Origin of the sequence: Mycobacterium sp. 852002-51971_SCH5477799-a (genome assembly GCF_001667145.1) — a bacterium.
Taxonomy (GTDB): Bacteria; Actinomycetota; Actinomycetes; order Mycobacteriales; family Mycobacteriaceae; genus Mycobacterium.
This window is the reverse complement of sequence record NZ_LZIF01000063.1, coordinates 1-115,343: the sequence shown is the minus strand read 5'-3', so window position 1 is coordinate 115,343 and position 115,343 is coordinate 1. Positions and strand designations below refer to the sequence as shown.

Here is a 115,343-nt window from a genome sequence, read left to right as displayed (position 1 = left end):
GCGGCGTGGCCCGCCGGGGCCTGCCGTTGATCACCGATTCCTTCCAATACCCGATCGAGGGCTTCACCGATGTCGGTGAACGTTCCGCGATCGTCATGCCGCTGATTGCGGATGACGCGGTGCTTGGGGTCATCGCCGTGGCCCGCGACCCGCACCAGCCGGTGTTCGGCAACGATTACCTCGACCTGGTCAGTGACTTCGCCCGGCACGCGGCGATAGCCTTGGCGCTGGCGGCCGGCCGCGAACACGCGCTCAACCAGGAACTGGCCGAAGCCGACACCGTCGATCACGCGGTGGAAGCCGCCGCCGAGGAACTGCGCCGGCTATGGCGGGCGCGCCGGGTTCTGGCTGTCACCTTCCCCACGCAGAGTCCCTCGACCGAATCCGCCTTCGGCGCACCGCGGGTGGTGTCGGTGGGCGAGCCCGCGCAGTGGGACGATCTGCCGCCGCACATCCAAAAGGCGCTCAGCGCTTTGCGCGACGGCGACCTACTCACCCCAAGTGCGGCGCAGCCCGGAACGGCGGGCATTGCGCTGCAGCACCCCGAAGGCGTGCTCGTCGTCTGGATGGACTTGACCGCGCAGCGTCCGTTCACCCTTGAGGACCAAACCTTGCTCACCGTGCTGGCCGGGCGCCTCGGCCAGGGTTTGCAGCGGGTGCACCAGGTCGATCAGCAGCGCGAGACCGCGCTGGCGCTGCAGCACGCGATCCTGGGTCCCGCCGATCTGCCGAAGGGTTTCGCGGTGCGCTATCAGGCCGCGACGCGGCCCCTCCAGGTGGGCGGTGACTGGTACGACATCGTCGATCTGGACGACGGACGCATCGCATTGATCGTCGGCGACTGCGTCGGCCATGGCCTCGCCGCAGCTACTGTAATGGGCCAGGTGCGCAGTGCCTGCCGCGCGTTGCTGTTCGAAAACTTAAGTCCTGCTGCAGCTCTCGCGGGAATGGACCGGTTTGCCGCGCGGCTCCCCGGCGCCCAATGCACCACCGCGGTCTGCGCGGTGCTTACCCCCGAGACCGGTGAGCTGGTGTACTCGAGTGCCGGTCATCCGCCGCCCATCCTGGTGCACGGAGACGGCAGCACCCAGATCCTCGACGATGGCCACACCATCGCTTTGGGGATACGAGGAGACTGGATTCGCCCCGAAGCCCGCGTGACCATCCCGGCACGTTCGACGCTGGTGCTCTACACCGACGGTCTGGTCGAACGTCGCCGCATTTCGCTCGACCATGGCATCTCCCGCGTCGCGGCCGTTGCGCAGGATTCCCGCGCATTGACCCTGGAGGACCTGGCGAACCACGTCATGTCCCGCGTCGCGCCGCTCGGCGGGTACCAGGACGACGTTGTGCTGCTGCTCTACCGCCACCCGGCCCCATTGGAGCTGAAGTTTCCCGCCGACGTCAGCCAGCTCGCGCCCACCCGTACTGCCTTACGCAACTGGCTGACCCGGGTCCGGGTAGCCCCCGATCAAGCCCTGAACGTGCTCGTCGCCGCTGGGGAAGCCGTCGCCAACGCAATCGAGCACGGTCATCGTCATAGACCGCAGGGCACGATTCGCCTGGGAGCGGTCACACTCGGCGACGAGATCCAGTTGACCATCACCGACACTGGCTCGTGGAAGGCTCCGCAACCGGCTTCGTACCCGCACCGCGGTCGGGGCATTCCCCTGATGCGAAGCCTCATGCACGACGTCGACATACGGCTCGATACCGACGGCACCACCGTCCACCTATCCACGAGGATCACCTGATGACCACCCCGCTCACGCTGGACACCGGGCGCGGCAGCGACGGGAAATACGTGCTGGTCGCCGAGGGCGAAATCGACCTGAGCAATATCGATGCGTTCAGCCGGGCCTTGACCAACGCCGCGACCGAGGCCACCGGCGGGGACGGAGCGTTGCTTGTCGACCTCAGCGCGGTTGAGTACCTCGACAGCGCGGCCATCAACGCCTTGGCCGCTCACGCCGATCGCATCGAGCTGATCGCGCACCCTATTTTGATGCCCGTCCTCAGGGTCAGCGGTCTCACCGAACTGACCACCATCGAACCCGCACCGCCCACAGCGGGGCAGTGACACAGTAAAAGCACCACGTTTGCCGCGAGATGATTTTGCTCGTAAGTTGATCGCGGCGTCAGGACGCCCCGCCAAAGCCAGCGCTGACGCGTTACGACCAGTATTTTGACCCGCCTTGAATAGTCGTTGCCTCGAACGTTGTCGGGTTCACACGGGCGACGCGGACGCGCTAGCGTTGACGCCTCCCGATGTCTTAGTTTCCAAAGACTGAATCAATATGTCCGGGATGATGACTCGGCTGACCGCGACCACGACGAGGATGCTCGTCGTGGTGGCTGGCGCGGCGCCGGGCGACGATCCGCCGAGCGGCTGGTGCGACGGGCGTCGTGCTGATGGGCCGGGTAGCGGCCCCGCCCCCGGCTGTGGTCGCTTCGCCGGGGGACGCTGGCCGCGCCCCTCGACGTCGCACCCGAAAATTCGACAAGAGCGTTTCGACCGTCATCTATGACTGCGGCAACCAGTCTCTGATCAATGTCGTGAGCATCGACTCCAATGTCACTTTGACCGGCTCGTGCGGTGAGGTGGATGTCAGCGGTTCTGCCAACACGGTGAAATTGCAGACGGTCGCCATCATCAAGACCACCGGCTCGGGCAACCACATCACCCGGCAGCAAGGGCCGGGCGGGCGGCGCCACCAACCAGCAACCCGGGCGGCAGCAATAGCATCGTCGGTCCCGCCGGCGTAGTCCGCTAGAGGTTGGTGAGGGCCGAAAATTCATGCGGCACAGTCGAAGTCCAGCGAGCCTTGGCCCACAGCCGTACCGCGTGCCACGATGGCGTAATGGCTGACGACGCGCTGAGCTCGGAACGGGAATTCAACGAGCAGAATATCGAAGAGTTTCGCCGCAATGGCGGCGAAGTGGGCGGGCAATTCGAGGGCTTCCCGCTGCTGCTGCTGACTTCGACCGGTGCGCGAAGCGGCGCACAACGGGTCAATCCGGTCGCCTACTTCGATATCGACGGCAAAATTTATGTAGTTGGCTCCGCGGCGGGCCGGGACAACCACCCTGCCTGGGTGCACAACATTCGCGCCAACCCTCGCGTGTCTGTCGAGATCGGGTCGGAGCCAGCGAAGCCCGCGACGGCACGAGAATTGCCGCGTGACGAAAGGGATTCGGTCTATCCGGTGGTGGTCGAGCGCGCCCCCGGGTTCGGGGAGTACCAGCAACGCACCGACCGGCTCATCCCGGTCTTCGAATTGGTCATCGACTGAAGACACGGGCTGTCAACGGGCTCATTGCTTCGCCATCTGGCACGTCGCTCGAGTTAATTGCCGCACCGCCCGCCTTGCTCGAAAGCCGCGGGCCGCACCAGAAAGCTCATCTAGCTGCGGCAACCTGCCGGACTAACTGAGAGGCGGACCACGGGAACTTCACGTGGCCGCCGGTCGTTATGTGGGCTAAGTAAACTGTGATTCCAAGGGGGACAACAGCCGCATGCCACGCACAGACAATGACACCTGGGATCTGGCGACCAGTGTGGGCGCGACCGCGACGATGGTCGCAGCCGCGCGAGCGATCGCGACCAACGCCGACAACCCGCTGATCGAAGACCGTTTCGCCGAGCCGCTGGTGCGTGCCGTCGGGGTGGACTTCTTCACTCGCTGGGTCTCAGGCGACCTGGTAGCCGCCGACGTCGACGACCACGATTCGGGCTGGAAGCTCGGACACATGCCCGCCGCCATGGCCGCCCGGACCCGATTCTTCGACTCGTTCTTTGACACTGCGACGCAGGCCGGTATCCGGCAGGCCGTGATTCTGGCTTCGGGTTTGGACGCGCGCGCCTACCGGTTGGCTTGGCCGGCCGATATGACCGTCTTCGAAATCGACCAGCCGCAGGTGATCGAATTCAAGGCCGCCACGCTGGCCAAGCTGGGCGCGGCCCCGCAGGCCGAGCTGCGCACGGTCCCCGTCGATCTGCGCAACGACTGGCCAAAGGCTCTGGCGGCAGCCGGTTTTGACAAGAGTCAGCCCACGGCATGGATCGCGGAGGGACTCTTCGGGTATCTGCCGCCAGAAGCGCAAGATCGTCTGCTGGACGACATCACCGCACTCAGCGCTGACGGCAGCCGGCTGGCGTGCGAAGCTATTCCGGACATGTCAGAAGTAGACACCGAGAAAGCGCACGAGATGATGAGCAGGGCCACCGCCAAATGGCGGGAGCATGGCTTCGACCTGGAATTCGGCGAGCTCGGCTACCAGGGCGAGCGCAATGACGTCGCCGTGTATCTGGACAACCTCGGGTGGCAGTCGGACGGCATTCGGATGAGTGAGCTGCTGGCCGACTCCGGTCTTGATGCGATTCCACAGACCAATGACTCGGTGTCGATGGCCGACACTAATTACTACAGCTCGGTGCTGAGCAAATGACAGCACCGCAGCGACGAGGGCTCAACGACGCCGTCACGCGGATGTGGAGTTTCCTCGCGCCGGCGTACGACCTGCCCTTCTTGCAACGGTGGGTTTATCGACCTCCGCATAACGAGGTGATAGCCCAGCTGCGCAACCACGGTGCACGCAAGATCGCTGATATAGCCTGCGGCACAGGTATTTGAGCGATCGAATTCAGCGTGAACTGCAGCCCGATGAAATCTACGGCGTCGATATGTCCGACGGCATGCTCGGCCAGGCTCGGGCAAGATCGGATCGGGTGCAGTGGATGCGCGGCCCGGCCGAGCGGCTTCCGTTTGACGACGGGGCCCTCGACGCGGTCGTTACGACCTCGGCCTTCCACTTCTTTGATCAGCCGGCCGCATTACGCGAGTTCCATCGTGTGTTGGCTCCGGGCGGCCTGGTGGCCGTTTCGGCGCTGAGCACGCGGCAGCCCCGGCTGCAGTCTTCCACGAACTCTCGGTGGAAGCCGCAGCACAACACCTCCGCGCCTGAGATGCGGACGTTGTTCGAAGATGCCGGGTTCGTCATCACGGATCAACACCGGATCCCGCGACCGGTGTGGACGGCGCTCGTGTCGGACCTGTTGACTGTCGGCACGAAAAGCTAGAGACAGCGCCGGGCGTGAAAGCCGCTCGGCGCCAGCGCATACAAGCAAGACGCCCGCTTCGCCGATTGGCGAAGCGGGTGTCTTGTCAGCTAATCGATCACAGCGGGATCCACACTCCGAAGAGCCAGAAACCCCACTGGTTGAAACCGGGATCCCAGATGGGCGTTTCCTGGTAGCCCCAGTAGTTGATCGGGCCGTAGTCCCAGCGCCCACCGGGCGGGGGGAGCGGTCGATCCCATGCCGGCCGCGGCGGGGCACCCGCCCCCCAGGGGCCAGGCCCATCGCCCCACGGTGCCCCGCGGAAGTAACCGCGCTGGGCGTCGCCGTGCCACGGGCCACCGGGGTGAGGATCCGGTCCACCGAATCCGTTGGGGCCACCGGGGTGATCACCGGGTCCGCCGGGTCCGCCCGAGCCACCTGGGTGATCGCCGGGTCCGCCGGGGCCGCCAGGGTGATCGCCGGGCCCGCCGGGGCCACCTGGGTGATCGCCGGGTCCGCCGGGGCCGCCAGGGTGATCGCCGGGTCCGCCGGGGCCGCCAGGATGATCGCCAGGTCCACCGGGACCACCCGGTCCGCCCGGACCACCCGGATCGTTAGGACCAGTGGGTGCGTGGCCGCCACCAGGCGCCGCCCCGCCGTGGTTCCCTGGAGGCTGTGGCGCTCCGGGAGCAGCGTTGGCAAATCCGGCGCTCATCCCCAGGGCTGCAGCGCTCAGCGCTCCGGCGACGGTCACCCCTCCGACAAGTTGCTTCAACTTCACAATGCTTCACCTATCCACTAGGGATTACTTGCAAGGCAGTTCCTTTGGAACACCCCCCGTTACCAATCCGACGCTAAATAGCTTTCCTATGGACCAGCTGTGACTTGGCCGTGCAGAGCTTTTGGCCGACCCTCCGCCGACGTGTTTGCCGCCACCACCCGCCCGCGCGTAGCCATGCGTCGCCGCGTCTGTCGCGCCATGTTTACCAGGCATTATCACCACAACTGACGCGGACCAAGCCGGCGTCGGCGCTGTTTGGGAAGGCTACGTTGGCTAGTCGGCAAGGGTTTCCATCTATATGGTTGCGGCCGTGTCGAGTGCGTCGCATCCGCACGAACCCCACGTCGGTTCGGTGTCGTCGAAGCTGAATTGGCTGCGCGCGGGCGTCCTGGGCGCCAATGACGGGATCGTCTCCACAGCGGGCATCGTCGTGGGGGTCGCGGCGGCTACCGCTGCACGCGCGCCGATATTGACCGCGGGCAGCGCCGGACTGGTCGCGGGCGCGGTGTCTATGGCGCTGGGCGAATACGTCTCCGTCAGCACCCAGCGCGACACGGAAAAGGCGCTGTTGAGCCAGGAGCGCCGGGAATTGCGCGACGATCCCGTCGCCGAATTGGACGAGCTCGCGACGCTGTACGAGGCGAAAGGACTCACGCCGGCGACCGCTCGCACCGTGGCCGAGGAACTCACCGACCACAATCCGCTGTTGGCCCATGCCGAGGTCGAACTGGGCATCAATCCCGAGGACCTGACGAATCCTTGGCAGGCGGCATCGTCGTCGGCGCTCTCTTTCGCGATTGGTGCCCTGTTGCCGTTGATCGCAATCCTGGTCCCGCCCGCAACGTGGCGAGTCCCCGTCACCGTCGCCGCTGTACTTATAGCGCTGGTGATTACCGGTGCGGTCTCGGCCGGGTTGGGCGGAGCGCCAACGGGCCGAGCGGTGCTTCGCAACGCCATTGGCGGCACTCTCGCGTTGGCGATCACCTACGTAATCGGTCATCTGGTGGGCGCCGCAATCAGCTGACCGCCGGGCGTGGTGGGTGGTACATCTCCGGCGACTGGAAGCGCAACTGTAACATCGACGGTTGCGGTCCTCAGCCGAGCCCGCAATCCCCTCACGCGGAGAGTCAAGCAGTGGCAGAGCCCGATATCGTGCCGGATGAAGCTCAATGGGCGGAACCGGCGCCGTACTTTGTGCGCGACGACAGTTATTATGTGCCAACCAAATTCGCGCGTGGCGGGTGGGGTCCCTCGCTCAGCGGTCACGTTGTCGGCGGACTCTTGGCGTGGGCGGTCGAGGATGCTGCTCAGGATGCGCAACTGCAGCCGGCACGGTTGACCGTGGATCTGCCCCGTCCGACGGCGTTGGAGCCGCTCGAGGTGCACACGCAGGTGCGCCAGGACCGACGCCGATTACGGCTGGTCGAAGCTGTGATCATCCAGGACGGCGCGGCGGTCGCACAGGCGAGCGCACTCTTTCTGCACCGGGGCGCGCAGCCCGACGGGCACGTCTGGTCGCCATCGGTGCAGATGCCACCGATCCCGCTGGACGAGGCTTACTCGACACTGTTCATGCGAACCTACGGCTGGGGCGCCGAGGTACAAAACCCCGATCCGGACTGGCCTCAGACGGACGGCCCGAAATACACGTGGATACACGAGACGCGCCCGTTGATCGACGACGAACCTCTCACCGCCTTCACCCGCGTGGCGATGGCCGGTGACATCACGGCTTCGATTGCCAACTGGGGTACCAACTCCCTGCAATTCATCAACGTCGACTACACGCTCACGCTCAGCCGGCTGCCCGCGGGCGACCATATCGGGTTGGCCTCGCTGACGCATCACAGTCACGACGGGGTGGCCAGCGGCTCGGCGGTCTTAGTGGACGCGAATGGGCCGATCGGTACCGGCGTGTCTGCCGCCATCGCGCACTCGGGATTTCGCCCGCCCTCCACCGATCCGTCGACCAGGTGAGTTGAAAGGGATTGGCACGGTGACGTTCTGGGCTTTGATTGCCGAGGCGGCGCGGCGCGGATCGAGCCGGCCGCTGCTCGCCGATGAATACGGGCGAAGCCTGACAGCGCGTCAACTGCACGACGCCGCGTTCGCAACCGCTGCCGCCCTGGCCGAACGAGGGGTCCGCCCGGGAACGGTCGTGTCCTGGCAGCTGCCTACCACGCTGGAAACCATGGTGGTGATGGCCGCACTCGCCCGGCTCGGCGCGGTGCAGAACCCGATCATCCCCATATTGCGGGAGAGCGAGGTTGGTTTCATCACCGACCAACTGAACACCGAATTCCTTGTGGTGCCGCAGCTTTGGCGCGGCTTCGAATACGGCGACCTGGCCCGGGCATTGGCGGCGGACAGGGGCTTCGAAGTCATCGCCCTCGACCTGGCAACACCGCCGGCCGCCGGTGAGCTGCGGCTGCCCGGCGCCGCCGTGCAGGCCCTCCCGGCGCCACCAAGTTCCGCCGATGAGGCTCGCTGGATTTACTACTCCTCGGGAACCACCGCGGCTGCCAAAGGGATCCGTCACACCGACACCTCGGTCATCGCCGGCTCGGCGGGAGTGGTGGGCATGGTGGGCGCCAACAGCAGCGACGTGGATCCGGTCGCCTTCCCGATCGCCCACATCGGTGGGGCCGCGATGCTGGCCACCGCGCTGCTGACCGGCATGCGGTTGGTCCTGTTCGAGACGTTCGACCCGGCCACCACACCGTGGGCCATCGCCGCGCACAATCCGACGTTCCTCGGTACGGCGACCCCATTCTTTGTCGCATTCCTCGAAGCTCAACGCGCTCAAGGCGATCAGCCGCTTTTTCCGTCCGTGCGGGGCTGCCTGGCCGGCGGCGCGCCCGTCACCGCCGAGCTGGGACGTCAGGTTCGCGAAACGTTTGGCCTGGCCGGCATCGCGAATGCCTGGGGGATGACGGAGTTTCCGTGCGCAACCTCGCCCTCGCTGACCGCGCCGCCCGAGGTGCTCGATCATACGGTCGGCCCGCCGGTGCGCGGGGTCGAGGTGCGAGTGGTCGACGGCCACGGTGTCGAACTGGCCGCCGGACAGGAGGGAGAGTTGCGGCTCAAAGGACCCCAGTGCTTCCTCGGCTACGCCGACCCGACGCTTGACGCTGACGCCTTCGACCGCGACGGCTGGCTGCGCACAGGCGATCTCGGCCTGATCGATGCGAGCGGCAACGTCCGCGTCACGGGCCGTACCAAGGACGCGATCATCCGCAATGCGGAGAACATCTCGGCTCAGGAAATTGAGAATGCCCTGGCCACCCATCCCGCCGTCGCCGACGTCGCCGTCATCGGCATCCCCGACATGCGCACCGGCGAACGCGTCTGCGCCGTCGTGGTTCCCGTCACCGCAGGCGAGGTGTCTTTGGAATCCCTTGTGCGACATTGCCAATTACGGGGCCTCAGCCGATACAAGCACCCCGAGCGCCTGGTCATCGTCGAAACGCTGCCGCGCAATCAATTCGGCAAGGTGATCAAGAAGGAGCTACGCGAGGCCTTTGGGTGAAACCGCGTGAGGCCGTCGGGTGTCCGCGAGGCCTGTGGGACATTCAGACCACCTGAGGGTTGATAGCGCATGCGCTAGCAAGTGTCGGAATGCGGTTATGCCTGCGGGACGGCTCGCGAGCGGCCGCCGGACACCTACAACCCCTTGGGCGCATCCCGGACGGCCTGCACCGCGGCGGCGTCGCCGTCGAATTCAACCTGGGCCTGTCGCCCCACCGAGAACAGCAGTAGCTCCTCGGGCGCCCCGGTCACCGTCACCGCCGGCCCCTGCCCAGCGGTGAGCACCGTCTTGCCCTCCGTGGTACGCAAGGCCACCCGGCCTGGCGTCCTGGCGAGTGTCAGCCGGGCCATCAACGGCAGGGTCCGGCGCAACATCTTGCACAGTGCGGGCTCCAGAGAGCGCGGCTGCCAGCCCGGCTGCGCTCGGCGCACATCCTCGTGGTGGATGAACATCTCGGCCACATTGGCCACCGGGTCGAGCAGTTTGAGCGGCGAGTAGACCGGCGGGCCGGCGGCGAGCTTGCCAATCAGCTCCTCCCACCCGTTTCGCTCGGCGACCTGGTTCTGCACCTTCTCCGTGTGGGAGGCGAAGAAGGGGATCAGGATGCCGGGCGCCGCGTCGGGCCGGTACTCACGGATCACCAGGTGGGCGGCCAAGTCCCGCGTCTTCCATCCCTCGCACAGGGTGGGCGCATCCGGCCCGACGCCGCGCATGGTTTCCACAAGGGCGGCACGTTCGCGTTGAGCAACAGACATCCGTTCAGCCTAGAGCCGGTCACCCCGGGAGAGCACGGGGTTACCGCGCACCACTCGTCGGTGGCTCGGTAAATTTGGGACGTCATGTTGTCGAAGGGAATCTCATGAGCGCGCACGTTGAGCAGTTGGAGTTTCAGGCAGAGGCTCGGCAGCTGCTGGACCTGATGGTCCACTCCGTCTACTCCAATAAGGACTCGTTCCTGCGAGAGTTGATCTCCAACGCTTCGGATGCTTTGGACAAGCTGCGGCTTGAAGCGTTCCGGAACAAGGACCTCGACGTCGACACCTCCGACCTGCACATCGAGATCGATGTCGATAAGGATGCGCGCACGCTGACCATCCGCGACAACGGCATCGGGATGACCCGCGCCGAAGTGGTCGATCTGATCGGCACACTGGCCAAGTCCGGCACCGCCGAGCTGCGCAAACAACTGCGCGAGGCCAAGAACGCCGCGGCCTCCGAGGAACTCATCGGTCAGTTCGGAATCGGTTTCTATTCGAGCTTCATGGTCGCCGACAAGGTCGAATTGCTCACCCGCAAGGCCGGCGAGAGCGACGCCACCAAATGGGAATCGAGCGGCGAGGGCACGTACACCATCGAGTCAATCGACGACGCCCCGCAGGGAACCTCGGTCACCCTGCACCTCAAGCCCGAGGACGCCGAGGACGAGCTGCACGACTACACCGCGGAGTTCAAGATCAGGAGCCTGGTCAAGAAGTACTCCGACTTCATCGCATGGCCCATCCGGATGGAGGTCGTGCGAAGCACGCCCGCTGCGGAGGAGGGCGGCGAGGAGACGGTCACGATCGAGACCGAGACCCTCAACTCGATGAAGGCCCTGTGGGCCAGGCCCAAAGAAGAGGTCTCCGAGGAGGAGTACAAGGAGTTCTACAAGCACATCGCGCACGCCTGGGACGACCCGCTCGAGGTCATCGCGATGCGGGCCGAAGGGACGTTCGAGTACCAGGCGCTGCTGTTCATCCCGTCGCACGCCCCGTTCGACCTGTTCAATCGGGACGCCCAGACGGGGATCCAGCTCTACGTCAAGCGCGTGTTCATTATGGCCGACTGCGACGAGCTCATGCCCGAATACCTGCGCTTCGTCAAGGGCGTCGTTGACGCGCAGGACATGTCGCTCAACGTGTCGCGCGAGATCCTGCAACAGGACCGGCAGATCAAGGCAATCCGGCGCCGGTTGACCAAGAAGGTTCTCTCCACGATCAAGGATCTGCAGTCCGAGCGCCCGGACGACTATCGCACCTTCTGGACCCAATTCGGCAGGGTCGTCAAGGAGGGCCTGCTGAACGACTTCGACAACCAGGAGACGCTGCTGCAGCTTTCCTCATTCGCATCGACGCACAGCGAGGAGGAACCCACCACGCTCGCCCAGTACGTGGAGCGCATGAAAGAGGGCCAGACCCAGATTTTCTACGCCACGGGCGAGTCGCGTCAGCAGATCCTGAAGTCGCCGCATCTCGAGGCGTTCAAGGCCAAGGGCTACGAGGTTCTCCTGCTCACCGACCCGGTCGACGAGGTCTGGGTCGGGACCGTGACGGAGTTCGACGGCAAACCGCTGCAGTCCATCGCCAAGGGCGAGGTGGACCTCAGCGCCGACGGCGACGAGAGCGAGGCCGAGCGCGAGGAGCAGCAGAATGAATTCGCCGACCTGCTCGACTGGCTGAAGGAGACCCTGACCGACCACGTCAAGGAAGTTCGGCTGTCCAACCGTCTGACGGACTCGCCCGCCTGCCTGATCACCGACGCCTTCGGGATCACGCCGGCGCTCGCGCGCATGTACCGCGCTTCCGGGCAGGCCGTTCCGGTGGGGAAGCGGATCCTCGAACTCAACCCCAACCACCCGCTCGTCATCGGCCTGCGTCAAGCGCACCAGGACCGCAGCGACGATCCCACGGTCGCGGAGACCGCGGAATTGCTATACGGCACAGCGCTTCTTGCCGAGGGCGGCGCGCTCGACGATCCGGCGAGGTTTGCCGAGATTCTCGCCGGCCGGCTGGCCCGCACGGTGTAACCGGGCGTTCATCGGCAAATAAGCGATTTCAGCGATTCAAGACTCGCTGGCAGGGATAATTAGATCCCATGCCTGAGTTTCGCGTTCTCGACCCACGTGGTCGGGTCGTCGCGACGAAGAATTTTGCCTATGCCGAGGCCGCGCATGCCTGGTTCGTCAACGAGGTCGGCGGCGATACCGAGCTGGGTTGGCGCATGGAGGTCAACGACGACGGGCAATGGGCATTCTTCGATGACACCGAAGGTTTCACCGCCCCGGTGAGCCGGCGGCCGACCAAACGCTGATTCGCCGCACCCGGCTGGCGACCTCGCGCCGACGCGTCCGGACTCGTTCGCGCTATCGCTCGACGTACGCTCCCACCATGCATGTCGACGCGATGACGACTCCCCAGCCGCTCGGCCAAATCGGTGACCTTGCCCGACGGACCCAATCCGCCGGATTCTCCGGTCTGTTGTTCACCGAGACCGGCCGCACCGCGTACCTGAATGCCGCCGTCGCATCGCAGGCCGCACCCGACCTGGAATTGTCGACGGGCGTCGCGGTGGCCTTTCCGCGCAGCCCTTTCGTTACCGCCGCCGCGGCGTGGGAACTGCAGGAAGCCACCAAGGGGAAGTTTCGGTTGGGCCTGGGAACGCAGGTGCGCACCCATGTGGTGCGGCGCTACGGCACGGCCTTCGAGCGGCCCGGGCCTCGGTTGCGCGACTACTTGCTCGCGGTCAAGGCGTGCTTCGCGGCGTTTCGGTCAGGGACGCTCGATCACCACGGCGACTTTTACGATCTCGACTTCATCACCCCGCAGTGGAGTCCGGGACCCATCGAGGCTCCGGACCCCAAAGTCGATATCGCGGCGGTCAATCCGTGGATGCTACGGATGGCGGGCGAAGTGGCCGACGGGCTTCACGTCCACCCGATCGGCGAACCGGGTTACCTGGCCCGGCACGTGCTGCCGACGGTCGCCGAAGGGGCGGCGAAAGCCGGCCGTACGCCGTCGGACATCGCGATCATCGTGCCCGTCATGACCGTCGTCGGCGACACCGACGAAGAGCTCGACAAGCAGCGTGAAGTCGTGCGCGCCAGCATGGCCTTCTACGGCAGCACGCCCAACTACGCATTCATCTGGGATGAGGCGGGTTTCGAGGGCACGACCGCCCGGATCCGGGAGAAGCAGAAGGCCGGCGACTTCGCCGGGATGGCCGCGCAGGTCAGCGACGATCACATCGCAGTCTTCGCGACCGAGTCGACCTGGGATGGGCTGGCCGACGCGTTGGTCGACAAATACGCCGGAACAGCAACACGATTGGTGATGTACAACGCCCTCGCCGATCTGGAGCGCTTCGAGCGGTACGGCGAGGTGGCTCGCCGGGTGCAAGCGGTCAGCGACTGAGCTGGATGGCTTTGACCACGAGTAGCAGCGCGCCGGCGACCAGATAGGTGCGCAGCGCGATCATGCCCAGACGGGTGCCGGGCGACCAGACGACCGGCTCGAGCAGCGTCAGCGGTGGCATGCGCCAGGTGCTGCGGTCGACACCCCGGGCCGGGAACTGCACAACGGGTCGCGCGGGTTGGCGGCGGCCCATCCAGCGCAGCGCGGGCGCACCCGCGACGGCGAATACGACCATGGCCATCACCAGGTAGCCGGAAACAGCGACGACATTGATCTTGGGAAACAAGGTGGTGGCCATCAAGATGCCCGACAGCAGCAGCAGCGTACCCACGATCAACCCGGCGACCCAGTTAAGCCAGGGCCGATTTACCCAAGGGCCCAACACTTCTCGATCATTGCACAGCAGCAGCAGGAACACGCTGGCGCTGGGCAGCAGCAAACCGGCGAGGGCCTGCACGGCGGTGGTGATCAGCCCGAGCGGGGCACCCGGAATCAGGACGATCGCGGCGGCCAGAACCACCATTGCGGTGTAGGACAGGTAGAACTGTTTGGCGTCGGCGAAGCCCCGGTGCAGTGAGTGCTTCAGTCCGAAGACGTCGCCGAAGGCGTAACTGGTGGCCAGGGTGACTGCGGCGGCACCGATGATTGACGCGTCTATCAGCACGATCGCGAAGATCCAGCCGAGCGTCTCGCGGTGTTGACCGAGCAGATGCGCGATGGCGCCGGCGTCGGTGAAGCCGCCCACGGTGTCGGTCGAACGGGCGGCCCAGTCACCGGTCATCACCAGCGCGGCGGCACCGACCACCACCACGAAGGCGCCCAGCACGGTGTCCGCGCGTTCGTAGGCCATGAACCGGGGGGTGATGCGCTTGTCGACGACGTTGGACTGCTGGAAAAACAGCTGCCACGGAGCGACGGTGGTCCCGACGATGGCGATGATCAGCAACACCGCATCCGAGCTGATACCGCCCGAAATACTCGGCACCACAAAGGACTTCGCCGCATGCATCCACTGAGGATGTGACATCAACAGCATCGGGATCTGCAGCAGCGTGACGGCGATGAACACGAACATGGCCCGCTCCCATCGACGAAAGCTGCCGCTGGCCATGATCGCCACCAACGCCACCGCCGAGATCGGTACCACAACGTATTTGGAGACGCCGATGTACTCGGCGGCCAGGGTGATACCGATGAACTCGGTGACGATCGTCAAGAAGTTGAGCAGGAACAGGTCGCCGACCGAAAACCAGCCCCAGCCGCGGCCGAAGCGTTCGTTGATCAGTCGGGCGTGTCCGACCCCGGTGACCGCGCCGAGCCGGACCACCATTTCCTGGTTGACGATGAGCACGGGGATCAGCAGCAGCAACACCCACAGCAGTGAGTAGCCGTAGTTCTGGCCGGCCTGGGCGTAGGTGGCCACCCCGCCCGCGTCGTTGTCGCCGACCATCACGATGATTCCGGGCCCGACGATCGCGAGCAGGGTCAGCAGCCGCGTCCGCCAGGTGCGGGCGTGCTCGGTCTCTCCGACGCTGATGCGCCCGAACGCGCCCTCGATATCACCGACATGCGCGCTGTCCAGCACGGCGGTGCGCCGCGTCTGCGCCGGCTGGGAGCCCTGAACGTCGACGCCCTGCGCATCGGCCTGGGTGGTGTTCTCGCCGCCGGAGCTCACTGCGGGCTACCGCCAGTCGGCGGTGCGCCGCGGTCGTCGTCGGCGGCGATTTCACGGATGGGGCGGGGCGCGGGCTCGCGGCGCCGCCAGTCCTCGGGAATGGTCGCCTCCAGCACGTCATCGACGGTGACCACCCCGAGGAGGCGGTCCTCCTCGTCGACCACGGGTATGGAGTAGAGGTTGAAATCGGCCATCAGTAACGCGATATCGGTCAGATCCGCGTCGGCGTTCACCCGCACCGGGTCGGAATCCATTAGTGCTCCGAGCTTTTCGGCGGGATCGACCTGCAGCAGGGTGATCACTGATACGACGCCGTCAAGACGTTTGTCCTCGTTGAGCACGTGCACCTTGATCAGCGCTTCCGGCTGGATGCTGTGCGATGCGGCGATCAACGCCAACGCCTCGCCCGCCGTGGCAGCGGGTGAACATGTCACGGAGTCGACATTCATCAACCCGCCGGCGCTCTCGGGGTTGAACCCCATCAAGGTGATGACCTTGGTGCGCTGCGGAGCGGGCATCAGCTCGAGAACGCGCCGGCGCCGGGACTGGCGCAGGTCGACGATCGCATCGGCGGCATCGTCGGCGCGCATCCGGCCAAGCAGCGCGGCGACCTCGTTGTCCGGCATGTTATCGAGCAGCCGGCTGGCCTTTTCCGGGTCGAGTTCTTCGAAAACGTCGGCTTCCAACTCCGGGTCGCTGTGCACGCGGTCGAGGATCTCGCCGCCCTCGGCCTTGTCCGCTTCCTCGAGAAGATCGGCGATCTCGGCGGCCTTGAGCTCGCCGAACCGGTCCGACAATCGTCGGACCGCGTCGGAACGGGCGTGGCCGATCAGCGGCTCGAATGCCTTCCAATCACGAGATGCATGCCCGCCCGAATGTTTGATCAGCCCGAACAATCGCGGTGGACGGCGGGTGTCCAGGCGGGTAACCATCCAGCCTTGGCCGGTTTGTTCGAGCTCGACGTCGTAGGCGCGCACCAGCTCGACGGTGGCCACGTCGATCAACCGGTGGCCCAACACGTCGGTGCGCAGCAGCACTTCACCCTCGCGGCGTTCGAACCCGCGAAGGTCAACCTTGTTCTTGGTCAACAGAACTCGGTCCACTGAGTACCCGTCAATTGTCTTGTCGCCGATGAAGACCCGGCGTCCGCCGACCCCCGCGACAATCCCGGCCACCAACGGGTATTCTTCGGTGCCGCGCAGCCGCACGATCACGTCCTCGACCCGGCCCACCGTCTCGCCGGAACGCGCCAGCACGGGCGCACGCAACAGCTGGGAGAGGTGGATTATCGGCTGCCCGGCGCGCGGCGTGGACGCCTTTTCCGATGTGCTCATGTATCCCTCCTCAAGGCGGTACGACCGAACCCGCGGACAACCTACCCCGAAACGGAGTACTGCGGCGTCATGCGGCTTGAAATCGATCGTTGGACCGTCTCGGCCGCCAGAGCCTACGCTCGTGTCGTCGCGGATGGCTACCGTCAATAGGTAAACGGCAGAAGGTTATTGGGATTTCGCGCCGTGGTTGGGTTATCTTCGCTGTGTGCCCGCGGTCGACTTCACCTCCGTATCTCCGATCGTCCCCGTTCGCGACTTGGACGTCGCACTTGGCCGGTACCATCGGCTCGGCTTCGACGTCCACGCATACGAAGGACCCGAACGGTACGGATTTGCCGAGCGCGGGTCGGTGTCGATCCACCTCACCGAATGGGCCGAGCACGACCCCTTACGCACCGCGGCCAGCGTCTACTTCTACGTCAGTGATGCCGACGCCCTTCATGCGGAGTGGGCAGCGCTGGAAAACCTCGGTGGCCGCCTGGTCGCGCCGCAGGACACGCCATACGGTTTGCGCGAATTCGCCTATGTCGATCCCGACGGCACCGCGCACCGGGTCGGCTCACGCATGATCTGAACTCAGGTGCGTTCCGTTGCGGGACCGTGATTTTCGTCAGTGGACGGGGCGTCACTGGCCTGGCTGTGGGCCAGCGCCACCGTCGCCGCCGCCATCAGGCCTACCGGCAAGCCCAAGGCCATCCAGCCTAGGTCGTTGGTGTGCAGCGTCTCTCCCAGCACGGTGACGCCCAGCATCGATCCGACGATGGGCTCGGCGACGGTGACAGCCGGCAGCGACGCGGTGAGTGACCCGGCCCGAAATGCCGACTGTTCCCAAGCGGTAGCCGCGATCGCGACTACCACCCACACGTACAACTCGGGTGCGCGCAATAAGGCTGGGATGCCGCGATCGAGTTGGTCGACCACACCTTTGGTCAACACCGAAAACAGTCCCCACAGCGAACCCGACATCAGCCCCAGCATCAATGCGCCGACCGAACCCGGGAAGATCCGCGCTCCAATCACGCACAGAATCAGCGCCGGGCCCATCACCAGCGCCACGATGGTCCATGTCTGCGACGAGCCACGCGGTGTCCCCTGCTGGGGGTCACACGGTAGGCGAGTTGTTGGGTGGCGTCCGGGGCGGCGAGCGTTCTGGTTGTCGTGGGGTCATTGTGCCAATGCAGCCGCCGATTACCCGCGGTCAGCGTCGGTATAGCGGATGATGCCGCGCACGTTGCGGCCCTCGAGCATGTCGCGATAGCCGTCGTTGATCTGTTCGAGGGTGTATTCGCGCGTGACCATGTCGTCGAGGTTGAGTTGCCCCAGCTTGTACAGCTCGAGAATCGCCGGGATATCGTGCTGGGGGTTGCCGCCGCCGAAAATGCTGCCCTGCAAGCTTTTCTGCAATAGCGACAGCCCCGCAAGGTTGAGGGTGACATCGTTGGCCATCACGCTGGCCATGCCGGTGAGGCAGCAGACACCTCCCTTGGCCGTCAGCCCCATCCACGACTCGACGTCTTTGCCCTCCACGTGCCCCACGGTCACGATTACCTTGTGGCACATCATTCCTCGCGTCGCCTCGGCGATGCTTGCCGCGGCGCCACCGACGTCCGCGAAAGCCGCTGTGGCACCGAACTTGAGTGCTTGCTCGCGCTTCCATTCGTAGGGGTCGACGGCGAATATGCGGCGGGCCCCGGCGAGGCGGGCGCCCTGCAGCGCGGCGACACCAACGCCGCCGATGCCGATGACCGCCATGTCCTCACCCGGCGAGACCGCCGCGCTGCGCACCGCCGAGCCGTAGCCGGTGGTCACCCCGCAGCCCACGAGGCAGGCCACGTCGAACGGGATCGTGGGATCAATCTTGACCACCGACGTCTGGTGCACCACGACGTAGGGCGCGAAGGTGCCCAGCAGCGACATCGGGATGACGTTGCGGCCCCGCGTGGTGACCCGAAACGATCCGTCGGAGACCGATTGACCCGACAGCAGGCCCATGCCGAGGTCGCAAAGGTTGCGCAGCCCGGTCTGGCAAGGCGTGCATTTTCCGCAGGACGGGATGAAGGACATGACGACGTGATCGCCGACGGCCAGATGCTCGACGCCCTCGCCGAGCTCGGTGATGACGCCGGCGCCCTCGTGACCCCCGAGCACCGGATAACTCGGAATGGGGAAGTCGCCCGTCATCAGATGGTGGTCGGAGTGGCACAACCCGGCGGTCTCCAGCTGAACCATCACCTCGCCGTGGCGGGGCTCGCCGATTTCGATCTCTTCGACCGACCATGGCTCGTTCAGTTCCCAGACCAGCGCACCCTTGGTCTTCAACGGATTGGCCTCCGTGTTTACCCGAACCGCTTAATTGTTAGCGCCGTCACAGGAGCCGGCCTCCTGAACTTAGACCATTACTATTGTCAATACAGTATTTGATACGATTCGCGGCGTCTGAGCGCCCACAACAACGAGGTTGAGAACATGGGAACACCCGTCATTGTCGGAGCCGTCCGGACCGCAATAGGCCGTTCGTTCAAGGGGACGCTGGTCAACACGCCGCCCGAGACCCTGATCACCGCGGTGCTTCCCGAGGTCGTCCGCAGGTCGGGCGTCGACCCCGCACACATCGACGACATCATCTTCGCCGAATCGCATTACGGTGGCGGCGATTTGGCGCGTTATGCGGCGACTGCGACGGGCCTGGAACACGTTCCCGGGCAGTCGGTCAACCGGCACTGCGCGGGTAGCCTCACGGCCATCGGCAACGCCGCGGCGCAGATCGGTTCCGGCATGGAGCGCGTCCTCATCGCGGGCGGCGTGCAGTCGCTATCGATGACGCCGCTGACCAACTGGCGGATTCCCGGCCCCGAGCTGAAGTTCGAGGAGCGCTGGATGCCGCCGACGCACGTGGAGACTCCGGATGCGCCGGCCAAGGACATGTCGATCACCGTGGGCTGGAATACCGCGCAGGCGGTCGGCATCACCCGCGAGGAGATGGACGCATGGGCGGCCCGCTCGCATCAGCGCGCCGTCGCGGCCCAAGACGCCGGCAAGTTCGCCGATGAGATCCTGCCGCTGAAGATCACCCAGTTCGATGGCTCGGTCACCGAGTTCGCCGTGGACGAGCATCCGCGTCGCGACAGCACTGTCGAGAAGCTGGCCGGCCTCAAGGTCCTGCACCCCGAGATCGAGGGCTTTTCGATTACGGCGGGCAACAGTAGCGGCACCAACGACGCCGCGGCCGCCGTCGCGCTCGTCGACAGCGACTACGCCCAGGCCGAGAAGCTCAACGTGATGGGCACGGTCAGGGCCTGGGCCGCCGCGGGCGTACCGGCCCGCGACTGCGGCCTCGGCGCCGTCAAGGTCATCGGGAAGGTGTTGCAGCGGGCCGGCCTGACGCCCGAGGACGTCGCGCTGTGGGAGATCAACGAGGCTTTCGCTTCCGTGCCCATCGCGGCGTGCCGCGAATACGGCATCGACGAGGAGAAGGTGAACTTTTCCGGTAGCGGCTGCAGCCTGGGGCACCCGATCGCGGCCTCCGGTGCGCGCATGGTGACCACGTTGGCCTACGAGCTAGCCCGGCGAGGCGGCGGCATCGGTGTCGCGGCCATGTGTGCCGGCGGCGGCCAGGGTGGCGCTGTCGTCATCGAGGTGTGAGCCACCGCAAGACAGTTCGCACCCGCTAGTTACAGAATGTGTAGCCGATGAATTGAGTGCCGCCCGTGTCGCCACTTGAGTAGTTGGCGAAATGCACGGCCGGCTTTCCGTTGTACAGGGTGTTCATTTTCTGCACGTTCGGTGGTGGAACGCCTTTGGGGAAGGCCAGGATCATGTCGGCGAAAATCTGCAAGCCGACCTGGCAGATGGCCTCGCGCCGCGGCGGCTGTGGATTCCAGGCGTGCACGATCACCGGCTCGGTCAGCTGAGATCCCGCCGCGCAATTCGGATCACAGAGCTTGAACAACGCCGTGCCGGTCCCGTCGGCGCCCTGCGGTCCCCACGAACTCCACGACATGTCCTGCAGCGCAACCGCCACACTGGCGCAGCCCAACACGTTGAGCCGCTTCGGGCGCGCGACCGGCGGAACGGACGGGTTGTAGCAGCCGGGAATGGCGAAGCTCTCCGGCGCCGCGGGCGACGGCGAAGTGCCGGGCGCCGTCGCGCCCTGCTGGCCGTGGGTCAGCTGCACGCCCACCACGATGAGGACCCCGACCAGCACCACGGCCACCACGATGGCGACCCCGATCACACGCCCCCGCGAGGTGTGCCGCAACCGCCTCATCAAGGAAACGTTGGCGTTGCCGCTCACGGTCACCAGATTACGGATGAAATTTTCCGCTGGGGTGGTGACCGCGAAACGGCAAGACAGGGTAAAGTTGGTCATCACTACCAACATTTTGAGGGTTCCCGGAGTTGCCGATGAATGACCATGATCTGGCCGCGCGGTTGGCCACCAAGGCAGGTCAGCTGCTGCTCGGGGTTCGAGAAGAATTCGCCGACGCGGCAGCCGCGCACCGAAAAGCCGCGGGAGACAAGCGATCCCACGACTTCCTCATGGAGGCCCTTGACGCAGAGCGACCCGAAGATGCGGTGCTGTCCGAAGAGGGCGCCGATGACCCGGTTCGATTGCGCTCGGACCGCGTCTGGATCGTCGATCCGCTCGATGGCACGCGGGAATTCTCCGAGCTTGGACGCGACGACTGGGCGGTGCACGTCGCACTCTGGCAGTCCGGTGAGCTGGTCGCCGGCGCAGTGGCGCTACCGGCCCAGGGCATCACACTGGGAACTCCCGACATAGATTCGCCTCCTGCCGTGCCGGGCAAGCCACGCATCGTGGTGTCGCGTACTCGTCCACCCGCAATCGCCTTGAACGTGCGGGATGCGCTGGACGGCGTTCTAGTCGAAATGGGTTCCGCCGGAGCCAAGGTCGCCTCGATCGTCCAAGGGCTGTCCGATGTGTACGTACATGCCGGCGGTCAATTCGAATGGGACTCCGCCGCGCCGGTGGCGGTGGCCCGGGCCGCGGGGTTGCACACCTCTCGCATCGACGGGTCCGCATTGGCGTACAACCAGCCCGACCCGAAGTTGCCGGACCTTGTGGTGTGCCGGACCGAACTGGCGGAAGCCGTACTCGCGGTTACCCGCTGAAGTCACCGCCCGGTCGAGCGGCGACGCATGGCCGAGCGCGTTAACCGTTCGAACTGCGTTTCTGGCAGGATATTCCGATATGTCGCGCCGGGGGTTCGTCGAGTCGGCAGCGGTCTCTCCAAGGAGCAGGCAACATTGTTGCGGATCGACACTCATCATCACGCCATCCCGTCGTTCTATCGAGACCTGCTGCGAAAAGCCAGGATTGATGAGGCCGGCGGCAGGGAGCTGCCCGCCTAGAGCCCGGAGGGTCGTTGCAGACCATGGCGGAACTGAACGTCGCCGCCGCCATACTTTCGGTGTCGACGCCGGGCGCCGCCGGCCTGGAGACCTACTCGGGCCTGCGACCGGATGCCCGCGCGGCGAACGACCGCGACGCGGCGCTCGCGTTGTTCCCGCGGCTCGGCTCCGCCTCGCCGCCCAAGCCCGGCTCGGCCCTCGATAGAGCGCGTCACACCGCCGACAGGGCGGCCATGCGCGGGTTGGTGCGGCTGGTCAACACCCGCTGACCTTCGCTCAGAGCCAGGCCTGTTGCCACGACTGGATCCGCTCGGCCAGTTCGGGGCCGCGGTCCTCTTGGATGAAGTGGCTGGCGTTGATGCGGGCGTGTGGCTGTCCCGCGGCGCCCGGAATGTGCTTGATCAGGGCCCTGTCGGCCTGTCCGAGGATGGGATCGCGGGCTCCGAAGAGGGCGAGGAACGGCTTTTCCCAGCGACCGAGGGCATCCCATGCTTTTCGGTTGGCCGGAATCGCCGGGTCCGCGGGCGAGGTGGGCACCAACTGGGGGAACGCTCGGGCCCCGGCTTGATACGTCTTGTCCGGGAAGGGCGCGTCGTAGCCGGCCCGCACTTTCGACGGCACTCGGCGAACAGTCCCGGCGCTGACGATGCGGCCCGCGGGCAGGACGGGGGAGTAGCGCGCGAAGGCACGCCAGGCGTAAAAAGCGGGCGGGGTGCGCCGTTGTGCCGTGGGCAGGAAACCATTGGCCACCACCAGTCGTCCGACCCGGTCGGACTGCTCGGCGGCGATACGCAGTCCGATCAGCGATCCCCAGTCCTGCACGAACAACGTGACGTCCCTGAGGTTGAGATGCTCGAACCACGAGACCATCCACTCCACGTGCCGCTGGTAGGTGTAATCCTCGATCCGGCTGGGCTTGTCCGAACGGCCGAAACCGATCAGATCGGGCGCGAGCACGCGGTTCCCGGCGTCGGTCAGAGGCGGGATCATCGTCCGGTAAAGGTAGCTCCACGTGGGCTCGCCGTGCAGCAGGACGATCGGTGGCCCTTCGACCGTGCCCTCGTCGAGGTAGTGCATCCGAAGCGGCCGGCTGTCGCTTGCGGTTACGTCAAGGTAGTGCCCAACGAACGGATAGTCCTCCAAGTTTTCGAATCGGGAGTCCGGGGTTCGCAGCACATGCATATCAGCTCCTCCGGTGAACCGGCACCTCTGTAAGCCTCTCGCGCCGACGCGAGTTCGTCTAGTAGCAGATTCATTGAGCCGGGCACCGTGGCCTACTAAACTCACTTATTCATGGCAATTCGGCGCGTAGTTCTGCTCATAGCCGACATCGGTGGATACACGCATTACATGCAGTGGAATCGGACGCACCTTGCCCATGCGCAGCTGACGGTTGCCGCCCTGTTGGAGGCGGTGATCAATGCCGGCAAGGGTTTGAAGCTGGCCAAACTCGAGGGTGACGCCGCCTTCTTCTGTGCGCCGGACAGTCACGCCAAAGTGGTGGTGTGCGAGCGGCTGTCACGAATGCGCGCGTCGTTCCTGGAGCGGCGCGAGCAGATGAAAAACGACATCGCCTGCGAGTGCGCGAGTTGCGAACAGTTGGACAAGTTGTCGCTCAAGTTCGTCGTGCACGTGGGAGAGGTGGCGGATCAGAAGGTGAAGCGCCATGTCGAACTTGCCGGCTTCGACGTCATTCTGGTGCACCGGATGCTGAAAAACATGGTGCCGGTTGCCGAGTACGTACTGATGACCGATCCCGTCGCGGCATGCCTCGACGAGCCGATGCGCGAACTGTGCGTGCCGCTGGTGCACGCCTTCGACGGAATCGGAGAAACGTCGACGCACTACATCGACCTTGCGGCGTTACAGGTGCCCGTCGCGCCGCCGCGGCGCAGCTTTTTGCGCCGGCTCGGCGCGACGACGAGGTTCGAGTTCGACGCCCTGCCCTTCACGCTCGGCATGAAGGAGCCCGCACAAGGGTTCCGCAACTTGGGCCGGGGCGCCGAGGAGGTCTCCGCGTAGCCGACAACCGCTGCGCCCGGCGTCGGTCCACTATTGGGCGTCGGCCAGGGCCCGGCCCATGCGCGAGACCGCCTCGGTGAGAATCGCTCGCGAGGTGGCGAAGTTCAAGCGCACATGTCCGGTTCCGCCGGTTCCGAACACATGACCGGAGCTGAGCGCCACCCGCGCGTGGTCGAGAAACCAGCGGGCCGGGCCGGATAGGTCGGCAACCACCGCAAGACCATCGGCGACTCCTTCGTCGAAACCGAGCTCCCGGCAATCGAGCCACGCCAGGTAAGTGCCTTGCGGCCATTGGTATTTCACGCCGGGAAGGTGCTCGGCGACCAGCTCGCCCAGCAGCGCCCGGTTCTCGTTCAGGCCTCGCAGGGTCGCGTCGAGCCAGTCGCTGCCGCTCCGGAACGCCTCGGCGTGGGCGATGATGCCGAGGTGGCTGGGTCCGTGACCGACCTCCTCCGGCATCCGGTTCAGGTCGGCGGCGGCCTCCGGTCCGGCGATGGCCAGCGCCGCCTTCAGGCCGGACAGATTCCAGGCCTTCGACGCCGATATCAAGGCGAAGGCGTTCTCGGCCCCCGGGACGGTGAGGAAGGGGATGAATCGCGATCCCGGCAGAATGATCGGGGCGTGAATCTCGTCGGACACCACCCGCACGCGGAACCGCCGGGCGAGCTCGGCGACCGCGCGGAGTTCATCGCTGGTGTGGACCGCTCCGGTCGGGTTGTGCGGATTGCACAACAGATAGGCGACCTTCGTGTCCTTTCCTGCTTCCGCGCGCGCCGAAACGAAGGCATTCTCCAAGGCGTTCAAGTCAATTCGCCCATCGGCCAGGGGGGCCTCGATGACGCGGCGGCCGTCGTGTGACACGAATGCGTAGAACGGCGCATAGACCGGCGGGTTGACGACGACGGCGTCACCACGATCGGTGAGCAGGCGCAGCACCTCGACCGCCCCGAGCATGACATCGGGAACCAGCGCGGTGCGGCTCACGTCGAGGTCATGCCACCGCCAATGCCGCGCCGCGAATTCGCTGACGGCTTCCGCCAGCGCGTGTCCGCAGGGATAACCGGTGTCGCCGTCGTCGATGGCTTTCCGCAGCGCTTCGGCCACTGTCGGTGCCAGGTTGACGTCCATCTCGGCGACCCACAGCGGCAGGACGTCGGCCGGGTGCGCGCCCCATTTCATGCTGGTGCGACGCCGGAGTTGCTGCAGCGTCAATTCCTCGAGCGGATTAACCGTCACGCCCGCAGAGTAACCGGCGCGGCCTACCCCCCGACAAACGCTTTTTGCGGGATCGTCAGCGGAAGATCCACCGAACTCAGCAATCCCGGCTGGGCGGCAACGACATACGGCACGGCGTTGACGACGCGCATCGCCGTGGCGACCATGGCGCCGGCCCCGGAGGTCATCCCGCCGATGCCGGCCTTGGTGGGGTCCTTCAACGTCGCCGCCAGGGTGCAGTCGATGTCCGGATCGCCGGAAATCATGACGCGGTAGGACAGATCGCCAATCCCGGTGGGCCAGTCGGGGGCGACGTCGTGCGCGAGCCGGGTGACGTGCTCGATGACGATGGCTTCCCGGCCGTCGACCACGCCGATCGCCTGCATCCGCAGCGCGCCGCAGGTTCCGGCCTCGACGGTGCCCATCGCGACCTCCAGCGTCCGGTCGGTGACGGCGCGGTCGAAACCCTCGCGGACTTCTTGGACTTCGACCCCCAACGGGTCGGCGATCAATCGGATCTGGCCTTGCCATTCGCCAGCGATGGCGCCGGGGAAGCCGATCCAGGGCTGGTAGTCGAGCGGACGGCCGAAACCCAGCGCGTCGCTCATGATGTCGGGAACCCCGTAGTCGTCGTACAGGCCGATCTCGAAGGAGTGGATCTTGTCGATCGACGACGACTGGGTGGACAGCACCAGCGGCAGATAGTCGGCGGCGAAGCCCGGTTCGATCCCCGACGCGTACAGCGACGCCTGGCCCTGCTTGGCCGCGGCGACCAGCTGGTCGCGCCACTCCGCGGGCTCGTAAGCGTGCGGGTTGACCAATCGCGTGGTGCTGGTGGTCACGACGTTGATCCCGGCTTCGAGCAGCTTGACGTAATCCGGAATGGCCAGCGCGTCGCGCTCCGGACCGCTTGCCGCATAGATGATGCAGTCGGGCCTGAGCGCGATCAGCGCGTCGGCGTCATTGGTGGCGTTCAGGCCGATCGGCTCACCGCCGGCCAGTTCGCCCGCGTCCTTGCCGACCTTGTCCTCCGAGTGCACCCACACGCCGACCAGGTCCAGATTGGGCCGCCGCGAAATAGCGCGGATGGCGATCGAGCCGATGCCACCGGTCGCCCACACCACCACGCGATGAGCCGTCATCTTGGTCCTCCTCGGTTGCGCGCGCATGACGAAAGCCGGGGCGGCCGTTGCCCTTACGTCAACGGCGTATGGCCGTTACGGCTCAACGTTCGAGTTGGAAACTACCGCCGCGAATCCGTGCGGTCAAGGATTTAAGAAAGCGGGCACTATCTTAACGAACAAATCTTAGGTTAGGGTGCAGCTGTGAGGGCCAACCAGTGTTTTGCCCGCCTTCGAGCGACAATTCGGGTCCGCGTTCGTCGCTCAGAGGCGGGCAACTCGCCCAATCGCGGCGCCCGCTGATGTTCACGCTCAGGTTCGACATGCGCGCCCCGCATTGGGGCGCGCCCGCCACCGATCTGTACGCCGCGGCCATCGACATGTGTGAGTGGGCCGAAACGCGGGGCGCCGCGCTGGCGGTGCTCTCCGAGCATCACGGTGCCGACGACGGTCACCTGCCGGTACCGCTCACCCTGGCGTCGGCGATAGCGGCCAGGACACGCACGTTGGCGATCCTGCTGGCCGCGGTGCCGCTGCCATTGTGGGATCCCGTCCGGCTCGCCGAGGAGATCAGCGTGCTGGACCTGATCAGCAAGGGACGGGTGTCCTACGCGTTCGGCGTGGGACATCGACGTGAGGAATACGAGCACTTCGGCGTCGACATGAGCACCCGCGGTCGGGTCGCAGACAAGATGCTGGACGTGCTCGGGCCGTTGGTGCGCGGTGAGCCCGTCGAATATCGCGGGCGGACGGTCCGCGTCACGCCACCGTGCGGATCGCCAAACGGGCCGATGGTGGTGATCGCCGGCGGCAGCAAAGCCGCGGCGCGGCGGGCCGGCCGCCATGGGCTGGGGTTCGTCGCCCAGACCGCCTCGCCGGGCCTGAAGGAGTACTACGAGGAGCGGTGCCGCGCGCACGGACACGAACCCGGGATGATGCAGCTTCCCCAACCGGGCTCTCCGACAGCGGTTTTCGTAGCCGACAACATCGACGAGGCGTGGGAGGAGCTCGGGCCACACCTGTTGCACGACGCGAAGACGGCGGCGTCCTACCGGCCGCACGACGATTCGGTGGCCAGCATCACCCGTGCCGAGAGCGTGGCGGAGCTTCGTGCGGACAGCGGCCCGTACCGGATCTTCACCCCCGACGAGGCGATCGCCTACGTGCGCGGTGGCCGGCTGCTGCCGTTGCACCCGCTCTGTGGCGGCGTCGCTCCGGATGTGGCATGGCCCTATCTCGAGCGTGCCGCGGCCGCCTTTGCGAAAGATCAGTGAGGAGTTGTCTATGCGTGTTGTCGTGTGGTCGACGGGGGGCGTCGGCTCGAACGCGATCGAGGCCATTCGCCGCCGACCCGACCTGAAACTTGTTGGTGTGTGGGTGTATTCAGCCGAGAAGGTCGGCAAGGACGCCGGCGAGCTGGCCGGCGGCGAGCCTATGGGCGTCGCGGCCACCAACGACGCCGACGCGCTGATCGCGCTCAAGCCCGACTGCGTGGTGTACGCCGCCAGCGGACCCGAACGCGACGGCGCGGCGGTGCCCGACTACGTGCGCCTGTTGGCGGCGGGCATCAACGTGGTGTCGACGTCGTCCACCAGTCTCGTCTACCCGCCGTCCTACTTCGCGCCGAACTGGCGCGACGAGCTGGAGGCGGCGGCCAAAGCAGGCCAGGCGTCGTTCTACGTCTCAGGCATCTTCCCCGGCTTCGCTTCCGATCAGCTCGCGCTGCTGATGACGACACAGTCCAAGAGCATCCGCCGGATCACCGCCAGCGAGGTTGCGCTCAACGATCACTATCCGGTGGCCGACGTGATGATGGACGGGATGGGCTTCGGCCGGCCGCTGGACTTCGAGCCGATGCTCAAGACGCCCGGATTCATCGAATTGGCTTGGAAGGCACCGATTCACCTCATGGCGCAAGGACTCGGTGTCGAGGTGGAGGAGATACGCGGTTCGCTCGACCGTGAGCTGGCGGACCGGGACATCGAGGTCGCCTTTGGCGCCGTCGCGGCCGGCACCTGTGGTGCCGTGCGGACCCGGGCGGCCGGCGTGGTCCATGGCCGCGAGGCCATCGTGATCGAGCACGTGATCCGCATGGCGCGCGACGTCGCACCCGATTGGCCCACTTCGGACTGTGACGCCACGTATCGGGTCGACATCGAAGGGGATCCCGACATCCACTGCGAGATGACGCTCGGCGCGGCCCAGGGTCACGCCGCCGGACATGCCGCGATGGCGTCGACGGCGATGCGCGTCGTCAATGCGATCCCGTACGTCGTCGACGCGCCCCCGGGCCTGTTGAGCTCGCTGGACCTCCCGACGACTCTGCCGCTTTACGCCTTCGACTGAACGTGTAACGTGCAGCACAAAGATTAGGCCAGCTAGGAGTCAGCCGTGTACACACTGCGTTTCGACATGCGCGATCCCGAATGGGCGGCCGGCCCAGCCGATCTGTACGCCGCGGCACCCGAAATGTCGGCGTGGGCCGAAGAACACGGCGGCCTGGCCGCCGTCCTCTGTGAACACCACGGGTCCGAGGACGGCTACCTGCCATCACCATTCCTGCTGGCCTCGGCGGTGGCAGCGCGCACGCAGCGGCTGGCGCTGAGCCTGATCCTGATCCTCCCGTTCTACGAACCTGTGCGTCTGGCCGAGGACATGGCGGTGCTCGACATCATCAGCAACGGGCGCGCCTCCTACATCCTGGCGCTGGGCTACCGGCCCGAGGAGTTCGAGCACTTCGGCGTGCCGATCAAGAAACGCGGCCGCGTCTGCGACGAGAAACTCGCGCTGCTACGGCGCCTGCTTGCCGGTGAAACCGTCGTCGACGACGGACGGCGGATCACCGTGACGCCCCGCCCGCTGACTCCCGGCGGGCCTGGACTGATGTGGGGCGGGGGAACGCTCGCTGCGGCCCGTCGGGCCGGCAGGTACGGCCTGGGCATGCTGGGAAACGCCACCGCCCCCGGAATGCAGGAGGCCTACGAAGAGGCGTGCCGCGAGCACGGCCATACGCCCGGCCCGACGATGTTCCCCGACCGCAACACCCCCTCGGTCGTTTTCGTCGCTGACGACGTCGATCAGGCGTGGAAGGAGGTCGGCGAGCACCTGCTGCACGACGTGCGCAGCTACGCGGCGTGGAACCCGGGGGACGAGACGACCGCGGGCTTCAGCCACGTGAACAGCATCGACGAGCTGCGTGAGACGGGGACGTCGCACGTGATTATCTCTGTCCCCGAGGCGATCTCGCGCGTCAAAGCCGGCCAGGTGCTCAACCTGTCGCCGCTGTGCGGCGGGTTGCCACCGGATATCGCCTGGCCCTACCTCAAGCGCGTGGGTGAAGTCGTGCTGCCCGAGGCGCTCGGCTGACCGTCACTCCTCGCCGAAGCGATCGACGAGGTGTGAGTTGACGCCGTCGGCGTCGAGTCGGCGCGCCACCAGATAACCCGCGCCCATCCACGCCCGGCGCGTCCACATGCCGAACGACACGCGGGTGCCCGGAGCCCCGGATGCGGCCGGCATCATCTTGACGCGTTCGAGCGCCTCCTTCACCCCGCGCGGGCTCAACGGGTGCGCGTCGGCGAGCGCCCGCAGCAGCGTGTGCGCGACATCCCGATTCACCACCGGCACACACCATTCCGGTCGCCGGCCGTAGGCCTCGTTGTACTCGTCCAGGAACTTCTGCCCGACCGTGTTGCCCTCGTCGTACTGGTCGACCCCGGTCCAGCCCAGGAACGCGTCCCACATGACGGGGTTGAGCCAGGCGTTCTGAAAGGCGGTACCGCAGAACCGGGGCGGATCCCAACCCAGCGCCTCGAGCGCCGGGTTGACGAACACGATCCCGAAGCCGAATCCGCAATGCACGATCGCCTGCGCTTTCGCGTCGTGCAGTGTCCGGACCGCGGCCCTCACATCTCCCGCGATCTGTGGTATCGACGCCTCGGCCACAATGCGAATACCCTTGCGTCTGCACGCATCTCGGAAGTTCTTCAGATACGCCTCGCCGACCAGGGATTGCTCGGTCAGCACACCCACCTCGGTGTGACCGCCCTTGGCCAGCAGGTCGGTCCAGAAGATCGGCTCGTCGGTGCTCTCGTAGCCCACTCGGATCTCCGTTACTTGGGTTGGTTCGGTACGCCGGGATACAGCTGTTCGGTCGGGCCCGCGGTCACATAGCCGGCCAGCTTCGTGATGAGATGGGGCGCAAAGACCGCGCCATACACCAGATGCCCGATGACGACGACGGCCACCACCGACAGCACCGCCGACTGCCCCCGGCTCTTTGACCGCTTGTCGGCCCACATGTCGATGACGTTGCGTCCTTCGGCATCGGTGCGGCCGAGTAGATAGGTGAAAAGCATCATCTGGATGCCCATGGCCAGCGAGTCGTACAGCGGGTACTGGTGTTTGGTGCCCTCGAAGATCGCGAGCCCGGGAATCACGTAGCCGTAGTAGAAGTTGCCAAGGTGCGCCCCGGTGTAGGCGTTGAAAAACAACGCCCAGCAGAAACCGACGACGAGGCCGACCACGAGTAGCGTAATCGGCCTGCGCCAGTTGAACTTTGCACTCAGCCACCGCCCGAGGGCCGCCCCGGTCACGGCGGGAATGATGAAGTAGGAGACGTAGCCGATCGGCACCGCCAACGGCAAACCGCCCCACGTCACGTTCAATGGCCACCAGGACGGCATGCGGGGCAGTCCGGGCGGAAACTGCGCGTACATCGCCCAGTCGTAGGGTGACTCGATCCAGGAGAACGAAATCGCCGAGATGCCAAGAAGCAACAGCGGGTGGATGCGGCGGCGACGGTAGCTCAGATAGACCCCGATAATCAGGAACGCGATGCTCGCGGCGTAGGAAAAATACTGAGCCCCGGCCATCACCGGCGTCATCTGGACGCTCACTGGCGGCCCTCGTCGCTCGGCGTGCGCCGCGCCTCGGGATCGAAACGCAGCACCAACCCGAATATCAAAGCGATCAGGCCGAACAGCGTGCCGAGCATGATGACAGCGCCCATGGTGTCACCCTTTCGATGATTTCGCCTTTAGGGTAGTGGATACTATTCTATGGGGATAGCGGATACTATCCCCAGGGCGGTCGACCGTTTCGAAGGAGTGGACAGAGGTGCCCCAGCGAGTAGCCAAGCAGCCGATGCCGACGACGGTGGCGCGTCGGCCTCGTGGTGAGCCGCGTAGGCTGCTGCTCGACGCCGCCCGGGCGCTGTTCGCCGGCCAGGACTATCGCAGTACCACGACGCGTGAGATCGCGCAGGCCGCCGGCGTCACCGAACACCTACTGTTTCGCAATTTCGGTTCGAAGGCGGCGCTGTTCCGCGAGGCGCTCGTCTTGCCGTTCGTCAGCTTCGTCGACGAATTCGGGGCAACCTGGCAGTCGGTAATCCCCGAGGAGACCGACGAAGAGGAGCTGACTCGGCTTTTCGTGTCGCAACTCTACGACGTGTTCGTCGAACATCAGGGTCTGCTGTTGACCTTGATGGCGGCCGAGAATCTGAGCGACGAGGAAAAGGCGGACGCCGGCATCGCCGAGATTCGCAGGGCGGTCACGGTGTTGGGCCAAATCAGCGTCGAGGGCATGCAATTGCGGGGGTTGCGTTCTGACCACCCCGACCTGCCGGCCCACTCGACGGTCTCGATGATCGCGGGTATGGCCGCGCTGCGTTCGACCTACTTCGGGAACGAACCACCGCCACGGGAGGTGATTGTTGAGGAACTCGTTCAAGCCCTCTTGCACGGCTTCTTGCACCGCAACGACTGAGTTAGGGACCCGACTATGACAAGCCCCAGTGCCGTCGAGTTGTACTACGACCCGTTCGACGTCGAGATCGACTCGGACCCTTATCCGGTGTGGAAGCGGATGCGCGAGGAAGCTCCGCTGTACTACAACGAAAAGTACAACTTCTATGCGCTGAGTCGATACGACGACGTGGTGCGCGAACTGCCGAACTGGGAGACCTACCGCTCCGGCCGGGGCACCACCGCCGACATCTTGTTCGCGAACATCGAAGTGCCGCCGGGCATTCTGCTGTTCGAGGATCCTCCGCTGCACGATCTGCACCGCAAACTGCTGTCCCGGGTCTTCACGCCCCGGCGCATGCTGGCCGTGGAGGACTTGGTGCGCGGGTTCTGTATTCGCGAGCTCGACCCGCTGGTCGGCGGGAGTGGATTCGATTTCATCGCGGATCTGGGCGCGATGATGCCGATGCGGACCATTGGATACCTCCTGGGCATTCCCGAGGCGGACCAAGAGAAGATCCGCGACCGCAGCGTCGCGAACATCGAGTTGTCCGAGGACAGCGACCCCGCCGCGGTCGACGCGAACGTTTTCGCGAATTCCATCGCCCTGTTCGCCGAGTACATCGAATGGCGGGCCAATCATCCTTCCGACGACCTCATGACCGAACTCCTGCGGGCCGAGATCGATGAGCCGGACGGCACGCGGCGACCCCTGTCGCGGACCGAGGTGCTGGCCTACACCGCGATGATCGCCGGTGCCGGCAATGAAACCACCGCTCGCCTCATCGGTTTCATGGGACAACTGCTGTCGGATCACCCGGATCAACGCCGCGAACTCGTCGCGGACCCGTCGCTGATCCCCGGCGCGATCGAGGAGACGCTGCGGTACGAGCCGCCGTCTCCGGTGCAGGCCCGCTACGTCGCGCGCGACGCCGAGCACTACGGTCGCAAGGTACCCGAGGGATCGTTCATGCTGCTGCTGAACGCCTCGGCCAACCGCGACGAATGCCACTTCCCGGACGCGGATCGCTACGACATCCACCGTCGCGGAAGCCATCTCAGCTTCGGGCAGGGCCTGCATTTCTGCCTGGGCTCGGCGCTGGCCCGGTTGGAGGCGCGGGTGGCCTTCGAAGAGGTGTTGAAGCGTTGGCCGGACTGGGAAGTCGACTACGCGAACGCCCAACGGGCGCACACCGCAAGCGTGCGTGGGTGGGCGCGGCTGCCCGTCGTCGTGGGTTAAGGGCGCCTCTTTTCGTCGAGCGTCACGCCAGCGTGGCGCTCGGCGGTGGAAGCAACGCTGGCGTGACGCTCGCGCGTGCGGCCGGCCGACGCTCGGCGCGGCTAGGTGCCGCTTTCGTCGACCAAGACCGCACCGTCGGGCTGATTTCCCAAGGTCTGCAACGGAATAGCCTCGCCCTGGGCGGTGAGGCGCACGATCTGGGCTAGTTGCTCCGGCGCGTCGCACTGCAGGTAGTGGTCGGCGCCGGGCAGCACCCAATATCGGTTGCGGCCCGGCTTGTTCTTCAGATACGTCTGCCAGACGTAGTTGGGGACTCGCAACGGTGACACGTTGTCGTGCACGCCCCACACGATCGTCGTATTGATTTCGCTGCGCGAAAGTGCTTCCAGCCAACCGGTTTCGTCGGCGGCGCGCTCGTGGAGATATTGAATGGTGTCGGGCAGCACACGGATTCCGTCGTTGTGCGCGAAGCATTTGGCCAGCGCGGCGATCTCCGGGTCTTCCAGTGTGCGTCGCGGCATGAACGTGCTCGCGCCCATGCCGGCCGCCAGCATCTCCGGCGTCGTGGCCGCCGCGGTCGCCCGTGCGGTCGCGGGGTCGAGCAGCGCGGTCTGAAAGGCGGTGAGGTTGGACAGCGGGAGGTAGATGTTGGCGTTGGTCAAGATCAAATCGACGGGCGCCGCCGGCGGATCTTGTGCGGCCAGCACGCCCGCCGCGATCATGCCGACGCTGCTGCCGCGGTCGTGGGTGAGCATCCGGTATTCGGTGAGCCCCCAGATGTGGGTGATCGCGTGGGCGAGCAGGCGCGCGTCGTCGTAGAGCGAGTACACATAGGGTTCGGGTGGTTTGTCGGAAAGTCCGTACCCGGGGAAGTCCAGCAGATAGATGTCGAAGTCGGTGCTCAGTTCATCGGCCAGCGCGAAGTAGTCGATGCTGCTGGTCGGAAAGCCGTGCACCAACACCAATGCGGGCGCACCGGCAGTGCCGCACCGGCGACTGAACACCGCGACCTCTTGGCCGTCGTTGGCGGCGGTTGTCGAGCGCCAACGAAGTTCGGTGCCGCCGTCTCGCCACTGCGCGAAGATGTCCAAGCTGTCAGCATCGCAGAGGCGACCTCGACAGACAATACGTGCCTACGGGCATGCCACATGTATTCCAAAAGTGACGTCTCGCAAGCCACTTTGGCCGGGCGTGGTCGCTTGGCCAGTCCCGGTGACGGTGTAGCCCTTGTCGACCTTGGTCGCTTGGACCTGAGTGGGTGATTTGGTTCCCTGATAGGGCAATTGGTACTGGCCGCTGTCCAGCTTGAGCGAAATGGCGAAGGCGTCGACGCTGGGTGGCTGCTCATCGGAGATGGCCAGCGAGACTGACGCGTTATCGTCGTGCACGCTGATCCGTGTGGTGAGGTCACCGGATTCCGGGGGTGACGCGCTGGGTTGCGCCGCCGATCGGCTGCAGTCCACCGCGGCGACGATCGTGTGCCTGTTTCCGTCGATCATGACGGTCGTGCTGGCCAAAGCCGGACCCGAACTCGGGGCGGCGGTCGGGTGATTCCCCTTGCTAGAGCAGGCCAGCAGGCCGGCGCCCAGCGCCACCAGGCCGAGCGCGGCCCATCGCTGGCGGCGGCGATTGCCGGGATTGGTCATGGCACTCCCTTGGAATAGGACATCACGAGGACTATAGGGCCCGTTCGTTTACCCTGCCCGACTAAACCGGAGCACCGGAAAAACCTCCACCGCTGGCGTCCTGATTCGATAAGTGCTTATATAGATCGATGTCGAATCAAAGGGGCACGGATTGTTGCCCGGCATTGGGGGCGGCCGCCTTGGCCGAGCCGCAGGCTGCGGAGCTGGCGGCGATGTTCAAAGCGCTCAGCGATCCGGTGCGGCTGCGATTGTTGAGTCTGGTCGCTAGCCACCCTGGTGGCCAGGCCTGCGTGTGCGAGATCTCCCAGACATTCGACGTCTCTCAGCCGACGATTTCCCATCACCTCAAGACGCTGCGGTCGGCGGGGCTGTTGGACTGCGAACGGCGCGGCACGTGGGTGTACTACTGGGTGGTTCCCGCTGCATTGCAACAACTTTCGTCGGTGTTGAGTGGCGACGCACGGGTGGCCGCGGAATGCGGGTCATGAGCTCGACTGCCACCGCGACGGGCGCCCGCCTGTCGACGTTGGATCGGTTCCTGCCGGCGTGGATCGGGATCGCCATGGTCACGGGGCTATTGCTCGGACGGCTGGTCCCTGGTCTGGGGCGGGCGGTGAGTGTCGTTGAGGTCGACGGCATCTCGTTGCCCATCGCGATCGGCCTGCTGGTGATGATGTACCCGGTGCTGGCCAAAGTGCGCTACGACAAGCTCGACAGCGTCGCCGGTGACCGTCGGCTCATGGTGGCCTCGGTGATGCTGAACTGGCTGATCGGGCCCGCCGTGATGTTCGCACTGGCCTGGCTGATGCTGCCGGATCTGCCGGAATACCGCACCGGGCTGATCATCGTGGGTTTGGCACGCTGCATCGCCATGGTCATCATCTGGAACGACCTCGCGTGCGGCGACCGCGAAGCCGCCGCGGTTCTGGTCGCGCTGAACTCGATCTTCCAGGTCGTGATGTTCGCCGCCCTGGGCTGGTTCTATCTGTCGGTGCTGCCGGGTTGGCTCGGGCTGAGCACGGCCGGAATCGACGTATCCGCCGGACAGATAGCGAAGTCCGTGCTCATCTTCCTAGGCATCCCGTTGGTGGCCGGCTACCTGTCACGTCGTCTCGGCGAACGCGCCAAAGGCCGCGGCTGGTATGAGAGTCGTTTTCTGCCGCGGATCGGGCCATGGGCACTGTATGGCTTGCTGTTCACTATCGTCGTCCTGTTCGCGCTGCAAGGACACCAAATCACTTCCCAGCCCACAGCTGTCGCGCGGATCGTGCTGCCGCTGCTGGCGTATTTCGCGATCATGTGGGCCGGGGGATATGGTCTGGGAGTCCTGTTGCGATTGGGATACGCCCGCACCACCACGCTGGCATTCACCGCCGCCGGCAACAACTTTGAACTTGCGATCGCGGTGGCGATCGCCACCTACGGCGCCGCGTCGGGCCAGGCGCTGGCCGGTGTGGTCGGCCCGCTCATCGAAGTCCCGATCTTGGTGGCATTGATCTACGTTTCGCTGGCCCTGCGACCGCGGCTCTTTGGTGAGGCCGGGAATTCCTCGGCCGGCGCCCGTAGGCCCAGCGTCCTGTTCATCTGCGTGCACAACGCCGGCCGTTCGCAAATGGCTGCTGCGTTGCTGAGTCATTTGGCCGGCGACCGCATCGAAGTGCGCTCCGCCGGAACGGAGCCCGCCGATCAGATCAATCCGGCCGCGGTGGCGGTGATGGCCGAATGGGGGATCGACGTCACCGACGTCCCGAAAGTTCTCACCGCCGACGCGGTGCAGCGCAGTGACGTGGTGATCACGATGGGGTGTGGTGACACCTGCCCGTATTTCCCGGGCGTCTCGTACCGAGATTGGAGCCTGCGCGATCCCGCCGGTCAGCCGCTCGAGACGGTACGGGCCATTCGCGGAGACATCGCCGAACATGTCCGTGCCCTCATTGAGGAACTGCTAGGGGTAACGATGACGATCGAGATACCCGCCGCGAAAAGAAGGTAACCATGTCGCGTGTTCAACTGGCCCTCAACGTCGACAATCTCGACGAGGCAATCACGTTCTACACCAGGCTTTTCAATGTCGAACCGGCCAAGGTCAAACCCGGCTACGCCAATTTCATCGTCGACCAGTCGCCGCTGAAATTGGTCCTGCTGGAGAACCCCGGCCACGGCGGCACCCTCAACCACCTCGGCGTCGAGGTCACCTCCAGCGACAGAGTGCATAGCGCAAGCCAACGGCTCGCCGGGGTCGGTCTGCTGACCGACGAAGAGATCGACACGACGTGTTGTTTCGCCACGCAGGACAAAGTGTGGGTCAGTGGTCCGGGCGGTGAACGTTGGGAGATCTACACGGTGAAGGCCGATTCCGAGACGTTCGGACCCGCCGAGTCCACCTGCTGCGGATCATAGGTAGCGGTCAAAGTCTACGGCCAGGCTTCCCAACTGATCATGCTGCGCAGCGGGCCGGCGAATACGGGGCGCACCGCCGTTGATCGCCAACGCTCTTCGATGATGGGGGCCAGCGCACCGATGGTGGCCAGCGGATCCGCGTCGAGGTAGACGACGGTGAGGTACTGGTGATCGGTCCGCCAGCCGCGGGGCATGTGGCTCCATCCGGCGCTGGAACCGAAGGTCCACGCGCCGGCCGTGCCCGGTGTCGCGAGCAGGGCAGGGTAGTGCTCGGCGTGCAACCACTGCAGCCAGTCGACCGGCCGGCCCTCCGTGGGCTCTTCGACGATCAGCACGATGCCGCGGTGCGGCCGAAACGGCACCACCTGGGGCGACACCATTGCGTGTGGTGAGGATTGCCACTGCAGCAGGCGCAGGCCGGCCACTTGCAGCGACGGTCGCACGACCGGGAAGCGACCATTGTCGCGCAACGCGCGGCCGAGGGTGACGAAGTCGTCGAAGGTCTGCTCGACGGGATCACCGACCAGGTAGTGCACCGCGTTGCCGATGTCGCCCAGGGGTCCGTTGGCCGCCAGGCGGTGATCGGGGTAATCGCCGTCGGCGATCCAGCGCAACCCGTGCACGATGCCCGGCAGCTGGTATTGCTCGGGCATGTGATCCAGCAGGTGCCAGCGCAGATAGCTGCCGTCGTCGTCATCGGGCGGCGCGGCGGTGAGGCTGAATATGCCCGCCCTGACCCGTATCACGTGCCACCGCCGGAGGGGGGACGAAGTTTGGCGTGTCCGCTCATCCCTGCATGTACCCCCCGGCATCGACGGGGATCGATTGGCCTGTGATGGTACGGCTTTCGTCGCTGGCGAGGAACAGCGCCAAGTTGGCGATGTCATCGGGGGAGGAGATATCTTGTAGTGCAACGCCTTTGAGCTGCCTGGCGCGAACCGCTTTGGCGTCGACGCCTTGCTCGTTCGCGGTGCGTTGCACCCAGTTGCGCCACAGCTCGGTGTCGATGGCCCCGGGCACAATGCAATTGCACCGGATGCCGTCCGGCCCGACCTCGAGGGCGACGGCTTTGGTGAACGCCCGCAACGACGCCTTGGCGGTGACGTAGTGAGATTTGCGGACCATTCCGGCATAGCTGACCGTGGAGGAGAAGTTCAGGATGACGCCGCGGCGGCGCTGCAGCATCGATTGGTTGAGCACCTCGCGGGTGCACAGCATCGCGGCGGTGACGTCGATGGCGATGGTGGCGTTCCAGTTGTCCAGCGTCTGCTCCCAGATCCAGCGGTCCTGTCCGGGCGCGGCGGCGTTGTTGCACAGGATGTCGACGTGGCCGAACTCGTCGACCGCCCGCCCCACCATGGCCGCGACGTCGTCCTCGTCGGTCACATCGGCGCGCATCGCGATGGCGCCGGGCCCGGCCGCGTTCGCGGCGGCCTGGACCAACTCCGCACGCCGTGCCGCCAGCAACACCTTGGCGCCTTCCCGGACAAACACCGAGCCCAGTACCGGTCCCAGGCCGGTGCTGGCGCCGGTGATGATCGCGACCTTGCCGTCAAGTCGGCCGGTCATGACGTAGTCACTTTGCGGGCGAGCATATTTCGGGCCGCGCACGGATTCGTTCGGCGACGGCCGGCCGCCCGGGGTTGCGCATACTTCCTGTCACGTGAAACAGATTTCATCTGTGTGAGACCTTCCGGGTTGTCCTCGCCGTGGCGTTTACTGTGTCGGTGGATGGTGGTGCGAATCGCGGCGAACGGCGCACGCTGGTGTTGTCCGCCTTCCCGGCCGAGGCCGACGCGGTGTTGTCACACACTACGCTCGATCCCGATCCGGAGGTCGTCGCTGACCGCTGGCGCTTTTACCTTGGCTCGATAGTCGGCACGAAGGTGATCGTGGCGATGACCGGCATCGGTCTGAGAAACGCCACCGACACCACCGAGGCCGCCTTCGGCCGCTTCTGCAGTGGGTCCGCCATTACGATTGGTGCGGTGGTCTTTTCGGGCGTCGCCGGCGGGGGCGGCCGCACCAGCATCGCGGATGTGGCGGTGCCGGCGCGGTGGACATTGGACGGCGGCACGACATTTCATTCGGTCGATCCCGGGATGCTGGCCACCGCCGAGAAGCTCTGCGTCGCATTGGACAACGTTGCCGGGCGCATCAAACTGCGGCACCGGCCGCAAGTGTTCGCCGGCGGCGACGGATGCAGCTATGACAACAACAACGGCGTGGCTTTCCCGTGCATCCCGCACGGCGGCAGCGTTTTTGGCTGCCAGCCCCGCAGCGTGCCCGGTCGTTCACCTCTGTATTCCGGCAACTTCTTCCGGGCGACGCGCCCCTGGCTGAGACACGCCCTGATCAGCAACCTGAATATCGTATCGACGTCAGACCCGGCCTTCGACGCGACGGATATGGAGACCGCGGCCGCGCAGGTCGTTGTCGACACGCGCGGTGTCCCGTTCATTGGCATCCGCGGCATCACGGACGGGCCCGGCGATCCGCTTCACCTGCCGGGCTTTCCGTTCCAGTTCTTCCGCTACAAGCGGATCGCGGCGCAGAACGCCGCCCGGGTAACCGCCGCTTTCCTACAGAGTTGGACCGCCCGATGACCGCTACTCGGCACCGCGTTGGACCGGATGGTCGGGATCCGAGCTCCATTCCGACCACGACCCCGGATACAACGCGGCCTCGCGTCCCATCGCGGCGAGTGCGGCGATCGTGACCGTTGCGGTGACGCCCGAGCCGCAGTAGGCGGCCACCGCGTCGTGGCGCTCGATCGCGCGACCGGACAACAGTTGTGCCAGCGAGTCGTCGTCGAGGAAGGTGCCGTCGGCCGCAAGTACCGAGCCGCTGGGAAGATTCTTCGCGCCGGGAATATGGCCGGCGACGGGATCGAGAGGCTCGACGTCTCCGCGGTAGCGTTCCGGTGCGCGCGCATCAAGCAGCGTCACAGTGTCTTCGGCGACGCGCTCGGCCGTCAGCGTGCGCCGGCTTCCCGCATACAGATCTTGGTGCGGCACAGTCACATTCCCGGGCGTCGGATCGACCGGCCCAGTTTCGAGATTTCGTCCGGCCGTTCGCCACGCGGCTAAGCCGCCGTCCAGAATGCGCACGTTGTCCAGCCCGGCCGCGGTCAGCACCCACCACGCGCGTGCCGAACCGGCGCGATTCCAGTCGTCGTACGCCACGACCAATGCGTCCTGCCGGATTCCCCAGCGCCGCGCGGCGGTCTGCACGTCGCGTCCAGACGGCAGCGGGTGCCGGCCCCTGCCGGAGATCGTGTGGTCGCTGAGGTCACCGTCGAGCGAGACGTACACGGCGCCGGGGATGTGCCCGTCTAGGTAGGCCGCCCGCCCATCGGGAGCATCGATCCTCCATCGCACGTCCAGGATGGTCAGCGGATCGCAGGCTTGAATGATGTCCGCCAACTCGGCGGCGCTGATCAGTACCTGACTGCGTGCTCCCACCCGCTCCTCCTTGTCGGTCTGCAGCGAGCCTAGCCAGCACCGCCGTCATGCGCGACGGCGTGACCGGTCGCGGCAATGCCTAACAGGGCAGTCCACGCCGGGGCGTGGCGGCCTCGGACTTCTGACCGCTATGCGGTCTGTTCGGAATCGCGGCGCGGGTCGTCGAGGGCCGGTGCACCCAAGGAGGCCAGCATCCCGACCGCGGCGCGGTGCCAGGTGAAGTCCTCGGCGCGGCGTCGTGCGGAGATGCGTCGTTGCCGCTCGGGCCGATTGACGATGGCGCTGACTGCTTTTGCGATGGCGGCCGGGTCGTTGTCGGCCGAAGCGCCGCTGTCCGGGGTGATGATCTCGTTGAGCGCCGACGTGCGTGAGACCACGGCGGGGGTTCCGCACGCCAGCGATTCCAGCGCGGCCAGCCCAAAAGTCTCGTGCGGCCCAGGCGCAAGGGTTACATCGGCCGACGCCAGCAGCTGCGCAACGGCGTTGCGGTCGGAGACGAAGCCGGTGAAGTCGACCGGTAGTCGCGCGGCCTGTCGCTCCAGTCTGGACCGCAATGGACCCTCGCCCACGACCACCAGCCGCGCGTCGACACCGGCGCGGCACAGCTTGCCCAGTGCGTCGATGCTGCGGTCGACACGCTTTTCCACCGACAGCCGCCCACAGTGAACCAGCAGCATCTGCGTCGGCGCGGCCCACCGCTCGCGTACCCGATAAGAGTGGTGGCGCGGATGAAAGGTCTGCAGGTCAACACCCAGCGGAACCGTGACGGTGTTGTCGGCGCCGATCCGGTCGAATTCCTCGCGCGCGAAGCCGGTGGTGCACACGACGGTGTCGTAATTGGCGGCGGTGCGCGCGTTGGCCATGTCGGCGAACTTCTGTGCGGCCCTGCGCGGAAAGACCTGTCCGACAAGGCGGTCCAAGCGTTCATGGGAGATCATCACCGTCGTGGCCCCGAAGTCGCGGCCCCATCGGCCCAGCGATCGCAGGGTGAGGCGGTCCGAAACCTCCAACGCGTCGGGTCGCAGCGCGGCCAGGAGCGCCTTGACCGGGCCCGGCATCACCGCACGGTAGCCGCCGGTCAAGGGAATCAGGCGGGCCGGCAGGGTGATTCGCACGACGCCGGTGTACAGCTGGGCATGCTCAGCGTGCTGGCCGGGAACGATCAAGAAGACTTCGTGTCCGGCGGCGCAGTATTCCGCGCCCAGTCGGTCGATCGCGGTGCGGAGGCCCCCGGAGCGGGGGCCATAGAAATTGGCGACCTGTACAACGCGCATAACGTGAGGACACGCGGTGCGCGTGTGCACTCACCAATGCTGAACCGACGCCGGCCTGAACTCTGTGTGAACTTCGCTAGCCGGCCCCGTCATCCGTCCGTCTGCGGTCCGAACCAGCGCTGTAGCGCTCCCTTCAGGGCAACCTCTTCGGCAGGCCCGAATGCGTCAGCTGCCCAGGCGACGTAGCCGTCGGGGCGGATTAGCAGCGCCGCGGCGGGTTCGTCAGCGACGCTCGCGGTGACTGAGTCGACCCGATCGGCCCAGCCACGCGCCGTGTTCGCGAAGCCGCCGCCGAAGTCGAGCAGAACCGCGCGGCCATCGTGGAGCAGCTCGGCGACCCGTCGACCGTCATCCAGCGTCAGGTCGGGCACGAGCCAGCCCGACAGCGGGTGGTCGTCGCCCACGTCGTACCGCACGTCGGCACCGGCCAGCAGCGCTGCCATGTGTGTTTGCGCGTCGGGGAAGGTGAGGAGCTCGCCCAACAGTGTTCGGAGTGCGGCGACTTCGGGTCCCGGCGCCATGAGGGCGAGCTGCGCCAGCGAGTGCATCATCACGCGCTGACCCACCGGGTGACGCTCGGACTGGTAGGTGTCGAGCAATCCGGACGGGGCCGTGCCGTTGACCTCGGCCGCCAGCTTCCAGCCCAGGTTCATGGTGTCTTGTAGACCCAGATTCAAACCTGGACCGCCCAGCGGGCTATGCACGTGCGCGGCGTCGCCGAGCAGTAAGACTCGGCCGTCGCGGTAGCGCTCCGCGTGCCGGGTGTTTTGTCCGTTGATCCGGCGAAGGGCGTGCGGCCCTGTGTCTTTCGGCTCCTCGAACGGGATGTCGACGCCGAGAATGCGCCGTGCGCTGTCGCGGAGTTCGGTCAGATTCATTGGAACGTCGGGGACCGGTGGGCCGAACTCAATGGTCCCAAGCAGCGACCGGCCCGGCTCGAATTCGGCGTAGATGATCCCGCCCCGGTCAAAGCGGCTGTGGCCGAAGGGAAGCAGTCCGAATCCCGGAATCTCGATTTGGCTGTAGGGCCGGTGGAGCTCGTCGGGCATATGCACATGAGCCAGTCGGGCGACCATTGGCGATGTGAAGCCGGGAAAGTCAATGCCGAGTCTCTTGCGGACCAGGCTGCGGCCACCGTCGGCGCCGACGGCATAGCCGGCGGCAATGGTGTACTCGCGCTCGGGCGACGAGACGGTCAGCGCAACCGATTCCGCGTTCTGTTCGATGTCGGCGAGTCCATGGCCCCATCGCAGATCAACCCCGAGGTCGCGAGCCCGTTTTTCCAGCAGCCGCACCAGCCGGGGCTGCTGCATGGCCAACACGTACATCGGGTTGTCGGTCACCTCGGAGAAGTTCAATCCCATGGCCGCGAAAATCCATCCGGGGTTTGGGCGTGGTGGTGCGTCGTCACCGGTGAAGGTCCGATACAGCCCTCGCATGTCGAGCAGTCGGATGATCTGTCCGATAATGCCGTTGGCTTTCGGCTCGGCGCTGGGTCCGGGGAGGACGTCGAGGACGACCGGCCTGATACCGGTCAGTGCCAGCTCGCACGCCAGCAGCAGCCCGTTGGGTCCGGCGCCGGCGATGACGACGTCGGAATGTTCGTCAGTCATGGCGTGCCTTCTTTCTCGGAGGCTCCGGTAACCCAGCGCTGACGGTGGCGAAGCCCTCGCGGATCAGTGCGGTGATGGCCACCGGCGGATCGGCCCGCACATAGGCGTCGGCGGCGGCATCGCCGACGGCGCGTACGACGGACATCACCAATCGCGGGTACAGGTCGCGGTCGGGGTCGGTCCCGGTACGTTCGGCGATCACCTGAAGTAACTCGTCGAATAGGTTGTGTGGCAACGAATTCCGCACTTGTGGGTGCATTACCAGCTTTCGGACCTCGACAAGCTCCTGGCGGCTGGGCGCGCGGTTCTCCTCGCCGTACACATCGCCGAAGTCCGCTTCCAAGGGTTCCAGCACAGCATGGGTGAGCGCCGTCCACAACGGTTCGTCGGCGGGGCGCTGTCGCAGCACGGCCACGCTGCGCCGCACACGTTCGGCTTGCCGGTAGGCGAGCGCTTCGTACTTGCCGCTGAAGTAGTTGTTGAAGGTGCGCAGTGAGACGCCCGCCATGTTCGCGACGTCTTCGCGCGTCACGTTTTCCAGGCCGCGTTCGAATGCCAGCCGCAATGTGGCATCGCTGAGCGCGCGCCGGGTGTCGGCCTTCTTGCGCTCACGGAGCCCGGTCATGGCGACGAACCTACGCTAAACTTGCCTAACGGGCAAGATTGCCTGGCGGGCAATATCTGGTTGAGAGTGCATCCCGGGCGTTGGGTGTGCAGCCACGGCGGCGACACGCCGGGCGGAGTCACCAGGTGGCACACGTGACGGGCGGCGATTGCGTTCAGGGCGCCGGCGAAGCACGAGCGACTAGCGAGTGCCCCAATCCCAGCGGGGCGTGGTCATCAAAGTCTGACCGCTGATGCGTGTTTCGCCCCAGTCCTTGTACAGCTCGATCTCGACGGCGTCGCCGTCGGAGCCCCCGCTCATCGGAACCGTATCCAAAAAGTCGAGCAGCTTCCGGGAATGGGTTACCACCACGACTTGCGCCTTGGCGGCGGTGGTGCGGATCAGCGATGCCAGCGGGGCGACCAGGTCGGGGTGCAGCGAGGTCTCCGGTTCGTTGAGCACCATCAGCGAGGGTGGTTGCGGGCTCAGCAGGGCGGCGGCCCAGAGCAGGAAACGTAGTGTGCCGTCGGATAATTCGGCCGAACGCAACGCGCGCAGCATGCCGCGCTGTCGCAGTTGGAGGTCGAACAATCCGTCATGGATGGCGACCGAGACGGTGGCGCCGTCGAATGCGTCGACGACGGTGCGGTTGAGGTCGTCGAACCCCGACTCGAGGATCGTCTGGATCGCGGCCGCCAGGTCGCTGCCGTCGTCGGAGAGCACCGGGGTGCGGGTGCCCACCTGCGGATGTCGCGCGGGCGCACCCGCGTCGACCCGGAAGCCGTCGTAGAACCGCCAGCCGCGCAGGCGTTCTCGCACGGCCGCGAGCTCGGGAAGCGCATGGGGGTGGGCGTATTCGGCGAGCACGCTGTGGTACGACGGCAGGGATCGGGACAACTCGTCGAAACCGCTGCCGGAATCCGCGCTGGCCTCGGTGAAGACTCGCGACCGGCGCACCAGCGTCGTACTGGGCCGCAGCATGGGGCCGGCGAACAACACTTCCCGCTTGATCTCCGGATCGCGGGCGAACACCGACTTGCCGGCCGACTGCGGGATACCCAAATCCACCAGATAGCCGAAATCGTCTGCGGTGAAGCCTAATTCGAGAGATACGCGGCGGGTGCGCACGGTGCCCTCGGTCTTCCCGGTGCGTCGGGCGCCGGCCAGCTGCTCGGGACCGGCCCACAGCACCGATTGCAGCCCACCCTCGCGTGCCAGCGAACCGATGACCTCGCCGCGGCCGCAGTCGGCAAGCAAGCGCAGCGCGCGATACAGCGAGGATTTGCCGGCGCCGTTGGCGCCGGTGATCACCGATAGCCGACCCAGGGGCAGGATCACCTCGCGCAGCGAGCGATACCCACGGATCGCGACGGTGTGCAGCATGGGGCCGACTGTACGGTCGGCCACCGACGGGCCCTATTCGTCCTCGTCGTCGTCTGCAGCGGCGGCGAGCAGCTGCACTTCCTCGAGATCCATCTCGTTCTGCAATTCGCGCAGCACGATGTCGTCGATGAGGTTCTGGTTGCGCAGCGAGGTGACTTCCCGGCGCTTGTGTTCGAGCACTCCCAGCCGCACCCGCCGGACCTTCTCGCGGCCCTTCAGTATGCGGCTGTGTGGCGAACCGTCCTCGGTGGCCAGTACCAGCGCCGCCTTTTCCTCGTACTCCTTTTGCAGCCGCCGCCTCAGCTCGTCGCCGATGCCGACTTCGTCGGCGACCGTGGGCAGCGCGGCGAGGGCGGCTTGAGACCCCCGGCAACGAGCCAGATGCAGTTCCTCGGCGTGGGTGACGTCTTCGGGCATGTGGGCCCACCGCACCACGGCGGGCAGCGTGCTGCCCTGGACCAGGACGGTCACCAGGATGACGACGGTCACGATGAAGATCAGCAGGCTGCGGTCGGGGAAGGGTGCGCCGCTCAGCGTGGTCATCGGCACGGCGACCGCCGCCGCCAGCGACACGGCCCCACGGAATCCGGCCCAGACGGTGACGAAGCGTTGCCGCCAATTGACCCGGCGTTCGCGTTGCACCTGGCGGCGGTCGATGAGCCGGATCAGCAGCGTGGTGATTTCGCCCCAGAAGATGCGAGAGACGATCACCACGCCGGTGATCACCAGCGCCACGAACAAGGCGTGCCGAACTCCGCCGTCGACTCCGACGATGCCGCGCAGCGCTCCCGGGATCTGGACGCCGACGAACACCCACAACGAGCCGTTGAGCAGAAATGTCGCGATGTCCCAGAAGGCGAAGGCCTGCAGCCGGGAACGGGCCCGGATCACCAGCGGGCTGGCGTAAGCGAGGACCAGCGCCGACACCATCACCGCCACGACTCCGCTGCACTCCATCGATTGAGCCAGCAGGAAGGCCGCGAACGGCGTCACCAGGCTCAGAGCCCCTTCCTCCTGGGGGGCGTCAATTCGCTTGCGCAGCAGGGCGACTGCTCCACCGACCAGCAGGCCGGCGGCGATCCCGCCGAGGTAGGAGCCGATGAACCGGGCGGTCACCTCGGGCGGGGTGATCGCCGACCCACCGATCGCCACGTTGACGCTGACGGCGAACAGCACCAGGGCGGTGCCGTCGTTGATGAGACTCTCGGCCTTCAGCACGGTCAGCGACCGGCGCGGCAGCTTCTTCGCGAGGCCGGCCACCGCAGCCGCGTCGGTTGGCGACAGCACCGCACCCAGGACGCCGGCGGCGTGCGGATTCATGCCCAGCGCCCGCGCCGTCCACGACACCGCCACCGCTGTGGCGATCACCAGGACGACGCTGAGGAACACGATGATGCGTGCGTTGGCCCGGATCTCGCGGAAGCTGGTGTTCAGGCCCTCCCAGTAGAGGATCGCCGGAAGGAACAGCAGCAGCACGATCTCGCCGTTCACCTTGATGTGCGCAAAATGGGGGATCAGGCCCAGCAGGACGCCCAGGAAGATGAGTAACACCGGGGGGCCGACGCGATAGCGCCGGCCGATGACCGTCCCGATGATGACGGTGGACACCAGGGCGACGATCAGTTCGAGGCCAAACACCAGCCCATCCTGCCGGACGCAACGATCGGCGGCGTCGTCGCCTATCTTCGGTCTGGGTCAGACCTATTAGGCTCCGGGGCGGGAAATCAAAGGGGGATCTGGTGAAGCTCAGGCTGCTGGTAACAGTCGCCGTGCTGATGTTGTCGACCGTGGTGGGCTGCCATTTCGCGTCCAGGAACCCGCCGTCGACCAAAACGCTCCAGGTCCCCATGAACGATGTCCTGACGCAAAGCGACATCAAGCAGACCATCACCCTGTCCGTCGGCAACACCCTGGTGGTGGAGTTGGGGTCGAACTACACCACCCCATACCGGTGGACGCCCGACACCCAAATCGGCGACGCGTCGATCGTCAAACAGCTCAGCCACCAGTTCGTCCAGCCGACGTCTGACGCGCTGGGGGCACCCGGCACCGAAGAGTGGACGTTCTCCGCCCTGAGACCGGGGGCCACCACCGTCAGCACGTCCTACACCAGCTTCGTGGGCAAGGACGTCAAACCGGCCTGCACCTACACGCTGACCGTGACGGTGCAATAAGCCTGCGGGACCCCAGACGTCGGGCTACGGTTCGGACGTGGTCGGATTCCTTCGAAACCTGTCCCAGATCGGCCAGTTGCCCGCGGCGCTGCGTGAGGAACTCGAAGCCGAAGGGATCGTGTTCAGCACGGGCCGGGCAGGGGTGGTCCGCCACTTCAGCGGCCATGTGCCCGGGGTGTATTCGGCCTCGGGCGTCTCGCGGTACGCGGGTGGGTTCGCGTTTACCGCCGCCCGAATCGTCGCCACCTTTCCCGCCCGCGGCGACGCCAACCTGCGGTCCATCGACTGCCCGTGGGACACTGACAGCGGTCCGGGCCGGGTCACCATCACCGGCAAGGGGCTCGGCGTTGACATCGACCTTCATGGCGTCGACGCCGCTTTCAGCGGTTCGATGAAGCTCAACTACAAGAAGCGAATTCCCGACGAGGTGCTGGAAGCCCTACCCAGGACGGCGCTGCGGTTTCCGGTGAAACCGGTGTTCGTGTACCGCGCCGCGGGGGTGCGTCCGAAGTCCTAGCGATTACGACACCTCGGGCGCCGCAACCACGTCGGCCCGTAGGTGCGCGGCGTAGATTTCGGCGAGGAATCGCTCGATGGCCACCGCGGTGTGGGCGGCGCGGACCGAGCCGAAGATGTCGAAAGCGTGTTGGGTGAGCGGTAATTCGGCGTACACCACTGGCTGCGCGCTGACCTGTCGGAGTCGCTCCACGAATGTGCGGGCTTGCTCGACGTAGGCCAGCGAATCGTTGGTGCCGTGCAGGACGAAGAACGGGGGAGCGTCGGCACTCACGTGGTTGACCGGTGACGCGGCCTCGAACGTCTGCAGATGTATGGAGGGCTTTTGCTTGATGATCGACTTGATCAGCAGCGCCGGCATCATCGGATGAAGCGTCTTGTCGAACCGGGTGAAGTCGTAGATGCCGTAGAGCGGCACCGCCGCCTGCACCCTGGTGTCGGCGTCCTCGAATCCCGGTTGAAACTGCGGGTCATTCTGCGTCAGCGCGGCCAGCGCCGTCAGGTGCCCGCCGGCCGAACCGCCGGTGATGACGACGAAGTCGGGGTCGCCGCCGTACTCGGCGATGTGCTCCTTGACCCAGGCGAGGGCACGCTTGACGTCGACGATGTGGTCGGGCCACGTGTTGCGCGGGCTGTGCCGGTAGTTGGCCGCCACGCAGACCCAACCCAGCTCGGCGAGGTGGCTCATCAACGGATGAGCTTGTCCGCGTTTGTTTCCCGTCGTCCAGGCGCCGCCGGGGATCTGGAAGAGCACCGGCGCCTTGCCGGCCGGGTCGAGGTCGGGGCGTCGCCAGATGTCCAGGTGGTTGGCGCTGCCGAATTCGCCGTAGCTGATGTCGGAGTCGTGGGCGTAGTCGCGGTAGATCCGCAGCATGCGCACCAGCCCCGGGGTCTTGGCGGTGCCACCGCCGGACGGCCGTCGCCAGAGGCCGCCCGACTCGGTGAGTCGGTCGGCTCCCAGGCCGCTGTCCAGCGCCTCGGTCAGGGGCACGTTGGCCCCACGGCCCGCGCGGCTGAGGTTCAGCAGGCCCAGCGCCGAGAGGGCGGCGACGATCCAGGCGGCTATTCGCACGGGCTTGTTTAGGCGGCGGCCGGTCAACGCCAGACCACCGAGCTGGGTCAGCAGCGTTTGCAGCGGCAATTCGGTGACGACGAGCCCGAACATCCACGAAAACAGGGATGGGTATCCGCTGCGCGCCAACGGCCGATAGGCGTTGATGGTGGACGCGGCGGTCACGGCGGTGACTACTAACGACCCTGTTTGCCGGAGGACGTGGATGATTCGAGCTGTCCGCATTGCCTCACCTTACGAAATGTGTATTCGACCCTCTTGGTAGCGCCCGCGCTAGCGGATTCGGGATGGACACATTGGTTCCGGAGAGCCTTCCGGCTTGGGCGTCGCCGTGAACAACCGGCGTCACCTCTCCGCTGGGGATAAGTGACTCGCGAAACCGCTAGCGCCCGTGCTACCAACCCCGGCGTGAACCACTACACCTACCGCGTCGGATGGTCGCCGTACCACGGCCAGTACGTTGGCGCCTGTCTGGAATTGCCGTTCATGCGCTACGGAGCGCCGACCGCGCAAGAGGCCATCGAGGCGGTCGAGACGGCCGTCGACCGGCACATCGAAATCATGCGGAATACCGGCGAAACGCTGCCGACCCCGATGGCGGACCGCAACTACAGCGGCACGATCGTGATCAGGACGTCCCCGGAGTTGCACAGCCGCCTCGCCGTCGAAGCGGCCGAACAGCAGGTCTCGATGAACCAGTGGGTGGTTCAGAAACTCTGCGGACGGCGGCCAACCGATACCTTCGGGCTCTCCGGATGGGACTAGAAGGCTACGAGGCCTCTGCTCGGCTCTCCAGTTCCTTGACCGGGGCCGGGTCGTTTTCGGTCAGCCCGACCTTCGCCGCGCCGCCCGGCGAACCGAGCTCGGTGAAGAAGTCGGCGTTGATCTGCAGGTATTGGCTGTGCTCATCGGGCAGGTCGTCTTCGTAGAAGATGGACTCGACCGGGCATACCGGCTCGCAGGCACCGCAGTCGACGCACTCGTCGGGGTGGATGTAGAGCATCCGGGCGCCCTCGTAGATGCAGTCGACGGGGCATTCCTCGATGCACGCCTTGTCTTTGATGTCGACACAGGGTTCGGCGATCACGTAGGCCACGAGTGATGTCCTTCCTTCTGGCTAGCGGGGTCAGCCGGCTGCGAGCAGTCAAACACGGTCTGGCTGGCTAATTTAGCGCGACGGCGCCCGCGCGGGCTACCGGCCTCTTGGTTGAAGCGATCCGTAACCCGCAAAAGAGCGGGGCCCGGGCTGCGGGTTCCGAACCTGGTGGACTGCACGCCTCATGTGACCGATCGTTCAGGTTCGGGCGGGGCGTGAGTAGAGGTTTGGTGTTGTGGTGTCACAAGCTATAGTTGTGTCACATGATTTGATTGTGAGCTGCCGCCCATGCCGCTGAGCCCTCGGTTGCCCGACCTCGCCTCGTTCGAGGCGTTCCTAGCGATCGCCGAGACGGGCAGCCTCGGGCGCGCCGCGCGCGAACTCGGGCTCACCCAGCAGGCGGTATCCCGGCGTCTCGCCACCATGGAGGCCCAGATCGGCGTCACCCTGGCCGTTCGGACGACGCGCGGTTCGCAACTGACGCCCGCGGGCGTGATCGTCGCGGAGTGGGCGACCCGCCTGCTCGAGGTCGCCGGCGAGATCGATGCGGGTCTGGGTTCGCTGCGAAAGGAAGGCCGCGAACGCATCAGGGTGTCGGCCAGCCAGACGATCTCCGAACAACTCATGCCGCGCTGGCTGCTGTCCCTGCAGGCCGAGGCGACGCGGCACGGCGATACCGCTCCCCAGGTGATCCTGACCGCCACCAACAGCGACCACGCCATCGCCTCTGTCCGCGATGGCAGCGCCGACCTAGGCTTCGTCGAAAACCCTGGTACGCCAAAGGGGTTGAGCAGTTGTGTGGTGGGGGGCGACGAGCTGGTGATCGTGGTGCCGCCGGACCACAAGTGGGCGCGACGCGGACGGGTGGTGACCGCGCGCGAACTCGCGCAGACGCCGCTGGTTGCCCGCGAAATGCATTCGGGCATCCGTGATTCGCTCACGGCCGCGTTGCGCAAGGTGCTCGGCGAGGATATGGAACAGGCCGCGCCCGTGCTGGAGTTGACCTCCGCGGCGGCGATGCGCGCCGCCGTGCTCGCCGGTGCGGGGCCGGCGACCATGAGCAGGCTGGCCGTCGCCGACGACCTAACGGACGGCCGCCTGCACGCGGTGGACATTCCGAAGTTGGACCTCCGCCGCAAGTTTCGGGCCATCTGGATCGGCGGACGCACGCCACCGCCGGGAGCGATCCGCGACTTGCTCAGCCACATCACCAGCCGCACGGCGGCGTGGAAAGGTTAGGCCGCGGCGTCCTCGGCGAACGCCTCGTCGTAGCGGTCGAGCACGGTCTCGGCCACCAGCCGGTGAGCGCCCAGCGGTTCGGCCATGGGAATGCGGTTGTCGCGGGCGAAGTTTGACACCCCGTCGGTGATCAGGCCGGGCGCCAGGAACCAGGGTGCGATGACGAGCCGGCGCGCGCCGCGGCGGCGCAGCTGGTCGGCGGCGCGGGCCACCGATGCTTCGGGTCTGGTGGCGAATGCCGTTGTAGCACCAGCCCATTGGGTGCCTGCGGCGAGCCTGGCCGCGATTTTGGAGGTGCGCGCATTGGCGGCGAGGTTCGACGAACCGATCGCCACGACCAGCACCCCGAGATCGTCGTCGAGCGGGGAGACCCCGACCTCGACGAGTCGTTCGCGCAGCACCGCGACCAGTCGCTCGTCTTCACCGAGCACATCGGCCTGCCGGATGCCGTGGGCGCCTGCGTCGGCGATCTGTTTGGGGATGTCCAGGCGCGCGTGGTAGGCGCTGGCCAGCAGCAAGGGGGTGACCACCGCGCGGCGGTTGTCCGGCAAGCCGGCCAGCACGTCGGCAAAGCTCGGAGTGTTGAGCTCGAGGAAGGCCGGCCGCACGTCGAGGTCGGGCCGCATTGTTGCCAGGCGGTCGGCGATGGCCTCGGCATTGGTGCCCGACCGGGGGTCGCGACTGCCGTGTGCGGTGAGTACGAGTGTGTTCATCGCTGCCTCAGCGCAATTCGTCTTCGTCGGCGCGCAGCGCCCAGGACGCGAAGGTTTCGCCGTCGTGGCGTCCGTCGAGGTATTTGCGGGTCACCCGGTCGATGTAGTCGCCCAATTCGGCGCTGGTGACCTTGTGCTGGCGCAGCTTTCGGCCGAAGCCGCTCTGCTCGCCCAGGCCGCCGCCGAGGTGCACCTGGAAACCCTCGACCGAGTTACCCTCGCCGTCGTCGATCCATTGACCCTTGAACCCGATGTCGGCCACCTGAATTCGGGCGCACGAGTTCGGGCATCCGTTGAGATGCACGCTGATTGGCAGGTTGAGCTTGGAATCGACGTCGGCCAGGCGCTGTTCCAGTTCGGGCACCAAAGTCTGTGCCCGAACCCGGGTCTCGGCGAACGACAGCTTGCAGTACTCGATTCCGGTGCACGCCATGGTGTTCTTGCGCCACGACGACGGCCGCGACGGCAGGCCCAGCGCTTCCAGCCCCGCGACCAGTTCGTCGACCTTGTCGTCGGCGACGTCGAGAATGACCAGCTTCTGAAACGGCGTCCACCGCGCCCGGTCGGAGCCGGCCTTCCCCATGAGGTCGGCCACGGCCGACAGGGTGGTGCCCGATACGCGCCCGACGATCGGCGCGACGCCGACAGCGTTGAGGCCGTTCTTGATCCGCTGCACCCCGACGTGGTCGACGGTGTGCTCGACCGGCGCGGGCGCCGGTCCATCGATCAGCCGGCGGTTCAGGTACTCCTGTTCGAGAATTTCACGGAATTTTTCTACGCCCCAGTCCTTGACCAGGAACTTCAGCCGGGCCTTGGCGCGCAGCCGGCGGTAGCCGTAGTCGCGGAACAGCTGGGTGACGCCCTCCCAGACGTCGGCCACCTCGTCCAGCGGAACCCACACGCCAAGCCGCTGGGCAAGCATCGGGTTGGTGGACAGGCCGCCGCCCACCCACAGGTCCAGACCGGGGCCGCGTTCGGGGTGGTTGACGCCGACGAACGCGATGTCATGCGTTTCGTGGGAGACGTCCTGCAGGCCGGAGACCGCCGTCTTGTACTTGCGGGGCAGGTTGGCGTACTCGGGATTGTTCAGCGAGCGCCGCACGATCTCGTCGATCGCGGGTGACGGGTCAAGGATTTCGTCGAGCGAGTCACCGGCCAGCGGCGAACCGTGGATGCCGCGCGGGCAGTCACCGCACGCCTCGGTGGTCTGCAGGCCCACAGAATCGAGCCGACGCCAGATCTCGGGCACGTCCTCGATTCGGACCCAATGCAGCTGCAGGTTTTCCCGGTCGCTGATGTCGGCGGTGTCGCGGGCGAACTCGGTCGAAATCTGACCCAGCGTGCGCATGGTGTGTGCGGTCATCGCCTTGCCGTCGGAGCGGACCCGCATCATGAAATACTTGGCTTCGATCTTGTCGGTGTTCTCGTCGCCGGTCCAGCTGCCGTCGTAGCCCTGCTCACGCTGGGTGTAGAGGCCCATCCAACGGAACCGCCCGCGCAGGTCGTCCTTGGCGATGCTGTCGAAGCCCTGCTTCGAGTAGACGTTGATGATGCGGTCGCGCACGTTGAGCGGCGCGTCGTCGCTTTTGAACTGTTCGGCGTGGTTGAGCGGTTCGCGATCGCCCAGCGCCCACTGACCGTCGTTGCGAGTCTTGACGGGACGTGCGGTGGTCATGTGGCGTTCTCGTTCCTTTGGCGGATTTGGCCTCAGATGGGGCCGATCTGCGGCCCTCGGGCCGCGGCGCCGCGATGATGTGGGGTCTGTAGGCACCCGCAAGTTCGTCGTTGGACCCACGGGTCGCGATTTCCATGGTGCACTACTTACAACGGCGCCAGTAGAGGTCATATGTTGTGAAGGCACAACTGTGCGTTGTGTGCGCTGCTTCACTTACCGTGACCGCGATCACCCTGGAGTCCAGTGGAATTACGTGTCGCCCGAAGCGAACGCGACGTCGGGATTGAGAATGCCCGCCGGGTCGAAGCTCGCCTTGATGCGGCGCATCAGGTCGACTTTGACCGGGTCCTCGAGCTCCACAAAGTACGCGGCCTTGGCGCGGCCCAGGCCGTGCTCGCCGGAGATCGCGCCGCCCAATTCCATTGCCAACGCGAAGATGTCGGTCAGCAGCTTCTTTCGGATGGCAGGGTCCGGGCAGAAGATGGCCAGGTGCACGTTGCCGTCACCGGCGTGTCCGCAGCCCGCCGCCGCACCTCCGGCCGCGGCCGCCAGACCGCGCGCGCCGGAGAGGAACTTGGGCATTGCGCCGCGCGGCACGACGGCGTCGATGAGGTCGTCGGCGTTGAGCGCCTTGAGCGTCCAGAATGCCTTCTCGCGTGCCTCGATGAGCTTGCGCGCCGAGCCGCCCTCGAGCACGTAGGCGTCCACGGCACCCAGCTCGGCGAGCAGTTCGCCGGTCTTCTCGACGTCCTCGTCCAGCCGGTCAGGGGTCCGATTCTCAAGCGCCACAACCAGATAGGCCTGACAAGTGTCGCGGATGTTATCGGGTACGCCCAGCTCGAGATTCTGGGTATGGACCAGCGCGGCCATCGTCACATTGTCGACGTACTCCAGAATGTAGGGCGCCAGGCCGCTGGCGAGGATGTTGGGCACCGCCTGCATGACCTGGTCGAAGTCGGAGAACGGGGCGAGCACGGTGGCGCTGTGGTCGAGCCGCGGATGCAGCTTGACAATTACCTCGGTGGCCAGGGCCAAGGTGCCTTCCGAGCCGACGATGAGCTGGGTCAGGTCGTAACCGGTGGAGACCTTCGCGATCTTGCCGCCGGTGCGGATCAGCTCGCCGGTGGGCAGCGCCGCCTGCAGCCCGAGCACGTTGTGGCGGGCGATGCCGTATTTGACCGCGCGCATGCCGCCGGCGTTGGTGCCGACGTTGCCGCCGACGCTGGAGGACAGCTCGCCCGGATGCACCATGTACCGCAGTCCGGAGCCGGCGGTTGCGTCGTCGAGTTCGGTGAGCGTCACCCCGGGTTCGACGACAGCGACCTGGTTGGTGACGTCGACCTCAAGCACGGCGTTCATGCGCTCGAAGGAGATCAGCAGCCCGTCCGCGCGGGGGATCGCGGCGCCCGACAAGCCGGTGCCCGAGCCGCGGGCCGTCACCGGCACGTGGGTTTCCGTCGCTACTTTAAGTAGCTGAGCGACTTCGTCGGCGGTCGCGGGTTTGGCCAGGTATGCCGGTCTTTGCGGCGGTTTGGTGAGCACCTCGTCGTGCGAATAGTCCTCGGAAATTGCCTCACCCGTAAGCAAGTTGTGCTCGCCGACGATCTCCGCGAACTGCGCCGTCATGTCGGTCATCGAAGGCCTCACCTTCTTACGTGCCGGACAGTTACTCACTGTATCGGCGGCGTGGCTCGCGATCGCGGTCTGACTGCGAGCGCCGACGCGGCTAGGGTGGGGGGCTGGCGCGGTTTTGTGCAGGCTGGTCCTGCTGGCCAGTTGGCCGGCGAACGATAGCTGCCAGCAGCGGTGTCTCGGTGTAGCGACACGCGTGAGGCTGCGCACGTTAGGTCAAAGCCCAATTCGGGAACTCGCGGGCTGGACTGTCTTGAGAAAGGATTGCGCAGTGACCTCCTCGTCCCGCGGTTCGCGGCTCGGTACCCGGTTCGGGCCGTACGAGCTGCGCTCACTGATCGGTGCCGGGGCAACGGGCGAGGTCTACCGCGCGTACGACACGGTTAAGGATCGGATGGTCGCGCTCAAGCTATTACGTGGCGAGACGGCGGCGGACCCTGGCTTCCAGCAACGGCTTTGGCGCGAGTGCCGGAAGGTGACGCGACTGCAGGAGCCGCATGTCCTGCCGCTGCATGACTTCGGCGAGATCGACGGCGTGCCCTTCATCGACATGCAGCTGATCGACGACGGCGGCAGCCTCAAGGATTTGCTGCGCGAACAGGGTGGGCTGGAACCGTCGCGCGCGGCATCAATCACCGCGCAGGTGGCGCGCGCGCTGGACGCCGCGCATGCCGGTGGGCTGGTGCACCTCGACGTCAAGCCCGAGAACATCCTGCTCACCCACGACCACTTCACCTACCTTGCCGACTTCGGCATCGCCCAGGCCGCGGGCGACGAAAACATCTCGCGGACCTACATGGCGCCCGAGCGATTCACCACCGGACGCGTTGGACCGCAGACCGACGTCTACTCGTTGGCGTGCGTGCTCTACGAATGCCTCACCGGCCAACCGCCGTTCGAGAGCGAGGACGCGGGGGAGCTGAAACGCGCGCACATCTTGGCGCCGGCGCCCCGGCCCAGCATCATGCGCCGCGGCGTCGGCCGGGAGTACGACGACATCATCACCCAAGGCATGGCCAAACAGGGCGCGGCGCGATTCGCGTCGGCGGGGGAGCTTGCCCGGGCCGCCAGCGAGGCGGTGTTCGCGGCGTACGAACCGGTGGGTGCCGCGGCGAGCGGACCCTTGAAGACGCGCCCGTTACCCACCGTCTCGTTCGCAGAACTCGACGAGCCCGCTGACAGCCTCCCCCAGCTGCCCGCCGCGTCAAGGCCCCCGTGGCGTTGGCCGGCGATCGGTCGCATGCCGGTCGTGGTTGCTGCGGTGGCGGCGGTCGTGCTGATCGCCGGGCTGGTGTTGTCGGTGAATCTTGTTGGTGCAACTCATCACAACGGTCCGGCCTCCCCGCCGTTGTCGACTGCACAGGCGGCACCTCCGGCCCCGACGACCTCGCCGGCGCCGCTGACGCCGACGCTGTCGCGCCCGGTGAAGGGCGCCGACGGGTTGGGGTTCGTGGGCGAGACGGCGCGGTGCGATCCGGGCAACCCGCCGGCCGCCGTGGTGCGAACCGCCAAGTCACTGGCGGTGGTGTGTAAAAACCTCAGCGGCACTTACTACTATCGCGGCGAGCGCATTCGCGACGGTGCCCACATCGAGCTCTCCAATGCCGAACGGGCCGAGGACGGGTTCGATGTCACCAATCCGGTCGACGGCGTCGTCTACGAGGTTCGCCCGAACCGGCTGCGGATCATCAGTTACGGCCACGTGGATTCGTCGGAGCCCGTGCTGCAATTCGCTACGGCGACGTAATCACCACGGGCGCAAGCTGTCTCGGCGGTTTATGGCCGGAAGCATTGGTAACCAATGCCTTTGCTTGGTGCCCGGTATGGATAAAGCGTGGCTGACGAGTCCGATTCCCGCGCCGAGGATGGGCCAGATCGGCCAGAAGTAGGTCGCGTTGGTCGTCATGGCGACCGCTGCCCAGATGGTGAGCACGATGACGCACATGGCGAGGTACGCGTAGACGTGGGCGCGCACCCCGCGCCGAGCCGCGGCGACGCGAGCCGCACGCCGGCGGGGATCGTGACGCCGGATGCGATCGACCGGCAGGCCCGCGGTGAGCCCGCTTAGTTCTTCGGCCGTGTGCGTCTGGAACACCGTTTGCAGTCGTTGGTCGTACTCGTCCACCTGCAGGTAGCCCTGGGCGAGCGCCTGACCGAGTAGATCGGCGGTTTTCTCCCGGTCGCGGGTGCCGGCGAGCGTGGATGTGGTTTCAGGCAGATTCGACATTTTGCCTCCTGGGTCGCCGATGTGAATAGCATTAACATAGATCATAATGTTAATGTCGTCAACATGTCAGCCAATCGGTCGACCGCCAGCCGGCGTCAGACCTATCACCACGGCGACCTCAAACGCGCGCTGACCAGCGCCGCGCTAGCGCTGGTCGCCGAGAAGGGGCCGAAAGGGTTCACTCTCACGGAGGCGGCGCGGCGCGCCGGCGTCAGCGCCGCGGCTCCGTACCGGCATTTCGCCGACAAAGCCGAGCTGCTGGCTGCCGTCGCCGAACAGGGATTCCAGGAACTGCACGTTGCTTTGGGTGCCGCTGCCGAGCGCGTGTCGGATCCGAGGGAGAGGGTCGTCGAGCTCGGCCGGGCCTATGTGCAATGGGCCATTGCACATCCCGACCACTATCAGGTGATGTTCGGCGCGGAGTCGCTGAAGGCCGAGCAGCCGGGCATGGCGGTCGCCGGTGAGCAGGCGTTCGGCGACCTGCTCGATGCGATCGTCACGTGCCAGGAGGCGGGGATCGTCGAGGGTCAGAACCCGCGAGAGGTGGCCGCGCCGCTCTGGTCGCTGGTGCACGGTATCGCGTCGCTTGCCATTGGGGGTCAGCTGGCCGCTGTCGGGATTGTTCAAGCGCCCGACGAACTGATCGCGGGCGTTGTGGCTCAGGTGCTTTGAGCGATTACCATGGGCGTTCTGTTTTGTGGCTTGTTGCGGGCGTGAAGGTGACCGGGAGCTTGCCCAGCCCGGTCATGCTCGGGTTGCCCAGGTATTGGTGGACGTTCTCGACGTCGACTTGGTAATCGGGGAGGCGGTCGAGGATGGCCTTGACCATCACGGCGGACATGAGCCGGGCCAGGTGCGATCCGATGCAGCGATGGGGCCCCAGCCCGAAGGCGACGTGGCGGTTGGGTGCTCGGTCGAGGATGACCTCGTCGGGGCGGTCGAATTCGTTTTCGTCGTGGTTGGCCGAGAGCCAGCTGATGACGACTTTGTCGTTCTTGCGGAGGCGTTGGCCGGCGAGGACGACGTCGTGAGTGACTGTGCGGCTGAGGGTTTGGTTGACCGAGAAGTAGCGCAGGAATTCGTCGGTGGCGGTGCGGTAGAGCTCGGGGTGCTCGATGAGTTGCTGCCTGATGTCGGGGTGGGTGCCCAGGTGCAGCAGGGTTAGTGCGGTTTGCGAGGTGGTGGTGTCGACGCCGCCGCCGATGAGGTTCCACAGAATGTTGAGCAGTTGCTCGTCGGTGAGGCGCTGGCCGTCGAACTCGAACTGAATCAGGAAACTGGTCAAGTCTTCTCGGGCGCCGGCTCGTCGGTTGGCCGCGAACTCGAGGACCTCTTCCATCATGGCGGGCACTTTGGCGATCGCGTTCGCGTACTCGTCGCTGTCCTGCGAGACGGCCATGACGGAGTGGAAGAGGTTGGCGTATAGGTGCCAATTGTCGTAGGGCAGGCCCATCAGTTTCATGGTGAGGATGGCCGGGACCGGGCTGGCGTAGTCGAGCACCAGGTCCATGTGGCCTTTTGTTATCTGTTGGTCGAGGAACCAGTGGGCGGATTGCTCCATGAACGGCTTAAGCTTCTCGACTGCGCCGGGGGAGAAGAACGGTGCCAGCGCGTGGCGTAGCGCCTGGTGGTAGGGGCCGTCGACCTCGCCGATGCCGAGGGCCGGCTGGCCGTCGGGGCGCGGGACGCCCATCTCGCCTTGATAATCGACGCCATCGTCGGCGTTCGGCTCGTATTTGTGGGCGAAAGTGTCTCCGTTGCGGGCGGTTTGGCTTACGGCGTCGTAGCTGCTGAGGAACCAGAACCCGCCGTAGTTCTCGTTCCACGCCACGGGACATCGCTGCCGCAGGTCGGCGTTGACGGCCAGCTCGTTGAGGTTGAAAGCGCCGGAATGGTGGTCGAAGTCAACGATTGCGTCTGCACTGACGTTCGGACGTGTGGCCATCCAAAAGCCCTCCAACGGAAGGTGATCTGCTCATTCGGCGGTGCGCTTATTATCTTTGCATTATTACCCGTTTAGGCTGCGCGGAGGAAGCGGATTTGAGGTCGGTTGAACGACCGCTTGGGGTCGATTTGCTGCGGAAAGGTTGTCATGACGAGCCATCGGACGGTTTTCAATCACGTTGGGTTATGCGTCACGGACCGCGAGCGGTCGCGCCGCTTCTACGAGGGCCTGCTGGGGTTTCAGTTCTGGTGGGAACTCGACCCGCCCGACGGCCCGACCTCCCAGCTCGTCCGGTTGGCCGAGCCGCTCGGTGTGCATGCGACCTACTTGGTGCGGGACGGCTTGGTGCTCGAGCTGATGGACTACTCGAAGCGTCAGGTTCACGCCGGCGGGGAGCGGGTGATGGATCAGATCGGTCTGACGCACATCTCGTTCTCGGTATCGGATCTTCCCGGCGTGTTGGGGAAGGTTGCGGAGTTCGGCGGAGCGGTGGTTGACGAGACCGTGGGTGAGGCAATGGCGATGATCCGGGATCCGGATGGGCAGCTTTTGGAGTTGCTTTCGGATGGGTGGTTGTCGGCGTTGCCGGCACGACCGTAGGCAGAAGGCTATCTCGAGATGCGGTAAGTGGTTTGCCGAACTGTTGACGACTGAGTTCATCAATTTCCGCCGGCTGTAACTCGGGCACCACGTTATGAGCCGCAATGGCGGCGATGTCCCTGCCGCTTCGAGCGCATTGGGTTGGACCGCGCGGACACCAAGGATTATGCCGACGCAAATTCCGTCGCGATGACGACGCCCGCGTGCGTATACGGGTTACCTGCTTAGTAGTTGTTATACAGAGGTGGTGGGTCGTAATCGAGTTCAGTAGGCCGCCATGTCGGTCGCCAGTACTCATCACGTGCCATGCGCTGAGCGGCACGCTCGTCATCGGCGTGTTGTCGTTCCAAAGCTTTTTTCTCGGCGTCGCGGATAGCTTCGTCGAGTCGTTGCCGTGCGAGCCCAGGAGCCAGCATCGGTACTTGGTGAGTGCGGGCGGCACGGTGGGGTGCGTCATTAGCATCCGGTGTGGCGGTCGCTACCCAGGCGACCGACTTGGTGATGTTTCTAGCGATGCTTGCTCCGTGGTCTTCGGCGCATGCGCGCAGGTCGTCCAGTTCGGGTCCACGACCGAGAATGCCAACTCGAATACCGCGCAGATAGCGTGCTTGCGGCGGCAGTGGCAATTCGCTGCATTGATTGATTGCGGCGTCGATCTCGCTAGCGACGTCTGGCAGCCCTAATTCGTCGGCGAGGAACCACATTTGGCGTCGACGACCTGGCGTAAGGGTGGTCCAGTCTCTGTCGGCATCCTCGCCGAATCGCGACTGCCACGCTTCGTAGTGCAACGAACGTAGTTGGGTGCCGTTGAGGCGTGTGCGCCGGGCTTGGCTCGACAGCGCGCTGTCCTCCTCGAGGAGGAGTCGTCCGTCGTCGATGCACTCGTCGACCAAGGTTCGGTAGCGGTCGATTTCGGCTGGCTCGCCGCCACGCGGGGTGGACGATTGCGGAAAGGAATCCAGGAGTGAGGCAACAGAGGCTCTGGTTAGGGGCAGGGGTCGGCAGCTGATCGCGCACGGCTGCGGCGCTGGGAGCGTCGTCGGAGCCGGGATGGCCCCCAAAGTGAGATGCAGTGGTTCTGGCGCGGTTCGCAGCATCCAGAGCAGAACCTTGCGGACGGCGCGCGCGTCACCCAGCGCCGCGTGTTTGGCTTCGGGCCACTCGCCCGTGGCGCTCTTGTACAGCGACATCAGGCTGTAAGCGCGACTATCGAGTTGACGTCGCGCGGCCTGAAGCATGCAAACACCGGTTAACCGGGGCAGCTTGAGGCCATTGCGTTGCGCGGACGATGCAAGGAACCCCGCTTCAAAGTCGAGATTATGTGCGACCACCACCGTGCCGGTCATGAATGCGAATGCCTCGGGAAGGACATGATCGATCATCGGAGCACCGACAAGATCAGTGTCATCGATCTGGTGAAGCATCATCGCATCCGGCGAGGATCCGGGATTATTTACCAGAGTGGCGAATTCGTCGAGAATCTGTCCGTCACCGCGAAACTTCACTAGTCCGATCTCCACGATGCGGTCCGCCAATGGATACAAACCAGTCGTTTCCAGATCGACCGCGGTGAACACCTGGCCCGCGGCGAGGTGGTCGCTGATAGCACGGGTCAACAGCGAGCGCTGGATGAAGCTAGGCGTTGCGGCCGGACGCTCCGGAGCAGGGTGCTGTGTAACGGGCCAAACTGGCGATGCGACCGCTGGCGGTTTTTCCGCACCGGGTGCGGCCTGCGTCGGCGGCTGACCTTGCGCCGGCGCCACCACACGGTGCGTGCCGCCATCTAATTGCGCCGGTGCGGCCGAGATTATCTGCGCGAGCGGTTCCGCGGCGTCGGCGCGCGATATCTGGATCATCCAAAAGAGACCGCTTGCGGAAGTAATGAGAAGTCGTCCGTACAGCATGATCGGAAGCATTCGGTTATTTTTATAACGGCGGTCAGGGCCGCCCTTAACGTTGACGATCTGCCACGTGCGGTCGACTTGAAGGGCGTCTCGGGGTGGGGACGAACTCTCGATAAAACGTTGCTTTTTTTGAAAGGTGCGCAATGCTTGGTAATCGATGTCGCTGTAGCGTTTGCCCTCTCGAATCAAGAGCCGGTCAGGCAGCAGGTAGAGCGCTGAGTTACCGGCGGTGATCGAGGGCACAGCGATATTCGTCGCCAGATGCTTGTTCTTGACCGATGTGCTTGCTGTCGCGGCGATGGTGTTGACGAGCGCGCTGGCCCCGGAGTTCACCTTGAATGCGGAGGTTCCTACCACGTCACCCGACTGAACGATTCGCCGGACTTGCTGTGATTCGATTAGCCAGCGCCACTGAGTTGTCACGGAGTCAAACCACGAGTGCGCATCGTCGTGCACGTCGTAGAAGAGAACCACCGTGCGTCTTGCCTGGTCGTTGAGGTAGAGCCAGATGCAGCCCACGCCGCCGAGAACCCAGACGAGCAAGCCGAATGGCATCGTCAGGAGGCCGAGCAGCAGAAGCGCAATTGCCGTCGGCCACCACCACACGAAACGCGTGGCCGCCGCGTTTAGCTGATCAACCAAATCATCTCGACCGGTAGGCTCCAAACTCGTGGCGGTTGCACCGGTGACGTCTTGCATGACGACGTCGCTAGGGCGGAAAGCAGGTAGTGGGGCCCGAAGCTGTTGGTGTGCCGACGATGACGACGCGTGATGTCCATTCAGCGAGGCCCGGTAATATATTCCGTTGCGGCCCATGTGGATATAGTTGCCGCGCGGCCCTGTGCCGATTCGAAAGCCAGGCACGCCAGCGCTAACGCCCATTCCCGACTTGCTCAGATTGAATCTAAATGGCCCGGCTTTGATGCTTTTCCGGATGTAGAAACTCACGACGCAGTCTCACTTCGACAGACGCAAACGCCTAAGTACGGCTCTCAGGATTCTGTGTTCGGGAACCATCGATCCATACAACCCGTTTGGCATCAATCACGGAGGCTTGCCTGTTAACAGTCTTAAAACTCGATTCACCCACGACGGAGCCGCACGGACACCACTGAGCCACGCCGTGGTGGCCCGAGCAGGTGCCGCTGTGGGTTTGGCTGTGCGAATAACTGCCGTCACGGCACCGGGCCATCGCGCCCACCGAGTTCGCGTCAGGTTTTTCAACACAGCCGGGGCTTTCCCGATCCTGGCCTGCCTGACATTGCGGGAAGGGCAGCGGCGACGTCGCAATCCCGCCTGAAACCGTAATGACCGGTTTCCCGGCGGCAGGCGACGCCGAGCAGATCGCTGCCGTCGTTATGACTGCCGCGCAGACAACCACACGGACCAGCATGGTCCCAACCTCCAAGTTTGGTGACGTTTTAGTCGGTGACGTTGCCCGATTCGTCGATGGGAGCCTAGATGCTCTTGCCCTTACTCACATGAGGAATTGTGAAAATTCCTGCCCTCCGTGGTGAAGCCGCATACGCAACCTATGGGCAACGTCGCGGTCAGGCGACAACTGATCAGTTGTATGCCGTGCTTCCCGGTTCGGGATGCGTCGTGCTGATGAGCTTGGCGGCGCAGTGGTCTCGATCAAATCCGTGGGACCTGCACCATGCCAGTGGACCGCTGGAATCGGCGAAAGTGATGCCGGCGACCGTGACCCAAAAGTCCGCCGCAGAAAATGTTGACCAATCACCCGACCAAAGCAATTTCACGGTGGGATAGCGCTGTCTGAGCTGTAGGTGTTCCTGGAGCGTTCTCGCGTTGTCCCACACAACGCCGTTGTCGACGACGCCAGGACGCTTAGAGCTAAGTTGTGGCACCCAGTGTTCGGCGAGTTGCGCGCTCACGAAGGGCCGGTCGTCATTGGCGATCTCGTGTAGCTGTTGCGCAGGATCCTGTGGTGCAGGTGTCACCGTATTGGGTGATCGAGCCTGAGAAGCGGAGGTTGGGGGCTCGGTCTCATAGGTCGGCACGGGATTGGTGTAAGTGACAGTGGACGCCGTCGAGGACTCCGAGTTGCTTGAATCTCGTTGAGTGCGTACAGCAATGACCAGTCCAACGCCGCCCACTAACAGTGCCACAGCGACCCCTACAACGGTCAGCAAGATCCACTTTCTCGAGATGCCTTGCTCCGCACCACTTGCACCCGCCGGGCTCGTTGCAGGGTAAGGATATTGGGCGTTGAACGGGGGGTAACTCGGAGGCGCACTGGCGTAGTGGGGCGCCAGCAGTGCGTCTGTGCCGGCCGAGGCGGTCAGGCCTGGGTCGATTGCGCGCTTCGCCGCACGTCCTAGCGCTCCGGCACTGCCGTGACGATCATCCGGGTGCTTTGCCATGCCGCGGGCAATCACGTCGTCGAAAGACGCAGGAACGTGCAGATTGACGGCGCTTGGTCGCGGAGGTGGGGACGACAAGTGGGCCCGGATGGCATGCTCCGCGCTGTGAACCGGGAACGGTTTGGCGCCAGTGAGCGCCTCATAAAGTACGCATGCCAACGAGTAGACGTCGACCGCTGAAGTTGCTTCCTCGTCACCGAATCGTTCGGGAGCCATGTAGTCGAAGGTGCCGACCGTGTATCCCGCCATGGTCAGGTGCGTGTCACCTCTCGCTTCGGCGATGCCAAAGTCGACCAGATATGCGAAATCCTCTGGCGTAACAATGATGTTCTGCGGTTTCACGTCACGATGAATCAGGCCTACAGCGTGGGCAGCGTCTAAAGCCGATGCGATCTGCCGGATGATATCGGCAGCGCGCTGCGGTTCAAGGGCACCCTTCTTCAGAATTTCATGCAGCGTCTGGCCCCGAACTAGTCGCATATCGATGTAGAGGACGCCGTTGATCTCGCCCCAGTCATGGATAGGGATGACATGCGGCTCCTGCAGGACTGCGGCGGCGCGGGACTCACGCAGAAATCGAGCACGGAATGTCTCATCATGGGCGTATCTATCGGTGAGTATCTTCAAGGCAACCGTTCTGCCCTTGTTGGTGTCGTAAGCCTCGTACACCTCACCCATGCCGCCCTCGCCAAGCAGCCGCCTGATTTCATATCTGCCGAACTTGCTGCCGACGAGCGACACGACACCCTCCTGCGTTTCATCGCCGCGGCCAGTATCTGACGGACGGGTAGGGCTGCGCAGGGGTTTTACCTAGAAAGGTTGTATTAATTTGATGCTGGCGAGCGTCTCGAACTCGAAGTGGGCAGGTCATCGCAGCAAATCTGGACGTCGCATGCATACCAACTGTGCGCCGATCTACGCCCCAGTCGGCACGCTCAGCGGGAAAGACACACCACCGTTTGGCGACGCCGCTCGTTGACCATGCCTGCAAATATTGACTTTGACGCTCACAGCGGCATCCAATTGCTCGTTGGCAGTTGCTGGGGCAACCACCAGCTTCGGGATGAACGCATCGCGCGAAGCTCAATGCTGACCGCTACCAGCGTCTGAGCTCTAACCGATTAGCATGTCCTTCCACGTCTTCGGCACCTTCGGCCGCACCAAATCCGATTGCCGATACATCTGCCCATCGGGCGCGACATACCGCCCAGTGCGCGGATCGTAATGCAGCACCGCAACGGAAGGCGAGACACCAGAACCGTTGAAGCTGAATGCGCTTGGCGCCGCTGGTGCGGCAGCCGCATCCGGCGCTGTTGGCGGCCGATTGAGCGAACCCGGCGCTGGCGGCCCTGGTGGTGTTCCAGCGGGCGCCGCCCCCGGCGGCAACGGCGTCCCCTCAACCGGACCAAAGATCCTGTCCTCGATTCCGGCCCGGTCATCCGGCGGCAGGCCCTGCGACAGCAGATTCGGATCGAGTGGATACGGCCCCAGCGCGTGCTGCCTCTCCGCCAGAGGCACGTACTCCTTGTCGCTGTTGCAGATTTCGACTGTGGGAGCACGCTTTCCGGGCTTGCCCATACAGGGATAGTTCCGCGCGCCGCGCACGCTGATCGGCGAATCCTGCGGAAGCTTGCAGTAGAGATTGTCGGGGGTGTCGGCCTCGCTCGTGTCGGCGGGAGAGCGCCACTGCGACGGCGGCAGGAACCCCACTGTGCACGCCGGCGGGTCGGCGATGGTCAGCGTGAAGCCGCCGACCGCCAGGCCGGTCGGGTTGTTGGTGACGCCGTAAGACCCGTAGGCCGCGACCGACGGGGGAAGCAGCACCAGCAGCTGTTCCAGCGCCGGGTGGTAGGTCACCCCGATCTGGCCGATGGTGGACAGGTTCGCCAAGAACACCGGCAACGTCGGCTTCAGCTGATCCAGCAATCGCGAAACCTCTTGCTCGAAGCCAGGTCCGGTGTGCAGCAACTTCCGAAACTGCGCATCGTCGGTCACCATCTGATCGGTGAAGCCGGCCAGGTTGTGCGCCCACCGCCGCGTCTTGTCGGCGGTCTGGGCCTGCGCGTCCAGGAACGGCGCGCCGTCATCGACCAGCGCACGGGTGTGGTCGACAACACCGGACGCGTCGCGCGACAGCTTGCTCGACGAGTCGAGCAGCCACTCCAGGTCATAACCCGCGCCGTTGAACGCGGAGAACGACTCGTCGAGCAGCTGCCCGAGTTTGTCTTTGGGGATGCTCTTGACCAATGCGCTGAGCTTGTCCAGCATCGGCCCCACCGGCCGCGGAATGCTGGTGTCTCGCGCGGGGATCACCGACCCGTGGTGCAAGTAAGGGCCTGACTCCGAGCGCGGCACCAGATCCACGTATTGCTCGCCGACGGCGGACATGCTGCGCACCGCGGCGTGCACGTCGGCCGGGACCTTGGGCGAGGGGTCAAGCTGCAGTGTGGCTTTCGCGCCGGCCGCGGTGGGGCCGACTGCGGTGACCTTGCCGATCTGCACGCCGCGATAGGTGACGTTGCTGAAGCGGTACAGCCCGCCGGTATCGGGCAACTCCAGCGTGACGGTGAGCTTGCCGATCCCGAGCAGCGTCGGCACCTGCATGTACTGGAAGAACATGAATGCCATCGCGACCACCGATGCGAGCACAAAGATGGTCAGCTGAATCCGTACGAAGCGCGTCAGCAGCATCAGCCACCGCCCCGCGCCGGTTGGTCCACTGGCGCAATGGGACTCATATCGGGCGCTACAACGGGGGGCGCAGCAGGGGGCGCGCCCGCGGCGGGTGGCGCGCCAGGCGGCGCCGCCACAGGGGGAGTAACGCCGAACCCGAGCGGGTCATAGGTGTAGTTCGAGAACCAGGGATCGCCCGGGGCGGGCACCAGCGGCGCGTTCGGATCGCCCCACCGGGTGCCGGCGAGCAGCGTTCTCTTCAGCCGGGGAATGGTCATGTCGATGACGGCGAAAACGTTGAAGTAGTCGCCCCGCACCGCACGGTCGATGAAGTTCTGCGTGAACGGGAACGTCGGCACGTATCCGAGCACGGTGCTGAGGTCGGGCCCCACTTCGGCCAGCGCCTGGATCGTCGGCTCGAGGTTCTGCAGGTTCTTGACCAGGTCGGCCTGGGTGTCGTTGACCAACCGTGTCGCGGTGTTGCTGAAGACGCGCAGTTTGTCCAGGGCCGCGGTGATGCGCGGGCGTTCGCGGATCAGCACGTCGAGCGCGGGCGGGATTTTGCGCAGCGCCTGGGTGATCACCTCACGCTGTGATGCGAACGTGCTGGCGAGCCGGTTCAACGAATCGATCGACGCAATGATCTTGTCGCGCTGTTGATCCAGGATGCCGACGAATTCGTCGAGGCGCGTTAAGAGTTGGCGCACGTCGGTCTCGTGGCCGGACAACGCTGCGCTGAAGTTGTGGACGATGTCGCCGATCTGGCCCAGCCCACCGGAATTGAGCACCACCGACAGCGCCGATAGCGTCTGCTCGGTCGAGGGATACGACGAGGACCTGTCCAAAGGGATGGTGGCCCCGGGTTGCAGCCGTCCCCGCGGCGGCTGGCCCAGCGGGGGATTTAGCTCGACGTGCATCGAACCTAGCAGGCTGGTCTGCCCCACGGCGGCCACCGCATTCCCGGGGACCACGACGTCGGGCTTGACGGAGACCTCGATGTCGGCGTGATCGTCCTTGACGCGCATCTTGCCGACGCTGCCCACGATAACGTCGGCCATCATCACCGGCGAATTCGATTCCAGCGTGCCGATATTGGCGATTTCTATGTGATAGATGCTGGCGTGGGGTCCGCGGCCGACCGCGCCGGGCAGCGGCAACGAGTTCACGCCCTGAAAGGAGCAGCCACCAATGGCCAGGGCGCACAACACAATACAAAGTCGGAATCTGGTCATGGCGGCGGCGCCCCAAGCCCGGCCGCCGGTGGCTGGCCGCTCGGACCCGGCCGGCTATGGTCGGGCAGCAGCAGGTCCTCCACGCTGTGCGGCGTCGAATCTCCGTTGATGCCGGTGTATGCGGACACCGCCGGCGGCGCCTCGGGCGGCGTCGGCGAAGGCCCTTCAGCGCCGGGCGCCAGACGCGGTTCGGCGTAGATGATCTTTCCGGGAGTTGCGATCTGCTGCAGGATGATATTCGTCGGGATGGGCAGGTAGTTGAGGGTCGCGGTTCGCATCCCCGGGCCGGCGTACTCCGCGCACAGCTTGCCCGTTTCCGCTGCGGTGACATTCGCGACGGCCCCGATGGCGTCGCAGAGGAAATGCACGGGGTTGGACAGGTTGTTGATGATGAAGCTGCCCATGGCCCCTGGCGTGTTGGGGTTGTAGATGTTATAGCCGTTGGAAAATGCGGTGGGCGCGGCGTGCAGGATGTTTTCCACGTCCATCCGGTGGTCGACCAGAACCTGGGTGACGTTGGTCAGCCGTTGGATCTGCTCGGAAGTCTTGTCCCGTGTTCCGGCGACGAAGCGCTGCACCTCACCGACGGCCACCGACAGATTCGACAGCGCCGCATCCAGATCGGACCGGCTGTCGTCGAGCACGCTGCTCAGCGTCGTCAACCGGTTCTGGAACTGCACGATCTGCTGATTGCTGTCGCGCAACGTGGTGACGAACTTCTGCAGGTTCTTGATGATGTCGACGATGTTGCCGCTGCCGTTGGCCAGGATTCGGCTGATCCCGGAAAGCTGCCCGAGGGTCTGGCGCAGCTTTTCCCCGTTGCCGTCCAGCGCATTGGCGGCGGTGGTGATGAAGCGGCTGACCGACGTCGTAGACACATCGCTGATCGGGCCGAGATCGGTTGCAAGCCTCGTCAATTGCTCGGTGACCTGGTCCCACTCGACGGGTATCGCCGTTCGGTCGGTGTCGATCACGGCCCCGTCGCCCATCTTGGGCCCGCCGCCCCGGTGATATGCGGGGGTGAGCTGGACGTAGCGGGCGGACACCAGGTTCTGCGCGACGATGATCGCCTTCGCGTCGGCCGGGATCGACACGGCGCGCTTGATGTGCAGCGTCAACTTGACTCGGCTGGGCTGCGGCTGCACGGAGGCGACGGTGCCGACCTTGACGCCGGAGACGCGAATTTCGTCGCCGGTGTAGATCCCGGTCGCGGAGGGGAAGTAGGCGGTGATCGTCAGCGGGCGAAAGAGCGTCTCGCGCATCAGGAATCCGCTGGCGCCCAAGAGCAGCCCTACCAACAGCGCCGCCACCAGAAGCCGCGTGCGAGCGGTCATCGTGAACCACCCGGAATACCGTTGTGCGGCCAGGGGAACAACGCCCGCGGCATATTCGGGTCGTTGCGGCGGAAGCCGAAGTAGTAATCGAAGAACGGTTGAATCAGCTCAGGTATCGCAAGGTTGGGCACAAAGGCGTTGTAATAGAAGCCGTTCGACACAGACTCACCGGAAGTGATCTCGAACTTCTTCAGACCAGGCAGCGCCTTGGAGAGGTTGTCGCGATTCTTCTCCAGCATGGCCGCAACGGAATTCAGTCGGTCCAGCGTCGGGCTGAGTTTGCTTTCGTTGTCGGCGACCAGTCCGGTCAGCTGCTTAGAGACCGCGGAAACGTTCGCCAGCAGCTCGCTGATCGCGTCGCGTCGCTTGACTAGCGTTTCCAGCAGCACGTTGCCGTCGAGGATCAGCGAGTTGATCCCCTGGCTGTGCTCCGAGAGGATGCCCGTGACATCGGTGGCGCTTTTGAGCAGCGCGTCCAGGGTTTCGCCGCGGCTGTTGATCGCCCGCGAGAGCCGGGTCAGCCCGTCGAAGGTCGGGCCCAGCTGCGGGGCGATCTGGTCGATGGTCGCCGACAGGGCGTCCAGCGATTGGTTGAGGGTGTCGGTGCTGGTGGTCGCCAGGTTCGTGGTCGCGTCCGAAACGGCCTCGGTCAACGAATACGGCGACGACGTTCGCGACAGCGGTATGACCTCCGACGGACGCAACAGGCCGGCGCCGGCGGACTCCAGGGTCAGCACGCGCGCGCCCAGCAGCGAACCGGTGCGAATGTGCGCGGTGGTCAGCGACCCGAGCCGCACCTTGCCGTTGACCCCGAAATCGACCGCCGCATTGCCGTCGTCATCCAGCGAAACCTGCGACACTGTGCCGACGTTGACACCGGAGACCAGGACCTTGTTCCCGGGCAAGAGCCCGCCGGCCTCGGAAAACAACGCGTGGTAACGGATCGTCGTCGCCCAGGACACCAGCCGGTCGGGTGCCAACCCGACCGAGACGACGAGCAGGATCAGCACCGTGCCTATGAAGCCCGATCGAATGAGGTTTGCGCCACGGTATTTCAGCATCAGGGCTCCGCGCACCTTCCCTCTGTTTGCTTCAGCCACGGGTAGACCGCCGTGCGGCCCTGCAAATCGGTGACGCGGAACGTCAGCCCGCAGATGTAATAGTTGACGAAGCTGCCGTAGGCGCCGGTGCGGGCGAGCTTGCGAAAGTTGTTGGGCGCCCGCTGCAATGCATCGTCGAGGCGTCCCTTGCCCTGCTCGAGCAGGGGAGCCAGGCGGTTCAGCTGATCGACCGTCCCCGACAGCGGCGGGCGAGCGGCGCTGAGTAGGTCGGTTACCGAGGCCGTGCCGGTGGCCAGCGCCTGGATCGCGTCCCCGATCGGATCACGATCTTGCGTGAGGTCGGTGACGAGACGCTGCAGGCGTTCGATCGCGCCGGAGAACTGGCTCCCTTGGTCGGAGAGGGTCCGCACCACGGTGTTCAGGTTGTCGATCAGGCTCTCGATGGCCTTATTCTTTCCGGCGACATCGTTGGAGAACGACGACGTCTTCGCCAGCAGCGATTGCAGGGTCTGGCCCTGGCCCTGGAATACCTGCAAGAGGGCGGCGGCCAGGGCGTTGACATCCTGCGGATTTAGGCCCCGGATAACGGGTTTCAGCCCACCCAGCAGCAGGTCAAGATCCAGCGACGGCATCGTGCGGTCGATCGGTATCTGTGACCCCTCAGGCAGCACCCGCATGGAGCCGGGACCGATGATGAGTTCGAGGTAGCGATCGCCCACCAGATTGAGGTACCGCACGGCCGCCCGGGTGCCGGTGGTGAGCGCGACGTCGTCGTCCGCGTCGAAGTCCACCACCACCTTGTTATCCGGCTGCAAAGCGATGCCGTTGACCGTGCCGACCCGAATTCCGGCCACCCGCACCGAATCTCCGGTCTTCAATTGCGAGGCGTCGATGAAGACCGCGGAATAACCGTGGGTCGGGCCATTGCGAAACTGGCCGAAAATGAAGAAGAGAGAGGTCGTCAGCATCAGCATCACGACGGCGAAGATGCCGAACTTCACGATGATGCGGCCGGTGCCGGTCATCCCGGTTGCCCGATCTGTGCGGTGTTGCGCGGCGGTCCATCGAGGGGGCCATACAGGAACTGCTTGAGCCCATCGGAATTCAACACGATGCCCTGTTGTCCGTACTGCCATGGGTTGGCGCCGATGTCGGCAACGTCGAAGGGCGGGAAGGTGTTGTACGCGACCGGCAATTCGTGATCACACTGCGGACCACCCCGGGCCGCCACCTTGGGCAGGTTTTTCGGAAACCGGTAGCGCTCGGAGCCCAGCGTGATGCCACCCAAGACCTCAAGCCCGGGCACTGGTGTGGGCGGCTGCAGGGCCAGGGGGAACATTCCCTTGAGCGAACACGTCAGCGCCTGGTGGTACTCGTTGGTCAGATCGGTCGTGGGCACGAGCAGATGCGTTACCTCGGACAGCTTTTCGCGATTGCTGCCCAAAACGTCGTTGCCGAGGTCGGCCAGCCCGATCGTACTGATCAATAATGCGTCGAGGTTCTGCTGCTCGTCGACGAGTGTTTGGCTGACGCGGGTGGTGCGGTCCGCGACGGTGATCAGATCGGACGCCGTGTCGGCGTAGGCGCTGGACACGTCGGCCGTCGCCTCGATGTCGTGGCTCAGGTTGGGCAGGCTCGGCTCGACCTTGCCGAGAAAAGTGTTCAGGTCGCTGAACATCTGGCCCAGCCGTGCACCGCGTCCGTTGAGTGCGGTGGCCATGGCGCCGAGCGTCTCGTTGAGTTTGGCCGGGTCGATCTTGGCGAGCACCGATGTGAGCTGCTGGAACACCGAGTTGATCTCGACGGTGACGCGGCCGGCATCAAGCACTTGACCGGCGCGCAGGCGCTGCGGCGACGGGCTCTCCGGAGGAATCAGCTGGATGAACTTCGCGCCGAACGCCGTTGTCGCAACGATGTTGACGAGGACGTTATCCGGAATGAGCTGCAGCCGGGACGGGTCGAGGGCCAGATGTATGGTCGCCTGCCCCTCGGGTGAGTCCTGGATGTAGGCGACGCTGCCCACCTGTGCACCGTGCAGCTTGACCTTGGCTCCCGGGGTCATCATCAAGCCCGCCCGCCCGGCGACCACCGTCACCGGCACGCTTTGGGTGAAGCCGCCGCGGAACTGGGTCACCGCGAGGGTGACGACCGCAGCGGCGACGATGACGGTCAGCAATCCCGCGAGCGGGCGCGCGTAGACGTGTCGAAACGTGGCGCGGGGGTCGACGGCCGCAGGCGGGAGAGGCGAAGGCGCTGGGAGTCCTGCCGGGACGGCCTGGATTCGTCTGGTCACCTAGGCCCCTTCACCGCAGCAAGGCCTGGAGTTGGCGCGCCAGATTGTCGGTGCGGCAATCGAAGTCGTGCGCACATGCCGGCTACAGACCCCCGTCACGCTGTCCCGATCCATAGTCATCCAAGTCAACCGGTCCGCGGTGCGATACAAATCTCACGCTAGTAGCGAGCAGAACGATACATCCGCAAAACTAGAACTTCAATACTGGTTACTACGAGAGTGTCGTTCTACACTGGCCACGGCCAAAGCGCACTGGAGGAGCAATGTGACCGGTACCCGTCTCGTCGCGCCCGAGTTGGCGCAACGCTACGAGCAGGAGGGCTGGTGGACCCCCGACACGCTTGGGGAGCTGCTGGCCCGCGGTCTCAAAGACAACCAGGACACCACGTTTCAGGTGCACTCAGCCGTGCGGCCGTTCGCCGGATCGTTCGCCGACGTTGAGCTGATGGCCCGAAGGCTCGCGGCGGGGCTGCGCGCGCGGGGCGTCGGCCCGGGCGACGTGGTCGCCTTCCAACTGCCGAACTGGGTGGAGGCGGCGGTCACCTTCTGGGCGTCGGCGCTGCTTTCCGCCGTCGTCGTGCCGATCGTCCACTTCTACGGACCGAAGGAATTGCGCTACATCCTGCCGAGCGTGAAGCCGCGAGTGTTCATCACGGCCGACGGGTTTGGGCGCATGACCTTCGTGCCGGAGGTCTGTGCCGACGTGCCGATCGTCGCGCTGGTGGGTGAAAGTTTCGAGGCGCTACTGGACCCCGAACCGATGGACGGCACCTTGGCGGCGGATCCCGGCAGCCCCGCGGTTATCGCGTTCACGTCGGGCACCACCAGCAATCCCAAGGGCGTGATCCACAGCCATCAGACACTGGGCTTCGAAACCCGCCAGCTGTTGGCGAATTACCCGCCTGACCGTGCGCCGCTGCTCACCGCGCTGCCCGTCGGGCACTTCATCGGGATGCTGGGCGCATTCCTGCTCCCCGTCGTCGACGGCATGCCGATCGACCTGTGCGACGTGTGGGATCCGGACAACGTGATCGACCTGATGGAGACCCACGGCGTGGCCATCGGCGGGGGGCCGCCGTACTTCGTCACCAGCCTGCTCGACCACCCCCGGTTCACCCCGGATCACCTGCGCTACATCAAACACATCGGTCTCGGCGGATCCAGCGTTCCGGCGTCCGTCACCCGCCGCCTGGCCGATGCGGGCATCATCGTGACCCGCTCCTACGGCAGCAGCGAGCACCCCTCGATCACCGGGTCACGGACCACCGCGCCGGAAAGCAAGCGACTATTGACCGACGGCAACGCGCGGCCCGGCGTAGAGATCCGGATGGCCGACGACGGCGAAATACTCTCGCGCGGACCGGATTTGTTCATCGGCTATACCGATCCCGCATTGACCGCCCGTGCTTTCGACGAGCACGGCTGGTATCACACCGGCGACATCGGGGTGATGGACGAGGACGGTTACCTCACTCTGACTGACCGCAAGTCCGACATCATCATCCGCGGCGGGGAGAACATCAGCGCCCTGGAGGTCGAGGAGATTCTGCTGGGCCTGCCGGCCATCGCCGAAGCCGTCGTGGTTGCCGCACCGGATGCGCGGCTCGGTGAGCACGCCGCGGCCATGCTGCGCCTCAAGCCGGGACAGGCCATGCCGACCATGGGCGAGGTCCGCGAGCACTTCGAGCGCGCCGGGGTGGCCAAGCAGAAATGGCCCGAGGAACTGCACGAGGTAGCCGACTTTCCCCGCACCGCCAGCGGCAAAGTGCAGAAATACGTTGTGCGCCACAGTCTTCGATCTCAGGGATAACAATGCGTCGCCGAGCGCGCGCTCCAGCCGACCCAGAATTGAGAGTTGAACTTTTGGCTAAAGTAGAATACGGTTCTACCGTCACCTGATATTTAGGAGTGTCGTGACGATCGTCGCGGAGCAGCGGACCTATGTCGCGGGCAGTTGGATTACCGGCGATGACGTGGTCAGCGTCGAAAATCCCGCCGACGAGAGTCACGTCGCGGACATCACCGCCACTCCGTTGCCGGAGGTGCGGCGCGCGATCGCCGAGGCGCGCCGCAGCTTTGACGACGGGGTGTGGGCCGACGCGCCACCCAGCGAGCGGGCCCGAGTGTTGCACGCCTTGATTGACCACGTCGAGGCGGCCCGCGACGCATTGGTTCCCACGCTCGTCGCCGAGGCCGGCCAGTCGAAGTTCTTCGCCGAGATGACGCAACTGCGCGCCGGGGCGGCCATCGGCCGACACACGATCGACCTGTACCAGTCGATGTCACACGAGGAAGCCAGCCCGGTCCCCGTCGACGACCTGGTGCGCGGCAGGGTGGCGCTCAGCATCCGGCGCCACGAACCCGTCGGCGTCGTCACCGCCATCACGCCGTACAACGCGGCGCTGATCATGGGCTTTCAGAAGCTGATTCCCGCGTTGATGGCAGGCAATTCGGTGATCCTGCGGCCCAGCCCGCTGACCCCGATCTCGTCGCTGATCTTCGGCGCGGCCGCGGACGCGGCCGGCCTGCCGCCCGGCGTGCTCAGCGTGGTCGTCGAGTCGGGCATCGCCGGGGCCGAGCTGCTGACCAGCGACCCGGGTGTCGACATGGTGTCGTTCACCGGTTCGACGCTGGCCGGTCGCAGGATCCTCGCCCAGGCCGCGCCCACCGTCAAACGGGTGTCGCTGGAGCTCGGCGGAAAGTCGGCGCAGATCTACCTGCCCGATGCCGTGCACCGCGCCGCCGGTGGCGCTTTCGTCGCGGTCGCCAGTACCGCCGGTCAGGCCTGCGTCGCCGCCACCAGAATGCTTGTGCCGCAAGATAAGAAAGACGAAGTGCTCGACGCGGTCAGCGCGATGTACAAGCTGATCAAGGTGGGGCCGCCCAGCGACGAATCGGCCATGATGGGGCCGGTCATCAGCGCCGCCCAGCGCGACAAGTGCGAAAAGTACGTCAAGTTGGCAGAAGAGCACGGCGGCAAGGTGTTCTGCGGCGGCGGGCGCCCAGCGGGACTCGATCGCGGTTACTACTTCGAGCCGACCGTGCTCGACCTGCCGACCAACGCGAATCCCGCTGCGCAGGAGGAGATCTTCGGACCCATCATCGGCGTGCTGGGCTACCGCGACATCGACGACGCGGTGGCCATCGCCAACGACAGCATCTACGGCCTGTCCGGTCAGGTGTACGGGACCGACGCGGCGGCGGCGCTGCAGGTGGCGCGCCGGCTGCGCACCGGAGCGGTCAACGTCAACACCACCGTCTTCTCCGCCTACGCACCGAGCGGGGGATACAAGCAAAGCGGTCTGGGACGCGAACGCGGCCCGGACGGCATTCGTGAGTTCCAAGAGGTCAAGCACATGTCGATTGGGGAGCTGAAATGAGCCCAGACACCAACGGAAACAAGACATACAACCTGGACTGGCTGATCTCGGTCGACGACCACATCCTGGAGCCGCCGAACCTGTGGGTCGACCGGGTGGCCGCCAAGGACCGTGACCGCGCCCCGCATATGGAAAAGAACGACAACGGCGTGGACAACTGGGTCTACGACGGCAAGCGCTATCCCAACTCGGGCCTGAGTGCGGTCGTTGGCAAATCCAAGGAGGAATTCAGCCCGGAGCCGCTGTCGTACTCCGAGATGCGGCCGGGCTGCTACGACGCCAAGGCCCGGGTCGAGGACATGGACCGCTCGGGTGTGCTTGCGTCGCTGTGTTTTCCGACAATCACGCGGTTCTGCGGACAGCTGTTTATGGAGGCCAGCGACCGCAAGTTCGGCTTCGAGTGTCTGCAGCACTACAACGACTGGCTCGTCGAGGAATGGTGCGGCGCCGCCCCCGGCCGCTACATCCCGCTGATGCTGATCCCGATGTGGGACCCGAAGCTCGCCGCCAAGGAGATGGAGCGCATGGCGGCCAAGGGGGTGACGTCCTTCGCGTTCTCGGAAAATCCGGAACCGTTGGGTCTGCCCACCATTCACGACGCCGACGGCTACTGGGAACCGGTGATGGCGGCGGCCAACGAGCTCGAGATGGTGGCGAGCATGCACGTCGGATCGTCGTCGACGCTGCCCAAGATCTGTTCGGACGCGCCGTTCATGGCCAACCTCACCTGGGGCGCCTCGCGTACCTCGGGAACGATGCTGTCCTGGTTGTTCAGCGGCATGTTCCAGCGCTACCCGAAACTGAAGATCGCGCTGTCCGAGGGTGAGGTCGGCTGGATGCCCTACTTCCTGGAGCGCGCCGAGCAGGTGCTCGACAAGCAGCGGTACTGGGTGATGCGCGGCGCGAAGTTCGACACGCACGCCGGGGCGGGCAAGGCGATCGACCTGGACACGCTCGACATTCGCGAGACGTTCCGCAACCACATCTACGGCTGCATCATCGAAGACCGCCACGCCGTCAAGAGTTTGGACGAGATCGGCGAGGACAACATCATGTGCGAGACGGACTACCCGCACTCGGACTCGACCTGGCCCGACTGCATCGGGGTCGCCCGCAACACCATGAAGGATCTCCCGGAGGACGTGCAGTACAAGCTGTTGCGCGGCAACGCCGAGAAGCTCTACCGGTTCACTCCGGCCGAACCGCCCGTGCTGGCGAGCGCCTGATGTCCGGGGTGCTCGACGGCAAGAGCGCCGTCGTCACCGGCGCCGGCTCCGGGGTGGGCCGGGTGTCGGCGCTGAGGTTCACTGAGGAGGGCGCCCGGGTGGTCGCCGCCGACATCGACGTCGACCACGCGAAAGAGACTGTGCGCCAAATCGAATCAGCTGGCGGCACCGCTATCGCCGTCGGTGTCGACGTCTCCGATGAACAACAGGTTCAGGCGATGATCGCGGCGGCAGTCGACCAGTACGGTCGGCTGGACATCTTGTTCAACAACGTCGGCATACCGACGCCGCGGCTCGGCATGACTTTCGAGGACCACACGCTCGAAGATTTCAACCGCCTGGTCGCGGTCAACCTCGGCGGCGTGTTTCTCGGATGCAAGTACGCGGTGCTGCGCTTCAAAAAGCAAGGCTCGGGCGGCGTCATCCTCAACACCGCGTCGGTGGCCGGCCTGGTCGGATGGGGCGGAACGGTCTACGGTGCCACCAAGGGCGGGGTCATTCAACTCACCCGGGGAGTCGCGATCGAAGCGGCCCCCTTCGGAATTCGCGTCAACGCGATCTGCCCGGCCGCCATGCCACTGACCGGTTTCATGGCGGCGGGCGGGCTCCAGGTCGACGCGGAGCAGCAGGCGCAGATAGCCGAAGCGGTCGGCGGGCAGCATCCGCTCGGGCGCGCAATCACGGCCGAAGACTGCGCCGAGGCCGCGCTGTACCTGGTCTCGGATGCCTCGCGCAACGTCACCGGCGTGGCGCTGCCGGTCGACGGTGGGTTCGTAGCGAAATGACCGCTCCCGCATTGGATCGCGATCGCCTGCGGGAGCTTTTCGACCTGCGCAGCTCCTACAACGCCTGGGCCGGTGGCGCTTACGAGGACGATCCGTATCCGGTGTGGCACCGGCTGCGCGAGAAGGGGCCGGTGCTGCCCGGCGTCCTTCACGAGCTGACCGGCAGCACCGACATGATGTTCTTCCACGGTCTGCCGTACCCGGACAGCCCGCATTTCACGGTGTTCGACTACGACTCCTGCATGATCGCCTACCGCAACCCGGAGGTGTTCGCGTCGTCCCCGGAGCCCGTCGACCTCCAGAACGGCCCACTGGGCCTGACTAACAGCATGCTGTCGATGAACGGCGAGCAGCACCGGCGCTATCGTGCGTTGGTCCAGCCGTCGTTCCTGCCGTCGAATGGCAAGTGGTGGATCGACAATTGGATCGCCGAGACCGTGAATTTGCTCATCGACGGGCTGGTCCACGAAGGGCGCGCCGAGCTCAACGTCGATTTTTGCGCGGCCATCCCGGTGCTCACCATCACGGGCAGTTTCGGCGTGCCCGTCGAGCAGGCCCTCGATATCCGCGAGGCGCTGGCGCGGGATCCGCAGAAGGTGGTCGACCTACTCAAGCCGGTCATCGCGGCCCGCCGCGAAGAGCCGCGCGACGACCTCATCAGCGTTCTCGTCCAAGCCGAGCTGACCGACGAGCACGGCGCCAAGGACCGGCTCACCGATCGCGAAATCGATTCCTTCGTACTGCTGTTGCTCGGCGCGGGCTCGGGCACCACCTGGAAGCAGATGGGCACCACGCTCACGACGCTGCTGCAGCGCCCTGAACTGCTCGAGGCGGTGCGTGCCGACCGCAACTTATTGCGCCCCGCCATCGAGGAGGCGATCCGGTGGATGCCGACGGATCCGATGTTCTCCCGTTGGGTCATGGCCGACACCGAATTGGCTGGCGTAGCAATCCCCGCCGGGTCCGTCGTGCATCTCGCGCTGGGTGCGGCCAACCGGGATCCTGCCCGCTGGGACCACCCCGACGATTACGACTTCGCGCGAAAGTTCAAGCCGTCGTTGGGTTTCGGACAGGGGTCGCACATCTGCCTCGGCATGCACGTGGCCCGCGCCGAGATGACCATCGCGATCTCGGCGCTGCTCGACCGCCTGCCCAACCTGCGGCTGGATCCCGACGCCGAACCACCCCGCTTCGTCGGAATGTACGAGCGCGGCGCGACCGCCATACCGGTGGTGTTCGATGTCTGATTACCAGCAGCCCGATCTCACCTTGGTGGGCGACGATCATGTGCGCGCGTACCGGGAAACCGGCGGCGAGACCGGCTATCTGTGGAACGGCGTCCCGACGCTGCTGCTGACGGTGACCGGGCGTCGCACCGGCCGCGAACACACGTCGGCGCTGATCTTCGGCCGCGACGGCGACGACTATCTGGTGGTGGCCTCCATGGGGGGCGCGCCGCGGCATCCCTCGTGGTACCTGAACCTGCAAGCCGATCCGGCGGCCAGCATCCAAGTGCGGGCTGACGAATTGCCGGTCGTGGCGCGTGCCGCGTCGGCCGACGAGAAGCCGCGACTGTGGAAGATCATGACCGAGGTGTGGCCGAACTACGACGTCTACCAATCACGAACAGACCGCGACATTCCCGTCGTCCTACTCACACCGACATGACCACGGCTAGCATTTCTTCGGTGTCACGTGCTGAAGAACGGGCCGCGGAGCGGTCAGCGGCGGTGCAGCGTTCGCGCGAACGCATCGCCAACCAAGTCCGGCTCATGCTCGATGCCGCCCTGCGGCTGATTCGGCAGAAGGGTGACGGCTTCACCACCCAAGAGCTGGTCAAAGAGGCAGGCGTCGCGCTGCAGACCTTCTACCGCTACTTCGCCACCAAGGACGAGCTGCTGCTGGCGGTGATCGCCGACGCGATGACCGATGCGTGTGCCCGCTGGTCGGACGCCGCGCGGGACCTGCCCGATCCGGTCGCGCGGTTGCGCTTCTACGTCACCGCCGTCATCGAGGTGCTCGACAGCGAGGGCGGCGACGGCGGCACCGCCAAGTTCGTCGTCTCGACGCATTGGCGGCTGCACCGGATCTTCCCGGACGAACTCGCCGAGGCCGAGAAGCCCTTCGTCGATCTGCTGCTCGGCGAGATCAACGCCGGCATCGAGGCCGGACTGCTCGCGCCGGCGGACCCCGAATGGGCCGCGTGGTTCATCGCGGAACTCGTGCGTTCGGTGTACCACTACTACGCGTATGCGCCGCAAGAGGCCGGCGTCCAAGAGCAGCTGTGGCAGTTTTGCCTGGCCGCGTTGGGCGGAACGGCAGGAAAAGCACGCGGTAGCCGATCGAAATAGAGGTACGCCATGCCCCATGCAAAACCGGACGAGTTGCCCAGCGGAGGAGCGGGGCGATGGCCGGCGGCCGGCGACAACTTCCGGTCCGTGCAGTGGGGCGACATGGAGGTCGGATACACCACCACCGGGCCGCTGGATTGCACGCAGCTCTACCAGCTGGGCGGACTTCCCGGTGGTGTATGCACCTGTCCGCACTACGGATACATCTTCGAAGGCTCGATCCGCGCGACCTATCCGAACACCGATTGGCCGGATGAAACGGCGACGGCCGGCGAGGTGTATTTCTTTCCGGCAGGGCACATCCTGATCTACCCCGAACGAACCCGGGCGCTCGAGTTGAATCCGGCGTTCGCGCTGCAGCAGTGCATGGATGCGATGCAAAGGGTTGGGCAGGCATGACGACCTCACCTGCCACTCTGGCCACTGGTTGGTGGTATCGACGAATTGCCCACCTCGCAGCGACAATTCAAGCAGTTCAGTGGTTGTCGCTGAGAGGCGGGCAAATCCCCTGGTGGCTCCGGCCAGAGGCGTCTGTGGCGAATGTGACGATCGCGACCAGTCGGGCCTGTCCCATCGACCGCGACACTACAAGCGGGACAACGTGAACGGATACGTGTAGGAGCCGGCTGGCGCACCATGACAACCCGAGTCGAACGACGACCGCAGCTCGCCGGCCAGCGTGGTCGCATCCCAGGTGTACGCGTCGTGCGTGGGAACCGTTGGGCCGTAATAGATATCGTCGCACCTCAGCCCGTCGGGAACATCAACGGTCAACACGTAACGACCGTCGATCAGGTGGGCGTCCCCGATGTAGGGAAACGCCTTGGCGACCGGCCGGGCGATGGCGTTCACGTGGACACACCCGCCGCCTGGACACGCGGTGATTGCCCACACCCAGGTGTGAAAGTCGTACCTGCCCTCGATCCGAAGGTCGTAGTTGCCGAACGGCATTGCGGCCCGCACGACCGGCGCAAGCGCCGTGACGACGACGGCCAGAACACCGGCGAGCATCGAGAACTTCCAGGCGAGCAGCTTGGATGTCATGGCGTTCCTCCTCTTCGGTCGCGTCAATCATACTCGGGCAGCAGGGTTTTCGATAGAAGCGAAGGCGGCGTGACATGAGCGAATGCACCGCACATGGCGTCACACTGCTGCGGGAAATGCCCTGCGGCTCCGGGGTTCCAGAGACCAGCGCGACCCGGCCACCCTCCCAATTCGACGAAGCCCTGCCCGAATTCGCCGACGACTACGCGGAAGCCGAATACCTGCTCTGCGGCACGGCCAGTTGCTATGCCGGTCCCGCGACGGGACCCGCGACGGTGGTCAGCGACGGACACCGCTACGCGACTCGGGTGCTGGCCCGCTACCCGAACGACGCGTCGCGATTCAGCGGCCGGGTGACTGTCGAGCCGTTCAACACCACCTACGGCCTCGACCGCGACGCATTGTGGTTGCACGTCGCCAGCCTGCTGCAGGCGCAGGGCGACGCGTGGATCGGCATCACCGTCCGCACCACATCGGCAACGCAACTCAAGGGCTACGACCCGCAGCGCTACGCCGACGTCGAGATCCCGTCCAACGACCTCGCCTGGGACCTGCTGCGCGCGATCGGCACCGTGCTCAAGGAGGGCGGCCCACACAGCCCACTTCGCCATCTACCGGTCCGGCACGTGTATCTGGGCGGCTACTCACAAAGCGGCGTCGACACCGCCACTTTCGCCGCGGCGTTCGGCGCGCTGACCCGCACCCGCGACGGCCGCCCCGCTTACGACGGATTCTTCCCCGCCTGTCATGCCGCCAGCCTGACGCCCCTCGCCGTGGGAGAAGGCCTGCCGCGCTTCGAGTACGCGCCGATGCCGCCGACCGGTGTCCCGGTCATCGAGGTCCAACCGCAAACCGACGTCGAAGGATTCACCTTCGAGGAGTTCGTCAACCCCGGCAGTGCATCCGTGCGGCGCGAAGACGGTGACGCGGCAGGGGACCGTTTCCGGCTGTATGAGATCGCCGGCGCTCCCCACGCCGCCACGATTCCCGGCTGCGACGGGAACGGGTCGAGCTTTCCGATGTCGGCCTTCGTCCGCGCCGCACTGCGGAATCTCTTCCGGTGGGCTGAGGACGGTGTTGCGCCACCCACCGCTCCGCGCATTGCGCTCAACGTCGACGACGTGGTGGCCGAGGCTGCCGTCGACCGATTCGGCAACGCCATCGGCGGCGTGCCTTCACCATTCCTCGACGTGCCGATCGCTCGCTACGAGGCGCACTCGACGCCCGGGCCGCTCTGCAAACTTGCGGGACGCGAGGTGACTTTGCCCTACGAGTTGCTCGCCGAGCGCTACCGCGACGTGCAGACCTACCTCGCCGAATTCACGATCAGCCTCGACGAAGCCGTCCGAGCGGGCTTCCTGCTGAAGGATGATCGCGCCGCACTCCTGAAAGTCCAGGCCGCCAAAGCGCATACCGCCTTCACCCGACAGACGGCACCGGCATGAGCGTGGCGACAGTTCCTGCGCCGAGGAGGCAGTAGATGGACCAGGGCGCTTTCGAAGGGCTACGCGTAATCGAATTGGCACAATGGGTCTTCGTCCCGGTGGCTGGTGCGCTGCTGGCCGACTGGGGCGCCGACGTCGTCCGCATCGAGCGCATCGAGGGCGACCCCTACCGTGGGTTGGCGACCCAAGGCATCGGCACCGACCGCGACGGCGTCAACCTCTCGATGGCTCTGGCCAATCGCGGCAAGCGGTCGGTAGCGCTCAACCTGCGGCACGAGACGGGCATGTCGGTTCTGCACGAATTGCTCAGCACCGCAGACGTTTTCCTGACCAGCCTGCGCCCCGGCGCGCTGAGCCGGCTCGGTCTGGACGCCGACACGCTCCGGCAACGCTATCCGCGCCTCGTCTACGCCCGGGGTCATGGCTTCGGAACGCGTGGCCCGGACGCCAATCAGCCTGGCTACGACAGCTCGGCGTTTTGGGCGCGAGGGGGAGTGGGCCACATCCTGACCCCGCCCGAGCGCGATTACCCGATCAGCCAGCGCGGCGCGATGGGCGACCGAAACGGGGCGATGGCACTGGCTTTCGGCATCGCGGCCGCACTGCTCAAGCGGGCGAAGACCGGCGTCGGCTCGGTGGTGGACGTCTCGCTGCTGGCCACCGCGATGTGGATGTTGTCGTCGGATCTGCTCGCGGTGCTCAACGGCGGCGAAGCCGGTCCGGTCGGCGGCCGCGGCCCGCAGGTCAACCCGCTGACCGGCAACTACCGCACCAAAGACGGCCGCCACATCCAACTGATGTTCCTGCAAGGCGACCGCTACTGGGCGGAGTTCTGCCGGCTGGTCGGCCGCGCCGACCTGATCGAAGACCCTCGGTTCACAGATCTGGCGGCGCGGCGCACCAACTGCGAGGCGTGCGTGGCCGAGCTGGACGACGTCTTCGCCGACCGCACCCTCGCCGAGTGGAAAGAGCTACTGGCCAAGCTCGACGCCCCCTGGGCGCCAGTGCAATCCGTGACCGAGGTGATCGACGATCCGCAGGTGATCGCCAATGGGTACGTGGGAGAGGTCCGGCTCGATGACGGCCAGGCGTACCGATTGCCGGCCGTGCCGCTGCAACTCGACGAGCAGGCGCCATCGATGCGCCGCGCACCCGAGCACGGCGAACACACCGAGGCGCTGCTCGCCGAGCTCGGGTACGACTGGGACCGCATCGCCGAAATGTGCGACCAGGGCGTGATTCCGTGAGTGGACGGCCACTGCCGGTTCCCGACGAATCCTCGGCGCCGTACTGGTCGTCGGCGGCCCAACACGTGCTCACCGTGGCGCGCTGCGCTCGATGCGGACAGCTGAGCGCGCCCCCCGACGTGGTGTGCCCGCATTGCCACACCACTGAGCCCCGATTCGAGTTCACCCCGGTAAGCGGACGCGGCACCGTTCGATCCTGGACCGTGGTGCGCCAGGCCTTCCTACCCGGCTTCGACGACGACCTTCCCTTCGTGCTTGTCGATGTCGAACTCGTTGAACAGGCCGACCTGCGCCTCATTGGCCGCTTGCTCGACGGTGTCGACGCGCCGCTGCGCATCAACGCCCCGGTCGTCGTCGGTTTCGAGGACCTCGCGCCCGGCGTGGCCGTCCCCGCGTTCGAGCTGACGTGAGCGGCAGGTTCGCGGCGAGCAACAAGGTCGCCATCGTCGGCTACGCACACAGCCCGGTGTGCCGCCGCGCCGACCGAGCACTGGGGGCGCAGGCCGTCGACACCGCCCGCGCCGCGATTGCCGACGCGGGACTGCGCCTCGACCAGATCGATGGATTCGTCAGCTCCAGCCTGCTGCCGAGCGCCGGGGGCCAAGTCGCCGAAGACGGTGTCAGCACCGTCTCGTCGGCCTGGCTCGCCCAATGCCTGGGCGCCACACCGCGTTACGTCGCCGGTTTCGAGGGTATCGGTCAAATCACCGGCTCGGTCGGCATGGCCGTCAACGCGGTTGCCAGCGGCGCAGCGGACTACGTGCTGCTGCACCGCGCCTTGCACAACCCCGCCGGGCGCTACCATGCCAACCCGATGCGGGAGGCGCGCGGGCTGCAGCAATGGACGGCGCCGCAAGGCTATTTCGGGCCGCTGGCCATGATCGCGCTGCCGCACAACGAGTATCTGCAGCGTTTTGGCGCGCGACGGGAGTCGATGGCCGCCGTGGTGGTGGAGGCGCGCAAGAACGGTGCGCGTATCCCGTGGTCGTACTGGCACGATCGGCCGCTGTCCGTCGACGAATACCTCTCGGCGCCAATGCTGTTCGACCCGGTCTGTCGCTACGACTGCGACATCCCCGTCGACGGTGTGGCCGCATTCGTGCTCACCTCCGCCGAACGCGCGATGGACCTGCCGCATCGGCCGGTGTATGTCGCGGGCTTTGCCTCCGGAATGCCTGCCCGGCGGCGCCTGCCCCTGCACTGGCCGCTCGATGACATCGTCGAGGGCGGCGTGCAGACAGCGCGCCGGTTGTGGGAGCACGCCGGGATCACAGCTGCCGAGGTCGATTTGCCCCAGGTGTACGACGGGTTTTCGCTATTCGTGTGGCTGTGGTTGGAGGTCTTGGGGCTGTGCCCGCCCGGTGAGGCGCATCGCTTCGTCGAGGCCGGCGGTATCGACAGCGACGACGCCGCCGCTATTCCCGCGCTGTCGGGAGGCGGCGCGCTGGGAAACGGTCGCATGCATGGCATCCCGCAGATGCTCGAGTGCTACCTGCAGCTGGCCGGGCGGGCCGGTGAGCGACAGCGCGACAACGCCGCGATCGGGCTGGCGTGCCACTCCTCGCCACACTTCGGGGGCGCCGTGTGCTACTCCGCGCACCCGTTTTGAGAGTTGCGTTCTCCGAAGGATCAGAATATCGTTCTACTGTTACTGGCGTTTAGGAGTCGCTGTGACAGTCCCGTCGGAATCGTGGGTAGAGCGCGCTGTCGATCGATCGGCGGCCGTGCAGCGGTCCCGCACCCGTATCGCCAACCAGGTGCGGTTGATGCTCGACGCGGCGCGACGGCTCATCCAGGCGAAGGACGACTTCACCACTCAGGAATTGGTCGCCGAGGCCGGTGTGGCGCTGCAGACCTTTTACCGCTACTTCGCCTCCAAAGATGAACTGCTGCTCGCCGTGATCGGAGACGCGATGACGGAGGCCTGCGACCGCTGGGCCAAAGCCGCCGCCGACATGACCGATCCCATGGACCGATTGCGCTCGTACATCACCGCTCCACTGCAACAATTCCACGGCGACAGCCACGAGGCCGCGGGCATTCGGTTCATCGTCTCGGCGCACTGGCACCTGCACCGCATCTTCCCGACCGAACTCGCCGAGGCCGAACAGCCGTTCGTCGACCTGCTGCGAGCCGAGGTGGCGGCCGCCGCCGACAAGGGCTTGCTGCATCCGCGGAATCCCGACTGGGACACCTGGTTCATCGTCGAGCTGCAGCGCGCGATCTACCACTACTACGCCTATGCGGCCAAAACCGACGAGGACCTTCGGGCCACCGAAGAAAACCTTTGGGAATTCTGCAAAGCCGCGCTCGGAGCACCACGAGTATGACCGCCGATTGCCCAGGAAGGGTTGCCAGTGAACGACTTTGACGGCTCCGACTTCTTCACCGATCCGGCGCTCGTGCCCAACCCCCATCCCTATTTCGACTATCTGCGCGCCAAGGGCCCGGTGGTTCGCGAGCCGCGCCACGGGGTGGTCGCCGTCACCGGCTACGAGGAGGCGATGGCGCTCTACAAAGACGTCGACTCGTTTTCCAGCTGCATCGCGGTGGGCGGCCCGTTCCCGCCGTTGCCGTTCGAACCCGACGGCGATGACATCAGCGGCCTGATCGAACAGCACCGCACGCAGATGCCGCTGCACGAGCACATGGTCACCATGGACCCGCCAGACCACACTCGCGCCCGGTCGGTGCTGAGCCGGTTACTGACTCCGGCACGGCTGAAAGAGAATCAGGACTTTCTGTGGCACTTGGCCGACCAGCAGCTGGACGAGTTCGTCGGCCACGGCGAATGCGAGTTCCTCGACGCATATTCCAAGCCCTACGCGCTGCTGGCCGTCGCTAACCTGCTCGGGGTGCCCGAGGCTGATCACAAGGAATTCCGCGCCGCGCTGGCTCATTCGCACACCGCGGGCAACCTCGACCACGATCCTGCCGCGATCAATCCGCTGGAATTTCTCGACGAGAAATTCAGCTTCTACATCGAAGACCGGCGCCGCGAGCCGCGCGGCGATGTGCTGAGTGACCTTGCCGCCGCGCGTTATCCGGACGGGTCGACGCCCGAGGTCGTGGAGGTCGTGCGGTCGGCGACCTTCCTGTTCGGGGCCGGCCAGGAGACCACCGCCAAGCTGCTTGGCGCCGCATTGCAAATCCTGTGCGACCGACCGGATTTGCAGCAGGCCTTGCGTGATGACCGCAGTCTGATCCCCGGCTTCATCGAGGAAACACTGCGGATGGAAGCCCCGGTGAAGACGGCGTTCCGGTTGGCGCGCAAGTCGACCCGCGTCGGCGACGTCGATATCCCGGCCGGTACCACGGTCATGCTCTGCCCGGGGGCGATCAACCGCGATCCCGACCGCTTCGAGAACCCGCACGAATTCCGGCTCGACCGGGGCAACGTTCGCGAGCACATCGCCTTCGCCCGCGGCGTCCACAGCTGCCCCGGTGCGCCGTTGGCGCGGGTCGAGGGCCGGGTCTCGCTGGAGCGGATCTTGGACCGGATGGGCGATATCCGGGTCAATGAGGACGTTCACGGGCCCGCAGGGGACCGCAGCTACAGTTACGCGCCGACCTACATATTGCGCGGACTCAACGAATTGCACCTCCAGTTCACGCCGATCAAGTAGGTGATCGATGCGGCCGACGTCATTGGTGATTCCGGCTCTGGTGCTGATCCTTGCCGGCGGGGCGACCGCGCCGACCGCCACCGGCTCCGGTGACGATTGGGGACTCAACGGCACCTACCTGGCCACCTCCAACGGCGATTGGGCGAAAACCAACGACATCTATCACAACGAAGCGAGCGTCCGGAGCAAATGGACGATCAGCACCACGTGCAGCACGCCGCTCGAATGCACCGGCCGGGTCACCAGCGACCTCGGTTGGAGCGCTGACGTGGGCCTGCACGGCAGCGAGTACGTCGTCAAGCGTGACATTCCCAACTGGGAGCCCTGCCCCAACGGCGCACCCCGAACCGGACACCAGATCTACCGGTTCTATCCCGTCGATGAAAGGGGTTGGGTGGCCACCGATTCCACGTCGAAGGTGCTCGCCGGTGTGGACATGACTTCGGGGGACAGCGGGGCGTGCGGCATCAACAAGGCATTGGTGATCTCACTGCCGTTCCGACTGGACAAAGTGAGCTGAGCTCGGGGCGCCACTGGCCGTCGGGGTGCTCGTCGTGCGCCAAAAAGTCTGGGGGCTTACGGCTACCAGCTTGATAACTGTCCGCGTGTCGGTGTGGTATTTCGTCTAGTTTCTGTCAATCTCCGTCCAGGGCCACAACCTGAACCTCTTTTCGTCACATCTAGACGCCGTCGCGGCGGCCCCGGAGCGGACACCCATGACGAGCACCTCGCCGGCAACTGTCGCCAGCGCCGCACGAACGGTCGGCCGGGTCGTTTTGTTGTCCGCCGCGATCGCAGCGTCGCCGGTGATATTGGCGGCTGGGGTGCACGCCAACCCGGGCGCTCCCGTCCCCGACGCCGACCATGAGTTGGGAATGTATGGCGATCCCGTCGCCGCGGCGGCCTACTGGCGCGAGCAACACGCTTCCGACTGTGGGGAAATGGCAGTAGCCGATGTGGTCGGCGAGATCACGGGACGCGAGCCAACAGAGCAGCAGATGATCACTTTGGCCGAAAACACACCGAGCGCAGGGGGTCACGGGCCGATTTGGACGCCAACGGGCACCACCAATATCGCCGACCTTCCGGTACTGCTGTGGCACTACTGGATCAGAGCCGAGAATATTCAGACCGATACCGACACTGTGGCGCGCAAGTTGGGGGGAAACCACAAGGTCATCGCCATCCTCAACGCCGAGACAATTTGGAATCGGCCGGGGAAGCGGAACTCTGCGAACCACTTCGTGGTGGTCACCGGCGTTGACAGCAAGGCCGGTGTGGTGCATCTGAACGACAGCGGCATCAGTACCGGCCGCGACGAGCAGGTTCCCATTGCCGTTTTCGAGCGGGCGTGGGCCCCTAACTACAACTCGGCTATCGTGACCAAGCGATGAGTCGGCGACGCGCAAGCGAAATGACTAGCAATTAAACGCAATCGGTAGCCGCGCGCCGGGTCCTGGGTTAGAGCCCGAAAGCGATAGCACATGGGCTAGCAGCTTTCGGCAACGCTCTATCAATCCGAACCGAGCGGTTCACTACAGTCGAGGAATCCTTCCTGGACGAGAAAGGAACTCGGGCGGATGACGCGAATGCCTCTGGCCAAAGCAGACGAACAGCCGGAACAGATCCGGCAGCTGTTGACCCGCCCCGACACCCTCGATGTGCTTCGACTAATCGCCAACGCCCCCAACATATTCGAGAGCTGGGCACAGATGGCCGGCCAGCTCTTCGAAAGCCCGACCTTCACCCCGCGGATGCGCGAAGTCAGCATCGTGCGGGTGGCCCATTTGCAGGATTCGCCATATGAACTCGCCCAGCACGTGATCTTCGCCCGCAAAGCCGGACTCACCGAAAAACAAATCGACGCTCTACAAAACAAAGCGGACCTGGACACGGCCGGATTCAGCGGTGATGAACGCACCGTCATCGACACCGTCACCGAGTTGTGCGCCGCCCGCCGGCTCAGCGACGACACCTTCGCCACCGCCCACACCTTGCTCGGCGACGAGGCAATCACCGAACTGCTGATGATCGTCAGCTGCTATTACGGTCTGGCGCTGGTGCTCAACGCCGTCGACCTCGACATCGACGCGACATGACCCGCGTCCCTTATCGCCGGCCCGAAGACATGACCGAACTCGCCCGCGAATTGACCGCGCGGCGCGGCAATCTCAACGTCTACCGTGCCCTGGCCAACGCCGAGAAGGTGTTCACCGGCTGGATGGTGGCCGGCGACGCCGCCCTGACCAGCCCGGTGCTGCCGAGAAGGCTTCGCGAACTGATCGTGCTGCGCACCGCCTATCTCATGGATTGCGCCTACGAACTCGGCCAACACAGAGACGTCGCGCAAACGGTTGGACTCGACACCGCCACCATCGACGCCATCACGTCCGAGTCCGGTTGGCAAACAGGGCAATTCGATCCCACCGAGCTGGCCGTGCTGCGACTGACGAGCGAACTGGTGAGCACCCGCCGCGTCGCGGCCCCGCTTTTCGACCAGGTGCACACGGCCCTCGGCTCGGAGGCCACCGTCGAAGCGTTGATGGTGATCAACCGGTATGCGGGCCTCGCGCTGATGCTCAACGCGCTCGAAGTCGACCTCGATGACACCGCCCGACTCCCCATTCCGCCGACGAACGAGGGACCCCTCCCGTAACCTGCATGGTGTGGTGGTGCGAAAGCAGCCGTCGACCCGCCTGTCCGCCGAGGACTGGCTGGAGGTGGGTTACACCGTGCTCGCCCGGGAGGGAGTGCGCGCACTCAAAGTCGAACGCCTCTGCCAGCAGGCGGGCGTCACCCGCGGCAGCTTCTACTGGCACTTCGAGGACATCGAAAACTATCGGACCGCCCTGATCGAGTCGTGGAACAAGTTCCTCGAACGGGACCGCCAGGCATTGTCCGAGCTCGACGCGCTGGCACCCCGAGAACGCCTATCGGCCCTGACTCAAACCCTGGTCAGCCCGCAGTACTGGATGCTCGAGCGGGCGATGCGTGAGTGGGCCCGCCTGGACCCGGTGGCCGCCGAAAAAATCCGCGCCACCGATCGGCTGCTGCTTCGCACCGTGATAAAGGCTTACAGCGACTACGGTTTCAGCCGCGAGGATGCCCGGCTACGCGCCGAACTGACCTTCGCCGCGGGAATCGGACTGCTGCATCTCACCAGCTCGGCCGAACAGGCCCAATCGGTCGCTCAACGCGAACGGTTCCTGGCGCTGATGCTGGGGGAGACGGCCGGCTCAGACCATGGCGATGGGTGAGATCTTCGCGCCAATCGCCAACGCGCCGGCCAACTCTCGACTGGTGTCGTAGTCGAACACCACGTGCCCAGCGGCGATGTCCACATCACGCTTGGCGCGCTGCATCGGGCTCGACAGGAAGTGAACGCTGGCACCGGAGGCCTCCATCAGATCGGCGATGACCGACCGACTTTCGTGCACGGTGCACGCCGCCGCCAGCCGCGCGTCGGCCCGCACCGATCGGCTCACCCGTTCCCCGCTGACGACGAGCGTCTCGATGTCATCGGCGGTCTTGGCGACCAACGCCCGCAGCGAGCTCAGTCGTACCCGGGCCTCGCCCAGCCGGATCTGCGCGGCGGGCTGATCTTTTTGCGCGACCCCGCTGTACGCCAGGACGCGCTCGCCGAGTCGCTCGGCGAAGAGTTCGCTCACCCGTTCCGCGGTCCCGAGCACGGGCATGGACGCCGTCAGCGCCAGCGCCGGAACCAGCGGCCACCGGTACGTCGGGACCCCGTGCTCACGCGCGCCCGGTGCCGTGCCGCCGTAGATGTCGGCCACGGCGACCAGTCGATGCTCGGGCACGAGAGCGTCGGTGATGACGAGATCGTGCGAGCCGGTGCCGCGCATGCCGGCCGTGTGCCAGGTGTCGACGACCTCGACCTGCTCGGCGGGCACCACGGCCAACGCCGGGTCGATCCGGTCCTGCCGTTCGACGAGCACGCCGACGATCACCCAGTCGGCATCCATCGCGCCCGTCGCCCATGACCACCTGCCGGTCAGGCGCACTCCGCCGTCGGCCGGGACGCCACGGCCGGTGGGAGCCAGGGGAGCCGGCGCCAGCACCGGTCCGGACCCGAAGACCTCGTCCTGAACGCACGGATCGAACAGCGACAGCATCCAGTTGTGCAGCGCGTAGAAACCGAGCGTCCACGCGCTCGATGCGCAGCCGTGCGCCATCCGCCTAATCGGTTGCAGCAGTTCGGGAAACGAGGCTTGGATGCCTCCGTATCGGGCGGGCAGCAGTAGCCGGAACAGGTCGGTCTGCCTGAAGTCGCTTATCGTCGCCGCGGGCAGGCGCCGCAATCGCTCGGCCTCGTCGGCGCGATCGGCCAGCCGGGCAACGAACTCGTCGGTGACGCCGTGCAGGGGGCGGCTGTCGGCCACGGACATGTCGCGAACCATAACATACTTTTTTGTATGGCGATATTGATGGCGCGAAGCTCGAAGGCTGGTCGCCGAATGCGGTGGATTCGCGCGCTGCGTAGGATCGTTGCGCGCCAAGCTATTTCGCCTAGGCTCGCCAACCTCCACGGTCGACGATCTGGCGAATTGCTACCATCGCGCGGTGAGTGATCGCCCCGGTGCCTCGCGATCCATTACACGCCGCGACGTCCTGAGGGTCGCCGGTGTGATGCCGGCGATCGCCGCCGCCGGCGCGTGGTTGCCGACCCCAAGGGCAAGGGCCGGGGTGGCCGGGATGTCGGTCTTTCTCGACCCAGGCCACAACGCCGTCAACGACGCCTCGATCAACCAGCAGGTCCCCAACGGCCGCGGCGGCACCAAGCCCTGCCAGACCTCGGGCGCCGCCGCCGACGACGGGTATCCCGAGCACGCGTTCACCTGGGCGGTGGTGGGGTTGATCAACGATTCGCTGAACCAGATGGGCGTCCGGACCCAGCTGTCGCGCGAGAGCGACAGCGGAGTCGGCCCCTGCATCGACCAACGCGCGGCCGCGGCCAACGCCATGCACCCTGACGCGATAGTGAGCATCCACGCCGACGGCGGGCCGGCATCCGGCAGTGGATTCCACGTCAACTACTCCAGCCCTCCGCTGGGCGATGTCCAATCCGGACCCGCCGTGAAGCTGGCGCATGCGATGCGGGATGCCTTGGTCCAGTCGGGTTTACAGCCCGCCAACTACATCGGCTCGGACGGCCTCTACGGCCGCGACGACCTCGCCGGGCTGAACCTGGCCCAGTACCCCGCGGTGCTGGTCGAACTGGGCAACATGAAAAACGCCGGTGACTTGGCGCGAATGGAAAGTCCGGACGGGCGGGCGAAATATGCCGCCGCGGTCACCCAGGGGATAGTTGCTTTTCTGAACTCCAAAGCTCCGACCGGCTAGCCCGAGCTAATTACCCGACACGCTTTGACCGTTCTCCAGCTAACTTACGCGACGCGCTGGAACGACCGCATTGCATCACAGTTAACTTGCATCCAAACCCTACAGCGAACGTCGCGCCAAAACCTAAATTGCGCGTGTATGCGGCGCGCCACTATATATAGCAGTACCGAAAGGTGCTTCTCGTGGAAAAAGAGTGCGTCGTGCCTGCACCGACTATGTTGATTTGTTGCGGTGGGACGTCACGAGTTTCAAGGCATGTGGTGACGGTGGACGCCGCCGACTGGGCGCGTTGACGGGGAATGGGATGGCGATTTGATCAGGGGGATGGGTGACCAGCTCCGGCCCAGCATCGAGGGGCGCCGATGACGTATAGCGGTTATCAGGATCCGTTCGGTGGCGACCCATTCGGGGGGCTGGGGCCCGGGTTCGGCCAGAATCAGCCGGGTCATTCGCCCGCGGGATCTGGGTCCTTCCCGTCCGGGCCGAAGGTCAACACGTTGGCCACGCTGTCGGCCATCTTCGCGTTCGTCTTCGCGCCGGCCGGTGCCGCGCTGGGGCACGTGGCGCTGTCTCAGATCCGCCAACGCCACGAACGCGGCCGTGACCGCGCCATCTTCGGGCTGACGGCCTCGTACCTTTTCATCGTGCTGGCGATCGGCGCGCTGGCCGTGTGGCTGGTCACCAGCGGCGGATCGGATTCGAACACGGTCAAGACGGCGGCTCCCAGCCCGTACGTCCCGCCGACCCCGCCACGCACCACGGTGATCACGGCCCCGCCGGCGCAACGCCCGAGCGTCTCCGTCGGCGACCTTCACGTGGGTGACTGCATCGAGGTCCAGCAGAACAAGCCGGATCCGTCGGAGAAGGCGGACTTCATCACCATCTACCCGGTCAGGTGCGAGGTGCGCGAAGGCGTGCTGCAGGTGACCCAGCTACTCTCGAACGACTCCTGCAAGACCCCCACGACGCTGTGGAACAAGAACAAGACCGTGTATGCCTGCATCGTCGACTTCAAGGGTTGACAGATGGGGCCGCACCGAGTCGTCTCTCGTCGCACAACACAGCGGTTCGCCGCTACGGCCGGTGGGGTGAACTGATGCATCCGAGCGAAGACCCTTTTGCGCCGCAGTCCGGCGATCCGTTCGGCGGAACGCCGCCCACCGTGTCATACGGCGGCGCGCCTACGGCTCCGGTCGGATATCCGAACGCGCCGTTCGGCGGACAGCCGCCGCGCGCGGACTACAACACGCTGGCGGTGCTCTCGCCGGTTTTCGGGGTGATCGTTCCGCCCGCCGGCATCGTGATGGGCCATCTCGCGTTGCCGCAGATCAATCGCAGCGGCGAACGCGGGCGCCCGGCGGCGATCGCCGGCCTGGCTATCGGCTACCTGATGTGCGTCCTGCTGATCCTCGGCGGCGTGTACTGGGGCACCCGGCCGAGCAGCTCGACGCCGGCGACCGCGTCCAGCTCCGCTCTGCCGAGGCCGCTACCGCCGCGGGTGATCACGTCGGTCGCACCGGGCAGCACGGTGCCGCGCGGCCCAAAGCTCGACCTGGCGACCGTGCCGATAGGCACCTGCGTGGAGCTACAGCTGCGCAACAGCACGGGCAATGACGCGCTGGACTTGTTCGGTGTCGACTGCGAACACCGCGACGGGGTGTACACGGTCGCCGCGCGGGTGCGCTCGAACAACCAATGCAACTCGGTCTACGTGGCCGCACCTCCCGACCGTTCCTTCGCCCTCTGCCTGAATCCGTATTGAGACCGATGAACGCACCAAACCCCTTCGACTTCAGCGACTTCGGGCCGGGCAAGCAGGCCCAGTCCGGGGGCGGACAGCAGCCGGCGCAGGGTGGGGGTTTTGCGGGCGGATTCAATCCGTGGGCCAACCAGCGACCCGCCGCCGCGCGACCGGCAACCTCCGATGCTTTCCAGGCACCATCGGCCTTCGACCCGACGAGTGGACGTGACGCGTTCGGGCAACTCACCGCGAGCCCGGCGGGCATCGGCGCGCTGACGACGGCGGGCCCGCCGCTGGTGTGGTTCGTGGTGGCCTTGGCGCTGGGGGTTGCCGGCATTGCCCTGGCCGGTGCGAGCGCGTTGGGCCGCCCGATGATTGCGGCCGCGGTCGCCGGGTGGCTGCTGGCCGGGCCGCTGGCGATCGGCGCGCTGGCGGTCTTCAGCCGCGTTGACACCAGGCGCCGCGCCGAGGCCATCTACTCGGCGCCCACCTGGACATCGAGGCTGTACTGGATCGTGCTCGCCGTCTGCCTGCTAGGGATAGCGGTGGGGGCCTGGCAGATTGCGCTGTGGGCGGGGACGTTGTGATGGCCAGCTCCTCTCGAATATCTCGCGGCCGCAACGGCTTTGCGGCGCTGGCGCGGGTGGCCGCGGTCGCGACCCTGGTCGTCGTGCTGAACCTGGTCGGCTGGGCGCCCGTCGCGTCGGCGACGGGCTCGCCGGGCGCGAGCCGATTCGGGGCCTGCCTCGCCTCGCAGAAGGCCGGCGATCTGCTGCTGCTGTTCGACGAGTCGAGCAGCCTGCAGCAGACCGATCCACAGGCCGCGCGCGTGCAAGCCGCCCGCTACCTGGTGCACACGTTGGGCAAATACGCCGACCGGGTGAGCGCAAAACTCGACGTCGCGGTGGCGGGGTTCGCCGATACCTATGTCCCCGAACATGATTGGACCCAGCTCACCGGCTCGACCGCGGATAGCGTAGGCGCGTCGCTGGATCCCATCGCCAAGAAGAACACCGGCATCGACACCGACTACTGGCTGGCCCTCGACGGGGCCCGGCAGGCGCTGACTACGCACGGCGGCGCGGCCGACAAAGGGCAGCGCTGCCAGGCCATCGCCTGGTTCTCCGACGGCATGATCGATTTCACCGCCCGTCCGGTCACCAAGCCCTACGCCGACGGGGTCCCGCTGGACTCACCGAACGGCATCCCCGACACCACCCAGAAGGCCGTGCAATCCATCTGCCGGCCCAGCGGCCTGGCCGACCAGCTGCGGTCGAGCAACATCATCATGCTGGGAATCGGGCTGGGCGCCAAGCAGACTCCCGGTGACTTCAACGTGATGTCGGCGATCAGCACCGGCAAGGGATTGCAGGGCCTGGCGTGCGGCGCCATCACCGATCCGGTGCCCGGCGACTTCTATCCCGTCGCCAACATCGACGACATGTTGTTCGCGTTCGACGCCCTCAACCCGGATCCGGGCGTGACCGACCAGGGCGGGGTCTGCCAGATCAAGGTGTGCCCGGAGGCGCGGCACAACTTCGTGCTCGACCGGTCCATCAAAGAGGTCAACATTCTGGGTTCCGGCGGCGTGCCCGGTGTCGAGCCTTACCTCGTCTCCCCGACCGGGCAGACCCTGCCGTTACCCAAGAAGGACGGCGCCCAAAACGTCAACGTCGACGGCGTATCGGTGAACTACCAATGGCAATCCGAATCGGCGCAAACGATCTCGCTGCAGAACGGCAACGCCCCGCACTGGACCGGGCAATGGGCGATCGTCTACGTCGACACCACCGGCCAGCACCCCGACGCCGTGTCCAAGGTCAGCATCCACATCACCACCGACATCTTCCCGGCCCTGACGGGCGCCGACAAGGTCGCCTGGCACAGCGGCCAGACACTCAAGGGCCTGGTCTTCGGTTTGGTTGACGGCCAACGCAAGCCGATGACCCCGAGCGACCTGGCCGGTACGGCCACCATGTCGGCGTCGTTGGGTCCCGATGGCGCCGCACCGATTCCGCTGCTGACGGCGGCCGGCAAGGACGACATCGCCAAACCCGTCGACGCCGATCTGACCAAAGTCTCCCCGGGGCACGCGACCTTGCGGATGTCGCTGGTGATCACCACCGCGAACACCACCGACCAGAACGGCGGGCCGATCGCCGGCACCCAGTTGTCGCCGCAGGAAGTCGATGTGCCCGTGCAGATTCTGCCCAAAGTCGGCCTGCCGACCCCGGGCCAGCGCATCGACTTCGGCACCGTCGAGGGAGCCAAGGGGGCAACCGCGACGCTGAACGTCACCGGACCGGGCTGCGCCTGGATCAGCGACACCGATACCCCGACGGTCGCGGGGGCGCCCGATGGCATCGGCACACCGCACCTGGGTTCACCAACGAACTCGGGCCAGCACTGCCTCAAGGTGCAGGCGGGGGAGACCGCACAACTATCGGTCAACCTGCGCACCGACCACAACGGACACGGCGGGCTCAACGGCGCCGTGCCCGTTCATGTTTCGACGCTGGACAACCCCGGCGACGCCCAGACCGTGCCGGTGGCCTTCACGGCGTCGATGATCAACCCGCTCAACACCACCAACTTCATCCTGGTGCTCATCGCCGCCCTGCTGCTGGGTCCCGGAATCCCGATGGCGCTGCTGTACGCATCGAAGTGGTGGGTCAGCAAGATCCCGGACAATCCGTTGCTGGCCGAACGCATCGCGGTGCAGGTCGAGCACGACGCGGTGTTGCGCGGCGGTGAACCGTTCGTGATGGCCGACACCGACCTGGTGCAACCCGTGACCGGGTTGCCGCCCGGTGGCACCCGCCAACTGTCCGTGGCCGGGGTCAATCTCTCGGTTGCGCTGGGGCGCAGCCCGTTCGGATCCGGCCACGTGGTCGTCGACGCCGAGGGCATGGTCAGCGTCGGGTCAAAGCTGCCCGGCTCCGACAACACGGGCCTGCGCGCGGTGCTGCCGCTGGCGGTGCACAACACCTGGGTGCTGCTGCACAACCCGTACGGGCCCGAGAACGCCGCGGAGGTATTGCTGTTGGTGGCCGGAACCACCGACACCATCGCGCGTGAGCGGCTCTACGAAGACGTCGCGCAACGGCTGCCCGACCTGCTCGCCGGGTTGCGGCTGCGTGCCGTGCAGGCCGGTATGTCGGCAGCGTTCGCGGCGCCGGGCGAGACGGCCTCCCCGTTCGGTGACACGCCCGCGGGCGTCGTGGTCGGCCCGGCCGGAGATGATCCCTTTGGCGGCGACGCTGATTCGTCGTTCGGGGCGGCGCCCGCAGCACCCGCAGCACCTGCAGCACCTTCAGCACCGTCCGCGCCGGCTTCGAGGCCGGCGCCGCCGTCCCCCGCGGCGACAGGGCCGGTGCCGCCCGGCTTCAATGAGGCGGAGACACAAGAGCGGCCAATTCCCGAACCGATATTCCGCCAGGACGAGACGATGGCCGCGGGATACCGGTACGGCGACGAGGGTGAACAGCGCGACGAGCACGACGAGCGCGCGGGCGGCGGGTCGCCCGGGCTCCCGCCGACCGAGGCGACGCAGCCCTCCCATCGATTTGACCCAGATCCATTCGACCCGTTCGGAGAGGGCACCTGATGCGACGATTCCTGGTAGTGGGCTGCGGCGGTTCCGGCGGCGCCACGCTGTCCCTGATGATGGACCAGCTGCGCTCCGAACTGCACACCGCCGGAATCGAAAAGCTCTTGGCCGGTTGGCAATTCGTCCACATCGACGTCCCAAGTGCCGCGGAGTCGGGCCCGGAGGGGCTGGCGAACGTCCCCGCCCAGGGCGGCAGCTACGTCGGGTGCGGACCACAGGGCAGCAGCTACGCCGTTCTCGACGGTGCGCTGTCGCAACGGCTGGCGGCCGAATCGGCGTTGGACACCATCGCCACCTGGGCGCCGCGCAGCCCGCAAGAGGTGTCGATCCCGATCTCGGCCGGCGCGGGCCAGTACCGGGCGATCGGGCGCATGATCACCCTGAGCAAGGCCGCTGAGATCCACGCCCGCCTACAGGCCGCGTGGGACACGCTGTTTCGCGTCGAGACCGTTTCCGAGATGTCGACGGTCGACGTGCCGGGCATGGGTCGATTCGACCCCAACGAACCGCCCCTGGTGTTGGTGGTGTCATCGATGGCCGGCGGTGCGGGGGCCTCGATGGCGCTGGACGTATGCCGCCTGCTGACCTTGGTCACCGGTCTGGATCCGCGCCTGATGGGCGTATTCATGGTGACCCCCGACATTTTCGACTCGCTACCGCAGAGCGCCATCATCGGCGTGCGGGCCAACGCGTTGGCGATGCTCGGCGAGATCGTGGCCAGCCAGTCCGGTGCGGCCCGCGAACACGACGTGCGAATCTTGCGTGCTCTGGGCCACCATCACGGTGAGGGAGAACCGATTCCGTTCGCGCGGGTGTTCCCGGTTGGTCGCTACATCGGCGCCGACCGCACCCTGTTCGGCGACGGCTCGCAGTATGCCGTGTACCGCGGACTGGCGCGTGGGCTGGCGGGACTGATGATGAGCGGCCGGGCCAGCGACCAGTTCGTTGCCTACGACCTGGGCAACACCGCGTCCCCGGTGGGCGATCGCGACCTGCTGGGCTGGGGCATCTCGTCGTGGGATGTGTTGCCCTGGGGCACCTATGGCTTCTCCAGCCTGAGCATGGGCCGTGACCGCTACGCCGAATACGCCGCCCAGCGCCTGGCCCGCAGCTGCGTGGACAAACTGCTCGACGGGCACATGCAAAGGGGCAATCCGGCATCGAGCACCGAGCAGTTGGACTCACTGCTGTCCAGCCAATGGGCTGCGCTCTGCGGCGAATTGGGGTTGCCGCCCAGCGCCGGCGACGAACAGACCCGGGTGAGCCAGCTGGGGCGTTGGATCGGCACCGAAGCCTTCACGACCGACACCGTCGTCTCCACGGTCAACGGTCTCATCGACCGTCAGCTGCGCAACCACCTGCCCAACCCGGAGGGCGTCGCCGCCGAACAGTGGGTGCCGACCATGCGGCAGGCCGTGCACAACCGGCGCGCCGAGTTGACCCGGGCCTGCGCTGATGCGGCCTACGCCATGGCTTTTCAGTGGCATCAAGATTTCGCCAACCGGCTCGAACGGGTCGTCGGCGCGGCCGTTGCCTCGCTGGGCTTGCCCTTCGCGCGGGAAGTCGTCGACCAGCTGCGCCGGCACATCGATGACCACCTCACCGCGGGGGTTGCGCAGCTGGGCAACATGGGTCCACCCGACATCGTGGCGATGTCGCCGCAGGTGGACGCCGGGCTGAAGTCGCTGCACGGGGTGATGACCAACACCGACCAGGTGGTGGCCGCCGTGGTGGACGGGTTCCGCGCGACGGTGCGCCGTCAGCTGTTCGCCGACGCGGCCGCCCGCATCGCCGACGTGCTGCGGGTGGTCGGTCTGGAGCTGCTGGTGCCGCTGCGGGATCGGCTCAGCGAGGCGATGATCCAGCTGGAGAACGCCCGCTCGGAGCCGCCGACCGACGTGGGCCTCGCGCGCCTGGCCACCGACCAATACGCGGCCTGGCCGGCGGACGCCGACGAACTGGTGCCCAGCCGGTTCGCGGAGGCGAACAACGAAGTGCTGCTGATCAATTCGACCGCCTTCAAGGGCCGTTACGAGGCCGACCTGCCGAAGGCGGTGGCCGCTGCCAACGCGATGATCCCGCTGCAGTCGGCTATCGAGGAGGCCACCACGCGGGTGATCCTGGGGGAGTGGCAGACCACCGGCGGGGTGGCCGCCCCCGGCGGGCTGATCGAGCGCACCGCGACGTGGGTCACGCGGGCGCTGGGCACCGATCCGGAGACCGGCCGCGCGCGGGTGCCCTCGATCGCGCAGTTCGACATCCACACCCGCCCAGTGGAATTGCTGCGACGCGCCCGGCTCTACGTGGAGCGTCCCGGGGAGTCGTTCGCCGAATTCTGTAAGGTGTCGCTGCGCGACTACGTGCAGGGGGCGGGAGCATCGGAGTCCGAGCTGGTGGCGCGCCGCCGCGACATCGCCACCAAGTTCGCCGAGGCGCTGTCGCTGGCGCGACCGCTGGCCAGCGTCAACGACCAGGCGCTGCAGCGAGTCCACCCCGGTCAGCAGACCGAATACCGCTACAAGTTCTCCGAGATTCCGTTCGCCGGTCAACCGGTTGACCGCGAACTGTTCGAAGTCATCCGCAACAATCCGCGGATCGACCAGGCGACGAAGGACAACTACGGGCGGTCGCTGTCCGACGAGGACAGCGTCACCCGCATCGACATCTTCGGCTCGTATCCCAACTATTCGCCGCTGGCGTTCGACTCGGTGCTCAAGCCCGCGGCTCAGCAATGGGCGCAGACCGCGGGTCCCGGACGGGGCGCCTTCTGGAAATACCGTCGCTCCCGGCCGCTTTCGGCGTCGCTGCCGATGACCGACGACCAGCGATTCACCATGACCGGCGGCTGGTTCGTCGGCCAGCTGCTGGGCCGCATCCAGATCCCCGCGTCGCCGTTCACCGAGCCGGTGCGGATCTACGACGCCGACAGTGGGCAGTGGCTGAACTTCCCGAACCCGCTGCTGACACCGCCGTCGGCGTTCCACGCCCCGTACGACTGGTTGCCTGCGGTACTGGAATCGATCCTGCTGGCCATCGCGCAGTCGCACGAGCCGCCGGTGATGCGATCGCTGCGGCCCTACAGCGTGCTGCGTGAGCTTTACGACGCGCATTCGCAAGACCCGGCCAGCGGCATCGTCGCCTTGTCGGCGCAGGGGCTGCTGCGCGAATTCCTGCAAGGGGCCTCGAGCGCGCCCGGGGTGCAGCCTCGGGTCCCGGGGATCGCCGAGGCCCAGACCGCCGACGAGCGCGCCGCGGCGGCGATCGAGTGGTTGACCACCATCCATGATGTTGCGGCGCAGTATCTTCCGGCGGACATGGCCGGGGCCACGCCGGGTGGGGCGTTCACGACGGTGCCGACGCGAACCACGGCGTCGAACACGCCCATGTTCCGCGACCTGGCGCCCGACGTATACGCGGCCACCGGTGCGCTGATCAACCTGATCCAGCACGAGGCCGAGGCGTTGGCGGCCGGCGCGGCGGCGGGCGGCCCGGTGCTCGACGGCGGTGCGCCCGTGGTGATTCCCGAAGGCGGGACGTTCTGACCATGGCTGTATCCGCCGACACCTCGCTCACCGTTGTCGTGGCCCCGCACCTGCAGACCGACGAGCTTCTGGGCATCCTGTGCGATTATTCGGCCGCCGGGTTGCTGGGCGTCTTCGTCTGGGTCGATGCCCGCGATGCGCGGGGGCCCGCCACGACGGCGACGATGGTGCGCGATGGCAGGTCGGAAAGCGTCGTGCTGCAACAGGTATTGACCGCCAAGCATTATGACCGGGTTCGGGTAGCAGTATTGGTTCCCCTCGATGCGCCGGCCGAGCAGCGAGCGCCGTTGGCCGCCGAGCAGTTCGTCGAACAGGTGGTGCGCAGCACCGCCAGGGGCGCCGGGATGACCCTGCTGCGGATGCTGCTCACGAGCGGGCGCGCGGGCGCCAGTCAGCTCGGCTCGTCGGTCGTGGTGGAGGGCTGGCACAACCTGCTGATCGCGCCGGAGGATTCACCGGCACCCGGGTTGGGTGCGGTGCCGTGGGGGAATCTCGCCGAACCGCTGGATCTGGCCCAGCGCGCCGCGCCGGTGGTCGCGGCGGTGGCCGGTTTGTGGGCCGATGTGCAGCAGACCCCGTTCGACAGTGTGGAGATTCTGCCGGGCCAGACGCTGCGGGCGGTGCGCGCGTTCTACCGCAGCCTGGATACCGCCGAGGTGGAACGCCGGCTGCGGGCGCGGCTGTTCGATCCGGCCGGACGGCTGCCGCTGCCCCATGGCGGGCAGGTGCCGGTGCTGTATGTGGAGGACGTTTCGGCGGCCACGCAAACGATGGCCCGCGCGCTGTGGACCAAACATCGTGATGTGCTGCGCGGACCCCGGCTGGGCGTCGACGACGTTGCCACACAGGCCATTTCGATTTGGGCGGCGTTGAAAATGTTTCTGCGCTTCATGGGCGGGGCCCTGCGCAACGCGCCATCGGCGTGGTTGTCGGCGGTAAAGGGATCGGTCTCGGCGGTGTTGGCCTCGACGGTGCAGGGCACCGTGTTCGGCGGCCGCGAATCGGCGTTCTCGGTGGTCACCAGCAGCCAGCTCGCCGACTGGCAAGATCTCGGCCGCAGCGCCGACACGCTCAACGCGGCCATCGGCGGGTCAGCGGGCAACGGGCAGCTGGCGCAACAGGATTTGAGCGCGCTCTGGATCGACTTCGTCAACGGCGCACTCACCCTTGCCGACGGTGGACGCCGCGCGAAGGGGCTCGACCCGATTCAAGTGGGCGCTGGTGTGGGTGTTTTGGCCAGTGCCGCCGACGTCGTGCCTAGCCGCGCCGACCGGTTCACGGCGATCCCGACGTCGCTGGCCGCCGTGATCGGCGTCAGCGACCTGGAGCCGGCCGACGTGCTGGGCGCGGCCGATCTGCGCCAGCGGCTGCAACGCGCCTACTCCGACCCCGCCTCCGGCGTCGAGGCGCGCGGGGCGTCGACCGAACTGGAGCGCTGGCAGCAGCACGCGTCGAAAAGCTATGCCTGGCAGGCGGGATCGATCCTTACCGACTTCCTGGGGCGGGCCCGTACCGAGGTGGCGCAGATCGCCGAACAGATTCAGCGGGCGGCCAGCGAGATCTCGATCGACGAGCGGGTGCGCGCCCGTCAGCAAGCCATCGGCATCATCCTGGCCACAATGACGTGGGCGACCTTGGGAGTAATCGTCGTGCTGGTCGGCCTCGCGGCGGTCGGCTTCACCGGCTGGAAATACACGCTGATCACGGGCGGAATTCTGCTCGGCCTCTACATTGTGGTGTCGCTGACGTTGTTCCTGTTCGCCCAGCGCGACATGTTCACCTTGATGAATCTGCGGAAATCGCAACAGAATCAGCTCGAGATGATGCAGGCGAACCTGCAGACCGCGCTGCAGGATGTCAGCCGCCTGTCCACCGCGTACGGCCAGTATCTGTCCTGGTGTCGCGTGCTGGGGCCGGTGCTGCGGGCACCTTTCGGGCCCGCGCCCGCCGGGCGCTCGGCGGCGCCGCTGATCTCCGACGGCCTGCCCCGCTGCGCCCAGGTCGGGGTCGCCGATCCCGGCGCGGAGCGCGCCGACGATGCGGCGCATGCCATTCAGCGCCGCCTGTACGCGCTCGGCTGGCTGACCAAGCCGTGGCAGGACATGGTCTCCCACGCCGCGGAGCGGCTACGGGAGGAGCCCGAAATGCTTTATCGGATGCCGGGTTTGCGGACCGCCTCGGGTCTGGATAAATGGTCGGCGGCCGTGGCGTCCGGGCAGGTGCACTCCACCGGCGCCGAGGCGCTGTGGCAACGGGTCGAGCAGATGTTCGCCGAGGACAGCCGCGTGGGCACCGCGCTGACCGGTGCGGTATTCGCTCCCGCGATGGGGCAGCATGTCCCCTCCGAACAATTCGCGGCCGGCGTTGTCGACCATCGGCCGGGTCACGCCGCCCCGTTCGACGGATCGGTGTTCACCGACGCGGCGATGACCGCGAGTCGCTGCGCGGTGGCGATTGACACGGCGGCGCTGGCGCGGCCCGGCCTGGGTTTTCGCGCCACGGTGGTGCAGGCCAGCGACGGGCTGGCGCCTTATGACTTCACCCTGTTCGAGGTGCCGCTGGCCGCCGCGTCGGGTGTGGAAATGGAGAAGACCGCGGTGATCACCCACACCGAGCACCGCGACGTGCCGCCCGGCGGGGATTTGGTGTTCTAGCCATGCCCGATCCGCAACATGCCGGCGACGCCGACGATCCCCGCCTCAACGCCCTGATCGCGTGGCGCCAGCGCCTGATCGATTCCGGGGCGGTGTCCAAGGCGGGCTTCAAGGAAACTCACCTGCGACTGATTCTGCGGTCGGGACGCACTGAGGTGGAACAGATTCGGGCGATGTTGCCCGGCTCGGTCGCCGAGTACGCCGAGGAGTTGGCGGCCGTCCTGGCAGAGGTGGAGTCGGAGCCGTCACCGGGACGGCACCGTCCGGCCGGCCTGTCCGCGGTGGGACCCGAGGGTGAACCGACCGGCGCCGCAGACAGCACGACTAGTGACGAATCGCCGTTGAGCGCAGGTGATTTCGCTGCATACGCATTCGGTGAACAGACCGGCCCGCTGGCCGCCGTCACCGTCAGACCGTCACGGCCCGAAGACGGCGACACTGCGGGCAGCGAGCTGACCTGGACCCCGTATTTACCGGGCGGCGATGCCGTGGTGATCTACCGGCTGGTCGCGCAGGAGGACAACGCGCCGTACTCGCCGGACCGGGCCCGGTTGGTGGCGGCCACCCTCGCGACCACCGCGGCCGACCAGGAGCCATTGGTCGCCGCGGTGCGCTACTACCAGGTCTGGGTCAACGTCGGTAGTACCCGCGCCGAAGCGCTTGCGGCGCAACCGATCAAGCACGCCGAAGGCGTGGCCATCAGCCCAGTGCGCGATTGCGTGGTTCGGCAGGACAACGGCAAGGTCATCGGAAGCTGGACGGTGCCCGCGGCCGTCAGCACCGTGTTCGTTTCCCGGATGCTGACCGAGGAGGCTGGCCGCGAGGGGCCCCAGCATCGAATCCTGCTGGACCGCGACAACCGCGCCGGATTCGTCGACTCAGACCCGGCGCCGGGACGGCACTATGTGTATCGGATTCGGGCCGCGGTCCCGGTCAACGGTGTGCTGCGGCTGGCGGCACCGGTCGACGCCGAGGTCGAAATCGCCGCTGTCCTAACACCGGTCACCGATTTGATGGTCACGTCGGCACCGGGAGCAGCCGACGGCTTCGAGCTCAGTTGGCAGGCGCCGTCCGCCGGCGAGGTGGTGATCTATCGAAGCCAGAAGGGCCCGGCCGCCGGCGCCGAGGCCAACGACCTGCCCGAGGCGGCGCTCGAGCAGGTCGGTCTGACCCCGGATTTGCGCTTGACGCAACCGATTACCCAGCGGCCCGGTCCCGACGGACGGCCGCGGTCGATGATGTCGGGGGTGTCCTGGCCGACGGACTGGAGCCGCGCGTACTTCACCCCGGTCACCGTGCTGGCGGGTCGTGCGTTGCTGGGCAAGACTTTCTGTTCGGTGCGCACTGGGGTCATCCGGGACGTCGAGCTGGCCGAATACTGCAACAAGCAGGTGTTGACGTTCGACTGGCCGCAGGGCGCCGCCGTCGTCGTAGTGTATCTGGCGCCCAAGGGCTATGACCCCCGCAACGGTCTGACCGGCACGTCCTACGAAATCACCGTCGAACAGTACGAGAAGTACGGCGGTCTGCAACTGCCCAACGGCAAACTGCCGGTAAGCGGGTGTTCCCTGCATCTGGCGCCGGTGGCGTTCTCCGCCGGCCGGCGGGCCATCGGGACCGTACGCAGCATCGAATACGCGGGCTTGTTGCGGCTGCAGTACGCGGTGCAGTTGAGCCGCGATCCGCACGGCCAGCCGTCGCACGCCACCATCTACATGCGATCCGAATACGAAGTGCCGGGCTCACCGGCATTTGTCTTGATCAACAATCCCGACCGAATTCCGTTGTCGCCCACCGACGGTGAGGCGCTCGACGCCGCGCCCCTGGACGCGCAGGGCGGGCTGGCGGCAACCCCCTCCAAGGAATTGCGGTGGTCGGCCCTGACCACCGCCGGCACCGCCGAGCCGTGGGCCGTCGACCTGCGGGGCCGACGCGGATGGATCCGATTGTTCGTCAACACGCCGTCGGCGGCGCGGCTGCGCACCATCGCGCTCCTGGACCCGCCGGTGCACAACCTTCGTTTGAGCGTGGGTGCGCCGTGACCCCGCGCTACGGCCAGTTGGCCTACACGAGTTTCGACCAGCCGGGCGGCGCGGGCGGCTGGCAGGTGAAGCAAACCACCGGAGATTTGTCGCCCGAGGAGACACAACGCCTGGCGTCGGGTGTCCGCACCGCCTTTCGGCCCGTCACACCGCTACCCGACTACCCGACCCCGGAACAGTTGGACGCGGCGCCACGACGGCTGGAGTACCGCCGCTGGGCCAGCGACGCGGCCGGCTACTGGCACACCGTTGCCGCCGGCGCCGACAGCACGGGGCGCCCGGGCAACGTCTTCGCCCACGTATTGCTGGACCGGGCACCGGATTCCGAGCCGCGGCCGCGCCCCATTCAGCGGTGGGGCTCGTCTGCCTGGTTACGCCCGTTCGGTGCCGCCGCGGTCGAGCGCGCCGCCCTGCCCGCCGACCCGCCGGGCGTGGCGCAAGTCGTCACCCGGGAAAGTGCGATCGCATTCGCGCTCGACACCAGCACCTGGCGGGTCGGCACCTTGCTCGGGCTACTCGACGCGGTGGCCGCCGCGCTCGCGGGCGGCGCACCCGTCGTCTTAGGCGCCGTCTCCGTCGACTCGGCCGCACAATGGATCGGCCTGGTGAGCTTCTTGATGTCACCGGGAACCGCGGCCAAACTGAACTTCAGCACCTTCGACCGCGCCGACCAACTCGGCTCGCCGCAGCATGCCATCGCGCACCTCGCCGCGGTGCCCATCGGTGACTTGAGCACGCTGCCAACCGGTTTCGTCGTCATCGACGAAACCGCGACGCTGTCGCTGGGAGAGCTGGGTGGCGAACCGCATCGGACCGCCGCCGGTCAGGCGATCGACGTCACCGCATGGTCGGTAATGGCACAGGAGGTTCTGCTCGATCCCCAGTCGGCACTGGCGGTGCTCGATGAGCTCGACCGCCGTGCCGCCCAAACCGAGGACCGGGACCTGCACCCGGCCTGGCCGCTGGCGGTCACGATCGCCGCCGACGAAGACTTCGCGGCCGCCCATCCCGAGGCCAACGCCATCATCACCGCCCACTCGCCGGCCGGCATCACCCCCGGATCACCGACCGAACGCCTTGTCGACGAAGCGCTGTCGGCACTCGTCGGCCACACCACACCCGACGCGTGGAAGGCGGCGGAACAGAACCTGCCCGGATTCGCCGGTGAACACGCCGCGCTGACCTACCTATGCCGCGCGATCGGTGACGACACCTGGCTGGATCAACTCGGCCCGATTCCGTTGAGCGCCAACACTTACCACGGCCGTCAGGTTCCAGAACCGCTGGCGGCCGCGCTGGGTCCGGCGCTGGACCGGGCCAGCGCCGAGGGCGACCCGCAGCGGCTGCTCAAACTGATCGACCTGCTCCTGCGCGCGGGCGTCGACGATGATCGCCTGAGTCAGGCGCTCACCGAACGGGTCGCAGCCCAGCTGGCCGACCCGCACACCGGGCCCACGCTGGCTCGACGGTTGACACACCGGCTTGGCCCCGAAACCCGGATCGCTGCGGCCGCCGCAACTTTGCGCCTGAGCTGCGAAGGCGCCGCGACCATCAGCGACGCCGTGCTGGACTGGTTCGCCGAAGGATCCACCATGCCCGCGGCGAGCGAACTGCTTGGCGCTCAACCATGGGACGCGACGTGGACACGAGCTGCGGTGTGCGGCATGCGCGCCGAACGCGACCCCGGTGAGGCGGATTGTTTCGCCGAGTTGTGGTGGCTCGCGGCCAACGGGTCGCCGCGCCGCGAAGAGCTGGCGGCCGGCCGGATCTGGGACCCCGCGCAACTTCTGGTTGCGGGCGGCGCCGCCTTGAACACCGCGGCGCTGCTGCCGACGCTGCTGGGGGCGCCCGACAGTGAATCGTTGGCCCGGTTGGCCGACGCGATCACCGGCGCGAACAGCGACGACCTGGTGGTGGCGTGCGCGGCCCTACGCATGGTCGGTCCCGCGTCCTGGGTGCAGCGCGGCTACCTCAACACTCATCAGAAGGCTTATGCCGGGCTGTGGGACACAGCACTGGGCGAAATCGGGCCTGGGCGAATACATCTCGACTGCTCGGTGCGGGTGACGGTGTTCGCGGTCCTGGGTCTGATCGCCGGACAGCCGCGACCCGTCCTGGCGGGCCAGCTGGCCGGCGACCCGGTGGTGGCCGGCGCGGCGACCGAGCAGGTGCTAGCGCTGGCCGACAGCGAGATCGTCACGGCGAACGAGGTTGTGGCGGCCAGCCTGTTGCGCACCGACGCCGCCGAGCCGGGCGATGCCGTCGATGGAGTGCTGGCCGCGGCCGCCGCGGCCGTTACGGCGCGCCGGCAGTTCAGCGACGACGACCAGGAGGGGGTGCTCGCGGTGATGATGCGGATGGCCGGCAACAACGACGGAGCGCCGCCGCGGCGATACCGGAAGCTGGTGAACACGGCGCTGGCCCGCCGCGCTGACGGGCAAGCTTCGCTGACGGCCCCGCCGGTTCAGACGTGGAGGAATTACTGATGCCGATCTATGCCCTGACCGCACGTAATCAACGCGCGCACATACCCGTTGGGCCGCTTTCGGTGTCCATCAGCGGCGCGGTCCGAGACGCCGCGCTCGACATCCAGGGCGCACCGGGCCAACCCGTCGTGCGCTCGAGCCCTCATCATGTCGTCTTGCCCTCGCTGACCGGTCCCGTCACCGTCTCCGTCCGGCCCGCATTCACCACGCAGTTCGGTGCCGGCGCCGTGGTGCACCTGGCGATCGCGCACGATGTGCCCGACGAAGCCGACCCCGTGCAGGTGCTTTTCGATCCGGTGGATGTCAGCGGCGACGCCGCGGTGGTGTTCGCCGAGCTGCGTCCGGCCGGTCACCACATCGAAGTCGCCGTCACCGCCGCCGCCGACACGGCGCTGAGCCCGCTGGCCGCCGCGGCGCGCACGGCCGCGCGGCGTCTCATCGGCCGCGACCGCAAGCAGGCTCACACCGAACTTGTTGTCGCGCTTAATAGTTCGGCCTCGATGCGACCCTGGTTCGCCGTTGGCAGCGCGGCGACCGCCACCGACATGGCGGTCGGGGTGGCCGACGCCCTCGGGATTCACGACGTGGCGGCGGTTCTTGTCGGCGCCGACGTCACCAAGGTCCCGGTGGACAGCCATGCTCCCGGACCGGGGCTGGGGTTGGCCGAGGCGGTACGCAAGGTGCAGCCGCGATGGTCGGCGGGTGCGCGCTGGTCGCGGCTGCGCACCGACATCGCCACCGTGGCCTGTTCGGACTTCCCGGCCAGCGGCGTGCACCGCGGATTTGCCTTGATCACGTTGACCGATGACCGCCGTGTCGCCGGGCCGCGGCTGCCGGCGCCGCGGTCGGGGCAAGATGCCTCCGCCGAACTGCTGGCGCATCCGCAGGTGCTCGACGAGATCGCCGCCGGCCTTGTTCGGGCACTGACATGACCGCCCCGACCGCCCAGCCGATATTGACGAAATGTCCACGCTGCTTTGGGCTTCTGGATCCCGATCATCACCTGTGGACGCTCGCGCCCGCCAGCGGCGCACCCCGCTACCACGACGAGGTCGGCTCGGCGTTCCTGGGTGCCAAGGCCGATATCGGCCCGATGTTCCGGTGGGACCGTCCGCCCGGATACAACGGTCCGCCGCCACCGAACATCGCCGCGCAGGCGCTGCGCGGTCCCGTTCTCGAGATCTGCCCGATTTGCCATTTCACCCTGCCCGACCGGTGGCGCGAAGGTCAGGCGTACTGCATCGCGATGGCGGGCGCCCGGGCCACCGGCAAAAGCCTCTACATCGGGGTGCTGGTCCGTCAACTGCAGCTGTTGTGCGAACACCTCGGGTTCGCGATGGCGCCCGCGACGCGCTCGACGGCCGTCGCGTACACCACCCATTACGAGACACCGCTATTCGTGCAGCGCGGTCTCATCCCGCCGACGCCCACGATGATGACCCAGACCTCCACCCAGCGCGAGCCGCTGATCTTCAGCCTGGGCACGTGGCACGGGATTCAGCGTTACCTGGTGTTGCGCGACGTCGCCGGTGAGGACATGGAATCGGGAAACCTTCATTCTCCTCCGTTTCGGTTCTTCAGCAACGCCGAGGCCGTGTTCTTCATGTTCGATCCGCTTCGGGTGCAATCCATTCGGGATCAGTTGCAGGACCTGCTGCCCCCGCAAATGGTCAGCGGGGGAGACCCGCGCGGCGTGCTGAACAACGTGATGATGGCCATCGGATCCGGGGAACCGCGGCTGGCGGTCATCTTGTCGAAGTTCGACGCGCTTCGGGCGCTGCGGGATGTCGACGGCTCCGAGTGGAGCATGGTGATGTCCAACGCCGGGGCCGCCTATCTGCGTGATCCTTCGGATTCCGTGCTCTACGACGACAACGACGGTCAGCTGCTGCACGAGGAGGTGCGCAGTCTGCTCACCCGGCTCAACGCCGGCTCGATCATCGCCGGGGTCGAAAACCCGTCCACGCCCAGACGGTTGAGACATCGGTTCTTCGTCGTCTCCGCCCTCGGCCAGCCACCCAGCGGGCAGCGCCTACACGCCCGGGGCATCGCCCCGTTCCGCTGCGTCGACCCGGTCCGCTGGGTGACTTCGAGTTTCGGTGTGCTCTAGGCATCCGTGCGGCGAACATGACGATCCCACCCCAGAATCCGTTCGAGCGCAATCCGTTTGGCGGTACGCCGTTCGGCAGCAACCCCGTCACGCCTCCGGTGCATTCGACGCCGACGGCACCGCCACCAGACCGACAACCGGTCAACGCCCTGGCGACGTTGTCGGTGGTGTTTGCGCTCGTGTTCGCCCCCGTCGGGGCGGCTCTGGGCCACCTGAGCCTTCGGCAGATCCGGCGCGCCGGCCAACGGGGTCGTGACCGTGCTCTGGTAGGGACGGTGCTGTCGTACGCGGTAATCATCGTCGCGGCCGGCGTTTTGGTGGTGTGGGGCTTGCAACCCGCTGCCGCCCCGGCGCATGTCGCCGCACCCAGCACTGCGGCGCCGCCCACGGTGGCACCGTCCAATTTGGCCTCTTTGGCGCCCACCCTCGCTGACGTCAAGACCATTACCGGCGACCAGTCTCTGGTAATGGGCGACATCTTGCGCCGGCCCAACATCGGCAACGCCATGGGGCAAACCCTCGACCGCCCAGAGTGCAGGGGAGCGATCGACGCCGGCATTCCAGACCTCTACGATGTCGGAGTGATGCTGGGGTTCTACATGCCGGCGTTCATCGACAGGGCTGACCCCTACAACACAGTCACGGTCGGCTCGGCGATTGCGGCATTCCTCGACTCGACCACCGCGCAAGCCCAACTGGCGAGGATGCAATCCACGTTCGGCAAATGCGGCGGAGGCGCGTCGGTTCGGGTGACCTTTCCCGATGGCCGACCGTTCACATTTCAAGTGAAGGGACCGAATTCGCCCGGCAACGGAGTCACCACGATGGAAATGGCGACCGAGGGGGAGCTGTCCGTCCATGCGATCGCGACCCGAGCCAACGTCGTCCTCGACGTGTTGGTGTCCTACACCGGCAACGGCGCGGACCGCGCCCGGCAAGCCGCCGCGGACGTCGCCAACCAGATACTCAACAAGATTCCTGGCTGACGGGATCCAGTTATGACCAATCCGCAGGAACCGTTCGGGCCCAATGCCTTCGGTGGCAATCCGTTCGGTGGTGTTCCGTACGGGGGCGTGCCGCCGGGCCCGCCGATCTACACAGCGCCGCCACCGCAGCGGCGGCGCACCAACATCTTTGCGACGTTGTCGGTGGTGTTCGCATTCGTCTTCGCGCCCGCCGGGGCGGCGCTGGGACACGTGGGCCTTGCGCAGATACGCCGCTCCGGCGAACGGGGCCGTGACCGCGCGATAGTCGGGCTGATGCTGTCGTATGCGGTCATCACGCTGACGGTGGTGGCCGTGGTGGCGTGGGCAGCGCAGACCGACGGCGGCTCGTCTCGGACGGCGTCACGCACGAGCTCGGCAGTCTCAACGGGTTCGACGCCGCCCTCCCACATGGTCACGCCGACGGGACTGCCGGGGCTGCTGCCGACCATCGATGACGTCAAGCGGTTCATGGGGATCCCCAACCTCGTTGCCCTTCCGCCCACTTTCAAGCCGGGCCCGGACTCCGACAGCGCGTCGGTTGATCGCCCCGAGTGCTGGCCGGTGATGGGCGGCGGCGCTCCGAACACCGATATGCAGGCCCTCGTCGGTTACTACGGGTTGGTGCTGATCGACGACCACGACGTGCCCGCCCTCAAGGAAGCGGGACAGGTGCTCATGGCCTTTCGGGACCCGCCGGCCGCGCAGCGGCAATTGGCGAATCTAGTGTCGATCTGGCGAAAATGTGGAGGCTCGACGATGAACATCCTTCCGCCCCCGGGCAAGCAGTCGCCGCCGGTCGCGGTGTCCATGGGCGTCCCCTCCGACGCCGGAAACGGCATAACCGCCATGGTTTTGACCGCGCAGGGCCCGGTGTTGCGATCACGCAACGATCGTGCGATCGTCGCCAAAAACAACGTGGTCGTGGACATCAACGTCGTGTTGGTGGACACCGATCGTGGCCAGCAAGCCGCCCTGGACATCGTCAACTACATCCTGGGCAAGATCCCGAGTTGAGCCGATGACTAATCCGTTTGGCCCCAGTCCATTTCAGCCCAACCCGTTCGGGACCGGTGCGCCCGGCCCGCATCCGGCACCGCAGCCGACTCCCGGCCCGCCACGCGATGAGGCCAATGTGTTGGCGACGCTGTCGGTGGTGTTTGCCTTCGTCTTCGCCCCCGCAGGACTGATACTGGGGCACTTGGGATTAGCGCAGATTCGCCACACCGGTCAGCGCGGTCGCGAGCGAGCCTTGGTCGGGGTGACGCTGTCGTATGTGTTCATCACCGCATTGGTGATCGCACTGATTGTCGCGGCGATGATGCCTGAGGCTGAGTCGATTCAAGCCGCCGCACCGACGCCGACAACCACTCAGCCGCCGCCGACTCCCACCGTCGCCCCCAGCGCTATGGACGGCCTGCTGGCCACCCTCGACGACGTCAAAAACTACAGCGGCGATAACGACCTGACCGTCCGTGCCACGTACCAGCGCCCCACGCCGGATCCCGCAAGGCCCGCCTTGGATCGCCGAGAATGTCTGGCCGTCATGGAGGAGTCCGCACCCGAGGCCTACGACGTGACGGCAGTCGTCGGCTACTCCGAGTCGGTCTTCTCCGGCACTAACGATCCTCACAACATGTGGGACGTCGGTGAAGGTGTCTCAAGTTTTCACGATGCGACGGCCGCTGAGGGGCAGCTCGGGAGGTTGCAGGCCGGCTGGCGTCGGTGCGGCGGCTCAACCGTCCGTGAAACCTGGCCCGACGGGCGAACTTACCAGGTCACCATCGCGGCGCCCGCTGATGCAGGCAACGGCATCACGACCATAGAAACCGTGACGGACTTCCCGACGCCCGATTTCGGCGCCCGCGCGATCGCCGCCAAAGCCAATGTGGTCATCGACGTCGGGGCGTGGTCGACGACCGACGCCGACCGCGCCGGGCACGCCGCCCTGGGGATCATCCACTTCATTCTCAACAAGGTCCCGGGCTAGCGCACGACCAACCTTTTAACCCAGCCCGTTTCAGCCCAATCCGTTCGGTGCGGGTTCGCCCGGCCCGCACCACCACCCGATGCCGCCGCCTCCGGGCCCGCGGCGCGACGAGGCCAATGTGTTGGCGACGCTGTCGGTGGTGTTCGCGTTCGTCTTTGCTCCCGCGACCGGCTTGTCAGCTGCCAAACCCTGCCGTCGGCGCCGCGACCGGGGCCGGCCCGCTTATGCCCAGGTGGCTGGAGGCGAAGGCGACGCCCTTGTCGATCACGGCGCCGTCGTCGGCGTAGGTGTCGTGTGCGGC

At 66.1% G+C, this 115,343-nt stretch carries 104 protein-coding genes and 5 pseudogenes (1 of these 109 running past the window's edge); 67 read left to right on the top strand and 42 right to left on the bottom strand.

The features are described from left to right. The 6 genes and pseudogenes from A5753_RS07430 to A5753_RS07410 form a co-directional block, all read left to right on the top strand. Positions 1-1,754: the 3' portion of a SpoIIE family protein phosphatase gene (locus A5753_RS07430; protein WP_067125121.1), read on the top strand. The gene continues 817 nt to the left of window position 1, outside the view; the window shows 1,754 of its 2,571 coding nt (coding positions 818-2,571); its start codon lies beyond the left edge, outside the window; it ends in the stop codon at positions 1,752-1,754. Then, positions 1,754-2,080 carry an STAS domain-containing protein gene (locus tag A5753_RS07425; RefSeq protein ID WP_067125118.1) on the top strand — a complete coding sequence of 109 codons (327 nt, stop codon included), beginning with the start codon at positions 1,754-1,756 and terminating at the stop codon, positions 2,078-2,080. Before A5753_RS07430 ends, A5753_RS07425 begins: the two co-directional genes overlap by 1 nt. A 476-nt stretch (positions 2,081-2,556) precedes the next feature. Further along, positions 2,557-2,766, top strand: coding sequence for a DUF3060 domain-containing protein (locus tag A5753_RS24530; RefSeq protein ID WP_197694614.1), 210 nt, complete (start codon positions 2,557-2,559; stop codon positions 2,764-2,766). 95 nt (positions 2,767-2,861) lie between these two features. Continuing rightward, on the top strand, positions 2,862-3,293 hold the full coding sequence (locus A5753_RS07420) for a nitroreductase family deazaflavin-dependent oxidoreductase (RefSeq protein ID WP_067125115.1): 432 nt from the start codon (positions 2,862-2,864) through the stop codon (positions 3,291-3,293). Between the two features lie 223 nt (positions 3,294-3,516). Beyond that, positions 3,517-4,449, top strand: a complete 933-nt coding sequence (locus A5753_RS07415; RefSeq protein ID WP_067125113.1) for an SAM-dependent methyltransferase — start codon at positions 3,517-3,519, stop codon at positions 4,447-4,449. Next, positions 4,446-5,080: pseudogene (locus A5753_RS07410) on the top strand (class I SAM-dependent methyltransferase). Before A5753_RS07415 ends, A5753_RS07410 begins: the two are co-directional and overlap by 4 nt. A 97-nt stretch (positions 5,081-5,177) precedes the next feature. Here the strand turns inward: A5753_RS07410 and A5753_RS24780 are convergent. After that, on the bottom strand, positions 5,178-5,840 hold the full coding sequence (locus tag A5753_RS24780) for a chitin-binding protein (RefSeq protein WP_082971200.1): 663 nt from the start codon (positions 5,838-5,840) through the stop codon (positions 5,178-5,180). A gap of 310 nt (positions 5,841-6,150) precedes the next feature. On the opposite strand from A5753_RS24780, the gene A5753_RS07400 reads away from it, so the two are divergent. From A5753_RS07400 to A5753_RS07390, 3 genes are all read left to right on the top strand, one after another. Next, entirely contained in the window at positions 6,151-6,864 is a 714-nt protein-coding gene (locus A5753_RS07400; RefSeq protein ID WP_067125330.1) for a VIT family protein, read from the top strand. A gap of 110 nt (positions 6,865-6,974) precedes the next feature. After that, entirely contained in the window at positions 6,975-7,817 is an 843-nt protein-coding gene (locus tag A5753_RS07395) for an acyl-CoA thioesterase domain-containing protein (RefSeq protein ID WP_067125110.1), read from the top strand. 19 nt (positions 7,818-7,836) lie between these two features. Next, entirely contained in the window at positions 7,837-9,369 is a 1,533-nt protein-coding gene (locus tag A5753_RS07390) for a class I adenylate-forming enzyme family protein (RefSeq protein ID WP_197694613.1), read from the top strand. Between the two features lie 134 nt (positions 9,370-9,503). On the opposite strand, the gene A5753_RS07385 is transcribed toward A5753_RS07390, so the two are convergent. Beyond that, positions 9,504-10,124, bottom strand: a complete 621-nt coding sequence (locus A5753_RS07385) for a TIGR03085 family metal-binding protein (protein ID WP_067125104.1) — start codon at positions 10,122-10,124, stop codon at positions 9,504-9,506. A 104-nt stretch (positions 10,125-10,228) separates the two neighbouring features. Between A5753_RS07385 and htpG the strand changes: the two genes are divergently transcribed. The 3 genes from htpG to A5753_RS07370 all read left to right on the top strand — a co-directional run bounded on the left by htpG (position 10,229) and on the right by A5753_RS07370 (position 13,538). Beyond that, on the top strand, positions 10,229-12,154 hold the full coding sequence (gene htpG / locus A5753_RS07380; RefSeq protein ID WP_067125101.1) for a molecular chaperone HtpG: 1,926 nt from the start codon (positions 10,229-10,231) through the stop codon (positions 12,152-12,154). Between the two features lie 68 nt (positions 12,155-12,222). Beyond that, entirely contained in the window at positions 12,223-12,438 is a 216-nt protein-coding gene (locus A5753_RS07375) for a hypothetical protein (protein WP_067125098.1), read from the top strand. A 77-nt stretch (positions 12,439-12,515) separates the two neighbouring features. Beyond that, positions 12,516-13,538 (top strand): TIGR03617 family F420-dependent LLM class oxidoreductase, encoded by a 1,023-nt coding sequence (locus A5753_RS07370; RefSeq protein WP_067125095.1) that lies wholly within the window; start codon positions 12,516-12,518, stop codon positions 13,536-13,538. Here the strand turns inward: A5753_RS07370 and A5753_RS07365 are convergent. Together A5753_RS07365 and A5753_RS07360 are read right to left on the bottom strand one after the other, a co-directional pair. Beyond that, the gene (locus A5753_RS07365; protein WP_067125092.1) at positions 13,528-15,213 is read right to left on the bottom strand and encodes an NRAMP family divalent metal transporter; all 1,686 of its coding nucleotides are present in this window, start codon (positions 15,211-15,213) and stop codon (positions 13,528-13,530) included. The two genes, A5753_RS07370 and A5753_RS07365, sit on opposite strands and share 11 nt — an antisense overlap. Next, entirely contained in the window at positions 15,210-16,547 is a 1,338-nt protein-coding gene (locus A5753_RS07360; protein WP_067125087.1) for a magnesium transporter MgtE N-terminal domain-containing protein, read from the bottom strand. Before A5753_RS07360 ends, A5753_RS07365 begins: the two co-directional genes overlap by 4 nt. Before the next feature lie 205 nt (positions 16,548-16,752). Here A5753_RS07360 and A5753_RS07355 point away from each other — a divergent pair, with 205 nt between their 5' ends. After that, complete coding sequence (locus A5753_RS07355) at positions 16,753-17,121, top strand: VOC family protein (RefSeq protein WP_197694612.1); 369 nt, start codon at positions 16,753-16,755, stop codon at positions 17,119-17,121. A gap of 2 nt (positions 17,122-17,123) precedes the next feature. Here A5753_RS07355 and A5753_RS07350 read toward each other — a convergent pair. Then, positions 17,124-17,651, bottom strand: a pseudogene (locus A5753_RS07350) (DMT family transporter); the annotation flags it as partial. 84 nt (positions 17,652-17,735) lie between these two features. Then, a complete protein-coding gene (locus tag A5753_RS07345; RefSeq protein ID WP_067125083.1) occupies positions 17,736-18,866 on the bottom strand; it encodes an NDMA-dependent alcohol dehydrogenase in 1,131 nt (376 codons plus the stop codon). Positions 18,867-19,013: 147 nt separating this feature from the next. On the opposite strand from A5753_RS07345, the gene A5753_RS07340 reads away from it, so the two are divergent. Beyond that, complete coding sequence (locus A5753_RS07340; RefSeq protein WP_067125082.1) at positions 19,014-20,189, top strand: thiolase family protein; 1,176 nt, start codon at positions 19,014-19,016, stop codon at positions 20,187-20,189. Between the two features lie 25 nt (positions 20,190-20,214). Here A5753_RS07340 and A5753_RS07335 read toward each other — a convergent pair whose 3' ends face one another. Continuing rightward, positions 20,215-20,814 (bottom strand): hypothetical protein, encoded by a 600-nt coding sequence (locus A5753_RS07335; protein ID WP_369829297.1) that lies wholly within the window; start codon positions 20,812-20,814, stop codon positions 20,215-20,217. A 137-nt stretch (positions 20,815-20,951) separates the two neighbouring features. Between A5753_RS07335 and A5753_RS07330 the strand changes: the two genes are divergently transcribed. The 3 genes from A5753_RS07330 to A5753_RS25150 are packed head-to-tail and all read left to right on the top strand — an operon-like array spanning position 20,952 to position 22,189. Beyond that, positions 20,952-21,680: a 3'(2'),5'-bisphosphate nucleotidase CysQ gene (locus A5753_RS07330; protein ID WP_067125079.1), complete on the top strand. Its 729-nt coding sequence runs from the start codon at positions 20,952-20,954 to the stop codon at positions 21,678-21,680. 27 nt (positions 21,681-21,707) lie between these two features. Beyond that, a complete protein-coding gene (locus tag A5753_RS25155; protein ID WP_369829296.1) occupies positions 21,708-21,920 on the top strand; it encodes a hypothetical protein in 213 nt (70 codons plus the stop codon). Between the two features lie 23 nt (positions 21,921-21,943). Further along, positions 21,944-22,189, top strand: coding sequence for a hypothetical protein (locus A5753_RS25150; protein WP_067125076.1), 246 nt, complete (start codon positions 21,944-21,946; stop codon positions 22,187-22,189). 7 nt (positions 22,190-22,196) lie between these two features. Here the strand turns inward: A5753_RS25150 and A5753_RS07320 are convergent, their stop codons facing one another. Then, positions 22,197-23,102, bottom strand: a complete 906-nt coding sequence (locus tag A5753_RS07320; protein ID WP_067125073.1) for a haloalkane dehalogenase — start codon at positions 23,100-23,102, stop codon at positions 22,197-22,199. Positions 23,103-23,213: 111 nt separating this feature from the next. Between A5753_RS07320 and A5753_RS07315 the strand changes: the two genes are divergently transcribed. Continuing rightward, positions 23,214-23,942 carry a DUF2652 domain-containing protein gene (locus A5753_RS07315; protein WP_067125070.1) on the top strand — a complete coding sequence of 243 codons (729 nt, stop codon included), beginning with the start codon at positions 23,214-23,216 and terminating at the stop codon, positions 23,940-23,942. 30 nt (positions 23,943-23,972) lie between these two features. Here A5753_RS07315 and A5753_RS07310 read toward each other — a convergent pair whose 3' ends face one another. Both A5753_RS07310 and A5753_RS07305 read right to left on the bottom strand, forming a co-directional pair. Next, a complete protein-coding gene (locus A5753_RS07310) occupies positions 23,973-25,178 on the bottom strand; it encodes a MalY/PatB family protein (protein WP_067125068.1) in 1,206 nt (401 codons plus the stop codon). A 23-nt stretch (positions 25,179-25,201) separates the two neighbouring features. Beyond that, a complete protein-coding gene (locus tag A5753_RS07305; protein ID WP_067125066.1) occupies positions 25,202-26,299 on the bottom strand; it encodes a dihydrodipicolinate reductase in 1,098 nt (365 codons plus the stop codon). Between the two features lie 281 nt (positions 26,300-26,580). Between A5753_RS07305 and A5753_RS07300 the strand changes: the two genes are divergently transcribed. Genes A5753_RS07300 through A5753_RS07290 form a run of 3 tightly spaced genes read left to right on the top strand, consistent with a single transcriptional unit; the run spans position 26,581 to position 29,644 of the window. Then, positions 26,581-27,552 (top strand): LLM class flavin-dependent oxidoreductase, encoded by a 972-nt coding sequence (locus A5753_RS07300; RefSeq protein ID WP_067125064.1) that lies wholly within the window; start codon positions 26,581-26,583, stop codon positions 27,550-27,552. Between the two features lie 10 nt (positions 27,553-27,562). Further along, positions 27,563-28,624, top strand: a complete 1,062-nt coding sequence (locus A5753_RS07295) for a dihydrodipicolinate reductase (protein ID WP_067125061.1) — start codon at positions 27,563-27,565, stop codon at positions 28,622-28,624. 45 nt (positions 28,625-28,669) lie between these two features. Then, positions 28,670-29,644, top strand: coding sequence for an LLM class flavin-dependent oxidoreductase (locus A5753_RS07290; RefSeq protein ID WP_067125057.1), 975 nt, complete (start codon positions 28,670-28,672; stop codon positions 29,642-29,644). 3 nt (positions 29,645-29,647) lie between these two features. Here the strand turns inward: A5753_RS07290 and A5753_RS07285 are convergent. Both A5753_RS07285 and A5753_RS07280 read right to left on the bottom strand, forming a co-directional pair. Beyond that, positions 29,648-30,364 (bottom strand): annotated as a pseudogene (locus tag A5753_RS07285) (ABC transporter substrate-binding protein); the annotation flags it as partial. Between the two features lie 26 nt (positions 30,365-30,390). Continuing rightward, the gene (locus A5753_RS07280; RefSeq protein WP_067125054.1) at positions 30,391-31,176 is read right to left on the bottom strand and encodes a spirocyclase AveC family protein; all 786 of its coding nucleotides are present in this window, start codon (positions 31,174-31,176) and stop codon (positions 30,391-30,393) included. A 247-nt stretch (positions 31,177-31,423) separates the two neighbouring features. Here A5753_RS07280 and A5753_RS07275 point away from each other — a divergent pair, with 247 nt between their 5' ends. Next, a complete protein-coding gene (locus A5753_RS07275) occupies positions 31,424-32,047 on the top strand; it encodes a TetR/AcrR family transcriptional regulator (protein WP_067125325.1) in 624 nt (207 codons plus the stop codon). 15 nt (positions 32,048-32,062) lie between these two features. Further along, complete coding sequence (locus A5753_RS07270; RefSeq protein WP_067125051.1) at positions 32,063-33,265, top strand: cytochrome P450; 1,203 nt, start codon at positions 32,063-32,065, stop codon at positions 33,263-33,265. Between the two features lie 101 nt (positions 33,266-33,366). Here the strand turns inward: A5753_RS07270 and A5753_RS07265 are convergent, their stop codons facing one another. Next, positions 33,367-34,356, bottom strand: coding sequence for an alpha/beta fold hydrolase (locus tag A5753_RS07265; protein WP_067125048.1), 990 nt, complete (start codon positions 34,354-34,356; stop codon positions 33,367-33,369). 42 nt (positions 34,357-34,398) lie between these two features. Then, a complete protein-coding gene (locus A5753_RS07260) occupies positions 34,399-34,911 on the bottom strand; it encodes a lipoprotein LpqH (protein ID WP_067125044.1) in 513 nt (170 codons plus the stop codon). 128 nt (positions 34,912-35,039) lie between these two features. Here A5753_RS07260 and A5753_RS07255 point away from each other — a divergent pair, with 128 nt between their 5' ends. From A5753_RS07255 to A5753_RS07245, 3 genes are read left to right on the top strand one after another with little or no spacing between them, the layout of a single operon-like run. Continuing rightward, entirely contained in the window at positions 35,040-35,399 is a 360-nt protein-coding gene (locus tag A5753_RS07255; protein ID WP_067125041.1) for a helix-turn-helix transcriptional regulator, read from the top strand. Then, entirely contained in the window at positions 35,396-36,904 is a 1,509-nt protein-coding gene (gene arsB / locus A5753_RS07250; protein ID WP_156655989.1) for an ACR3 family arsenite efflux transporter, read from the top strand. Before A5753_RS07255 ends, arsB begins: the two co-directional genes overlap by 4 nt. A gap of 2 nt (positions 36,905-36,906) precedes the next feature. Beyond that, entirely contained in the window at positions 36,907-37,311 is a 405-nt protein-coding gene (locus A5753_RS07245; protein ID WP_067125035.1) for an ArsI/CadI family heavy metal resistance metalloenzyme, read from the top strand. A 14-nt stretch (positions 37,312-37,325) separates the two neighbouring features. Here the strand turns inward: A5753_RS07245 and A5753_RS07240 are convergent, their stop codons facing one another. Beyond that, a complete protein-coding gene (locus A5753_RS07240; protein ID WP_067125322.1) occupies positions 37,326-38,054 on the bottom strand; it encodes a hypothetical protein in 729 nt (242 codons plus the stop codon). Positions 38,055-38,097: 43 nt separating this feature from the next. Beyond that, positions 38,098-38,880, bottom strand: coding sequence for an SDR family NAD(P)-dependent oxidoreductase (locus A5753_RS07235; protein WP_067125032.1), 783 nt, complete (start codon positions 38,878-38,880; stop codon positions 38,098-38,100). A 158-nt stretch (positions 38,881-39,038) separates the two neighbouring features. Here A5753_RS07235 and A5753_RS23675 point away from each other — a divergent pair, with 158 nt between their 5' ends. Then, positions 39,039-39,917, top strand: coding sequence for a hypothetical protein (locus A5753_RS23675; protein ID WP_082971212.1), 879 nt, complete (start codon positions 39,039-39,041; stop codon positions 39,915-39,917). Positions 39,918-39,920: 3 nt separating this feature from the next. On the opposite strand, the gene A5753_RS07225 is transcribed toward A5753_RS23675, so the two are convergent. From A5753_RS07225 to A5753_RS07200, 6 genes are all read right to left on the bottom strand, one after another. Next, positions 39,921-40,775, bottom strand: a complete 855-nt coding sequence (locus A5753_RS07225) for a sulfurtransferase (protein WP_067125028.1) — start codon at positions 40,773-40,775, stop codon at positions 39,921-39,923. Between the two features lie 128 nt (positions 40,776-40,903). Next, positions 40,904-42,049: a glycosyltransferase gene (locus A5753_RS07220; RefSeq protein WP_067125018.1), complete on the bottom strand. Its 1,146-nt coding sequence runs from the start codon at positions 42,047-42,049 to the stop codon at positions 40,904-40,906. 89 nt (positions 42,050-42,138) lie between these two features. Continuing rightward, positions 42,139-43,662, bottom strand: coding sequence for an FAD-dependent monooxygenase (locus tag A5753_RS07215; protein ID WP_067125014.1), 1,524 nt, complete (start codon positions 43,660-43,662; stop codon positions 42,139-42,141). Continuing rightward, positions 43,655-44,287 carry a TetR/AcrR family transcriptional regulator gene (locus tag A5753_RS07210; RefSeq protein WP_067125010.1) on the bottom strand — a complete coding sequence of 211 codons (633 nt, stop codon included), beginning with the start codon at positions 44,285-44,287 and terminating at the stop codon, positions 43,655-43,657. Before A5753_RS07210 ends, A5753_RS07215 begins: the two co-directional genes overlap by 8 nt. A 180-nt stretch (positions 44,288-44,467) precedes the next feature. After that, entirely contained in the window at positions 44,468-45,649 is a 1,182-nt protein-coding gene (locus A5753_RS07205) for an AAA family ATPase (RefSeq protein ID WP_067125007.1), read from the bottom strand. Positions 45,650-45,682: 33 nt separating this feature from the next. Beyond that, a complete protein-coding gene (locus A5753_RS07200; RefSeq protein ID WP_067125004.1) occupies positions 45,683-47,287 on the bottom strand; it encodes a Na+/H+ antiporter in 1,605 nt (534 codons plus the stop codon). Positions 47,288-47,388: 101 nt separating this feature from the next. Here A5753_RS07200 and A5753_RS07195 point away from each other — a divergent pair, with 101 nt between their 5' ends. Both A5753_RS07195 and A5753_RS07190 read left to right on the top strand, forming a co-directional pair. Then, complete coding sequence (locus A5753_RS07195) at positions 47,389-47,823, top strand: protease inhibitor I42 family protein (RefSeq protein ID WP_067125001.1); 435 nt, start codon at positions 47,389-47,391, stop codon at positions 47,821-47,823. Between the two features lie 37 nt (positions 47,824-47,860). Beyond that, positions 47,861-48,340 (top strand): hypothetical protein, encoded by a 480-nt coding sequence (locus A5753_RS07190; RefSeq protein ID WP_067124999.1) that lies wholly within the window; start codon positions 47,861-47,863, stop codon positions 48,338-48,340. Between the two features lie 3 nt (positions 48,341-48,343). Here A5753_RS07190 and A5753_RS07185 read toward each other — a convergent pair whose 3' ends face one another. After that, positions 48,344-49,636: an alpha/beta hydrolase gene (locus A5753_RS07185; RefSeq protein WP_067124996.1), complete on the bottom strand. Its 1,293-nt coding sequence runs from the start codon at positions 49,634-49,636 to the stop codon at positions 48,344-48,346. 183 nt (positions 49,637-49,819) lie between these two features. Between A5753_RS07185 and A5753_RS07180 the strand changes: the two genes are divergently transcribed. Further along, positions 49,820-50,176, top strand: a complete 357-nt coding sequence (locus tag A5753_RS07180) for a type II toxin-antitoxin system HicB family antitoxin (protein WP_067124993.1) — start codon at positions 49,820-49,822, stop codon at positions 50,174-50,176. Between the two features lie 4 nt (positions 50,177-50,180). On the opposite strand, the gene fdxA is transcribed toward A5753_RS07180, so the two are convergent. Continuing rightward, complete coding sequence (gene fdxA, locus A5753_RS07175) at positions 50,181-50,507, bottom strand: ferredoxin (RefSeq protein WP_066871453.1); 327 nt, start codon at positions 50,505-50,507, stop codon at positions 50,181-50,183. 288 nt (positions 50,508-50,795) lie between these two features. Here fdxA and A5753_RS07170 point away from each other — a divergent pair, with 288 nt between their 5' ends. Beyond that, positions 50,796-51,746, top strand: a complete 951-nt coding sequence (locus A5753_RS07170; RefSeq protein WP_067124990.1) for a LysR family transcriptional regulator — start codon at positions 50,796-50,798, stop codon at positions 51,744-51,746. On the opposite strand, the gene A5753_RS07165 is transcribed toward A5753_RS07170, so the two are convergent. The 3 genes from A5753_RS07165 to A5753_RS07155 form a co-directional block, all read right to left on the bottom strand. Further along, on the bottom strand, positions 51,743-52,459 hold the full coding sequence (locus A5753_RS07165) for a sirohydrochlorin chelatase (protein WP_067124987.1): 717 nt from the start codon (positions 52,457-52,459) through the stop codon (positions 51,743-51,745). The two genes, A5753_RS07170 and A5753_RS07165, sit on opposite strands and share 4 nt — an antisense overlap. A 7-nt stretch (positions 52,460-52,466) precedes the next feature. Further along, positions 52,467-54,134, bottom strand: coding sequence for a nitrite/sulfite reductase (locus A5753_RS07160; protein ID WP_067124984.1), 1,668 nt, complete (start codon positions 54,132-54,134; stop codon positions 52,467-52,469). A 249-nt stretch (positions 54,135-54,383) separates the two neighbouring features. Beyond that, positions 54,384-55,769, bottom strand: coding sequence for an FAD-binding oxidoreductase (locus A5753_RS07155; protein ID WP_067124981.1), 1,386 nt, complete (start codon positions 55,767-55,769; stop codon positions 54,384-54,386). Positions 55,770-56,037: 268 nt separating this feature from the next. Between A5753_RS07155 and A5753_RS07150 the strand changes: the two genes are divergently transcribed. After that, the gene (locus A5753_RS07150) at positions 56,038-57,513 is read left to right on the top strand and encodes a serine/threonine-protein kinase (protein WP_067124978.1); all 1,476 of its coding nucleotides are present in this window, start codon (positions 56,038-56,040) and stop codon (positions 57,511-57,513) included. Here A5753_RS07150 and A5753_RS07145 read toward each other — a convergent pair whose 3' ends face one another. Further along, positions 57,514-57,993, bottom strand: a complete 480-nt coding sequence (locus tag A5753_RS07145) for a DUF1707 domain-containing protein (protein WP_067124975.1) — start codon at positions 57,991-57,993, stop codon at positions 57,514-57,516. It abuts the gene before it with no gap. A 63-nt stretch (positions 57,994-58,056) separates the two neighbouring features. Here A5753_RS07145 and A5753_RS07140 point away from each other — a divergent pair, with 63 nt between their 5' ends. Beyond that, the gene (locus A5753_RS07140; protein ID WP_067124972.1) at positions 58,057-58,665 is read left to right on the top strand and encodes a TetR/AcrR family transcriptional regulator; all 609 of its coding nucleotides are present in this window, start codon (positions 58,057-58,059) and stop codon (positions 58,663-58,665) included. A gap of 4 nt (positions 58,666-58,669) precedes the next feature. Here the strand turns inward: A5753_RS07140 and A5753_RS07135 are convergent, their stop codons facing one another. Next, positions 58,670-59,938, bottom strand: a complete 1,269-nt coding sequence (locus A5753_RS07135) for a cytochrome P450 (RefSeq protein ID WP_067124969.1) — start codon at positions 59,936-59,938, stop codon at positions 58,670-58,672. Between the two features lie 147 nt (positions 59,939-60,085). Here A5753_RS07135 and A5753_RS07130 point away from each other — a divergent pair, with 147 nt between their 5' ends. Continuing rightward, entirely contained in the window at positions 60,086-60,538 is a 453-nt protein-coding gene (locus A5753_RS07130; RefSeq protein WP_067124966.1) for a VOC family protein, read from the top strand. A gap of 224 nt (positions 60,539-60,762) precedes the next feature. Here A5753_RS07130 and A5753_RS07125 read toward each other — a convergent pair whose 3' ends face one another. From A5753_RS07125 to A5753_RS07085, 10 genes and pseudogenes are all read right to left on the bottom strand, one after another. Continuing rightward, the gene (locus tag A5753_RS07125) at positions 60,763-63,141 is read right to left on the bottom strand and encodes a PolC-type DNA polymerase III (RefSeq protein ID WP_067124963.1); all 2,379 of its coding nucleotides are present in this window, start codon (positions 63,139-63,141) and stop codon (positions 60,763-60,765) included. 102 nt (positions 63,142-63,243) lie between these two features. Continuing rightward, a pseudogene (locus A5753_RS25145) lies at positions 63,244-63,390 on the bottom strand (DUF4236 domain-containing protein); the annotation flags it as partial. 31 nt (positions 63,391-63,421) lie between these two features. Next, positions 63,422-63,835, bottom strand: a complete 414-nt coding sequence (locus tag A5753_RS25105) for a DUF3761 domain-containing protein (RefSeq protein ID WP_082971198.1) — start codon at positions 63,833-63,835, stop codon at positions 63,422-63,424. A 172-nt stretch (positions 63,836-64,007) separates the two neighbouring features. Next, positions 64,008-65,567: a serine/threonine-protein kinase gene (locus tag A5753_RS23665; RefSeq protein ID WP_082971197.1), complete on the bottom strand. Its 1,560-nt coding sequence runs from the start codon at positions 65,565-65,567 to the stop codon at positions 64,008-64,010. A 372-nt stretch (positions 65,568-65,939) separates the two neighbouring features. Continuing rightward, on the bottom strand, positions 65,940-67,514 hold the full coding sequence (locus A5753_RS07110; protein ID WP_067125317.1) for an MCE family protein: 1,575 nt from the start codon (positions 67,512-67,514) through the stop codon (positions 65,940-65,942). Between the two features lie 2 nt (positions 67,515-67,516). Next, a complete protein-coding gene (locus A5753_RS07105) occupies positions 67,517-68,731 on the bottom strand; it encodes an MCE family protein (protein WP_067124953.1) in 1,215 nt (404 codons plus the stop codon). Continuing rightward, positions 68,728-70,065: an MCE family protein gene (locus A5753_RS07100; protein WP_067124951.1), complete on the bottom strand. Its 1,338-nt coding sequence runs from the start codon at positions 70,063-70,065 to the stop codon at positions 68,728-68,730. The genes A5753_RS07105 and A5753_RS07100 overlap by 4 nt, the downstream gene beginning before the upstream one ends. Next, entirely contained in the window at positions 70,062-71,126 is a 1,065-nt protein-coding gene (locus A5753_RS07095; protein ID WP_067125313.1) for an MCE family protein, read from the bottom strand. The genes A5753_RS07100 and A5753_RS07095 overlap by 4 nt, the downstream gene beginning before the upstream one ends. Beyond that, positions 71,126-72,151, bottom strand: coding sequence for an MCE family protein (locus tag A5753_RS07090; protein WP_067124948.1), 1,026 nt, complete (start codon positions 72,149-72,151; stop codon positions 71,126-71,128). Before A5753_RS07090 ends, A5753_RS07095 begins: the two co-directional genes overlap by 1 nt. Beyond that, positions 72,148-73,419 (bottom strand): MCE family protein, encoded by a 1,272-nt coding sequence (locus tag A5753_RS07085; protein ID WP_067124945.1) that lies wholly within the window; start codon positions 73,417-73,419, stop codon positions 72,148-72,150. Before A5753_RS07085 ends, A5753_RS07090 begins: the two co-directional genes overlap by 4 nt. A gap of 265 nt (positions 73,420-73,684) precedes the next feature. Between A5753_RS07085 and A5753_RS07080 the strand changes: the two genes are divergently transcribed. From A5753_RS07080 to A5753_RS07045, 8 genes are all read left to right on the top strand, one after another. After that, on the top strand, positions 73,685-75,229 hold the full coding sequence (locus A5753_RS07080) for an AMP-binding protein (RefSeq protein WP_067124941.1): 1,545 nt from the start codon (positions 73,685-73,687) through the stop codon (positions 75,227-75,229). A gap of 103 nt (positions 75,230-75,332) precedes the next feature. After that, positions 75,333-76,799 carry an aldehyde dehydrogenase family protein gene (locus A5753_RS07075; RefSeq protein ID WP_067124938.1) on the top strand — a complete coding sequence of 489 codons (1,467 nt, stop codon included), beginning with the start codon at positions 75,333-75,335 and terminating at the stop codon, positions 76,797-76,799. Continuing rightward, positions 76,796-78,025 carry an amidohydrolase family protein gene (locus A5753_RS07070; RefSeq protein ID WP_067124935.1) on the top strand — a complete coding sequence of 410 codons (1,230 nt, stop codon included), beginning with the start codon at positions 76,796-76,798 and terminating at the stop codon, positions 78,023-78,025. Before A5753_RS07075 ends, A5753_RS07070 begins: the two co-directional genes overlap by 4 nt. Beyond that, positions 78,025-78,810, top strand: coding sequence for an SDR family NAD(P)-dependent oxidoreductase (locus A5753_RS07065; protein ID WP_067124931.1), 786 nt, complete (start codon positions 78,025-78,027; stop codon positions 78,808-78,810). The genes A5753_RS07070 and A5753_RS07065 overlap by 1 nt, the downstream gene beginning before the upstream one ends. Next, on the top strand, positions 78,807-80,057 hold the full coding sequence (locus tag A5753_RS07060) for a cytochrome P450 (protein WP_067124928.1): 1,251 nt from the start codon (positions 78,807-78,809) through the stop codon (positions 80,055-80,057). The genes A5753_RS07065 and A5753_RS07060 overlap by 4 nt, the downstream gene beginning before the upstream one ends. After that, positions 80,050-80,478, top strand: a complete 429-nt coding sequence (locus A5753_RS07055; protein ID WP_067124924.1) for a nitroreductase family deazaflavin-dependent oxidoreductase — start codon at positions 80,050-80,052, stop codon at positions 80,476-80,478. The genes A5753_RS07060 and A5753_RS07055 overlap by 8 nt, the downstream gene beginning before the upstream one ends. A gap of 62 nt (positions 80,479-80,540) precedes the next feature. After that, the gene (locus tag A5753_RS07050) at positions 80,541-81,161 is read left to right on the top strand and encodes a TetR/AcrR family transcriptional regulator (RefSeq protein ID WP_067125310.1); all 621 of its coding nucleotides are present in this window, start codon (positions 80,541-80,543) and stop codon (positions 81,159-81,161) included. A 102-nt stretch (positions 81,162-81,263) separates the two neighbouring features. After that, positions 81,264-81,560 (top strand): hypothetical protein, encoded by a 297-nt coding sequence (locus tag A5753_RS07045; RefSeq protein ID WP_067125307.1) that lies wholly within the window; start codon positions 81,264-81,266, stop codon positions 81,558-81,560. A 186-nt stretch (positions 81,561-81,746) separates the two neighbouring features. On the opposite strand, the gene A5753_RS07040 is transcribed toward A5753_RS07045, so the two are convergent. After that, on the bottom strand, positions 81,747-82,112 hold the full coding sequence (locus A5753_RS07040; protein WP_082971211.1) for a hypothetical protein: 366 nt from the start codon (positions 82,110-82,112) through the stop codon (positions 81,747-81,749). A 167-nt stretch (positions 82,113-82,279) separates the two neighbouring features. On the opposite strand from A5753_RS07040, the gene A5753_RS07035 reads away from it, so the two are divergent. The 11 genes from A5753_RS07035 (at position 82,280) to A5753_RS06985 (ending at position 91,780) form a co-directional block, all read left to right on the top strand. Further along, entirely contained in the window at positions 82,280-83,650 is a 1,371-nt protein-coding gene (locus tag A5753_RS07035) for an alpha/beta hydrolase domain-containing protein (protein WP_067124921.1), read from the top strand. A gap of 35 nt (positions 83,651-83,685) precedes the next feature. Continuing rightward, positions 83,686-84,897 carry a CaiB/BaiF CoA-transferase family protein gene (locus tag A5753_RS07030; RefSeq protein ID WP_067124918.1) on the top strand — a complete coding sequence of 404 codons (1,212 nt, stop codon included), beginning with the start codon at positions 83,686-83,688 and terminating at the stop codon, positions 84,895-84,897. Next, a complete protein-coding gene (locus A5753_RS07025) occupies positions 84,894-85,307 on the top strand; it encodes a Zn-ribbon domain-containing OB-fold protein (protein WP_067124915.1) in 414 nt (137 codons plus the stop codon). The genes A5753_RS07030 and A5753_RS07025 overlap by 4 nt, the downstream gene beginning before the upstream one ends. Next, complete coding sequence (locus A5753_RS07020) at positions 85,304-86,506, top strand: thiolase family protein (protein ID WP_067124912.1); 1,203 nt, start codon at positions 85,304-85,306, stop codon at positions 86,504-86,506. The genes A5753_RS07025 and A5753_RS07020 overlap by 4 nt, the downstream gene beginning before the upstream one ends. A 115-nt stretch (positions 86,507-86,621) precedes the next feature. Next, positions 86,622-87,227, top strand: a complete 606-nt coding sequence (locus A5753_RS07015; protein ID WP_067124909.1) for a TetR/AcrR family transcriptional regulator — start codon at positions 86,622-86,624, stop codon at positions 87,225-87,227. A 27-nt stretch (positions 87,228-87,254) separates the two neighbouring features. Continuing rightward, positions 87,255-88,523 carry a cytochrome P450 gene (locus A5753_RS07010; protein WP_067124907.1) on the top strand — a complete coding sequence of 423 codons (1,269 nt, stop codon included), beginning with the start codon at positions 87,255-87,257 and terminating at the stop codon, positions 88,521-88,523. A 7-nt stretch (positions 88,524-88,530) separates the two neighbouring features. After that, positions 88,531-89,043, top strand: a complete 513-nt coding sequence (locus A5753_RS07005) for a hypothetical protein (RefSeq protein ID WP_082971196.1) — start codon at positions 88,531-88,533, stop codon at positions 89,041-89,043. A gap of 355 nt (positions 89,044-89,398) precedes the next feature. Next, positions 89,399-89,917 (top strand): C39 family peptidase, encoded by a 519-nt coding sequence (locus tag A5753_RS07000; RefSeq protein ID WP_231990022.1) that lies wholly within the window; start codon positions 89,399-89,401, stop codon positions 89,915-89,917. A gap of 186 nt (positions 89,918-90,103) precedes the next feature. Beyond that, a complete protein-coding gene (locus A5753_RS06995) occupies positions 90,104-90,622 on the top strand; it encodes a carboxymuconolactone decarboxylase family protein (RefSeq protein WP_197694611.1) in 519 nt (172 codons plus the stop codon). After that, positions 90,619-91,179 (top strand): carboxymuconolactone decarboxylase family protein, encoded by a 561-nt coding sequence (locus tag A5753_RS06990; protein ID WP_067124898.1) that lies wholly within the window; start codon positions 90,619-90,621, stop codon positions 91,177-91,179. Before A5753_RS06995 ends, A5753_RS06990 begins: the two co-directional genes overlap by 4 nt. A 64-nt stretch (positions 91,180-91,243) precedes the next feature. Next, positions 91,244-91,780 (top strand): TetR/AcrR family transcriptional regulator, encoded by a 537-nt coding sequence (locus tag A5753_RS06985; RefSeq protein WP_197694619.1) that lies wholly within the window; start codon positions 91,244-91,246, stop codon positions 91,778-91,780. Here A5753_RS06985 and A5753_RS06980 read toward each other — a convergent pair. Then, positions 91,760-92,929: an acyl-CoA dehydrogenase gene (locus A5753_RS06980; protein ID WP_067125298.1), complete on the bottom strand. Its 1,170-nt coding sequence runs from the start codon at positions 92,927-92,929 to the stop codon at positions 91,760-91,762. The genes A5753_RS06985 and A5753_RS06980 overlap by 21 nt on opposite strands. A gap of 175 nt (positions 92,930-93,104) precedes the next feature. Here A5753_RS06980 and A5753_RS06975 point away from each other — a divergent pair, with 175 nt between their 5' ends. The 14 genes from A5753_RS06975 (at position 93,105) to A5753_RS06910 (ending at position 115,042) form a co-directional block, all read left to right on the top strand. Then, entirely contained in the window at positions 93,105-93,884 is a 780-nt protein-coding gene (locus tag A5753_RS06975; protein ID WP_067124883.1) for an Rv3717 family N-acetylmuramoyl-L-alanine amidase, read from the top strand. Positions 93,885-94,246: 362 nt separating this feature from the next. After that, positions 94,247-94,906, top strand: coding sequence for a DUF4190 domain-containing protein (locus A5753_RS06970; RefSeq protein WP_067124880.1), 660 nt, complete (start codon positions 94,247-94,249; stop codon positions 94,904-94,906). A gap of 74 nt (positions 94,907-94,980) precedes the next feature. Continuing rightward, positions 94,981-95,646, top strand: a complete 666-nt coding sequence (locus A5753_RS06965; RefSeq protein ID WP_067124877.1) for a DUF4190 domain-containing protein — start codon at positions 94,981-94,983, stop codon at positions 95,644-95,646. Positions 95,647-95,651: 5 nt separating this feature from the next. After that, positions 95,652-96,212: a hypothetical protein gene (locus A5753_RS06960; RefSeq protein ID WP_067124874.1), complete on the top strand. Its 561-nt coding sequence runs from the start codon at positions 95,652-95,654 to the stop codon at positions 96,210-96,212. After that, on the top strand, positions 96,212-99,232 hold the full coding sequence (locus A5753_RS06955) for a VWA domain-containing protein (RefSeq protein ID WP_231990021.1): 3,021 nt from the start codon (positions 96,212-96,214) through the stop codon (positions 99,230-99,232). The genes A5753_RS06960 and A5753_RS06955 overlap by 1 nt, the downstream gene beginning before the upstream one ends. Further along, positions 99,232-102,777, top strand: coding sequence for a tubulin-like doman-containing protein (locus A5753_RS06950; protein ID WP_067124870.1), 3,546 nt, complete (start codon positions 99,232-99,234; stop codon positions 102,775-102,777). Before A5753_RS06955 ends, A5753_RS06950 begins: the two co-directional genes overlap by 1 nt. Positions 102,778-102,779: 2 nt before the next feature. Further along, positions 102,780-105,431: a hypothetical protein gene (locus A5753_RS06945; RefSeq protein WP_067124867.1), complete on the top strand. Its 2,652-nt coding sequence runs from the start codon at positions 102,780-102,782 to the stop codon at positions 105,429-105,431. A gap of 2 nt (positions 105,432-105,433) precedes the next feature. After that, entirely contained in the window at positions 105,434-107,473 is a 2,040-nt protein-coding gene (locus tag A5753_RS06940) for a hypothetical protein (protein ID WP_067124863.1), read from the top strand. After that, positions 107,470-109,959, top strand: a complete 2,490-nt coding sequence (locus tag A5753_RS06935; RefSeq protein WP_067124860.1) for a hypothetical protein — start codon at positions 107,470-107,472, stop codon at positions 109,957-109,959. The genes A5753_RS06940 and A5753_RS06935 overlap by 4 nt, the downstream gene beginning before the upstream one ends. After that, positions 109,959-110,891: a hypothetical protein gene (locus tag A5753_RS06930; protein WP_067124857.1), complete on the top strand. Its 933-nt coding sequence runs from the start codon at positions 109,959-109,961 to the stop codon at positions 110,889-110,891. Before A5753_RS06935 ends, A5753_RS06930 begins: the two co-directional genes overlap by 1 nt. Positions 110,892-110,914: 23 nt before the next feature. Continuing rightward, entirely contained in the window at positions 110,915-112,069 is a 1,155-nt protein-coding gene (locus tag A5753_RS06925) for a hypothetical protein (RefSeq protein ID WP_067125292.1), read from the top strand. A 17-nt stretch (positions 112,070-112,086) separates the two neighbouring features. Then, positions 112,087-113,055, top strand: coding sequence for a sensor domain-containing protein (locus A5753_RS06920; RefSeq protein WP_067124853.1), 969 nt, complete (start codon positions 112,087-112,089; stop codon positions 113,053-113,055). 12 nt (positions 113,056-113,067) lie between these two features. Further along, the gene (locus A5753_RS06915; RefSeq protein WP_067124850.1) at positions 113,068-114,069 is read left to right on the top strand and encodes a sensor domain-containing protein; all 1,002 of its coding nucleotides are present in this window, start codon (positions 113,068-113,070) and stop codon (positions 114,067-114,069) included. Positions 114,070-114,073: 4 nt separating this feature from the next. After that, a complete protein-coding gene (locus A5753_RS06910; RefSeq protein WP_067124846.1) occupies positions 114,074-115,042 on the top strand; it encodes a sensor domain-containing protein in 969 nt (322 codons plus the stop codon). A 175-nt stretch (positions 115,043-115,217) separates the two neighbouring features. On the opposite strand, the pseudogene A5753_RS06905 reads toward A5753_RS06910, so the two are convergent. After that, positions 115,218-115,343: pseudogene (locus tag A5753_RS06905) on the bottom strand (cutinase family protein); the annotation flags it as partial.

Coding starts and splice junctions, on each gene's coding strand:
- A5753_RS07135 (WP_067124969.1), bottom strand. CDS start 59,938: ATGGCCACACGTCCGAACGTCAGTGCAGACGCAATCGTTGACTTCGAC.
- A5753_RS07155 (WP_067124981.1), bottom strand. CDS start 55,769: ATGACCGACATGACGGCGCAGTTCGCGGAGATCGTCGGCGAGCACAAC.
- A5753_RS07255 (WP_067125041.1), top strand. CDS start 35,040: ATGTCGAATCAAAGGGGCACGGATTGTTGCCCGGCATTGGGGGCGGCC.
- A5753_RS07090 (WP_067124948.1), bottom strand. CDS start 72,151: ATGACCGGCACCGGCCGCATCATCGTGAAGTTCGGCATCTTCGCCGTC.
- A5753_RS06990 (WP_067124898.1), top strand. CDS start 90,619: ATGACCCGCGTCCCTTATCGCCGGCCCGAAGACATGACCGAACTCGCC.
- A5753_RS25105 (WP_082971198.1), bottom strand. CDS start 63,835: ATGCTGGTCCGTGTGGTTGTCTGCGCGGCAGTCATAACGACGGCAGCG.
- A5753_RS07210 (WP_067125010.1), bottom strand. CDS start 44,287: ATGACCGGGCTCCGTGAGCGCAAGAAGGCCGACACCCGGCGCGCGCTC.
- A5753_RS07415 (WP_067125113.1), top strand. CDS start 3,517: ATGCCACGCACAGACAATGACACCTGGGATCTGGCGACCAGTGTGGGC.
- A5753_RS06970 (WP_067124880.1), top strand. CDS start 94,247: ATGACGTATAGCGGTTATCAGGATCCGTTCGGTGGCGACCCATTCGGG.
- A5753_RS07315 (WP_067125070.1), top strand. CDS start 23,214: ATGGCAATTCGGCGCGTAGTTCTGCTCATAGCCGACATCGGTGGATAC.
- A5753_RS07370 (WP_067125095.1), top strand. CDS start 12,516: ATGCATGTCGACGCGATGACGACTCCCCAGCCGCTCGGCCAAATCGGT.
- A5753_RS07330 (WP_067125079.1), top strand. CDS start 20,952: ATGAATGACCATGATCTGGCCGCGCGGTTGGCCACCAAGGCAGGTCAG.
- A5753_RS07130 (WP_067124966.1), top strand. CDS start 60,086: ATGACGAGCCATCGGACGGTTTTCAATCACGTTGGGTTATGCGTCACG.
- A5753_RS07070 (WP_067124935.1), top strand. CDS start 76,796: ATGAGCCCAGACACCAACGGAAACAAGACATACAACCTGGACTGGCTG.
- A5753_RS07145 (WP_067124975.1), bottom strand. CDS start 57,993: ATGTCGAATCTGCCTGAAACCACATCCACGCTCGCCGGCACCCGCGAC.
- A5753_RS07045 (WP_067125307.1), top strand. CDS start 81,264: ATGGAGGTCGGATACACCACCACCGGGCCGCTGGATTGCACGCAGCTC.
- A5753_RS07125 (WP_067124963.1), bottom strand. CDS start 63,141: ATGCAAGACGTCACCGGTGCAACCGCCACGAGTTTGGAGCCTACCGGT.
- A5753_RS07270 (WP_067125051.1), top strand. CDS start 32,063: ATGACAAGCCCCAGTGCCGTCGAGTTGTACTACGACCCGTTCGACGTC.
- A5753_RS07185 (WP_067124996.1), bottom strand. CDS start 49,636: ATGCGGACAGCTCGAATCATCCACGTCCTCCGGCAAACAGGGTCGTTA.
- A5753_RS06930 (WP_067124857.1), top strand. CDS start 109,959: ATGCCGATCTATGCCCTGACCGCACGTAATCAACGCGCGCACATACCC.
- A5753_RS07360 (WP_067125087.1), bottom strand. CDS start 16,547: ATGAGCACATCGGAAAAGGCGTCCACGCCGCGCGCCGGGCAGCCGATA.
- A5753_RS25155 (WP_369829296.1), top strand. CDS start 21,708: ATGGCCGAGCGCGTTAACCGTTCGAACTGCGTTTCTGGCAGGATATTC.
- A5753_RS07235 (WP_067125032.1), bottom strand. CDS start 38,880: ATGACCGGCCGACTTGACGGCAAGGTCGCGATCATCACCGGCGCCAGC.
- A5753_RS07375 (WP_067125098.1), top strand. CDS start 12,223: ATGCCTGAGTTTCGCGTTCTCGACCCACGTGGTCGGGTCGTCGCGACG.
- A5753_RS07000 (WP_231990022.1), top strand. CDS start 89,399: ATGTATGGCGATCCCGTCGCCGCGGCGGCCTACTGGCGCGAGCAACAC.
- A5753_RS06945 (WP_067124867.1), top strand. CDS start 102,780: ATGGCTGTATCCGCCGACACCTCGCTCACCGTTGTCGTGGCCCCGCAC.
- A5753_RS06910 (WP_067124846.1), top strand. CDS start 114,074: ATGACTAATCCGTTTGGCCCCAGTCCATTTCAGCCCAACCCGTTCGGG.
- A5753_RS06940 (WP_067124863.1), top strand. CDS start 105,434: ATGCCCGATCCGCAACATGCCGGCGACGCCGACGATCCCCGCCTCAAC.
- arsB (WP_156655989.1), top strand. CDS start 35,396: ATGAGCTCGACTGCCACCGCGACGGGCGCCCGCCTGTCGACGTTGGAT.
- A5753_RS07420 (WP_067125115.1), top strand. CDS start 2,862: ATGGCTGACGACGCGCTGAGCTCGGAACGGGAATTCAACGAGCAGAAT.
- A5753_RS06960 (WP_067124874.1), top strand. CDS start 95,652: ATGAACGCACCAAACCCCTTCGACTTCAGCGACTTCGGGCCGGGCAAG.
- A5753_RS07300 (WP_067125064.1), top strand. CDS start 26,581: ATGTTCACGCTCAGGTTCGACATGCGCGCCCCGCATTGGGGCGCGCCC.
- A5753_RS06980 (WP_067125298.1), bottom strand. CDS start 92,929: ATGTCCGTGGCCGACAGCCGCCCCCTGCACGGCGTCACCGACGAGTTC.
- A5753_RS07260 (WP_067125044.1), bottom strand. CDS start 34,911: ATGACCAATCCCGGCAATCGCCGCCGCCAGCGATGGGCCGCGCTCGGC.
- A5753_RS06995 (WP_197694611.1), top strand. CDS start 90,104: ATGACGCGAATGCCTCTGGCCAAAGCAGACGAACAGCCGGAACAGATC.
- A5753_RS07105 (WP_067124953.1), bottom strand. CDS start 68,731: ATGACCAGATTCCGACTTTGTATTGTGTTGTGCGCCCTGGCCATTGGT.
- A5753_RS07320 (WP_067125073.1), bottom strand. CDS start 23,102: ATGCATGTGCTGCGAACCCCGGACTCCCGATTCGAAAACTTGGAGGAC.
- A5753_RS07205 (WP_067125007.1), bottom strand. CDS start 45,649: ATGCTGCACACCGTCGCGATCCGTGGGTATCGCTCGCTGCGCGAGGTG.
- A5753_RS07065 (WP_067124931.1), top strand. CDS start 78,025: ATGTCCGGGGTGCTCGACGGCAAGAGCGCCGTCGTCACCGGCGCCGGC.
- A5753_RS07305 (WP_067125066.1), bottom strand. CDS start 26,299: ATGACGGCTCATCGCGTGGTGGTGTGGGCGACCGGTGGCATCGGCTCG.
- htpG (WP_067125101.1), top strand. CDS start 10,229: ATGAGCGCGCACGTTGAGCAGTTGGAGTTTCAGGCAGAGGCTCGGCAG.
- A5753_RS06955 (WP_231990021.1), top strand. CDS start 96,212: ATGGCCAGCTCCTCTCGAATATCTCGCGGCCGCAACGGCTTTGCGGCG.
- A5753_RS07140 (WP_067124972.1), top strand. CDS start 58,057: ATGTCAGCCAATCGGTCGACCGCCAGCCGGCGTCAGACCTATCACCAC.
- A5753_RS06915 (WP_067124850.1), top strand. CDS start 113,068: ATGACCAATCCGCAGGAACCGTTCGGGCCCAATGCCTTCGGTGGCAAT.
- A5753_RS06950 (WP_067124870.1), top strand. CDS start 99,232: ATGCGACGATTCCTGGTAGTGGGCTGCGGCGGTTCCGGCGGCGCCACG.
- A5753_RS07040 (WP_082971211.1), bottom strand. CDS start 82,112: ATGCCGTTCGGCAACTACGACCTTCGGATCGAGGGCAGGTACGACTTT.
- A5753_RS07385 (WP_067125104.1), bottom strand. CDS start 10,124: ATGTCTGTTGCTCAACGCGAACGTGCCGCCCTTGTGGAAACCATGCGC.
- A5753_RS07425 (WP_067125118.1), top strand. CDS start 1,754: ATGACCACCCCGCTCACGCTGGACACCGGGCGCGGCAGCGACGGGAAA.
- A5753_RS07170 (WP_067124990.1), top strand. CDS start 50,796: ATGCCGCTGAGCCCTCGGTTGCCCGACCTCGCCTCGTTCGAGGCGTTC.
- A5753_RS07030 (WP_067124918.1), top strand. CDS start 83,686: ATGGACCAGGGCGCTTTCGAAGGGCTACGCGTAATCGAATTGGCACAA.
- A5753_RS07215 (WP_067125014.1), bottom strand. CDS start 43,662: ATGACTGACGAACATTCCGACGTCGTCATCGCCGGCGCCGGACCCAAC.
- A5753_RS25150 (WP_067125076.1), top strand. CDS start 21,944: ATGGCGGAACTGAACGTCGCCGCCGCCATACTTTCGGTGTCGACGCCG.
- A5753_RS06920 (WP_067124853.1), top strand. CDS start 112,087: ATGACGATCCCACCCCAGAATCCGTTCGAGCGCAATCCGTTTGGCGGT.
- A5753_RS07160 (WP_067124984.1), bottom strand. CDS start 54,134: ATGACCACCGCACGTCCCGTCAAGACTCGCAACGACGGTCAGTGGGCG.
- A5753_RS07335 (WP_369829297.1), bottom strand. CDS start 20,814: ATGAGGCGGTTGCGGCACACCTCGCGGGGGCGTGTGATCGGGGTCGCC.
- A5753_RS07055 (WP_067124924.1), top strand. CDS start 80,050: ATGTCTGATTACCAGCAGCCCGATCTCACCTTGGTGGGCGACGATCAT.
- A5753_RS07275 (WP_067125325.1), top strand. CDS start 31,424: ATGCCGACGACGGTGGCGCGTCGGCCTCGTGGTGAGCCGCGTAGGCTG.
- A5753_RS07005 (WP_082971196.1), top strand. CDS start 88,531: ATGCGGCCGACGTCATTGGTGATTCCGGCTCTGGTGCTGATCCTTGCC.
- A5753_RS07340 (WP_067125082.1), top strand. CDS start 19,014: ATGGGAACACCCGTCATTGTCGGAGCCGTCCGGACCGCAATAGGCCGT.
- A5753_RS07165 (WP_067124987.1), bottom strand. CDS start 52,459: ATGAACACACTCGTACTCACCGCACACGGCAGTCGCGACCCCCGGTCG.
- A5753_RS06965 (WP_067124877.1), top strand. CDS start 94,981: ATGCATCCGAGCGAAGACCCTTTTGCGCCGCAGTCCGGCGATCCGTTC.
- A5753_RS07220 (WP_067125018.1), bottom strand. CDS start 42,049: ATGCGCGTTGTACAGGTCGCCAATTTCTATGGCCCCCGCTCCGGGGGC.
- A5753_RS07245 (WP_067125035.1), top strand. CDS start 36,907: ATGTCGCGTGTTCAACTGGCCCTCAACGTCGACAATCTCGACGAGGCA.
- A5753_RS07100 (WP_067124951.1), bottom strand. CDS start 70,065: ATGACCGCTCGCACGCGGCTTCTGGTGGCGGCGCTGTTGGTAGGGCTG.
- A5753_RS07295 (WP_067125061.1), top strand. CDS start 27,563: ATGCGTGTTGTCGTGTGGTCGACGGGGGGCGTCGGCTCGAACGCGATC.
- A5753_RS07035 (WP_067124921.1), top strand. CDS start 82,280: ATGAGCGAATGCACCGCACATGGCGTCACACTGCTGCGGGAAATGCCC.
- A5753_RS07095 (WP_067125313.1), bottom strand. CDS start 71,126: ATGCTGAAATACCGTGGCGCAAACCTCATTCGATCGGGCTTCATAGGC.
- A5753_RS07060 (WP_067124928.1), top strand. CDS start 78,807: ATGACCGCTCCCGCATTGGATCGCGATCGCCTGCGGGAGCTTTTCGAC.